The organism is Sphingomonas sp. UYEF23 (assembly GCF_040546165.1).
In the GTDB taxonomy this organism is placed as follows: domain Bacteria; phylum Pseudomonadota; class Alphaproteobacteria; order Sphingomonadales; family Sphingomonadaceae; genus Sphingomonas; species Sphingomonas glacialis.
Map to the genome: position 1 here is coordinate 111,541 of NZ_JBEPNG010000001.1, position 115,343 is coordinate 226,883.

General features: G+C 66.9%; 100 protein-coding genes and 1 tRNA gene (2 of these 101 only partly in view). 49 read left to right on the plus strand and 52 right to left on the minus strand.

The features are described 5' to 3' along the window. Positions 1–312: the start of a carbonic anhydrase gene (locus ABIB28_RS00550; RefSeq protein ID WP_189674697.1), read on the minus strand. The gene continues 318 nt to the left of window position 1, outside the view; the window shows 312 of its 630 coding nt (coding positions 1–312); its start codon is at positions 310–312; the stop codon falls past the left edge of the window. 65 nt (positions 313–377) lie between these two features. Here ABIB28_RS00550 and lipA point away from each other — a divergent pair, with 65 nt between their 5' ends. After that, on the plus strand, positions 378–1,298 hold the full coding sequence (gene lipA, locus ABIB28_RS00555; RefSeq protein ID WP_189674698.1) for a lipoyl synthase: 921 nt from the start codon (positions 378–380) through the stop codon (positions 1,296–1,298). Further along, positions 1,298–1,777 (plus strand): type II toxin-antitoxin system RatA family toxin, encoded by a 480-nt coding sequence (locus ABIB28_RS00560; protein ID WP_354285577.1) that lies wholly within the window; start codon positions 1,298–1,300, stop codon positions 1,775–1,777. Before lipA ends, ABIB28_RS00560 begins: the two co-directional genes overlap by 1 nt. Here the strand turns inward: ABIB28_RS00560 and ABIB28_RS00565 are convergent. The 3 genes from ABIB28_RS00565 to ispF are packed head-to-tail and all read right to left on the minus strand — an operon-like array spanning position 1,717 to position 4,005. Beyond that, complete coding sequence (locus ABIB28_RS00565; protein ID WP_133188185.1) at positions 1,717–2,247, minus strand: CinA family protein; 531 nt, start codon at positions 2,245–2,247, stop codon at positions 1,717–1,719. The genes ABIB28_RS00560 and ABIB28_RS00565 overlap by 61 nt on opposite strands. Continuing rightward, entirely contained in the window at positions 2,240–2,761 is a 522-nt protein-coding gene (locus ABIB28_RS00570) for a hypothetical protein (RefSeq protein WP_354285579.1), read from the minus strand. The genes ABIB28_RS00565 and ABIB28_RS00570 overlap by 8 nt, the downstream gene beginning before the upstream one ends. Beyond that, positions 2,758–4,005 carry a 2-C-methyl-D-erythritol 2,4-cyclodiphosphate synthase gene (ispF, locus tag ABIB28_RS00575; protein WP_354285581.1) on the minus strand — a complete coding sequence of 416 codons (1,248 nt, stop codon included), beginning with the start codon at positions 4,003–4,005 and terminating at the stop codon, positions 2,758–2,760. Before ispF ends, ABIB28_RS00570 begins: the two co-directional genes overlap by 4 nt. Before the next feature lie 111 nt (positions 4,006–4,116). Here ispF and dusB point away from each other — a divergent pair, with 111 nt between their 5' ends. The 9 genes from dusB (at position 4,117) to ABIB28_RS00620 (ending at position 14,934) form a co-directional block, all read left to right on the plus strand. After that, entirely contained in the window at positions 4,117–5,118 is a 1,002-nt protein-coding gene (gene dusB / locus ABIB28_RS00580; protein ID WP_189674701.1) for a tRNA dihydrouridine synthase DusB, read from the plus strand. Continuing rightward, positions 5,094–6,176 (plus strand): two-component system sensor histidine kinase NtrB, encoded by a 1,083-nt coding sequence (locus tag ABIB28_RS00585; protein ID WP_133188193.1) that lies wholly within the window; start codon positions 5,094–5,096, stop codon positions 6,174–6,176. The genes dusB and ABIB28_RS00585 overlap by 25 nt, the downstream gene beginning before the upstream one ends. Next, positions 6,173–7,591, plus strand: coding sequence for a nitrogen regulation protein NR(I) (gene ntrC / locus ABIB28_RS00590; protein WP_354285584.1), 1,419 nt, complete (start codon positions 6,173–6,175; stop codon positions 7,589–7,591). The genes ABIB28_RS00585 and ntrC overlap by 4 nt, the downstream gene beginning before the upstream one ends. 104 nt (positions 7,592–7,695) lie before the next feature. After that, the gene (locus ABIB28_RS00595; RefSeq protein WP_189674703.1) at positions 7,696–9,915 is read left to right on the plus strand and encodes a sensor histidine kinase; all 2,220 of its coding nucleotides are present in this window, start codon (positions 7,696–7,698) and stop codon (positions 9,913–9,915) included. 3 nt (positions 9,916–9,918) lie between these two features. Then, the gene (gene ntrX, locus ABIB28_RS00600; protein ID WP_133188199.1) at positions 9,919–11,292 is read left to right on the plus strand and encodes a nitrogen assimilation response regulator NtrX; all 1,374 of its coding nucleotides are present in this window, start codon (positions 9,919–9,921) and stop codon (positions 11,290–11,292) included. A gap of 253 nt (positions 11,293–11,545) precedes the next feature. Continuing rightward, complete coding sequence (locus ABIB28_RS00605; protein ID WP_354285587.1) at positions 11,546–12,376, plus strand: 23S rRNA (adenine(2030)-N(6))-methyltransferase RlmJ; 831 nt, start codon at positions 11,546–11,548, stop codon at positions 12,374–12,376. 149 nt (positions 12,377–12,525) lie between these two features. After that, a complete protein-coding gene (gene hfq / locus ABIB28_RS00610) occupies positions 12,526–13,017 on the plus strand; it encodes an RNA chaperone Hfq (protein ID WP_133188203.1) in 492 nt (163 codons plus the stop codon). Next, positions 13,014–14,300 carry a GTPase HflX gene (gene hflX / locus ABIB28_RS00615; RefSeq protein ID WP_354285589.1) on the plus strand — a complete coding sequence of 429 codons (1,287 nt, stop codon included), beginning with the start codon at positions 13,014–13,016 and terminating at the stop codon, positions 14,298–14,300. Before hfq ends, hflX begins: the two co-directional genes overlap by 4 nt. Continuing rightward, positions 14,278–14,934: a GNAT family N-acetyltransferase gene (locus tag ABIB28_RS00620; protein ID WP_354285591.1), complete on the plus strand. Its 657-nt coding sequence runs from the start codon at positions 14,278–14,280 to the stop codon at positions 14,932–14,934. The genes hflX and ABIB28_RS00620 overlap by 23 nt, the downstream gene beginning before the upstream one ends. Here ABIB28_RS00620 and mazG read toward each other — a convergent pair. From mazG to ABIB28_RS00675, 11 genes are all read right to left on the minus strand, one after another. Beyond that, the gene (gene mazG, locus ABIB28_RS00625; RefSeq protein ID WP_354286313.1) at positions 14,912–15,634 is read right to left on the minus strand and encodes a nucleoside triphosphate pyrophosphohydrolase; all 723 of its coding nucleotides are present in this window, start codon (positions 15,632–15,634) and stop codon (positions 14,912–14,914) included. The two genes, ABIB28_RS00620 and mazG, sit on opposite strands and share 23 nt — an antisense overlap. 208 nt (positions 15,635–15,842) lie before the next feature. Further along, the gene (locus ABIB28_RS00630; RefSeq protein ID WP_354285592.1) at positions 15,843–16,523 is read right to left on the minus strand and encodes an RBBP9/YdeN family alpha/beta hydrolase; all 681 of its coding nucleotides are present in this window, start codon (positions 16,521–16,523) and stop codon (positions 15,843–15,845) included. 254 nt (positions 16,524–16,777) lie between these two features. Beyond that, positions 16,778–16,960, minus strand: a complete 183-nt coding sequence (locus ABIB28_RS00635; protein ID WP_189674710.1) for a hypothetical protein — start codon at positions 16,958–16,960, stop codon at positions 16,778–16,780. Continuing rightward, on the minus strand, positions 16,957–17,721 hold the full coding sequence (locus ABIB28_RS00640; protein ID WP_354285594.1) for an MBL fold metallo-hydrolase: 765 nt from the start codon (positions 17,719–17,721) through the stop codon (positions 16,957–16,959). The genes ABIB28_RS00635 and ABIB28_RS00640 overlap by 4 nt, the downstream gene beginning before the upstream one ends. Next, positions 17,718–18,494, minus strand: a complete 777-nt coding sequence (locus ABIB28_RS00645) for a TatD family hydrolase (protein WP_354285596.1) — start codon at positions 18,492–18,494, stop codon at positions 17,718–17,720. The genes ABIB28_RS00640 and ABIB28_RS00645 overlap by 4 nt, the downstream gene beginning before the upstream one ends. Then, positions 18,494–20,035, minus strand: a complete 1,542-nt coding sequence (gene metG / locus ABIB28_RS00650) for a methionine--tRNA ligase (protein WP_354285598.1) — start codon at positions 20,033–20,035, stop codon at positions 18,494–18,496. The genes ABIB28_RS00645 and metG overlap by 1 nt, the downstream gene beginning before the upstream one ends. Positions 20,036–20,090: 55 nt before the next feature. Continuing rightward, positions 20,091–21,068, minus strand: coding sequence for a DNA polymerase III delta subunit-related protein (locus ABIB28_RS00655; protein ID WP_354285600.1), 978 nt, complete (start codon positions 21,066–21,068; stop codon positions 20,091–20,093). After that, a complete protein-coding gene (gene tmk, locus ABIB28_RS00660; protein ID WP_354285602.1) occupies positions 21,065–21,691 on the minus strand; it encodes a dTMP kinase in 627 nt (208 codons plus the stop codon). Before tmk ends, ABIB28_RS00655 begins: the two co-directional genes overlap by 4 nt. Continuing rightward, positions 21,688–22,857: a D-alanyl-D-alanine carboxypeptidase family protein gene (locus ABIB28_RS00665; RefSeq protein ID WP_189674716.1), complete on the minus strand. Its 1,170-nt coding sequence runs from the start codon at positions 22,855–22,857 to the stop codon at positions 21,688–21,690. The genes tmk and ABIB28_RS00665 overlap by 4 nt, the downstream gene beginning before the upstream one ends. An 18-nt stretch (positions 22,858–22,875) precedes the next feature. Next, positions 22,876–23,778, minus strand: coding sequence for an SPOR domain-containing protein (locus tag ABIB28_RS00670; RefSeq protein WP_322163826.1), 903 nt, complete (start codon positions 23,776–23,778; stop codon positions 22,876–22,878). Positions 23,779–23,782: 4 nt separating this feature from the next. Further along, positions 23,783–24,829 carry a lytic murein transglycosylase gene (locus ABIB28_RS00675; protein ID WP_354285605.1) on the minus strand — a complete coding sequence of 349 codons (1,047 nt, stop codon included), beginning with the start codon at positions 24,827–24,829 and terminating at the stop codon, positions 23,783–23,785. A 122-nt stretch (positions 24,830–24,951) separates the two neighbouring features. On the opposite strand from ABIB28_RS00675, the gene ABIB28_RS00680 reads away from it, so the two are divergent. Beyond that, a tRNA-Ser gene (locus ABIB28_RS00680) sits at positions 24,952–25,041 on the plus strand. A gap of 323 nt (positions 25,042–25,364) precedes the next feature. On the opposite strand, the gene ABIB28_RS00685 is transcribed toward ABIB28_RS00680, so the two are convergent. Further along, the gene (locus tag ABIB28_RS00685; protein ID WP_354285607.1) at positions 25,365–26,831 is read right to left on the minus strand and encodes a deoxyribodipyrimidine photo-lyase; all 1,467 of its coding nucleotides are present in this window, start codon (positions 26,829–26,831) and stop codon (positions 25,365–25,367) included. A 294-nt stretch (positions 26,832–27,125) separates the two neighbouring features. On the opposite strand from ABIB28_RS00685, the gene ABIB28_RS00690 reads away from it, so the two are divergent. Then, positions 27,126–27,275, plus strand: a complete 150-nt coding sequence (locus tag ABIB28_RS00690) for a hypothetical protein (protein ID WP_354285609.1) — start codon at positions 27,126–27,128, stop codon at positions 27,273–27,275. 41 nt (positions 27,276–27,316) lie between these two features. On the opposite strand, the gene ABIB28_RS00695 is transcribed toward ABIB28_RS00690, so the two are convergent. Beyond that, entirely contained in the window at positions 27,317–28,597 is a 1,281-nt protein-coding gene (locus tag ABIB28_RS00695) for a glycoside hydrolase family 28 protein (protein ID WP_354285611.1), read from the minus strand. A 26-nt stretch (positions 28,598–28,623) separates the two neighbouring features. Next, entirely contained in the window at positions 28,624–31,881 is a 3,258-nt protein-coding gene (locus ABIB28_RS00700; protein WP_354285612.1) for a TonB-dependent receptor, read from the minus strand. A gap of 262 nt (positions 31,882–32,143) precedes the next feature. On the opposite strand from ABIB28_RS00700, the gene ABIB28_RS00705 reads away from it, so the two are divergent. The 10 genes from ABIB28_RS00705 to ABIB28_RS00750 all read left to right on the plus strand — a co-directional run bounded on the left by ABIB28_RS00705 (position 32,144) and on the right by ABIB28_RS00750 (position 45,863). Continuing rightward, the gene (locus ABIB28_RS00705) at positions 32,144–33,835 is read left to right on the plus strand and encodes a pectinesterase (protein WP_354285614.1); all 1,692 of its coding nucleotides are present in this window, start codon (positions 32,144–32,146) and stop codon (positions 33,833–33,835) included. Positions 33,836–33,954: 119 nt separating this feature from the next. Then, positions 33,955–35,547, plus strand: a complete 1,593-nt coding sequence (locus tag ABIB28_RS00710) for a family 43 glycosylhydrolase (RefSeq protein ID WP_502958193.1) — start codon at positions 33,955–33,957, stop codon at positions 35,545–35,547. 378 nt (positions 35,548–35,925) lie between these two features. Then, on the plus strand, positions 35,926–37,005 hold the full coding sequence (locus ABIB28_RS00715) for a glycoside hydrolase family 43 protein (RefSeq protein ID WP_354285618.1): 1,080 nt from the start codon (positions 35,926–35,928) through the stop codon (positions 37,003–37,005). A gap of 8 nt (positions 37,006–37,013) precedes the next feature. Continuing rightward, a complete protein-coding gene (xylB, locus tag ABIB28_RS00720; protein ID WP_354285620.1) occupies positions 37,014–38,468 on the plus strand; it encodes a xylulokinase in 1,455 nt (484 codons plus the stop codon). An 18-nt stretch (positions 38,469–38,486) separates the two neighbouring features. Next, positions 38,487–39,797: a xylose isomerase gene (xylA, locus tag ABIB28_RS00725; protein WP_354285622.1), complete on the plus strand. Its 1,311-nt coding sequence runs from the start codon at positions 38,487–38,489 to the stop codon at positions 39,795–39,797. Positions 39,798–39,921: 124 nt separating this feature from the next. Continuing rightward, the gene (locus tag ABIB28_RS00730; RefSeq protein WP_354285624.1) at positions 39,922–41,502 is read left to right on the plus strand and encodes an aldehyde dehydrogenase (NADP(+)); all 1,581 of its coding nucleotides are present in this window, start codon (positions 39,922–39,924) and stop codon (positions 41,500–41,502) included. Positions 41,503–41,646: 144 nt separating this feature from the next. Next, positions 41,647–42,780, plus strand: a complete 1,134-nt coding sequence (locus tag ABIB28_RS00735; protein ID WP_354285626.1) for a fumarylacetoacetate hydrolase family protein — start codon at positions 41,647–41,649, stop codon at positions 42,778–42,780. After that, positions 42,777–43,523 (plus strand): D-xylose 1-dehydrogenase, encoded by a 747-nt coding sequence (gene xylB, locus ABIB28_RS00740; RefSeq protein ID WP_354285628.1) that lies wholly within the window; start codon positions 42,777–42,779, stop codon positions 43,521–43,523. The genes ABIB28_RS00735 and xylB (ABIB28_RS00740) overlap by 4 nt, the downstream gene beginning before the upstream one ends. After that, entirely contained in the window at positions 43,523–44,389 is an 867-nt protein-coding gene (locus tag ABIB28_RS00745; RefSeq protein ID WP_354285630.1) for an SMP-30/gluconolactonase/LRE family protein, read from the plus strand. Before xylB (ABIB28_RS00740) ends, ABIB28_RS00745 begins: the two co-directional genes overlap by 1 nt. 25 nt (positions 44,390–44,414) lie before the next feature. Next, the gene (locus ABIB28_RS00750) at positions 44,415–45,863 is read left to right on the plus strand and encodes a sugar porter family MFS transporter (RefSeq protein WP_354285632.1); all 1,449 of its coding nucleotides are present in this window, start codon (positions 44,415–44,417) and stop codon (positions 45,861–45,863) included. 218 nt (positions 45,864–46,081) lie between these two features. Here the strand turns inward: ABIB28_RS00750 and ABIB28_RS00755 are convergent, their stop codons facing one another. Together ABIB28_RS00755 and ABIB28_RS00760 are read right to left on the minus strand one after the other, a co-directional pair. Then, positions 46,082–46,447, minus strand: a complete 366-nt coding sequence (locus tag ABIB28_RS00755; protein ID WP_354285634.1) for a DUF7668 domain-containing protein — start codon at positions 46,445–46,447, stop codon at positions 46,082–46,084. Positions 46,448–46,864: 417 nt separating this feature from the next. Further along, positions 46,865–48,178: a sugar MFS transporter gene (locus ABIB28_RS00760; protein WP_354285636.1), complete on the minus strand. Its 1,314-nt coding sequence runs from the start codon at positions 48,176–48,178 to the stop codon at positions 46,865–46,867. Between the two features lie 191 nt (positions 48,179–48,369). Here ABIB28_RS00760 and ABIB28_RS00765 point away from each other — a divergent pair, with 191 nt between their 5' ends. Further along, positions 48,370–50,184: an IlvD/Edd family dehydratase gene (locus ABIB28_RS00765; protein WP_354285638.1), complete on the plus strand. Its 1,815-nt coding sequence runs from the start codon at positions 48,370–48,372 to the stop codon at positions 50,182–50,184. A gap of 70 nt (positions 50,185–50,254) precedes the next feature. Here ABIB28_RS00765 and ABIB28_RS00770 read toward each other — a convergent pair whose 3' ends face one another. The 6 genes from ABIB28_RS00770 to adhP form a co-directional block, all read right to left on the minus strand. After that, a complete protein-coding gene (locus ABIB28_RS00770) occupies positions 50,255–51,172 on the minus strand; it encodes a Gfo/Idh/MocA family protein (RefSeq protein WP_354285640.1) in 918 nt (305 codons plus the stop codon). A 1-nt stretch (position 51,173) separates the two neighbouring features. Then, the gene (gene araD1, locus ABIB28_RS00775; protein ID WP_354285642.1) at positions 51,174–52,157 is read right to left on the minus strand and encodes an AraD1 family protein; all 984 of its coding nucleotides are present in this window, start codon (positions 52,155–52,157) and stop codon (positions 51,174–51,176) included. Between the two features lie 266 nt (positions 52,158–52,423). Beyond that, positions 52,424–53,932: a succinyl-CoA:acetate CoA-transferase ScpC gene (scpC, locus tag ABIB28_RS00780; RefSeq protein ID WP_354285644.1), complete on the minus strand. Its 1,509-nt coding sequence runs from the start codon at positions 53,930–53,932 to the stop codon at positions 52,424–52,426. 46 nt (positions 53,933–53,978) lie between these two features. After that, positions 53,979–54,509 (minus strand): GNAT family N-acetyltransferase, encoded by a 531-nt coding sequence (locus tag ABIB28_RS00785; RefSeq protein WP_354285646.1) that lies wholly within the window; start codon positions 54,507–54,509, stop codon positions 53,979–53,981. Positions 54,510–54,627: 118 nt separating this feature from the next. Further along, the gene (locus ABIB28_RS00790; protein ID WP_354285648.1) at positions 54,628–55,725 is read right to left on the minus strand and encodes an Acg family FMN-binding oxidoreductase; all 1,098 of its coding nucleotides are present in this window, start codon (positions 55,723–55,725) and stop codon (positions 54,628–54,630) included. Positions 55,726–55,756: 31 nt separating this feature from the next. Further along, positions 55,757–56,797 (minus strand): alcohol dehydrogenase AdhP, encoded by a 1,041-nt coding sequence (adhP, locus tag ABIB28_RS00795; protein ID WP_354285650.1) that lies wholly within the window; start codon positions 56,795–56,797, stop codon positions 55,757–55,759. 235 nt (positions 56,798–57,032) lie between these two features. Here adhP and ABIB28_RS00800 point away from each other — a divergent pair, with 235 nt between their 5' ends. From ABIB28_RS00800 to ABIB28_RS00810, 3 genes are all read left to right on the plus strand, one after another. After that, a complete protein-coding gene (locus ABIB28_RS00800; protein ID WP_354285652.1) occupies positions 57,033–58,424 on the plus strand; it encodes a M20/M25/M40 family metallo-hydrolase in 1,392 nt (463 codons plus the stop codon). 86 nt (positions 58,425–58,510) lie between these two features. Further along, positions 58,511–59,659: an aromatic ring-hydroxylating oxygenase subunit alpha gene (locus ABIB28_RS00805; protein WP_354285653.1), complete on the plus strand. Its 1,149-nt coding sequence runs from the start codon at positions 58,511–58,513 to the stop codon at positions 59,657–59,659. A 173-nt stretch (positions 59,660–59,832) separates the two neighbouring features. Beyond that, positions 59,833–61,440 (plus strand): phytoene desaturase family protein, encoded by a 1,608-nt coding sequence (locus tag ABIB28_RS00810; RefSeq protein ID WP_354285655.1) that lies wholly within the window; start codon positions 59,833–59,835, stop codon positions 61,438–61,440. Here the strand turns inward: ABIB28_RS00810 and ABIB28_RS00815 are convergent. Together ABIB28_RS00815 and ABIB28_RS00820 are read right to left on the minus strand one after the other, a co-directional pair. Then, positions 61,417–62,904, minus strand: a complete 1,488-nt coding sequence (locus tag ABIB28_RS00815; RefSeq protein ID WP_354285657.1) for an APC family permease — start codon at positions 62,902–62,904, stop codon at positions 61,417–61,419. The two genes, ABIB28_RS00810 and ABIB28_RS00815, sit on opposite strands and share 24 nt — an antisense overlap. Further along, positions 62,790–65,615 (minus strand): bifunctional YncE family protein/alkaline phosphatase family protein, encoded by a 2,826-nt coding sequence (locus tag ABIB28_RS00820; RefSeq protein ID WP_354285659.1) that lies wholly within the window; start codon positions 65,613–65,615, stop codon positions 62,790–62,792. Before ABIB28_RS00820 ends, ABIB28_RS00815 begins: the two co-directional genes overlap by 115 nt. A gap of 202 nt (positions 65,616–65,817) precedes the next feature. Between ABIB28_RS00820 and ABIB28_RS00825 the strand changes: the two genes are divergently transcribed. The 3 genes from ABIB28_RS00825 to cydX are packed head-to-tail and all read left to right on the plus strand — an operon-like array spanning position 65,818 to position 68,695. Then, positions 65,818–67,398 carry a cytochrome ubiquinol oxidase subunit I gene (locus ABIB28_RS00825; protein WP_354285661.1) on the plus strand — a complete coding sequence of 527 codons (1,581 nt, stop codon included), beginning with the start codon at positions 65,818–65,820 and terminating at the stop codon, positions 67,396–67,398. Between the two features lie 16 nt (positions 67,399–67,414). Continuing rightward, entirely contained in the window at positions 67,415–68,557 is a 1,143-nt protein-coding gene (gene cydB, locus ABIB28_RS00830; RefSeq protein WP_354285663.1) for a cytochrome d ubiquinol oxidase subunit II, read from the plus strand. Between the two features lie 18 nt (positions 68,558–68,575). Then, positions 68,576–68,695: a cytochrome bd-I oxidase subunit CydX gene (gene cydX, locus ABIB28_RS00835; RefSeq protein WP_133188284.1), complete on the plus strand. Its 120-nt coding sequence runs from the start codon at positions 68,576–68,578 to the stop codon at positions 68,693–68,695. 282 nt (positions 68,696–68,977) lie between these two features. Here cydX and ABIB28_RS00840 read toward each other — a convergent pair whose 3' ends face one another. The 4 genes from ABIB28_RS00840 to ABIB28_RS00855 all read right to left on the minus strand — a co-directional run bounded on the left by ABIB28_RS00840 (position 68,978) and on the right by ABIB28_RS00855 (position 75,141). Beyond that, positions 68,978–69,826 carry a GGDEF domain-containing protein gene (locus ABIB28_RS00840; RefSeq protein ID WP_354285665.1) on the minus strand — a complete coding sequence of 283 codons (849 nt, stop codon included), beginning with the start codon at positions 69,824–69,826 and terminating at the stop codon, positions 68,978–68,980. A gap of 117 nt (positions 69,827–69,943) precedes the next feature. After that, positions 69,944–71,050 (minus strand): S-(hydroxymethyl)glutathione dehydrogenase/class III alcohol dehydrogenase, encoded by a 1,107-nt coding sequence (locus tag ABIB28_RS00845; protein WP_133188288.1) that lies wholly within the window; start codon positions 71,048–71,050, stop codon positions 69,944–69,946. Between the two features lie 67 nt (positions 71,051–71,117). Beyond that, positions 71,118–72,386 (minus strand): MFS transporter, encoded by a 1,269-nt coding sequence (locus tag ABIB28_RS00850; RefSeq protein ID WP_354285668.1) that lies wholly within the window; start codon positions 72,384–72,386, stop codon positions 71,118–71,120. 76 nt (positions 72,387–72,462) lie between these two features. After that, positions 72,463–75,141, minus strand: a complete 2,679-nt coding sequence (locus tag ABIB28_RS00855; protein WP_354285669.1) for a TonB-dependent receptor — start codon at positions 75,139–75,141, stop codon at positions 72,463–72,465. 107 nt (positions 75,142–75,248) lie between these two features. Between ABIB28_RS00855 and ABIB28_RS00860 the strand changes: the two genes are divergently transcribed. From ABIB28_RS00860 to ABIB28_RS00880, 5 genes are all read left to right on the plus strand, one after another. Next, positions 75,249–75,431, plus strand: coding sequence for a hypothetical protein (locus ABIB28_RS00860; protein ID WP_026046530.1), 183 nt, complete (start codon positions 75,249–75,251; stop codon positions 75,429–75,431). A gap of 144 nt (positions 75,432–75,575) precedes the next feature. Continuing rightward, positions 75,576–76,784, plus strand: coding sequence for an efflux RND transporter periplasmic adaptor subunit (locus tag ABIB28_RS00865; protein ID WP_354285672.1), 1,209 nt, complete (start codon positions 75,576–75,578; stop codon positions 76,782–76,784). Between the two features lie 9 nt (positions 76,785–76,793). Continuing rightward, positions 76,794–79,994: an efflux RND transporter permease subunit gene (locus tag ABIB28_RS00870; RefSeq protein WP_354285674.1), complete on the plus strand. Its 3,201-nt coding sequence runs from the start codon at positions 76,794–76,796 to the stop codon at positions 79,992–79,994. After that, complete coding sequence (locus ABIB28_RS00875) at positions 79,991–81,496, plus strand: efflux transporter outer membrane subunit (protein ID WP_354285676.1); 1,506 nt, start codon at positions 79,991–79,993, stop codon at positions 81,494–81,496. The genes ABIB28_RS00870 and ABIB28_RS00875 overlap by 4 nt, the downstream gene beginning before the upstream one ends. A 114-nt stretch (positions 81,497–81,610) precedes the next feature. Further along, positions 81,611–82,129, plus strand: coding sequence for a GNAT family N-acetyltransferase (locus ABIB28_RS00880; protein ID WP_322163770.1), 519 nt, complete (start codon positions 81,611–81,613; stop codon positions 82,127–82,129). A gap of 21 nt (positions 82,130–82,150) precedes the next feature. Here the strand turns inward: ABIB28_RS00880 and ABIB28_RS00885 are convergent, their stop codons facing one another. Continuing rightward, positions 82,151–82,483: a phasin family protein gene (locus tag ABIB28_RS00885; RefSeq protein ID WP_189674750.1), complete on the minus strand. Its 333-nt coding sequence runs from the start codon at positions 82,481–82,483 to the stop codon at positions 82,151–82,153. A 227-nt stretch (positions 82,484–82,710) separates the two neighbouring features. On the opposite strand from ABIB28_RS00885, the gene ABIB28_RS00890 reads away from it, so the two are divergent. Next, on the plus strand, positions 82,711–83,544 hold the full coding sequence (locus ABIB28_RS00890; protein WP_354285679.1) for a hypothetical protein: 834 nt from the start codon (positions 82,711–82,713) through the stop codon (positions 83,542–83,544). A 35-nt stretch (positions 83,545–83,579) separates the two neighbouring features. Then, positions 83,580–84,062 carry a bactofilin family protein gene (locus ABIB28_RS00895; RefSeq protein WP_354285681.1) on the plus strand — a complete coding sequence of 161 codons (483 nt, stop codon included), beginning with the start codon at positions 83,580–83,582 and terminating at the stop codon, positions 84,060–84,062. Between the two features lie 11 nt (positions 84,063–84,073). Here the strand turns inward: ABIB28_RS00895 and ABIB28_RS00900 are convergent, their stop codons facing one another. The 5 genes from ABIB28_RS00900 to ABIB28_RS00920 form a co-directional block, all read right to left on the minus strand. After that, entirely contained in the window at positions 84,074–85,444 is a 1,371-nt protein-coding gene (locus ABIB28_RS00900; RefSeq protein WP_354285683.1) for a hypothetical protein, read from the minus strand. A gap of 160 nt (positions 85,445–85,604) precedes the next feature. Further along, positions 85,605–86,999, minus strand: a complete 1,395-nt coding sequence (gene lpdA / locus ABIB28_RS00905; RefSeq protein WP_354285685.1) for a dihydrolipoyl dehydrogenase — start codon at positions 86,997–86,999, stop codon at positions 85,605–85,607. Further along, a complete protein-coding gene (locus ABIB28_RS00910) occupies positions 86,992–87,390 on the minus strand; it encodes an acyl-CoA thioesterase (protein WP_354285687.1) in 399 nt (132 codons plus the stop codon). The genes lpdA and ABIB28_RS00910 overlap by 8 nt, the downstream gene beginning before the upstream one ends. A 10-nt stretch (positions 87,391–87,400) precedes the next feature. Beyond that, positions 87,401–87,625 (minus strand): hypothetical protein, encoded by a 225-nt coding sequence (locus ABIB28_RS00915; RefSeq protein WP_133188314.1) that lies wholly within the window; start codon positions 87,623–87,625, stop codon positions 87,401–87,403. Beyond that, on the minus strand, positions 87,625–88,965 hold the full coding sequence (locus ABIB28_RS00920; RefSeq protein WP_133188316.1) for a pyruvate dehydrogenase complex dihydrolipoamide acetyltransferase: 1,341 nt from the start codon (positions 88,963–88,965) through the stop codon (positions 87,625–87,627). Before ABIB28_RS00920 ends, ABIB28_RS00915 begins: the two co-directional genes overlap by 1 nt. A gap of 140 nt (positions 88,966–89,105) precedes the next feature. On the opposite strand from ABIB28_RS00920, the gene ABIB28_RS00925 reads away from it, so the two are divergent. Together ABIB28_RS00925 and ABIB28_RS00930 are read left to right on the plus strand one after the other, a co-directional pair. Beyond that, complete coding sequence (locus ABIB28_RS00925) at positions 89,106–89,558, plus strand: universal stress protein (protein ID WP_133188318.1); 453 nt, start codon at positions 89,106–89,108, stop codon at positions 89,556–89,558. A gap of 138 nt (positions 89,559–89,696) precedes the next feature. Continuing rightward, positions 89,697–91,016: a M20/M25/M40 family metallo-hydrolase gene (locus ABIB28_RS00930; protein ID WP_354285690.1), complete on the plus strand. Its 1,320-nt coding sequence runs from the start codon at positions 89,697–89,699 to the stop codon at positions 91,014–91,016. A 7-nt stretch (positions 91,017–91,023) separates the two neighbouring features. Here the strand turns inward: ABIB28_RS00930 and ABIB28_RS00935 are convergent, their stop codons facing one another. Next, positions 91,024–91,893, minus strand: a complete 870-nt coding sequence (locus ABIB28_RS00935) for an RcnB family protein (RefSeq protein ID WP_354286315.1) — start codon at positions 91,891–91,893, stop codon at positions 91,024–91,026. Positions 91,894–92,001: 108 nt separating this feature from the next. Beyond that, positions 92,002–92,487 carry a free L-methionine (R)-S-oxide reductase MsrC gene (gene msrC, locus ABIB28_RS00940; RefSeq protein ID WP_354285692.1) on the minus strand — a complete coding sequence of 162 codons (486 nt, stop codon included), beginning with the start codon at positions 92,485–92,487 and terminating at the stop codon, positions 92,002–92,004. A gap of 84 nt (positions 92,488–92,571) precedes the next feature. Between msrC and arfB the strand changes: the two genes are divergently transcribed. Next, on the plus strand, positions 92,572–92,994 hold the full coding sequence (gene arfB, locus ABIB28_RS00945) for an alternative ribosome rescue aminoacyl-tRNA hydrolase ArfB (protein WP_354285694.1): 423 nt from the start codon (positions 92,572–92,574) through the stop codon (positions 92,992–92,994). Here the strand turns inward: arfB and ABIB28_RS00950 are convergent. Both ABIB28_RS00950 and ABIB28_RS00955 read right to left on the minus strand, forming a co-directional pair. After that, positions 92,991–95,480, minus strand: coding sequence for an ABC transporter permease (locus ABIB28_RS00950; RefSeq protein WP_354285696.1), 2,490 nt, complete (start codon positions 95,478–95,480; stop codon positions 92,991–92,993). The two genes, arfB and ABIB28_RS00950, sit on opposite strands and share 4 nt — an antisense overlap. Continuing rightward, on the minus strand, positions 95,477–96,178 hold the full coding sequence (locus ABIB28_RS00955; protein WP_438810903.1) for an ABC transporter ATP-binding protein: 702 nt from the start codon (positions 96,176–96,178) through the stop codon (positions 95,477–95,479). Before ABIB28_RS00955 ends, ABIB28_RS00950 begins: the two co-directional genes overlap by 4 nt. Here ABIB28_RS00955 and ABIB28_RS00960 point away from each other — a divergent pair. Both ABIB28_RS00960 and ABIB28_RS00965 read left to right on the plus strand, forming a co-directional pair. Then, entirely contained in the window at positions 96,169–96,849 is a 681-nt protein-coding gene (locus ABIB28_RS00960) for an arylesterase (protein ID WP_354285699.1), read from the plus strand. The genes ABIB28_RS00955 and ABIB28_RS00960 overlap by 10 nt on opposite strands. Next, complete coding sequence (locus ABIB28_RS00965) at positions 96,846–97,103, plus strand: hypothetical protein (protein ID WP_354285701.1); 258 nt, start codon at positions 96,846–96,848, stop codon at positions 97,101–97,103. Before ABIB28_RS00960 ends, ABIB28_RS00965 begins: the two co-directional genes overlap by 4 nt. Positions 97,104–97,128: 25 nt before the next feature. On the opposite strand, the gene ABIB28_RS00970 is transcribed toward ABIB28_RS00965, so the two are convergent. Further along, positions 97,129–97,428: a putative quinol monooxygenase gene (locus tag ABIB28_RS00970; protein ID WP_354285703.1), complete on the minus strand. Its 300-nt coding sequence runs from the start codon at positions 97,426–97,428 to the stop codon at positions 97,129–97,131. Positions 97,429–97,581: 153 nt separating this feature from the next. On the opposite strand from ABIB28_RS00970, the gene ABIB28_RS00975 reads away from it, so the two are divergent. The 3 genes from ABIB28_RS00975 to ABIB28_RS00985 all read left to right on the plus strand — a co-directional run bounded on the left by ABIB28_RS00975 (position 97,582) and on the right by ABIB28_RS00985 (position 99,242). Beyond that, complete coding sequence (locus tag ABIB28_RS00975) at positions 97,582–98,607, plus strand: alpha/beta fold hydrolase (protein WP_354285705.1); 1,026 nt, start codon at positions 97,582–97,584, stop codon at positions 98,605–98,607. 99 nt (positions 98,608–98,706) lie between these two features. Further along, a complete protein-coding gene (locus ABIB28_RS00980; RefSeq protein ID WP_133188340.1) occupies positions 98,707–98,928 on the plus strand; it encodes a hypothetical protein in 222 nt (73 codons plus the stop codon). A 38-nt stretch (positions 98,929–98,966) separates the two neighbouring features. Continuing rightward, positions 98,967–99,242 (plus strand): hypothetical protein, encoded by a 276-nt coding sequence (locus tag ABIB28_RS00985; RefSeq protein WP_354285708.1) that lies wholly within the window; start codon positions 98,967–98,969, stop codon positions 99,240–99,242. On the opposite strand, the gene xth is transcribed toward ABIB28_RS00985, so the two are convergent. Genes xth through ABIB28_RS01005 form a run of 4 tightly spaced genes read right to left on the minus strand, consistent with a single transcriptional unit; the run spans position 99,235 to position 102,275 of the window. Continuing rightward, positions 99,235–100,035 (minus strand): exodeoxyribonuclease III, encoded by an 801-nt coding sequence (gene xth / locus ABIB28_RS00990; protein ID WP_354285710.1) that lies wholly within the window; start codon positions 100,033–100,035, stop codon positions 99,235–99,237. The genes ABIB28_RS00985 and xth overlap by 8 nt on opposite strands. Beyond that, positions 100,032–101,387 carry an ABC1 kinase family protein gene (locus ABIB28_RS00995; protein WP_354285712.1) on the minus strand — a complete coding sequence of 452 codons (1,356 nt, stop codon included), beginning with the start codon at positions 101,385–101,387 and terminating at the stop codon, positions 100,032–100,034. Before ABIB28_RS00995 ends, xth begins: the two co-directional genes overlap by 4 nt. A 10-nt stretch (positions 101,388–101,397) precedes the next feature. Continuing rightward, entirely contained in the window at positions 101,398–101,892 is a 495-nt protein-coding gene (locus tag ABIB28_RS01000) for a DUF427 domain-containing protein (protein ID WP_133188346.1), read from the minus strand. Next, on the minus strand, positions 101,889–102,275 hold the full coding sequence (locus ABIB28_RS01005; RefSeq protein ID WP_354285715.1) for a thiol-disulfide oxidoreductase DCC family protein: 387 nt from the start codon (positions 102,273–102,275) through the stop codon (positions 101,889–101,891). The genes ABIB28_RS01000 and ABIB28_RS01005 overlap by 4 nt, the downstream gene beginning before the upstream one ends. A 172-nt stretch (positions 102,276–102,447) precedes the next feature. Between ABIB28_RS01005 and ABIB28_RS01010 the strand changes: the two genes are divergently transcribed. Continuing rightward, a complete protein-coding gene (locus ABIB28_RS01010) occupies positions 102,448–103,353 on the plus strand; it encodes a transporter (protein ID WP_354285717.1) in 906 nt (301 codons plus the stop codon). On the opposite strand, the gene ABIB28_RS01015 is transcribed toward ABIB28_RS01010, so the two are convergent. Beyond that, positions 103,350–105,776 carry a hybrid sensor histidine kinase/response regulator gene (locus ABIB28_RS01015; protein WP_354285719.1) on the minus strand — a complete coding sequence of 809 codons (2,427 nt, stop codon included), beginning with the start codon at positions 105,774–105,776 and terminating at the stop codon, positions 103,350–103,352. The genes ABIB28_RS01010 and ABIB28_RS01015 overlap by 4 nt on opposite strands. A 353-nt stretch (positions 105,777–106,129) precedes the next feature. Here ABIB28_RS01015 and ABIB28_RS01020 point away from each other — a divergent pair, with 353 nt between their 5' ends. Both ABIB28_RS01020 and ABIB28_RS01025 read left to right on the plus strand, forming a co-directional pair. Further along, on the plus strand, positions 106,130–108,490 hold the full coding sequence (locus ABIB28_RS01020; RefSeq protein ID WP_354285721.1) for a phosphoketolase family protein: 2,361 nt from the start codon (positions 106,130–106,132) through the stop codon (positions 108,488–108,490). Then, positions 108,487–109,707 (plus strand): acetate/propionate family kinase, encoded by a 1,221-nt coding sequence (locus tag ABIB28_RS01025; RefSeq protein ID WP_354285723.1) that lies wholly within the window; start codon positions 108,487–108,489, stop codon positions 109,705–109,707. Before ABIB28_RS01020 ends, ABIB28_RS01025 begins: the two co-directional genes overlap by 4 nt. Here ABIB28_RS01025 and ABIB28_RS01030 read toward each other — a convergent pair. The 4 genes from ABIB28_RS01030 to cydD form a co-directional block, all read right to left on the minus strand. Continuing rightward, positions 109,681–110,319, minus strand: coding sequence for an NAD(P)H-dependent oxidoreductase (locus tag ABIB28_RS01030; protein ID WP_322163747.1), 639 nt, complete (start codon positions 110,317–110,319; stop codon positions 109,681–109,683). The genes ABIB28_RS01025 and ABIB28_RS01030 overlap by 27 nt on opposite strands. An 81-nt stretch (positions 110,320–110,400) precedes the next feature. After that, positions 110,401–111,195, minus strand: coding sequence for a putative universal stress family protein (locus ABIB28_RS01035; protein ID WP_354285726.1), 795 nt, complete (start codon positions 111,193–111,195; stop codon positions 110,401–110,403). Positions 111,196–111,223: 28 nt separating this feature from the next. Continuing rightward, a complete protein-coding gene (locus tag ABIB28_RS01040; RefSeq protein WP_354285728.1) occupies positions 111,224–112,888 on the minus strand; it encodes an ATP-binding cassette domain-containing protein in 1,665 nt (554 codons plus the stop codon). Next, positions 112,885–114,543: a thiol reductant ABC exporter subunit CydD gene (cydD, locus tag ABIB28_RS01045; RefSeq protein WP_354285730.1), complete on the minus strand. Its 1,659-nt coding sequence runs from the start codon at positions 114,541–114,543 to the stop codon at positions 112,885–112,887. The genes ABIB28_RS01040 and cydD overlap by 4 nt, the downstream gene beginning before the upstream one ends. A gap of 223 nt (positions 114,544–114,766) precedes the next feature. On the opposite strand from cydD, the gene ABIB28_RS01050 reads away from it, so the two are divergent. Then, positions 114,767–115,343: the 5' portion of an NAD(P)H-dependent oxidoreductase gene (locus tag ABIB28_RS01050; RefSeq protein ID WP_354285732.1), read on the plus strand. 113 nt of this gene lie beyond the right edge of the window; only the first 577 of its 690 coding nucleotides appear in the window; it begins with the start codon at positions 114,767–114,769; its stop codon lies beyond the right edge, outside the window.

Below are 115,343 nucleotides of genomic sequence, written 5' to 3' on the forward strand. Positions count from 1 at the left end.
TCCGTGGCCCATCACGACGATCTCGCCGACCTTGAGCTGGCTCACCGCGAATTCGAGCGCTGCGGAAACGCCGTGGCGCGACCCGTCGAGCTCGAACGGCGGCACCAGATTGGCGACGTTGCGCACGACGAAGATCTCGCCCGGCGACGTGTCGAACACCTGCGCTGGATCGACTCGGCTGTCCGAGCAAGCGATCACCATTACCTTGGGGCTCTGCCCCTCGGCCAATTCCGCCCAGCGGTCGCGCTGACGGATGTAGTCGGTGGAACGGAAGCGGTGATACCCGCCGACGAGGTCGCTGAAATCGGTCATGCGCTGCTTTTAACGGAGGAGAAGAGGGGGTGGCAAGCCGCGTCGTCAATCGCTATCTGCACCCCATGAACGAGATGTCCCCGCTCGCCCGCCCGCCCCGCGAACGCAAGCCCGACTGGCTGCGGGTGAAGGCGCCCACTTCGGCCGGATTCGCCGCGACCCGCGAACTGATGCGCTCGAAGAGCCTGACGACCGTTTGCGAGGAAGCGGCCTGCCCCAACATCGGCGAATGCTGGAGCAAGAAACACGCGACGGTGATGATCCTCGGCGATACCTGCACGCGCGCCTGCGCGTTCTGCAACGTCAAGACGGGGATGCCGCGCGCAGTCGACAAACTCGAGCCCCAGAACGTCGCCGATGCGGCGGCGCAGATGGGGTTGCAGCACATCGTCGTAACCTCGGTCGATCGTGACGATCTGCCCGACGGTGGGGCGTCGCAGTTCGTCAAGGTGATCCAGGCGCTCCGCGCGACCACGCCGACGACGACGATCGAAATCCTCACCCCCGATTTCCGCAACAAGACGCAAGCCGCGGTCGAGTCGATCGTCGAGGCCGGCCCCGACGTTTACAACCACAATCTCGAGACCGTTCCGCGGCTCTACACGACGATCCGCCCGGGCGCGCGCTACTACGCCTCGCTGCGCTTGCTCGAGAGCGTCAAGCGCCACGACCCGCGGATCTTCACCAAGTCGGGCGTCATGCTCGGACTCGGCGAAGAGCGGCTCGAAGTCCATCAAGTGATGGACGACATGCGCAGCGCCGAAATCGACTTCCTGACGATGGGGCAGTATCTCCAGCCCACCCCGCGCCACGCCAAGGTGATGGACTTCATCCCGCCAGCTACGTTCGACGCGTATGCAGCGATCGCGCGCGCGAAGGGCTTCCTGCTCGTGGCAAGCTCGCCGCTGACGCGCTCGAGCTATCACGCCGGCGACGATTTCGCCCGCCTGCGTGCCGCGCGTGAGGCAAAGTTCGCAGTCCGGTAATGCCGCGTCATTCCGAAACCCGGCGATTGCCTTACACTCCCGAGCAGATGTTCGATCTGGTCGCCGATGTCGGCCGCTATGCCGAGTTCCTCCCATGGGTCTCGGCGATCCGCGTCCGCTCGAACAGCGCGACCGAGCTTACCGCCGACATGATCGTCGGCTTCAAGGGCCTGCGCGAGACCTTCACCTCGAAGGTCGACAAGGAACGCCCCAACCGCATCCATGTCGAGTATCTCGACGGGCCGCTCAAATATCTGCGCAACGACTGGGTGTTCCGGCCCGACGGGGCGGGTTGCGCGGTCGACTTCACCGTCGACTTCGCATTCAAGAATCGCGTGTTCGAAATGCTCGTGGGCCAGGTGTTCGGCACCGCGCTGCGCAAGATGATCGGCGCGTTCGAGGACCGCGCGGCGGTGCTCTACGCGTCGCCCGCGGCCTCGGGTGGCAATAGCAGCTCGAGCGCGCACAGCGCCGCCTGAAGCCGCACGCCGCCGCGTCCGAGATTGCCGAAATCCTTGCGATCGGCGACGACGTGCCCCGGATCGGCACCGCGTTCGGCGCGTGCGAAGACGACGGTGCCGACAGGCTTCTTCTCGGTCCCACCGCCTGGCCCCGCGACGCCGGTGATGGCCACGGCAATGTCGGCGCCAGTCGCCTCGAGCGCACCCTGCGCCATGCTCCACGCGGTCGCCACCGACACCGCCCCGAACGTCTCGAGCACATCGGCGCTGACGTTGAGCATCTCGAGCTTGGCGTCGTTCGAATAGGTCACGAAACCGCTCTCGAACATTTCGGACGACCCCGGGATCTCGGTCAGCGCCGCCGCGACGAGCCCGCCGGTGCAGCTTTCCGCAAGCGTCACGCGGCGTCCGGCGGCGAGATTGGCGGTGACGACTTTGCGCGCTGCCTCGACCAGTTCGGCGGGCAGGATCGAATCGATCTTATCCATGGGTCGGGCAAATCGAGAAGGGCGCGCGCGTCTTGCTGCGGTCGGTGCCGAGCTGGAACAGTTCGACCACCAGCGCGGCGGTGTTGGCGACGGGCAGCGGGGCGAGCAGCCCGGTGATGCGATCGATCCGCGGGCAGTCGCCGGGCTTGATGTCCTTGGCGATCAGCGGCCCCATGATCGTCGAGACCAGCGGGCGCAGCACGTCGGGGTTCATATCGCGCAATTGCTCTCCGCCGAGCTTGCCGATCGCCGGCTTGGCGGCGATCCAGGCCGCATCGCCATTGGCGCGATAGCGCGCGATCAGCGCGGGGAGCCCCGCGCGCAGCGTCGCCGTCGCCGGGAGCGCCGTCGCACACGTCTTGCCGACCGCGTCGAGCACGTCGGGCAGCGCGACTTGGACAAGCGACTGCCCTTCTTGCGTGGTGAGGCATGGCAGGTCGGTCGGGGCCGCTTGCGCGCCGACCATCGCGGTCGCCCCGATCCAGAGTGCCGCGAATGTGCGCAATCGCTTCATTTCTTGCCCCCTGGAACGCGGACCGTCGCCGCCGCCTGCGCCGCGATGCCTTCGCCGCGCCCGGTGAAGCCGAGCCGCTCGGTCGTCGTCGCCTTGATGCTGACCTGATCCGTGTCGAGCTGCAAGAGCTCTGCGATCCGGTCGCGCATCGCGGCGCGGTGCGGGCCGATCTTGGGCTCCTCGCACATCAATGTCAGGTCGACGAAATCGATGATCCCGCCGCGCTCGGTGATGAGCGAGGCGGCATGCTGGAGGAACTGCGCCGAGTCGGCACCGCGCCACTGCGGGTCGCTCGGCGGAAAGTGCGTGCCGATATCGCCCGCCGCGATCGTACCGAGCAGCGCATCGGTGATCGCGTGGAGCGCGACGTCGGCGTCGCTGTGTCCCGACAGGCCCTTGTCGTGCGGAATCTTGACGCCACCGAGCCACAGCTCCTCGCCGACTTCGAGCCGATGGACGTCGAACCCGGTCGCCATGCGCGTGCGCAGCGTGGTGGCGAGGCGGTCCTCGGCGGCGGCGAAATCGGCGGGGTGGGTGATCTTCTCGAGCATGGGGTCTCCTGCGACCAGCGCGACGCTGCCGCCGGCGGCACGCACCATTTGCGCGTCGTCGGTCGGTTCGTCACCCGATCCGTCATTTGGCCAGCCGCGATGTGCGGCGAGGGCGGTTGGAAAGAGAAAGGCCTGCGGCGTCTGGATGCGATGCAGCGAAACGCGCGGCACGGTTTCCCCGAGGTCGGCATCGCCCTTGGCGAGCGTGTCGGCGACGGGGAGGGCGGGGACGGCGCCGTCATGCGTATCGAGCGCGGCGAGCAGTCGGTCGATGACCGCGGCGCTGAGAAACGGCCGGGCGGCGTCATGGATGAGCACGCGCGCGACCGCATCCGTCGCCCCGGCGGAGGCCGGGGCCGCTGCGTTGTTCGCGTCGTCCGCTAAAACGAGGCGGCCCTGGCCGTCGCCGGGGCGACGATCGAGCGCTTCCAGGCCGGCCAGCACCGACAGCCGCCGCGAAGCGCCGCCGATCACATACTCCACTTCGCCAAGCGCCGCGCGCAACGCCGCTTCCTGACCAGCGCCGATCACCACGATAACTCGGTCGATCGCCGGATGCGCTGACAGCGCAGCATAAGAGTACGCCAGCACGGCCTTGCCGCCGAGCGGTGCGTATTGCTTGGGGATCGGGCTGCCCGAGCGCACGCCGGTTCCGGCGGCGACGATCAACGCAGCGTTGCGGGGGTTCGTCATGCGATGAGCGCCTAGCCCAACCGCGCGCGACCCGCCAGCCCAGCCGCATATGCTTGCCGCTTCCCGCCCTTTCCCCTATAGGCTGCCCGTTTTTCAGGCAGACCCTATCCCGTGACTTCGCGCCTCGCCCCGCTCCAGATTGGCCCCGTGACGATCGCCTCGCCGGTGATTCTCGCACCGATGACGGGCGTCACCGACATGCCGTTCCGCACGCTCGTGCGGCGCTATGGGTCGGGGCTGAACGTCACCGAGATGGTGGCGAGCCAGGCCGCGATCCGTGAGACGCGCCAGTCGCTGCAAAAGGCCGCCTGGGCGCCGATCGAGAACCCCGTCTCGATGCAGCTGGTCGGCTGCACGCCGTACGAAATGGGCGAGGCGGCCAAGCTCAGCGAGGATCGCGGCGCTGCGATCATCGACATCAACATGGGCTGCCCGGTGCGCAAGGTCACCAACGGCGATGCCGGCTCGGCGCTGATGCGCGATCTCGACATGGCCGGGGCCATCATCAAGGGCGTCGTCGATGCGGTCAGCGTTCCCGTCACGCTGAAGATGCGGATGGGTTGGGACCATGCAAGCCTCAACGCGCCGGAGCTGGCGCAGATCGCGCAGGATCTCGGCGTCAAGCTCGTCACCGTCCACGGCCGCACGCGCAATCAGATGTACAAGGGCAATGCCGACTGGGCGTTCATCCGCTCGGTCAAGGACGCGGTGAGCATCCCGGTGATCGCCAATGGCGACATCAATTCGATCGAGGATGCCGAAGCGGCGCTCGAGCAGTCGGGCGCCGACGGCATCATGATCGGCCGAGGCTCTTATGGTCGCCCGTGGCTGCTCGGTCAGGTGATGGAATGGTTTGCCACCGGGCGGCGCGTCGAAGACCCGTCGATCGAAGAGCAATACACCGTCATTGCAGAGCATTACGAGGCGATGCTCAGCCATTACGGAAACGAAACCGGCGTCAACATGGCGCGCAAGCATATCGGCTGGTACACGCGCGGCCTCCACGGCTCGGCAGAGTTCCGCAACAAGGTCAACCAGATCCCCGACCCCAAGGTCGTCAAGGCGATGCTCGCCGAATTCTACGCCCCCTGGTGCAGCCGCGCCGCCGCGTGAAGGCGATCGGGGGACCAGATTTCGCCGATCTGTTCGCGGCGCTGCCCGTGGCGGTGCTCGTCGTCGATGACACCGGCTGCATCGTCTTCGCCAATGCCGAATGCGAGACGCTGCTCAACCTCTCGGAACGCGCGATGCTCGGCCATCCGCTCGTCTCGGTGATGACCCCGCCGAGCCAGCCAAACGCCCGCGACAATCACGGCCTCGCCGCGTTCGACACCGAGATCGCGCTCAAGCGCGGCGGCAAGATCCGCGTCGACTATATCGAGACGCGCGTCGCCGATCATCCCGGCTGGCACACGATCACGCTGCACCATGCCGCCACCTCGCGCCGGATGGGGCACAGCGCCGACCGCGCCGCGGCGGCGCGCGCCGCAATCGGCGCGGCGGCGATGCTTGCGCATGAGATCAAGAACCCGCTCTCGGGCATTCGCGGCGCGGCGCAATTGCTGTCGAAGGGGAAGGGCGCCGAGGAGCTGACGACGCTCATCACCACCGAGGTCGACCGCATCGCCGCGCTGATCGACCGGATGCAGGATTTCACCGATACGCGGCCCTTGAAGCTCGCGCCCGAGAACATCTATCCGCTGCTCGGCCACGCGCGCCGCGTCGCGCTCGCCGGCTTTGCGCGCCACGTGACGATCGAGGAGCGGTTCGATCCGTCGCTCCCCACGGTCCAGCTCGATCGCGACGCGATCCTCCAGGTCGTGCTCAACCTGCTCAAGAATGCGAGCGAGGCGACGAGCGAACAGGCCGATGCGCGGATCACGCTCGCCACCGCCTATCGTCACGGCATGGCGGTCGCGCCCGCCCCCGGAAAGCCGCGTCAGCGCTTGCCGATCGAGATCTGCGTGAGCGACAATGGCCCCGGGCCACCCGCCGACATTGCCGAACATCTGTTCGACCCGTTCATCTCGGGCAAGCCGGAGGGGCAGGGGCTCGGCCTCGCGCTCGTCGACAAGCTGGTGCGCGACATGGGCGGGATCATCCAGTTCGCGCGCGAGGGAGCCCCGCCAATGACCGTCTTCCGCATCCTGCTCCCGCGAGGCGATGCGTGAGCCGCACCGGCCGGATCCTCGTTCTCGACGACGATGCCGCGATCCGCACCGTCGTCGGGCAAGCGCTAAAGCGCGACGGCCACCGCGTGCTGACCGCCGCGACGATCGCCGAGGCCGAGGTGCAGCTCGCGACGGCTTTGCCAGACGTGCTGATCAGTGACGTCAAGCTGCCAGACGGCAACGGGCTCGATCTGGTCGAGCGTATCGTGCTGGCGCATCCCGGGCTCCCCGTCATCGTGCTGTCGGCGCAGAACACGCTGACGACGGCGGTGCGATCGACCGAAGTCGGCGCGTTCGATTATCTGCCCAAGCCCTTCGATCTCGATGCGCTCTCACGCACCGTGCAGAGCGCGCTGTCGCGTGGGTCGGGCGGCATCGCGGAGCCGATCGAGGCCGAGGACCGCGCGCTGCCGCTGATCGGGCGATCGCCCGCGATGCAGGACGTCTACCGCATCATCGCGCGCGTAGTGTCGAACGACCTGACTGTACTCGTCTCGGGCGAATCGGGGACCGGCAAGGAGCTCGTCGCGCGCGCGATCCATGATTTGGGCCCGCGCCGCCGCTCGCCGTTCATCGCGCTCAACATGGCGGCGATCCCGCGCGACCTGATCGAGGCCGAGCTGTTCGGTCATGAACGCGGCGCCTTTACCGGCGCGCAGGCGCGCTCGGCCGGGCGCTTCGAGCAGGCTGCGGGCGGCACTTTGTTCCTCGACGAAATCGGCGACATGCCGATGGAGGCGCAGACGCGGCTGCTGCGCGTGCTGCAATCGGGTGAATTTACCACGGTCGGCGGGGCGCGGACGATCCGCGCCGACGTCCGCATCGTTGCAGCGACCAATCGCGAGCTCGCACAGCTCGTCGCGGGCGGGCAATTCCGCGAGGATCTGTTCTACCGTCTCAATGTCGTGCCGGTGATGCTGCCCGCGCTTCGCGCCCGGCGACAGGACGTCGCCTTGCTGGCACGCCATTTCCTCGACCGTGCGGCCGAGGATGGGCTACCGCGCAAACAGCTCGATACCGATGCGATCGCCGTGCTCGAAGCCTATGACTGGCCCGGCAACGTCCGCGAGCTCGAGAACATGATGCGCCGCGTCGCCGTGCTTGCGCGCGACGAACGGATCGATGCCGACGAGGTCCGCGCAACCCTCGGCGGTGCGATGCCGTCGGTTGCGTTGGTCGGCGATATCGGGATCGACGCTGCAATCCGTGCGCGAATCGATCGGCTGGCGATCGAGGAACCTGCAGCACTCGACGACGGGACGCTCTATGACCGGATCATCGCCGAGGTCGAACGGCCGCTGATCGAGGCACTCCTCGCGCGCCACGGGCAGAATCAAGTGCGCACCGCGCGGGCGCTCGGGATCAACCGCAATACGCTGCGCAAACGACTCGACGTGCTTGGAATCGACCCCTGATCGGCCCGCGACGACGCCGGGAGGGGGCCCGAAGGGGGCGGAAGTGCGATAGATTACAGTTTTGTGTGTTTTCCTTGCAACGCAAGCGTTGTAGCAATGTCACGATGAGCGACGCTTCGGCCTCTCCTGTGTCTGTGCCGGCTTCGCGGTCGTGGATCAGCGTGACACCCGCGCTCGAGCTTTCGGTCGTCGCGGGTGCAATCGCGATCGCGGTCGCAAGCTATTTCGTCATCGCGAGCGGTGCCGCCTCGCAGAGCCTGCTCAGCCCTGCCGTCGTCGCCTTGCTGCTCGTGTCGAACCTGCTGCCCGGCGTCGCATTGCTCGTCCTGCTCGGCCGCCGCGTCGCGATGCGCCGTGCCGCGCGCTCGCCAATTGGTGGGCGCGGGCGGCTCCACGTTCGGCTCGTCGCGATCTTCTCGATGGTCGCCGCGGTACCGACTTTGCTCGTCGTGATCTTCGCCTCGCTGCTGTTCCAGTACGGCGTGCAATTCTGGTATTCCGACCAGGCGCGCGACATGATCGAGAACGCCACCGGGGTCGCTAAGACGTCGTACCAACAAATGCTCAAGCGCTGGCAGCAAGCTACCGTAACTGCAGCGCAGGACATCGCCGGCTATCCTGAGTTCAAGTCGGGTTCACCGGCTTTCGAAAACATTTTCTTTTACCAGATTTACTTCCGCAGCCTGTCGGACGGCTTCATCTTTTCCGCCAGTCCCAAGAACGACATTCAGCCGATCTACGCAATCAACCCCGATAAGCTCGACTTGCGCAACGAGATCAGCGTCACAGATCTCAACCAGGTGCGGGCCGGGACGCCGAGCGTGACGACGGTCAAAGGTAACCGCATCGAGACGCTGACTGCGATCCCGGGAACGACAGACCAGTATTTCCTGAGTGTGGCGATCTCCGACGTCAAGGTGATGGAGGAACAGTCGCGCCGCAGCACCGAGGTGCTTGCGACTTATCGCGATCTGCTGGTCAAGGCGCGTTCGTTGCAACTCAAGTTCAACGCCGCTCTGCTCGCCATTTCGCTGCTGATCGTCGCGATCGCGGTGTGGATCGCGCTCGCCGTCGCCGATCGCCTCGTGCGCCCGGTCGGCGAACTGGTCGCCGCCGCGCACCGCGTCGCCGCGGGTGACCTCGGCGCGCGTGTGCCGACGCCGACCACCGATGACGAAGTCGGCACGCTCGCCAACGCCTTCAACGGCATGACCAGCCGCCTTCAGACGCAGAACAGCGCACTCGAAAGCCGCCGCGCGCTGATCGAGGCGGTGATGTCGGGGGTTACCGCAGGCGTCATCTCGGTCGCGCCCGACGGGACGATCCGGCTGATCAACCGCTCGGCCGTCACCTTGCTCGACGGCGCCGAGGATACGCTCGCGGGCAAGCCGCTCAGCCTGATCTCGCCCGAGCTCGCTGCCTTGGTCGAAGGCAAGGAGCGCGAGGCGATCGTCGAGCTCGGCGCTGGTGGCGGCGAGGCGCGCACGCTCGCGGTCAAGGTCACGCGCGCGGCGGAAGGCCCGATCCTGACGTTCGACGATATCACCGGGCAATTGCTCGACCAGCGGCGCGCCGCCTGGTCCGACGTCGCGCGCCGCATCGCGCATGAGATCAAGAACCCGCTGACCCCCATCCAGCTCGCCGCCGAGCGGCTGCAGCGCCGCTATGGCAAGCAGATCGACCCCGAGGACACGACCTTCGCGCGATTGACCGAGACGATCATCCGCCAGGTCGGCGATCTGCGCCGGATGGTCGACGAATTCTCTTCGTTCGCGCGGATGCCGAAGCCCGTCTTCCGCGAGGAATCGCTCGTCGATCTCGCGCGCCAGACGATGTTCCTCCACGAAGTCGCGCACCCCGGCATCGTCTTCACGCTGACGCATGACGATCCCGGCCCGATCCTGGTGTGCGACCGACGGCAGATCGGCCAGGCGCTGACCAATATCGTCAAGAACGCGGTCGAAGCCGTCGAGGCGCATACCGACGCGCTCTCGGCCGAAATCGCGATGACGGTGAGCGAAGGCGAGGGGCATGCCACCCTGACGCTCGCCGACACTGGCATCGGGCTCCCCGCCAATCGCGACCGCATCGTCGAACCCTATGTCACGACGCGCGCGCGCGGCACCGGGCTAGGCCTCGCGATCGTCAAGAAGATCGTCGAGGAACATTGCGGCACGATCGCCTTCGATGACCGCCCCGGGGGGGGCACGATCGTTACCGTGCGTTTCGACACGGCAATGCTCGCCAATCTCGACCAGGGTGATGGAGGCGATGGGGGCATCGCCGACACGCCCGCACCCGCCCTTTTACAGAACCGGACCTGAGCCATGCCCCTCGACATCCTCGTCGTCGATGACGAACGTGACATTCGCGATCTGGTCGCCGGCGTCCTCGAAGACGAAGGCTATGGCGCGCGCGTCGCCGCCGACAGCGACTCGGCGCTCGAGGCGATCTCGGTGCGCCGCCCGTCGCTCGTCCTGCTCGACGTCTGGCTCCACGGCTCGCGGCTCGACGGGCTCGAACTGCTCGACGAGATCAAGCGGCGCGATCCGTCGATCCCGGTGCTGATGATCTCGGGCCATGGCAATCTCGACACCGCCGTTGCCGCGATCCGCCGCGGTGCCGCCGATTTCATCGAAAAGCCGTTCGAGGCCGAACGTCTGTTGCTGATGGTCGCGCGCGCGACCGAGACCGAGAGCCTGCGTCGCGAAATCGCGTCTTTGCGCGAATCGGTCGGGCAGAACAACGATCTCACCGGCAATTCCGCCGCGATCAACGGGGTGCGCGCGACCTTGAAGCGCGTCGCCGCGACGGGCAGCCGCGTGCTGATCATGGGCTCGGCCGGCGTCGGCAAGGAAGTCGCCGCACGGTTGCTCCACGGTTGGAGCCAGCGCGCCAATGCGCCGTTCGTCATCGTCAATGCAGCAAGGATGACGCCCGAGCGCGTCGAGGAGGAACTGTTCGGCGCCGAGGAAGCCGGCCAGCTCGTCCGTTCGGGGCTGCTCGAGCAGGCGCATGGCGGGACGCTGTTCCTCGACGAAATCGCCGACATGCCGCTCGCCACGCAAGGCCGCATCCTGCGCGTGCTGACCGACCAGAGCTTCAGCCGCGTCGGCGGGCAGCGCATCGTCAAGGTCGACGTGCGCGTCGTCTCGGCAACCGCGCGCGACCTGACGCACGAGATCGCGGAAGGGCGCTTCCGCGAGGATCTCTATTATCGCCTGAACGTCGTGCCCGTCGCGATCCCCGGCCTCGCTGAGCGACGTGAGGACATTCCCGCGCTGATCGACCATTTCATGGCGCATTACGCTTCCGAACGCCGCGTGCCGACCCCTGAAGTCGCGCCCGACGCTATGGTCGCGCTGCAATCGTACGAATGGCCTGGCAATGTCCGCCAGCTGCGCAACGTGGTCGAGCGTACGATCATCATGGCGCCGGGCGACCGGATCGGGCGGATCGACCTCGACATGCTGCCGGCCGACATCCTCGGCGATCCGGGCGAGCTCGGCGGAAGCGGGACGGCGATCATGGGCTCGCCGCTGCGCGAGGCGCGCGAGACGTTCGAGCGTGAGTATCTGCGCGTGCAGATCCGGCGCTTCTCGGGGAATATCTCGCGGACGGCGAATTTCATCGGGATGGAGCGCTCGGCGTTGCACCGGAAGCTGAAATTGCTGGGGATCACCGAGGTGCGAGAGGATTGAGCGGCGGGCGGGGACGGACGCGGTTATTCCAGTCGCGTCCGGTCTCTCGATGATCGGGCAGTCTCAAGCGCTCGGCGCCGCAATTCTCCGTCGCTGGTACGATCGCGAACGCGGGCCTGAGGCGCGACCCGGAAGAGCGTTGAAGATTTCCAACCGGCTTTATACGAGCACCGGATTGGTACTTTCGCCACGCGTGCTCCACCCAACCCCCTGCAGCACGTCTAAAGGCCGATCGTCAGGATTTTGAGTTGCAATGAATTATCGCCATTCCTTCCATGCCGGCAATAGCGCCGACGTCGTCAAGCACAGCCTGTTGATCGCCCTTGTGCGGGCCTTGCAGCAAAAACCGGGCGCGCTGACGCTGATCGACACGCATGCCGGCTGCGGCCTGTACGACCTTGGCGGCGACGAGGCCCAACGCACCGGCGAATCCGCGCAGGGCGTGCTGCGGGCCTTTGCCGACCAGAACCCCTTGCTGGACGCGTACCGCGCCGCCGTACAAGCGGTGAATGTCGGTACCGAGCCGCAGCTCTACCCCGGCTCGCCGCGGTTTCTCGCCCAGCTTCTGCGACCACAGGATTTCCTGATCCTCAACGAAAAACATCCCGATGACGCCTATACCTTGCGCGGCGTCATGCGCGCCACGTCCGCTGCCGTGCATGAGCGCGACGCCTATGAGCTATGGCTGGCGATGCTGCCGCCCCGAACCGCCCGCGGCGTGGTGGTGGTCGATCCGCCTTATGAGCAATTGGACGAACGCGACCGGATCACGGCAACGCTCGCTGCCGCTCACCGCAAATGGGCGCATGGCGTGACGGTGATCTGGTATCCGCTGAAAGACCGCGCCACGCATTCGCGGTGGAAGGGGCAGTTACGCAAGCTCGGCATCCCGAAACTGCTGGGGGTCGAGCATTGGCTGTACGATGAAGATCAGCCCGGCATTTATAATGGCGCGGGCCTTTTTATCGTCAATCCGCCCTACGCCTTCACGCAGGCGTTGCCGCCTCTGCTGGACGCCTTGCGCGCCGTGCTCGCGCCGGAGGGGCATCGCGGCGAGCTCACAAGCGAGTGGTTGAGCGCGTAACCGAAACGCGACGGCCGCCCCTTTCTAACCCCACCCGCTGGACGAACCGCCCCCGGCACCCTAAATCACGTCCAGCGTCACTCAGGCGCATCTCGACGCCGGAACCGGCGCACTGCGGGAACCACCCGCCAAAAACATAGGATCGACCGATGGCCGACAAACACACCTCGCTGCAAGACCTGTTCCTCAATGCGCTCCGCCGCACCAAGACCCCGATCACGATGTTCCTCGTCAAGGGCGTCAAGCTCCAGGGCATCGTCACCTGGTTCGACAATTTCTCGGTGCTGCTCCGCCGCGACGGTCAGTCGCAGCTGATCTACAAGCACGCGATTTCGACGATCATGCCGTCGAACACCGTCGACATCGACGCGATCGTCAATGCGGTCGGTGAGGCGCAGCGCAAGCAGCCGTTGCTGCAGGAAATCTTCCTCAACGCAGTGCGCAAGTCGGAGGACAACGTCACGATGTTCCTCGTCAACGGCGTGATGCTGCAGGGACAGATCGCGGCGTTCGACCTGTTCTGCATGTTGCTCCAGCGCGACGGCATGGCGCAGCTCGTCTACAAGCATGCGGTCTCGACGATCCAGCCCGCGCACCCCCTCAATTTGGCTGATGAAACAGCAAGTTCGGACGAAGATTGACCACAGGTTTCGAGCGTGACCGCGACGACGTAGCGCGCGGTGCCAAGGCGGTCGTCGTCTATCCCGATACCGGTGCATCGACGCGCGACGCCGAGGCGCGGCTGGCGGAAACCGCCGGTCTCGCCATGGCGATCCATGTCGAAGTGGTCGATCGCGTCGCGATCAAGGTGCGCACGCTCCAGCCCTCGACGCTGATCGGCAAAGGTCAGCTCGAGGCACTCGCCGCCACGGTGCGGATGGGCGAGGCCGAGCTGGTCGTGTTCGACGCAAACCTCACGCCCGTTCAGCAGCGCAACCTCGAAAAGGCGCTGTCGGCCAAGGTGATCGACCGTACCGGGCTGATCCTCGAAATCTTCGGCGAGCGCGCTGCGACCGCCGAGGGTCGCCTGCAAGTCGAGCTCGCGCATCTCGATTACCAGGCGGGCCGGCTCGTGCGCAGCTGGACCCACTTGGAACGTCAGCGCGGCGGCTTCGGCTTCCTCGGCGGCCCGGGCGAGACGCAGATCGAGGCCGACAGGCGTTTGATCCGCGATCGCATGGCGCGGTTGAAGAAGGAGCTCGAGCAAGTGTCGCGCACCCGCGGCCTGCACCGCGACCGCCGCCAGCGCGCGCCATGGCCGGTGATCGCGCTCGTCGGCTATACCAACGCCGGAAAATCGACGCTTTTCAATCGGATGACCGGTGCTGACGTCATGGCCGAGGATCTGCTCTTCGCCACGCTGGACCCGACGCTGCGCCAGATCGCGCTCCCCGGGATCGACAAGGCGATACTGTCGGACACTGTCGGATTCGTCTCCGAACTGCCGACCCAGCTCGTCGCGGCGTTCAAGGCAACGCTCGAGGAAGTCGTCTCGGCCGATCTGCTGATCCACGTCCGCGACATCGCGCATCCCGATACGCTCGTGCAGCGCGACGATGTCGAGACCGTGCTGCGCGACATCGGCGTCGATACGTCGGTGCCGCGGATCGAAGCGTGGAACAAGCTCGACTTGCTCGACGAAGACGAGCGTGCCGAATGGCTCGGCGAGGCCGTGCGACGCGAGGACGTCGTCGCGATCTCGGCGCTGAGCGGGGAAGGGGTGGCGGGCCTGCTTGACACCGTTGCCGCGCTGCTGACCGCGAGCCATCGGCGCTATACGATCCTGCTCGACGCCGGTGACGGCGCGGGCGCGGCGTGGCTGCACGCGCATGGCGACGTGCTGTCGCAATCGGTCGAAGGCGAGCAGGCGATCTACGACGTCCGGATGGCCGAGCGCGACTATGAGCGCTTCGCCCAACGCTAGCGGTGTCGATCCCGCGCTGATCGCGGGCTGGGTCGCGGCGCGTTCCTGCGCACGCGGGGTTGCTGCGCCGGTCGCCGATCACGGCGGCTGGCGCGTCGATACGCGCAGCGACGTGGAATGGTGCCGCTACATCTTCGCGCGCGCCGATCGGGAGATTTCGACGCTCGCGCGGACGATCGGGCGACCGCAGGTGTTCATCAAGGTTTGCGCGACCGATGCCGATATGCTGGCGCTTCTGCCGAACGACTGGGCGCTTCAGGCGCGCTGCTGGGTAATGACCGCTACGGTCGATCCGACGCACCGCCCGTTAGCTGCCGGCTATCGTCTGAGGGTCGATGAGACCGACGGCGTGATCGCCGCGACGATCCTCGCATCCGACGGAACGCTCGCGGCAAGCGGCTATGCGGCCGAGACGGCGGGGGTGTTCGCCTATGACCGGATCGTCACGAGTCCCGATCACCAACGGCGCGGTCTCGGCCATGCGGTGATGGGCGCATTACGCGGACAGCGGCGGGATGCGGCCTCGCGCGAGATCCTCGTCGCGACCGATCAGGGAAGGGCGCTCTACACCAGTCTCGGCTGGACCGTGCAGAGTGCCTATGCGAGCGCGCTTAGTCCTGCCGTATACGCTTGATCGACTGCCACAGCGCTTCCTTCTCGTCGAGCGACAGCGCCCCGAAACCATCGCCCGCTGCGCTCTCCATCGCCTTGAAGCGCTGCTCGAACTTCGCATTGCCGCGGCGTAGCGCGGCCTCCGGGTCGACCCCGAGCTTGCGCGCCCAATTCACGACCGAGAACAGCAAATCGCCGATCTCGTCCTCCCGTTCATCGTGCGTCGCTGCTGCCTCGACCTCCGCGATTTCCTCATGGATCTTGGCGCGCGGGCCTTCGGTATCGGGCCAGTCGAACCCGGTCCGCGCCGCGCGCTGCTGCAGTTTTTCCGCGCGGAGCAGCGCGGGCAGGCCGACCGCGACGCCGTCGAGCGCACCGCCGGCACCCTTTGCGGCGCGTTCCTCGGCCTTGATCTGTTCCCAGCGCTGATGCCCGCCGTTTTCGGCATCGCCGAAGATGTGCGGATGGCGGCGCTCCATCTTGTCGCTGATCGCGGCGACCACGTCGGGCAGCGCGAACAGGCCGGCTTCCTCGGCGATCCGGCTGTGGAACACTACTTGGAGCAAGAGGTCGCCGAGCTCGTCCTTGAGATCGGCCATGTCGTCGCGCGCGATCGCGTCGGCAACTTCATAGGCCTCTTCGATCGTATACGGCGCGATGCTCGCGAAATCCTGCGAGACGTCCCATTCGCAGCCCGTCGCCGGATCGCGCAGCCGTGCCATGATCGCGACGAGACGCGCGATCACCGCACAACCCTGTCGAAGCGGATGTCGAGTCTCCGAGCGGAACGGGGGCGATGCATAGTGATATCGAACTCGCGGCTAGAACCAGGCGCGAGAGTCCCGCGCACGGCCTTCCGTATCGCAGGACGCAGGCGAAGGCGATCTCTTCCCCGCGCGCTCCGAACCGCACCGGCTCGAGGCGCGATGCTCAATGACGAACCGGCGTGCGATCCCGGCTCGACGCGTGACCCAATCCGCTGGGAATAGGGCGCGTGGCATCGAACTCGCCATCCAGCAGCACCGCCTGCGCTTGCCGCGCCAAGGTCCGGACATTGCCCGTCCTTGCGTCGCGCAACAGCTCCGCCGCGGCTTGCCCCTGTGGCCAGCTCCCCAGGCCCGAGCGCGCATTGATATGCCCCGCGCGCCCGATATCGACCAGCCCCGAACCCCATTTGCGCGCGAGCGCCTGCGACTCCTCGATCGTGGCATAAGGATCGTCTTCGCTCGCAACGAGCAGCGAAACGAACGGCAAGGCCCGGCGCGGATCGTTCCCGAAGCGCGCGATGCGCGGATCGAGCGCGGCGCGCTCGGTCGCGGGCGGCGCGACGAGCAAGGCTCCCAAGACCGACGACGCGCCGCTTGGGCCGGAGGCGTTGGCCCACCACGTCACAGCCTGGCAACCCAGGCTGTGCGCCACCAACACGACCGGCCCGCGCGCCGCAGCGACCGCTTGATCGATCCGGCTCATCCAGACCGTCCGGTTGGGATTATCCCAGTCGCCGAGATCGATCCGATGCGTATCGGACCGTTCGCGCTCCCAGCGCGTCTGCCAATGGTCGTCGCTCGAACCGAGCAATCCAGGGACGGTGAGAAGGATCGGCTGGATCATGCGGCGATCCACAGATAAGGCGAGCGCGGCGCATGGACCAACTCAGGCGTTTGGTAAGCATGGGGCATCATCAAATCCGATCTCAATGATGGGATATGATCTCGCTTATCGCGTGGCGCCGCAAAGGCCGCTTTCTTCGAGGGACTAAAGCTGGACTTTGCCCATCCGCCCTATCTGGATCTAGGCAACCTGCAAGTCCGATAATATACATTATGTTAAGCTTGCACCGATATGGCGCAACAGTCAGCGACGGCTCAAGCGCTCGTGGTCGCACCCTGCCAAAGCGTCACGACGATAAGCAGCACCCCGAAGATCGCCACCCATGCCAGCGCCATCTTGATCGCATCGCCCATTGGCAGACGCCGCGCGGCAAGCGCGCTCAGCGGCAGGATCAGCACGAGGACATACAGCACGATTGTCATCGCGCCGTCGCTCACAGTGCCCGTTCCAATCCGTCATAGCCCGGCTCGACGCCCGGCGGCAGTTCGGCGACGAGCGTGGCGTAATCCATCGACTGGTCCATGTGGGTCAGCACGGTGTGACCGGGCCGGAACGCCTCGACCCACCCCAGCACGCTCGGCAAATCGGCATGCGACGGATGCGGACGTCGGCGCAGCGCGTCGACTACCCAAAGGTCGAGCCCTTGATACAGTGTCGCCATATCGGGCGTCATCGCGCTGAAATCGGTCGCATATCCGATCGATCCCGCTGCGCTGTCGAAGCGGAGCCCGGCCGAGACGAACGGTCCATGTGGCTGTTCGGCGGTCGAGACGGTAATATCGCCGATCGTGATCGCGTTGGGGAGTGGCTCGATCACCACGGTCGGCGGATAGCCGTCATGCCCGCGAAAGACATAGCTGAAGCGGCGTTCGAGCATTGCCTTGAGGTCAGGCCGCGCAAGCCCACGGACCGGGCGCCCCATCGCGTGGAACACCTGGCGCAGGTCGTCGATGCCATGCGTGTGGTCGGCATGATCGTGCGTCCAGATCACCGCGTCGAGCGTGTCGACTCCCGCCGCCAGCAACTGCTCGCGCATGTCGGGTCCGGTATCGACCAAAATCCGCGTCGTCGCGCTCTCGATCAGGATCGACGCGCGCAGCCGGCGGTTGCGTGGATTGGTCGGGTCGCATGCGCCCCAGTCGTTGCCGATCCGCGGGACCCCGGAGGAGGTTCCCGAACCGAGGATCCGCACCTTCATAGGCGCGTCTTGGTGAACAAAGCGTGAAAGTTCTCGGCGGTCGCGGCCGCCAGCGTTTCGAGCGCCTCGCCGCGCAACTGCGCGAGGAACGCCGCGGTATCGGCGACGAACGCAGGCTCGCCCGTCTTGCCGCGGTGCGGGACCGGCGCAAGGAACGGCGCATCGGTCTCGATCAACAGCCGCTCGAGCGGCAACCGCGCCGCGGTTTCCTGCAGGTCCTTGGCGTTCTTGAAGGTCACGATCCCCGAGATCGAGATATAGCAGCCGATCTCGAGCGCGATATCGGCGAACGCCCCGCTCGCGGTGAAGCAATGGATGACGGCGGGATAGGCCCCCTTCCCCATCTCCTCGCGCATGATCTCGGCGGTATCGTCTTCGGCGTCGCGCGTGTGGACGACGAGCGGCAGCTGCGTCTCGCGCGCCGCCGCGATGTGCGCGCGGAAGCTCGCGCGCTGGCGGTCGCGGTCGCTGTGGTCGTAGAAATAATCGAGCCCGCTCTCGCCGATCCCGACGACGCGGGGATGCTGCGCGCGCTCGACCAGCCGCGCGGTGCCAACGTCCGGATGCTGGTCGGCCTCATGCGGGTGGATGCCGACGGTCGCCCAGACGTCGCTTTCGCGCTCGGCCGTGGCGATCACCGCATCCCACTCGCTCTCGCGCGTCGCGATGTTGAGCATCGCATGGACACCGCGCGCGCGGGCGCGGGCGAGCACGTCCTGCTGCCCCTCGACCAGGCCCTTGTAATTGAGGTGGCAATGGCTGTCGGCGAACATCAGGCCTCCACCGCCGGAGCTTCGAGCCGCGGAAACACCCCCGCCGGCGCCGGCAGCGTCAGCCCCGGCGCGAGCGGATGGCCGAGTGCTTCAAAGCTGCGCGCGTCGGGGGTTTGCGCGAGCAGGTCGAGCAGTTTGTCGGCGCCCCCGGGAATCGCCCAGCGCGCGAGGATCGCGATCCGGCGGATCGCCTCGGCGGCGTGATAGAGGATCGTGTCGGCCCGCTCGGGGTCGGTCTTGCGCACGCTCCACGGCGCCTGATCGGCGAAATATTGGTTGGCGTCGCGCGCCGCTGACCAGATCGCCTCGAGCGCGTTATGCAACGCCAGGTCGGTCATCGCGCTGTGCATGCCGGTCTCGGCTGCCTCGACGCTCGCGATCAGCGCGTCCTCCGCCGCGGTCCGCGTGCCCATCGCCGGAACGACGCCGCCGCACGCCTTGGCGATGATCGACAGGCAGCGCTGCGCGAGATTGCCGAGATTGTTGGCGAGATCGGCATTGCAGCGCGTCACGATCGCTTCTTCCGAATAGCTGCCATCCTGGCCGAAGCTGACTTCGCGTAGCAGGAAATAGCGCAGCGCATCGACACCGAAGCGCGTCGCCAGTTCCATCGGATCGGTGACGTTACCGACCGACTTCGACATCTTCTCGCCGCGGTTAAGCAGGAAGCCGTGCCCGAACACCGCGCGCGGCGGCGGAATGTTCGCGCTCATCAGGAACGCCGGCCAGTAAACGGCATGAAATCGCACGATATCCTTGCCGATGATGTGCAGCTGCGCCGGCCAGAAAGTCTCGTACAATTCGACATCGTCGGGATAGCCGACGCCGGTCAGATAATTGGTCAGCGCGTCGACCCACACGTACATGACGTGACCGGGGCTCCCGGGTACCGGCACGCCCCAGTCGAAGCTGGTGCGCGAGACCGAAAGATCCGAGAGCCCACCCTCGACGAAGCGCAGGATTTCATTGCGGCGCGCCTCGGGGCGAATGAAGTCCGGGTTCGCGGCGTAGAAATCGAGCAGCGGCTGCTGGTATTTGGAGAGCTTGAAGAACCACGTCTCCTCGGCGGTCCATTCGACCGGCGTTCCCTGTGGCGACAGCTTGGCGCCGCCCTCGCCCTCGACGAGCTCCTTCTCGTCGTAAAATGCTTCGTCACGGACCGAGTACCAACCCTCGTAGCGGTCGAGATACAGGTCGCCAGCCGCCTCCATCGCGCGCCAGATCGCCTGGCTGGCGCGGTAATGATCCTCGTCGCTGGTGCGGATGAAGCGATCGTACGAGATATCAAGCGCGTCGGCCATCGCCTTGAAATACCCGCTCATCTCGTCGGCAAGCGCGCGGGGCGTCAGATCGCGCTTGCGCGCTTCCTGGACCATCTTGAGACCATGCTCGTCGGTGCCCGTCTGGAAACGGACTTCGCGCCCCAGCTGGCGCTGATAGCGCGCGATCGCATCGGTCGCGATCGCCTCATAGGCGTGGCCGATATGCGGGCGGCCGTTGGGGTAGCTGATCGCGGTCGTGATATAATAGGGGTCGGTCATGCGCGCCTCCTAGGGCATCCGCGCGCGATATTGAAGCCTCGCCGCGGTGCCAGCGTTACGCGGCGAGCCGGGCGACGATCCCCGCCATTTCATAGACGGTCGCCTGCGCATCGAGCGTCAGGGCGCGCGCGGTCGCGGCCAGCTCGCGCGCGGCGTCATACCCGTCGAGCGCAATCCGCAGGCGTTCGCCCTGGCGCTCGGCAGCGTGCGCCGCGATGAACGCCGGTGCCCGGTCGAGAAACGCCTCGTAGCGCTTCTGCGCGGCTTTCAGCGCGAGCGACTTGGCGAGCCGGACGCGGCGGCCGTTGCCCGGGTCGCCCTCCCGCGCGATCACCGCGAGCGCCTGGTCGAGGGCTGCGAGATCGAGCCCGGCAAAACCGAGCGCGCGTCCCGGCGAGCCATGCGCGACGCCGACGAGCGCGGTCAGTTCGGCCGGATCGGCGCTCGGCAGCAGATGCTCGAGCACCGACGTCATGGTGGCGTCGCCCAGCGGATCGAAGCGCAGCTGGCGGCAGCGCGAGCGGATCGTCGGGAGCAACCGGCCCGGCGCATGGCTGATCAGCAGGAAGATCGTCCCCTGCGGCGGCTCTTCGAGGTTCTTGAGCAGGGCGTTCGACGCGCCGGGCCGCTCGAGATCATCGACCGAATCGATGATCACCACGCGCCGGTCGGACATCGACGGCCGCGTCGCGAACATCGGCCCGAGCGCGCGGACCTGCGCGATCGGAATGCTCCGCGCGAGATCCAGCCCGGTCTTGTCGCCTTCCTTGGGCTGGCGCGTCAGTTCGCGATAGTCGGGATGCGAGCCGGCAGCGATCAGCTTACGCTGCGGGTCGCTCTCGGGAACGTCGAAACCGGGCGGCAAGTCCGCCCCCGCCCCTTGCGCGAGCAAGCGCAGCGCCGCGGCGCGCGCGAAGGTCGCCTTGCCGATCCCCTCGGGGCCGGCAAACAGCCAGGCATGGTGCAGCGCCCCGCTCGCCATTGCGGCGGCGAACGCCTGATGCGCGGCGTCGTTGCCGAGCGGTAGCGTCATGGCAGCAAGTCCGCGACCGCTGCGAGGACCGAACCGGCGACCTCTTCGATTCCCGCTGCGGCATCGATCATCCGGAAGCGCGCGGGCTCGTTCGCCGCGAAACGCCGGAACGCCGCGGCAACGTCGGCATGGAACTTGGGGCCTCGCGCCGCGAAGCGATCGGAGGCGTCGCCGTCGCGCAGCGCGGCGCGCGCGCTCCCTTGCTCGGGCGACAGCTCGAGCACGAGCGTGCGATCGGGCAGCAGTCCACGCGAACCGAACGCGTGCAGCGCGAGCACGGCGGCATCCTCGATCCCGCCGGCAACACCCTGATATGCCCGGCTGCTGTCGAGGAAGCGGTCGCAGATCACCCACCGGCCAGCGCCAATCGCGGGCCGGATCGTCTTCTCGACATGATCGGCCCGCGCCGCGGCGAACAGCAAGGCTTCGCTGTGCGCACTCCACCGCGCGACATCGCCCTGCATCAGCAGCGCACGGATCGCCTCCGCGCCCTCGCTTCCGCCGGGTTCGCGCGTGACGAGCGCATCGACTCCACGCTCGGCGAGCGCGGCAGCAAGCCGTTTCGCTTGAGTCGACTTGCCCGCCCCCTCCCCGCCCTCGAGCGAGATGAAGCGTCCGATCACCCGCCGAACAGCCCCATCAGCCCCGCCCAGGCGCGCCCGAAAAAGCCGGCTTCGCTGACGTCGTTGGCGGCGACCAGCGGCAGACGCTCGGCGGGCATGCCGGGCGTCACCACGACGAGGTCGGCGATATGCTGGCCAGCCTTGATCGGCGCCTTGATCGGGCCGTCATACTGCACGCTGAGCTTCATCTCGCCGGCCGTGCCGGCGGGAACGGTTGCGCTCAGATCGTTGGCGGCGACCAGACCGACGCTGTTCGCGCTGCCAAGCTGAACTTCGGCGGTCTCGATCTGCTTGCCCTTGGCGAGGATCGGCTTGGCCTGCCACGCGCGGAAGCCCCATTCCATAAATTTGACCGATTCCTCGGCGCGCTGCCCCGAAGTGCCGAGCCCCGCCATGACGAGCACGAGACGGCGGCCGTTCTGCATCGCCGACCCGGTGAAGCCATAGCCGGCCTCGTCGGTGTGCCCGGTCTTCAAGCCATCGGCACCCGACACGCGTCCGAGCAACGGATCGCGATTGGCCTGGTCGATCGGCTTCTCGCCGCCAAGCGTCTTGCCCCAGGTAAAGCTGCGCAGCGAATAGAAGCGCTTGTAGAGATCGGGATAGGTCTGGATCGTCGCCGAGGCGAGCTTGGCGAGATCGCGCGCCGTGACATAGGTCACGCCATTGTCGGGCCAGCCGTTAGCCGTGCCGAAATGGCTGTTCGCCAGGCCGAGCTTGGTCGCCGCGCGGTTCATCCGCTCGGTGAACGCGCTCTCGGTCCCCGAAATCCCCTCGGCGAGCACGACGCAGGCGTCGTTGCCCGACAGCGTGACGATGCCCTTGAGCAGATCCTCGACGCTGACCTCCTCGCCCGACGACAGGAACATCGTCGATCCTTGCGAGTGCCACGCGCGCCACGTCTCGGGGCGGACGGGGAATTTTTGGTCGAGCTTCAATTCGCCCGACTTGATCATCTCGAACGCGACATAGACCGTCATCATCTTTGCCATCGAGGCGGGCGGCATGCGGCGATCGGCGTCCTTCTGGTACAGGATCGCGCCCGACGACAGATCCTGCAGATAGGCGACCGGCGCCGGGGTCTGGAATTCGGGGGCGGCAACCGCCGGGCACGTCGCGGCGATGGCGACGACGGCGGCGGCGAGCAGTTTCTGGCGCGAGGACATGCGGTTCGGTCTCGTTTTTCAGTCGGTGTGGAAAATGCGTGCGTCAGCATAGCCGCGTCGTGCGGCGCCGTCACGTGCGCGCTGCGCAGCGGCGGAATCGGCGAAGGGGCCAAGCTGGACGCGGTAGAGCTTCCCGAGCGGGACGACGCGGCCGCCGAGCTGCTTGGCGAGTGCGGCCGCGCGCTCGGCGGACGACAGCGCCGCGACCTGGACCATGAGGCCGCCGCGCGTCGCAGCTGGCGTAGGCGCAGGCTTTGCGCGAGCGGGCGCCTCGATCTCGGGTGCCGGGTGCGGCTTCACGGGCGCACTCCGCTGCGGCGCGGGAGCCGGGCGGGTCGTGCCGACCGCCGCCGGCCGACTGGGCGAGCGCGGCGCGGGCGCGACGCGCTCGGCAGGCAGTTTGCGCCGAAGCGCCACGAGCAAGGTCGGCGGCGCGTCGAGCCGGGGCGACGCCGCTTGCCCCGCCTGCAGCGCGCGAAGATCCTGCGGCGAGACGATGACGGTGCGGACGCGGATGCCGCCATGATCGCCCACACCGAGCGCCTGCGCGGCACCCGGCGACAAGGCGACGACCGCGCCGCTGCTCTGCGCGACGACCAACGCGATGATCGTCCGCCCGCTGTCGAGCGCGGTCAGCTCGACCGGCGTGCCGGGCGCGAGCGTTGGATGCCCCACGCCGATCCCGACCGTCGCCCAGCGCCCTTCGGGCGGCGCGGTAAGCAGCGTTGCATAGCCGACGCCGTCCTCACGGGCTTCTCCCGACGTCCCGCGCGGGCCGGCCCCTTGCGCGACTTCGGGCGGCAGATCCTGCGGCGGCCGCGCGCTGTCGGACGGTAGGGTCGGGTCACGCAGATCGCGCTGCGCCACGGTAGCGGGCGACGCCACGACGCCAAACAGCGCCAAGCCAAGCAACAGCGTCACGCGCTTATTGCTCGACCGCGTCGGCGAGCAACCCGACCGACAGCGCGTAGAAGTTCGAGCAGTTGTAATCGAGGATCACGCGGTAATTCCCCGTCAGGAGGTAGGCGGTCCGCCCGACGCCATCGGGTTCGATCAAGGTCGCCAGCACCGAATCGCCGGGCCAGTTGCGCGACACGGGTGCCACCCCCAGCGCGCGCCATTCGGCCATCGTCTTCCACCCGCTGTGACGCGCGAACACCTTGAGACAGCGCGGCGACAGCAAGCGATTGGTGACCTGGCTGCGGTCGAAGCTCGCCGGCACCGACACCGCCAGCCCCCATGGCTGGCCCGGACGCCAGCCGGCATTGGCGAAATAATTGCCGATCGACGCCAGCGTATCGGCATGGCTCGACCAGATATCGGCGCGCCCGTCGCCATCGCCGTCGCGCGCGAGCCGCAGATAGATCGACGGCAGGAATTGCGGCCCGCCCGTCGCCCCCGCCCAGCTCCCGACGAGTTGCGAGCGCGTCACGCCGCGGTCCATCATCTGCATCGAGGCGATGAACTCGTCGGCGAACAGGTCGCGCCGCCGCCCCTCATAGGCGAGCGAGGCGAGCGCGCGCGGCAGGTCGAACCCGCCCATCACGCGGCCATAGCTCGTCTCATGCCCCCAGATCGCGACCATGATCGATTCGGGAACGCCGGTCTGCTGCTCGATTCGGCGCAAGCGCCAGCGCTCGGCTTGATAGGCGCTGCGGCCGTTGGCGATGATCGCGCTGCTCAGATGCTGCGCTTGATACGGCGCGAAATCGGGGATCCCCGCGTTGGGATTGGCGCCGGGCTGCGCACGATCGAGCTCGATCACGCGCGGATTGAGCGTCAGCGTCGGGATCACCGCGTCGAGCGTCGCGCGGCTGACGCCCTTCGCTTCGGCCTTGGCGCGCAGCGTCGTCAGATAGCTCTGGAAACCGGTATCGTCCTGCGCGCAGGCGGCGCCGCCGACCCCGAGGCAGAGCGCAGCCGCCGTCAGTCCAAGGGCGATCCGCGCCCGTAATGTATGTTTATCCCGCATGAGCCAACAGTGGCACAGCCGCCCGCGCACATGAACCCCCAAAGGCCTGCAGCCCGTCACAAACCTTGCACGCGGTGGCCCTTGCATGTTGCCGCGTCGGGTCGCTATGCGAGCGACAGCGCGGAGAGATGGCCGAGTGGTTTAAGGCAGCGGTCTTGAAAACCGCCGTGGGTGCGAGCTCACCGTGGGTTCGAATCCCACTCTCTCCGCCACGTCGCACCGTCGACCTTCGATACACGTGCTGGATCGGGACCTGTGTTTACGGCGTTCTGTCTGCCTCGGCACCTGGCGGTGGCAGCGACACCGCATCAATCGTGGCGTCCACCGGGTGGTACTCCCCATGGCTGCACTAAATGATCGACGCAGCGGGCACGGCGACTGCGCAGGATCTTCCAACCGCGTCGGCGTGGAACCGACCTGGCTCACCGTACCCGCTGATCGCGCTTCGCAAGCTCCACGTCGGGCATTGCCCAAATACGAACGGCGCTCACCCGGCGCCTAAAAGCAGCAGCCGGCCGACCGAAGCGATATCTGTCTAGCTCGCGAGATACGGGTCTACCGGTGGAAATCCAGGGACAGACACAACAGGAACAGGCCGAGACGCCGCCGTTGCCAGCCACGCGTCCCCGCCCACCCGATGGCGGATAGAGCCGTCACCCCGCGTCGCCACACGCCCATAGACCGGACCCTCACGATCCGTGGGCGCCCCGGCGAACATCATGGCGATGTTGCCGTAGGTACTTGGGTCACGGCCATCGAGGCTCAGGCGATCATTGAGATAACAAGCGGTCGCCCATGCCGCTTCCGGACTGGACGTCATCGCGATGATGCGCTTGCTCCAGTACATCCGCAGGTTGTTGTGCATCCAGCCCTCGGCCAGGAACTGGCGCTGACACGCATTCCACGTCTCGTCGCGTGTCTCGCCCCTCAGCATGGCCGAGAGCGTCTCCTCATCGGGGCGGAGGTCGCCGGCATGGTCGGTGAGTGTCTGGCGCGCCCAGGGGGCGATCCGGTCGTACCGTTCGGGCGCGTCGAGATGCCGCGCTTGATGGTGGAACCATTCCCGCCAGCCGAGCAACTCGTCAGCGAACTTGCGCTTGTGCTGTCCACCTGCGGCAGCGCCGTTCACTGCCGCCATGACCTCGCGCGGGCCAAGCACGCCAAAGTGCAGATAAGGCGAAAGACCGCTCGCGCTGTCGAGACGCGTGGCATCGTTCCGGTTGGACGCGTAGCCGGGCAGCACGTCTGCGACCAAGCGTGTGAGCCGCGCCTCCGCCGCGTTCCGACCCGCTGGATGCATCGGGGTGACCGGGACCGAATGGTCGATGTCGAGGCCGGCAATCAGGGTGCCCAGCTCGTCCGCGCGGAGCGTGTCAGGGGTGAACGGCAACGCTCCGGAATAGGCGGCGACTTCTGCGATTTCCTCGTCCCAGGCCGCCCAAGCGGCCCGCGCTGGCTCATGGCGACGCAGGAAAGCGGTCCGCCCCTGCACGTCGCGGCCGATGACGGCCGGTGGCACCAGACAGGCGGCATTCACCGCAAGAACGGGCACGTCGACCCTTCCCGCCACGCGTTCCGACTGCCACCGCGCAACGAAGGTCGGCTGGTCTTCCACGACGATCGCCGCGGCCGCGACACCCAGCCGGTAGACCAGACCCTTTTCCCGTCGCTCGGCACGCTCGACGTGCTGGACGCAAGCCAGCCCGCGCCGGCGACATCCCTCCGCGAGATCGATGCTCGCTCTCAGGATGAAGTGGTGCAGCCGGTCGGACGCATACGGGTAGTCCTCGCGGACACCGTGATAGACCAGCACCGGCAGGTGCAACGCGTTGCCGAGGCGGACGGCTGCGTCGATAACGGGGTTGTCGCAAGCGCGCAGCGCCTGCTGGAGCCAGCACAGGACGTATCGACCGCCCTGCGCTGGCAATCGGTCGTTCAGCGGCCGAACGCGCGGTGCCTGGTGCCAGTCGGAAAGTTCAGCAAGCCGTCCAGATAGTGCCATCACAAACTCCGGCCACGTTGATGCCCCGTGGCCAACGCGGTCTTGTTATGCGCATCCTGGCGCCAGCGGCGAAGATAGTCGCCAAAATAAGCGAACGTTCGATTCGAAGCGTGGGCATCGCCGAGGTCCCGCCTCGATCTTTCGGCCACGCGGCACCCCGCCCGAGCAAGCGCGATCGGCGGGTACGGGCCGATCCCGCCACGGCGCCGAGACTGATCGCCGGCACCGGCCGAGTCGCGAACCGACGCCGATCGCCTATCCGGTCGTTTCGGCACTTCCCCGAGCGCTGGAGGCGTGTCGACCTGCGAAACGTTCCGCATCCTATCGGGCTATGGCCTCACCGCGATGGGTTTCCAGTCCACGGTCGCGGCTCATGTCCAGGTCGCGGCGCTGCGCCGGGTCTATGGCGATCGCAACAACAAGGGCGCGGCGCGGCAGGAGTGACCACACCCTTGGCCGATACCGCGACGCGACATCAGCCTGCGCTACGGCTTTTCCGGAAACGCACGCCATGCGGCATCGCACCGCGCGGCAGTGGAAGGCTGCTCGGTCGCTTGACCGGTAGGATCGGGCACCGCGCCGCCTTTGCCGATCAGGAAGCGGGCGTGCACGGTTTCCCATCGCGGTACCGCCGTGAACCGCACGTCGTCGAGCGCGAGGTCAAGCGTGTGTGCCGCATCATAGCCATTGGCGATCAGCCGCCCGCCATCGCCATAAACCCGCCGCAGCACGATGCCGCGATAGACCGGGATCAGGTCGCCGCGCGCCTCCTTGTCATAGGCGGTGTAGATGTCGATCGGCCGCTTGCTGCCGCGAATGCAGACGTCCTCGTAATGCACATCCTCGACCAGCCCGCCGCGGCTCGCGTCGCTCTTGATGCGCAAGCCCGAAGTGGTGCCGTCGAGCGTCAGCCCCTTGACCAGCACGTGCGCGACGCCGCCATTGGTCTCGCTGCCGATCGACATGCCGTGGCCCGAGTAGAAATGGTTGTCGAGGATCGAGACGTAGCGCGTGCCGCCGGTCTTGCCCGCCTTGATCGCGACATTGTCGTCGCCGGTGCGGATGAACGTCCTGGTGATCGTCACGTCCTCGCTCGCGCCGGGATCGATCCCGTCGGTGTTGCGCGCGTCGGCGGGCGTGTCGACGATCACGCCCCAGGCGGTGAAGCCCTGCAGGCGGTTGGCGACGACATGGAAATTCGGCGAGTTCGCCAGGCGCACCCGGTACAGCGTGAAATTGCGGCCGCGATCGGCGACGATCAGGCGCGGGACGTTCTGGTTGCCCTTCTCGACCTGCGCGCGGCGCGCGAGCTGCCACCAGGTCTCGCTTCCGCCGGCCATCGGCTGGCCGCCATTGCCCTCGATCGTGCCGTCGCCGACGATCGCGACGTCGGTCGCATCGGCGATGTGCAGCAGCGGGCGACACCCCTTGCCGCGCTGGTCGATCTTCCCGCAAGCGTGCTCGCCAGTGTCGAACAGCGCCGGATCGGGGATTGCGGCGAGCACGGCAGCGCGATCGAGCCACAGCGTCGTCCGGATCGGCAGCTCGAGCGGACCGCTGTCGTAGCGCCCCGCGCTCAGCCGCACCGCCTGCCCCGCACAGCGCTTGAGCGCGGCCTGCAGCTCGGCGGCGCGGTTGCCCGCTTTGGGCGTCAGCGTCTCGCACGCAGTCGCGGGCAGACGCGGCTCGGTCACCGTGCGGCGATCCTGTGCGGTGGCGGGGGCCGCGAGGATCAGGCTCGTCGCGGCAAGAATCGAATAGCGCATCGCTGCGTCCTTTACGCTGGAACCCATCAGAAGACGAACCGCACGCCGGCGGTGATCACCCGCCCGGTGCTCTGGTAGTTCTGCGCGACGGGGTCGGCCTGATATTCGGTCGCATAGCTCGCCGCGTTGGTCAGGTTGCGGCCCTCGAGCGTCAGCCGCGCATAGCTGGTCAGCGCATAGGACATCGCCGCATCGACATTGAACTGGCTCGCGCGATAGCCGAAATCGGAGACCACCGGCGAGTTGCACACCGCGCCGTTGTTGGTCGTCAAGCCGACCGCGCACGTTCCCGATGCGAGCGGGAAGCGCGTGACATATTGCGTGCGGTACGCGCCCGAGACGCGCGCCGAGAATTTGGCGTCCTCGTAATAGAGCGTCGCGTTGAACGCGTCGGGCGAGGTGTTGAGGAATGGCCCCTGCGCATAGACGTTGACCGCGGTACCGGTCTGCGTGCGCGTCGTCGCCAGCTGTGCGCTCGTCAGATAATTGAGCTTCGACGAGATGTGCGTGTAGTTGGCGGTGATGCCGAAATTCTTGAGGAACCCCGGCAGGAAGAAGAATTGCGACTGGACGTTGACCTCGACGCCACGGATCTTGCCGCCCGGCGCGTCATTGTACTGGCGCACCGCAAAGACCCCGCCTTGCTGGGTGTAGGCGAGCAAGGTCGGGCTGGTGATGCTCGCATAGATCGATTCCAGCGTGGCGGCGTCGTAGATCGACTGGAGCGCATATTCGCCGGCGATCTGCTGCGGAAAGGTCTCGAGATTCTTCATGAAGAACCCGACCGAGATCAGCCCGCCGCGACCGAAATAATGTTCGAGCGCGACATCGTAATTGGTCGCGCGATACGGGTTGAGATAGGGATTGCCGACGGTGATCTGCGGCGCGGTGGTCGCGTTGAGCCCGGTCGGGAACGACGTCGTCCCCGGCGTCAGCGCGGCGAGCTGGGGTCGCGCGATGACCTTGGCCGAGGCGAGGCGCAGCAGCGTGTTGGGGAGGAACTCCCACGCCGCGTTGAATGCCGGCAGATAGTCGGTATATTCGTTACGCGCGGTGACGAGCACGCCCGCCACGCCATTGGCGGCACCGCCGACCGATCCCGTCCCGCGCACGATCGTCTTGGCGATGCGCGTTCCGGCATTGCCGCGGAACGGCTTGCCGAACAGCGTTCCGTCCCAGTCGAATTCGAGATAGCCCGAAAGGTCGTTTTCGGTGACGCGATTGGCCTGGCGCGCATCGGCCTGCGCACGGAAATCGCCGAATTTGTTGATGCAGTTGCAATCGATGCCGAACGCGTTGCTGAACTTGTCGATGTCAGGGGCGTAGAAACTGGTCGGCGTCCCCGCCGGGACCTGGAGGCCACGACCGAAATCATACGAGCGCCCGAGATCGGTGATCGCGAGCTTGGCTTCGGCGAGCGTCGGATTGATCGCCTCGATGTCGCTGTTGCGCCGCCCCTGCAGGCTCGAATAGCTGAAGCGCTTGTAGGTCAGCCCGCCCTGGACCTTGAACAGGTCGTTGACGTCCCAGATCAGGCTGCCACGCGCGACACGGAAGCTGTTGACGATGTCATCGGTCAGATAGCGGATCGTCGACAGGCCCTTCACCAGCGTCCAGTTCTGCGGATTGGCGACGTCGAAGCCGGGGCTGAACACGGGCATCTTGCCGCTGCCGCGCCCGTCGAAGACGTAATTGTCCTTGTCGATCGCGTTGAACTCGGCGAGCAGCGTCGTGCCCTTATACTCCGACCGCGAATAGCCGGCGGTGCCGACAAAATGTAGCCGCTCGCCGATATCCTGCTTGAGATTGAGCGTGCCCTGCCAGAATTTGGTCGTCCCCGACACGCGCTGCGTCGAGCTGCGCCAGTCGACATCGTCGAGCACGAGATAGTCGGCCTGCCCCGCCGCATTGACGTTGGCGGCGCGGATCTTGGTGTTGGGGCGGCCGATCAGCTCGTTGTAGAAGCCGGTCTGGTTGGCGGTCGCGACATAGCCGGGCGACGCCGGGTTGTTGTAATAATCGAACGGATTGAGATTGTTGGGGTTCTGGCTGTTGAAGTAGCCCGGCAACACCGTCGCGCTGCCCTGCGTCCCCTGGCAGTCGAGCGCCGCCGACGGGGTGCAGTTCGGATAGAGCGCGACGCGGTCGGCATAGCCGTTGGCGGTGCCGGCGGCGCGCAGGCCGTTGGCGCCATTCTGCGCCGCGCGGGCGTTGGTGCCGTTGCGGTTGAGCCCGATCGTAGTGATCCCCGCGATCGTCGAATCCTGGTCGTACTTCGAGAAGACGCCGTCAAGCGTCACTTCGGTGTGGACCGTAGGCTTCCACTGGAGCGTCGCGGTCGCGCCGAGCCGCTTATAGTGCAGGTCCTGCCGGTTGATCGACGGCAGCGCCGGGATCAGCGTGGTTGGCGTGATCAGCGCATAGGCCGCCGGATCCGAGCCGAATGTCGCGCCAGTCCCCTGGTTCGACGGCCGCGCGAAGCCATAGGTGTTGGGCGTGACGCCGTTGAGCTGCGACGAGCGATAGGCGTAATCGAACTGCCCGATGCTGCGCTGGTACGAATCGATCTGCTGGCGCTGGTCCTGATAGGCGATCGAGCCGAGGATGCCGAGTGTCGGGGTGATATGCTTCGACACCAAAGCGGTCAGCCGCGGGTTCACCGTCTTGCCGTTCTCGCGATATTCGCCCTCGAGCCCGAGCGCGTAGCGATCCTTCTTGTTGGCGAGCGGTCGGCCCGTGGTGAGATCGATGATCGCGCCGAGCGATCCCTCGTCGTTCGCCGCGGAGGTCGTCTTGGTGATCGTCACGCCGCCGAACAGTTCGGACGCGAAGGTGTTGAAATCGAAGCCGCGCGTGCGGTTCGCCCCCGAGGGATCGTTGCCGCCGCCGGTGACGCTCAGCGCGTCGGCGCCGTTCAAGCGCGTCTGCTGGAAGTCCCCGCCCAGCCCGCGCACCGTGATCGAGCGCCCTTCGCCATTGTCGCGGTCGATCGAGACACCCGGCAAGCGCTGGATCGATTCGGCGAGATTGGCGTCGGGAAAATCGGCGATGTCCTCGGCCGTGATCGCATCGATGATCTGGTTGGCGCGCCGCTTCTGGTTGACCGCGTTGGACAGGCTGGCGCGAAATCCGGTGACGACGATATCCTGCGCGGTGTCGTCGGCGACCCGGCCGGTATCCGGCGTCGCTGGAGCATTCTGGGCGCTCGCGGGAGCGACAGCGACAAGCCCGCAGAACGCGACGACAGCAAGCGATGCGCCGTGACGCATATCGACCTTCAGCATGACTCTCTCCCCGGTTGACGCCTCTGCGGACGCCCTGGCGGCTCTTATGATTTGCCGATGTCACCGGTGTCAATAAGTCAGCGGCGTTGGATTGACGAATTTTGCACCTGAGAATTGATCCCGCTCAGTAGACTCTTCGAAAGTATCTGATCTGGCTCCCATATTGGTCAGTATCGACCCTTGACGAGCAATGACACCGGTATCAAGATGAGCCGAGAATGTTGGAGATCGAACCATCCGGCATCGAATACGGGAGATGGCGATGAAGGTGCGGATCGGGCTGTCGCTGACGGCCATGCTGGTGTTGACCGGCGGGTGCGGCCAAGATGGCGGCAGTACGCCGACCCCGACACCGAGCGCGACCACCGCAGTGCTGGCGGTATTGCCAGCGACGGGCGACACGGCCGCGTTCAAGGACACGCTGCTACGGCTGACCTTCGATGGCCCGCCGGTGATCACCGGCTCGGGCACGATCCGCGTCTATCGCAGCGACGGAACGCTGGTCGACACGATCGACACTTCGGCGAACATCGTCACCACCGGCGGCGAAACGCAGAGCGCACTCGGCGCCGCGAATACCGAGATCGACAAGATCGGCAACGGCGTGGCGAGCCTCACGCAATATCGCTACACCTATTATCGGCCCGTCAGCGTCGCAGGCAATGTCGCGACGATCAAACTCCACGACGGCGTGCTGGCGTATGACACAGCGTATTACGTTCAGGTCGACCAGTCGGTGTTCAACGGCCCGTTCGGCGGCGCGGGGAGCTTTCCGGGGATCGGCGGCACCACCGCCTGGACCTTCCGCACCAAGTCCGCGCCGACCTCGACCACCAATCTCATCGTCGACGACGATGGACCGGCCGACTTCCGCTCGCTGCAGGGCGCGCTCGATTATGTCATGGCGACGGGCTGCCTGTCGTGCCCGAGTGCCGCCAGCCCGAAGACGATCACGCTCAAGAACGGCATTTACGACGAGCAACTGTTCCTGCGCAACGTGAGCAATCTCACGATCCTGGGGGAAACCCGCGCCGGGACGATCGTGCGCAACAGCAATTGGGAAGCGTTCAATCCCGGCACCGGCGGCAGCCGCGCGACTCCGAACACCACCTTCAGCAACATCGGCGGCGCCGCCACGCTCGGCACGCGCCTGTCGCTTGGCGGCGGGCGCGCGGTGCTGCTGGTCGAGGGCGGCGATCTGCTCAAGCTGAGCAACTTCACCTTCGCCAACACGCACGTGAAGGATGCCACGCAGAACAGCCAGGCCGAGGTGATCTACTACAATTCGGCGACGCTCAACGGATCGCGCTTCATCGCCACCGACATGAACTTCCTCGGCACGCAGGATACCTTGCAGATGAAAGGCTGGGTGTGGATCTACAACAGCCTGATCACCGGCGATGTCGATTTCCTGTGGGGCTATCCCTTCGCCGAAGTGATCGAGAATTCCGAACTTCGCACTGTCTTCGATCCGACGACGCCGGGGTCGGGCGGCTACCTCTTCCAGTCGCGCGCGGCCAAGGGCTATCCCGGCTTCGTCGTGCTCGGCGGGACGCTGACCGCGGCGAGCGGCGTGCCCGACGGATCGGCCTATCTCGCGCGCTCGGGCGGCTCGACGCAAGGACAGGGGTTCTGCACGACGATGCTCGCGCTCGGCGGCGGCTCGGCCGGCAATGCCACCCAATATTGTGACTCGGTCGCCTATATCGGCGTCAAGATGGGCCCACATATCGCGCCCGCAGGCTGGTTCACCAATCCGGTCCCCAATCTGTTGCCGACGGCGCGCGAGGGCTGGCGCGAGAGCGGATCGATGACGCCGGGCGGCGCGACGCTGCCGCTGACCGGTCGCGAAACGCGCTATGCCAGCAGCACCGCCGATCTGTCCTCGCTCGACACCCGCGCGAAGGTCTTCGCGCAATGGAACGGCAATGCCGGCTGGAATCCCCAGCCATGAGCGCCGGTATCCCCGGCATGCGCGCTGAAAGTCCCCACCGGGAGCCTCCACCCCGCTTGCCCCGGCCGGCGGGGTGGCTTTGTCCCTACCCAAATCCCGCTTAGGACACCGATATGTAAATCAGCCGTCGCGATGCCTTCGGTCTGGCGCTGGCCGGCACCGCTGCCTTGGCCACCGAACCGGCCGCCGCCGTACCGCCCGGATCGGGAGCGCTCCCGGCCGCCGCCTGGCGCCGCGGGTTCGATAACCAGCGCGTGCCCGATCAGGGCGACGGCCGCTTCCTCAACCCGCTGCTGTCCGGCGACCATCCCGACCCGGCGATCCTCAAGGACGGCGCCGACTATTACATGACCTTTTCGAGCTTCGACTCCTACCCGGGGCTGACGCTGTGGCACAGTCGCGATCTGGTGAACTGGCAACCGCGCAAGGCGGCGCTGACCAAGAACATCGGCTCGGTCTGGGCGGTCAGCCTGGCCAAGCATGACGGGCGCTATTTCCTCTACATACCGGTCAAGGCGACCCCCAACACGATCTTCGTGATCCATGCCGATCACATCGACGGCCCGTGGAGCGACCCGATCGACTTGCATTTGCCCGCCCATATCGACCCCTGCCACGCGGTGGCCGAGGACGGATCGCGCTGGCTGTTCCTTTCGGGCGGGGACCGTATCCGGCTCGCGCCCGACGGCCTCTCGACGCTCGGCGCAGTCGAGCATGTCTATGACCCGTGGCACTATCCCGCGGAATGGGACGTCGAGAGCTTCAGCCCGGAGGGACCGAAGATCGCGCACCACGGCGATTACTGGTATCTCATCACTGCGGTCGGCGGCACTGCGGGCCCGCCGACCGGGCATATGGTGATCGCCGCGCGATCGCGCTCGCTGCATGGGCCGTGGGAGCACTGTCCGCACAATCCGATCGTGCGCACCACCAGCACCGATGAACGCTGGTGGTCGCGCGGCCATGCCAGCCTGATCGAGGCGCCGGACGGGAGTTGGTGGTCGATCTATCACGGTTACGAGAATGGCTTCTGCACGCTCGGTCGCCAGGCGCTGCTCGATCCGGTCGCGTGGACCGCGGATGGCTGGTTTCGGATGACCGGCGGCGATCTCTCGCGCCCGCTCGCAAAGCCGCGTGGCGGTGCTGCCGTGCCGCACGGCCAGCCGCTCAGCGACGCCTTCACGCGGCTCGACCTCGGCAGCCGCTGGAACTTCTTTCGCCCCGGCCCGCACGAAACTGATCGTCTCCGCATCGAGCAAGGCGCGTTGGTGCTGCGCGCGAGCGGAACCGCGCCGGTCGATTCCTCGCCCCTGTTGCTGACGGCCGGCGACCAGGCCTATGCCTTCGAATGCGACGTCGAGATCGCTCCCGGCGCTACCGCCGGACTGGTGCTGTTCTATGACGACAGATTATATGCCGGACTCGGTTTCGACGAGCGGCGTTTCGTGACGCATCAATATGGGATGGAGCGCGGACGCCCGTCCAACCCGCACGGGCGCAGGATGCGGATCCGCATCACCAACACCCGCCATATCGTCGCCATCCACACATCGCACGATGCAGGCCGAAGCTGGCAGCGCTTCGATCGGGGCATGGAGGTGTCGGGCTATCATCACAATGTTCGCGGTGGCTTCCTGATGCTGCGACCCGGCCTCTACGCAGCTGGGACGGGCGAAGCGCGCTTTCGCGACTTCCGCTTCCGCGCGCTGTGAAGGACGACGGGTCCCTGATCCGATCGCCGGACGACGATATCCGGCCGCACCTCCAATTCCACCTCGACGCGCCCCTTGCCGACGCGAACGACACGAAGTCTGGGTGACCGCACGGCACGCTTCAAGTTTGGTGGCAGCCATCATCGACTGATCCAGCTTTCCAACCTTGGCCGCGAGCGCCGCAGATCGTGTTGACCACGCCCATGCGCCTCCAACCGACCAGCCGGGTGCCGATCAGGGGAATGATGCGATCGGCGACGGCGCGCTCCGCCAGCAGCGTGTCTTGGAATGCGTACGATCCCGAAACCGCTTGCAGCGTCCAAATGGTAGCGCTACCTGTCTGCTATAGCGCGGTCACGCGCATCGGGGAGAGGACCAATGGCGTATCGTTATGTAGCCGCCGTGCTGGCGTGTGGAACCGCATCGCTCGCGCTGGCGCAGGATCGCGCCCCTGATGGCCGGCGCTATCTTTCGCAACCGCTCGTCACGTCGATCTACACCGCCGATCCGTCGGCACACGTCTTCAATGGCAAGATCTACATCTACCCGTCGCACGACGTGCCGACCGAGACCCCCGACGACGATCTCGGCAACCAATATGCGATGCACGATTATCGCGTGCTGAAGATGGACAAGATCGGCGCCCCCGTCACGGTCGGCCCGGTCGCGCTCGACGTCCGCCAAGTCCCCTGGGCGTTGCAGCAGATGTGGGCGCCCGATGCTGCCTACAAGAACGGCACCTATTACCTCTATTTCCCGGCGCGCGACAAAACCAAGGACAAGAACGGCCTCGGCAAGTTCATGGTCGGCGTCGCGACGTCGAAGAGCCCGATGGGCCCGTTCAAGGCCGAGCCCAAACCGATCGCGGGCGCCTTCTCGATGGACCCGGCGGTGTTCACCGACAGCGACGGCAAGAGCTATCTGTATTTCGGCGGGATCTGGGGCGGGCAGCTCCAGCGCTGGAAGAACGGCACGTTCGATCCCAATGGCAGCGACACCGACCTCGGCCAGGACACCAAGCCCGCGCTGACGGGCAAGGTCGCGCGGCTCAACCCCGACATGAAGAGCCTCGCCGAAACGCCGCACGACGCGGTGATCCTCGACGAAGCCGGCAAGCCCGTGCTCGGCGGCGATCACGACAAGCGCTTCTTCGAGGCGTCGTGGATGTTCAAGCGCGGCGGGCACTATTATTACACCTACTCGACCGGCGACACCCACTTCCTCAACTATGCGACGGGCACCAGTCCGTACGGCCCGTTCACCTATCGCGGGCATATCATGAACCCCGTCCAGGGCTGGACGACGCATCACTCGATCATCGAGACCGGCGGAAAGTGGTGGCTCTTCTATGCCGACACGCAGCTCAGCGGGAAGAACCACCTGCGCAACGTGAAGCTGACCGAGCTCACCTTCAACGCTGACGGGACGATCAAGACGATCGATCCGCTCGTCAAATAAGGCAGACGATGTTTCTCGGAATCGATATCGGCACGTCGGGTGTCAAGGCCGTCGTCCTCGACACGCATGGCGCGGTCGTCGGCCAGGGCGTCGCGGCGCTCACCGTCCAGCGCCCTCACCCCTTGTGGTCCGAACAGGACCCCGAGGATTGGTGGAAGGCGACGACCGCCGCAGTGCTCGCGATCGACCCCGAGGTCCGCCGGTCGGTCCGCGGGATCGGGCTCGCCGGGCAGATGCACGGTGCGACCCTGCTCGGTGCGAACGATAAACCGCTCCGCTCCGCGATCCTGTGGAACGACGGGCGCTCGTTCGCGGAATGCGCGGCGCTCGAGGAGACCACGGGCGATTTCCGCACCATCGGCGGCAATATCGTGATGCCGGGCTTCACCGCCCCCAAGCTTGAATGGGTGCGGCGGCATGAGCCTGAGATCTTCGCGCAGGTCGCGACGGTGCTGCTGCCCAAGGATTACGTCCGGCTGCGGATGACCGGCGAGAAGGCGTCCGACATGTCGGATTCGGCGGGCACGCTGTGGCTCGACGTTGCGGGCCGGCGCTGGAGCGACACGCTGCTCGCCGCCTGCGGGCTGACCGAGGCACAGATGCCGCGGCTGGTCGAGGGCACCGACGTCGCGGGCACGCTCCGTGCCGACATCGCCGAGGCCTGGGGCATGGCGCAGGTCCCGGTCGCAGGCGGTGCGGGCGACAATGCCGGTGGTGCCGCGGGGGTCGGCGTCGTCACCGATGGCAAGGCCTTGCTATCGCTCGGCACGTCGGGCGTGATCTTCGTCGCCAACGATACGTTCCGGCCCAACCCGACGCGCGCGGTCCACGCCTTCTGCCACTGCCTGCCCGATATGTGGCACCAGATGTCGGTCCACCTCAGCGCCGCGTCGTGCATCGACTGGGTCGCGCGGCTCACCGGCGCGAGTGGTGCTGCCGAACTGTTCCAACGCGCCGAAGCGGCGGGTACCGCCAATGGTCCCGAGATCTTCCTCCCCTATCTCTCGGGCGAACGCACCCCGCACAACGACGCGCAGGTCCGCGGCGCCTTTGTCGGGCTCGACAACGACACCGACGCCAACCGCCTCGCGCAGGCGGTGCTCGAAGGTGTCGCGTTTGCGCTCGCAGACGGGCTCGACGTGCTGCGCGAAGCCGGAACCGAGGTCGCCGAACTCGCGGTGATCGGCGGCGGCGCGCGCTCGCATTATTGGGGAAAGACGCTCGCCGCCGCGATGGACGTGCCGTTGGTCTACCTCCAGGGCGGCGAGGTCGGTCCCGCGCTCGGCGCCGCGCGGCTCGCGCAGATCGCGGTCGATGGCGGAACGCCCGCCGACGTCTGCGTCGCCCCACCCGTCTCGCATCGCATCGCCCCCGATGCCGCGCTGACCGAACGGCTAGCGCCGAAGAAGGCCAGGTTCCGCGCTGCCTACGCCCAGATTTCTCCCCTCACCGCATCCAACTGACACCCAAGGAGCGCCCCGATGGCCACCGATTTCTTCGCCGACATTCCGCAGATCGCCTTCAAGGGCCCCGAGACCGACGACGAGCTCGCCTATCGCTATTACGACAAGGACCGCGTCGTCATGGGCAAGCGGATGGAAGACCATCTGCGCTTCGCCGCCTGCTTCTGGCACACCTTCTGCTGGCCCGGCTCGGACGTGTTCGGTGGCGGCACGTTCAACCGCCCGTGGCATGCCGGCGCGAATGATTTGGCAGCGGCCGCGCAGAAGCGCGAAGTCGCGTTCGACTTCTTCACCAAGCTCGACATCCCGTTCTACACCTTCCACGACGTCGACGTGATGGCCGATGCCGCCACCATCACCGAGCATCGCCGCAACTTCGCCGAAGCGGTCGATCACCTCGAGAAGCTCCAGGCCTCGTCGGGCCGCAAGCTGCTGTGGGGCACCGCCAATTTGTTCAGCCACCCGCGCTTCGCCGCCGGCGGCGCGACCAACCCAGACCCGCAAGTCTTCGCGTTCGGCGCGATGCAGGTCCGCGACGCGCTCGAGGCGACGCATCGCCTCGGCGGCGCGAACTACGTGCTGTGGGGCGGTCGCGAAGGCTATGAGACGCTGCTCAACACCGATCTCAAGCGCGAGCTCGACAATCTCGGCCGCTTCCTCAACTTGGTGGTCGAGCACAAGCACAAGATCGGCTTCACCGGCACGATCCTGATCGAGCCAAAGCCGTTCGAGCCGACCAAGCACCAGTACGATTTCGACACCGCGACGGTGTACGGCTTCCTCAAGCGCTACGGCCTCGAGAACGAGGTCAAGGTCAACATCGAGGCGAACCACGCGACGCTCGCCAGCCACACCTTCGAGCATGAAATCGCGACCGCGGCGGCGCTCGGCATCTTCGGCTCGATCGACGCCAACCGCGGCGATCCGCAGAATGGCTGGGATACCGACCAGTTCCCCAATTCGGTCGAGGAACTGACGCTCGCCAATCTCGAGATCATCCGCGCGGGCGGCTTCACCACCGGCGGGTTCAACTTCGACGCCAAGGTGCGGCGCCAGTCGATCGACGCGGTCGATCTGTTCCACGGCCATGTCGGCGCGATCGACGTCGTCGCCAAGGGCCTGCTCAGTGCAGCAGCGCTGATCGAAGACGGTCGCCTCGATGCGATCAAGACCGAGCGCTATGCCGGATGGGACGCCGATTTCGGCCAGAAGATCGGGTCGCTCGACCTGGCGGCGATCGCCGATCTCGCGGTCGAGCAGGGCATCGACCCACAGCCGCGCTCGGGCCGGCAGGAGCGGATCGAGAACCTCATCAACCGCTTCATCTGATCAAGCGATCGGCCCGTCCGTTTCGCGCGGACGGGCCGATCTTCCGACGAGCCCTTGCGCTGGTCGCCTTGTACTCTGCGCCGGCAGCTTCTATTATGTCGGACTAATTCAAGGAACAGTATCTATGATCGACGGAGCGATTTTGATCGGTGCCGAGCAACGGCAGGCGACGACGCGATTTTCGGGGATCGACCCTTCGACCGGCGCGACCCTCACCCCCGATTTCTCCTCGGCCGGTGTCGATGCCGTGGCCGATGCAGCGGCGCTCGCCGAAGCGGCCTTCCCCGAATATGCGGCGACCGATCCCGAAACGCGCGCGACCTTCCTCGAGGCAATCGCCGATGCGATCGTCGCGATCGGTGACGAACTGATCGACCGCGCCGTCCAGGAAAGCGGCCTGCCTTGCCCGCGGATCGAAGGCGAGCGTGGCCGTACCGTCGGCCAGTTGCGGCTGTTCGCGACCGTCGTCCGCCAGGGCGACTGGCTCGATGCGACGATCGACCCCGCGCTTCCCGACCGCGCGCCGCTGCCGCGCCCCGATCTGCGCCGCGTCAATGTGGCGGTAGGCCCCGTCGCGGTGTTCGGCGCGTCTAACTTCCCGCTCGCTTTCTCGGTCGCCGGTGGTGACACCGCGTCGGCGCTCGCCGCGGGCTGCCCGGTGATCGTCAAGGGCCATCCGTCGCATCCCGGCACCGGCGAACTCGTCGCACGCGCGATCGCCAGCGCGGTCGCCAAGTGCGGCCTGCCCGCCGGCACCTTCTCGTATCTGCCTGGTGAGACCAACGATCTAGGCGGCGCGCTCGTCGCCGATCCGCGGATCAAGGCGGTCGGCTTCACCGGCTCGCGTGGCGGTGGCTTGGCGCTCGTCAAGATCGCGGCGCAGCGCGCCGAGCCGATCCCGGTCTATGCCGAGATGTCGAGCATCAACCCCGTGATCCTCTTCCCCGCAGCCCTCGCCGCCCGCGGTGATGCGCTGGCGACCGCGTTCGTCCAGTCGCTGACGATGGGCGCCGGGCAATTCTGCACCAATCCCGGCCTCGTCCTCGCGATCGACAGCCCCGAGCTCGATGCCTTCGTCAACGCGGCCGGTGTCGCCTTGGGCGGCAGCCAGCCCGCGACGATGCTCTCGCCCGGCATCCATGACAGCTTCGAAAAGGGCGTCGCCGCGCTCGCCGAACACGGTTCGGTCCGGACCGTCGCGCGCGGTTGCGCGAGCACTGGCGCCAACCAGGCGGTCGGCGCGCTGTTCGACACCGATGCCGCCGCCTTCCTCGCCGACAGCGCGCTCGGGCATGAAGTGTTCGGCGCGTCGGCGGTGGTCGTGCGCTGCACCGACCTTGCCGAGCTGACGCGCGTCGTCGCCGGGCTCGAAGGCCAGCTGACCGCGACGCTCCAGATCGATGCCGACGATCATGCCGCCGCGGCCAAGCTCCTCCCCACGCTCGCCGGTCGAGTCGGGCGGATCCTCGCCAATGGCTGGCCGACCGGGGTCGAGGTGAGCCACGCGATGGTGCATGGCGGCCCCTTCCCCGCCACCAGCGACGGGCGGACGACTTCGGTCGGCACGCTCGCCATCTATCGCTTCCTGCGGCCGGTCTGCTTCCAGAACTTGCCGGCGGAGTTGCTCCCGGCAGCGATCGCGCCCGACAATACGTGGCACGTCGCGCGCCGGATCGAAGGCGTTCGCGAAGCTTCGCCGCGGTAAAACGGCACACGCCGCGGTGGGCGAGGGCCTGCCGCGGCGATGCTGCACGCGGAGGATCGGCCGCACCGGTCCCGCGCTCATGACACATCGCTTGACCTCGTGTTGGTAGCGCTATCAGATATAAAAACGTGACGGGAGTTGAGGATGGCGGGCAGCAGCGACCCACAGCGGTCTGCACTGGCGGCGGACTGGCAGAACGGGACTTTCCTCGGGCGGATCGAGAGCGCCGATGGCCCCTCGCCGGTCCTGCTCGTGCGCGGCGAATTGTTCGACATGGCGCGCGTCGCCCCTACCGTCTCGGCGCTCGTCGAAGCGGGGGATTTCAGCGGCACCGGCGGCGTCTCGCTCGGCGTATTCGACCCGTCGGCCGTGACCCTGCTCAGCCCCGTCGACTTGCAATGCGTCAAGGCTTGCGGCGTCACCTTCGCGGTCTCGGCGATCGAGCGCGTCATCGAGGAACGCGCCCGCGGCGATTCGAGCGCTGCGGCGGACATCCGTGCGCGGCTCGAAACGCGCGTCGGCGGGTCGATCCGCGCGGTCGTGCCGGGCTCGAGCGAGGCGGCTGACCTCAAGCAAGCGCTGATCGACGACGAGATGTGGTCGCAATATCTCGAAGTCGCGATCGGCCCTGATGCCGAGGTGTTCACCAAGGCGCCCGTCCTCTCGACCGTCGGCGGCGATGCCGAGATCGGCATCCGCTCGGATTCGACCTGGAACAACCCCGAACCCGAGATCGCCCTGCTCGTCGACAGCCGCGGCACCGTCGTCGGCGCGACGCTCGGCAATGACGTCAACCTCCGCGATTTCGAAGGCCGCTCGGCGCTGCTGCTCGGCAAGGCGAAGGACAACAATGCGTCGTGCTCGCTTGGGCCGATGGTCCGGCTCTTCGACGCCGGCTTCGGCATCGACGATGTCCGCTCGGCCGAATTGCGGCTGCGGATCGAAGGCGAGGACGGCTATGTCCTCGACGGCGCGAGCAACATGGCCGAGATCAGCCGCGATCCGCTCGACTTGGTCCGCCAGACGCTGAGCGAACATCAATATCCCGACGGCTTGGTGCTGTTCCTCGGCACGCTGTTTGCGCCGGTGCAGGACCGCGAAGAGCCCGGCCGTGGTTTCACCCACAAGGTCGGCGACAGCGTGACGATCGAAAGCGCGCGGCTCGGCCGTCTCGTCAATCGTGTCGTCACCTCGCGTGATGCCGCGCCCTGGACGATTGGGATCAGCGCGCTTTTCGCAAATCTCGCCGGACGCGGCCTGTTGGGAGCAACCCGGTGAGCGGTGCCGTCTATCCAAGTCTCGTCGGCAAGCGCGTGTTGGTCACCGGCGGCGGCAGCGGGATCGGCGCTGCGCTGGTCGAAGCGTTTGCGGCGCAGCAGGCAAACGTCGCCTTCATCGACATCGACAAGGAAGCCGGCGAAGCGACAGCGGCGAAGTTCGCGCCCGGCCGGTTCCACGCTTGCGACCTGCGCGACATCGATGCGCTCACCGCGACGATCGCCAGGATCTCGACCGAGCTCGGCGGGATCGACATCCTCATCAACAACGCCGCGCGCGATGACCGCCACACGATCGAGGAAGTGACCCCCGCGTATTGGGACGAGCGGATGGCGACCAACCTCCGCCACCTGTTCTTCGCCGCCCAAGCCGTAGTCCCCGGCATGAAGGCCGCGGGCGGCGGCGTGATCGTCAATTTCGGGTCGATCAGCTGGCATCTGGGGCTCCCCGACCTGGTTCTCTACCAGACCGCCAAGGCCGCGATCGAGGGCCTCACGCGCAGCCTCGCGCGCGATCTCGGCCGCGACAACATTCGCGTCACGACGATCGTCCCCGGCAATATCCAGACCCCGCGGCAGGAACGCTGGTACACCCCCGAGGGCGAGGCCGAGATCGTCGCCGCGCAATGCCTCGATGGCCGCATTCAGCCGTCCGACGTCGCATCGCTCGCGCTGTTCCTCGCTTCGGACGATGCGCGGATGTGCACCGGCCATGACTATTTCGTGGACGCGGGCTGGCGCTGATGGTCGGCGCGGTACGCTCGGTCCAGCCGATCGGCGCGATCCTCGGCGAAGGGCCGGTCTGGCATGACGCGGCCTTGTGGTTCGTCGACATCAAGCGCTCGCGGATCTACCGTTTCGATCCGGCGCGCGATGCTCTGCAGCACTGGGACGCGCCGGGCGAAGTCGGCTGGGTCCTACCGCGCGCGAGCGGCGGGATGATCGCTGGGCTGGACACCGGCCTGCACGCCTTCGACCCCGGCGGCGGGCAGTTTACCCACCTGTTCGATCCCGAGCCGCACCTCCCCGGCAACCGCCTCAACGATGCGACCACCGATGCTCAGGGCCGCATCTGGTTCGGCAGCATGGACAATGCCGAGCAGGACGCGAGCGGCCGGCTCTATCGTGCCGATCCGCACGGCAGCACCGACAGCGGCCTCGCCCCCGTCGTCATCACCAACGGCCCGGCGATCGCGCCCGATGGCGGCACGCTCTACCACACCGATACGCTCGGCCGGAGCGTGTGGCGCGTCGTGCTCAACGACGACGGCACGCTCGCCGCGCCCGAACTGTTCTGCGAAATCGCACCCGGCGAAGGCCATCCCGATGGCTCGACGATCGATGCCGAAGGCTGTGTCTGGGTCGCGCTGTTCGGCGGCTGGGGCGTGCGGCGCTACGATCCGGCGGGCACGCTGATCGAGACGGTGGAATTCCCCGTCGCCAACGTCACCAAGATCGCCTTCGGCGGCCCAGATCTGCGCACCGCCTATGCAACAACCGCGCGCAAGGGCCTGACACAACAGGATTTGCAAGCGCAGCCGCTCGCCGGCAATCTCTTCGCGTTCGACGCCGGCGTGTGTGGCCTGCCCGTCTATCCAGCAAAACTATAAACGATTTCAGGAGCGGAAAAACGATATGGCACTCACGCAGCCCGATACCCAAAGGGGCAATCTGGGGTTCATTGCGGCGATCGTGGCGGTGGCCACGATCGGCGGACTGTTGTTCGGCTATGACAGCGGCGCGGTGAACGGGACGCAGCCCGGGCTCAAGGCGGCGTTCGCGCTCGACGATGCCGGGCTGGGCTTCACCGTCGGATCGCTGCTGATCGGCTGCGTCATCGGGGCGTTCTCCGCCGGCACGCTCGCCGATGCGATCGGCCGTCGCAACGTGATGCGCGATGCTGCTTTGCTGTTCCTGCTCGGTGCGCTCGTCCAGGGGATCGCGCACGACCATACGCTGTTCGTCATCGCGCGCATCTGCGGCGGGATCGCGGTCGGCGCGGCCAGCGTGCTGTCGCCCGCGTATATCTCGGAGGTCGCGCCGCCCAACATCCGTGGCCGCATGACGACCGTCCAGCAGATCATGATCATCACCGGTCTGACGGCGGCGTTCTTCGCCAATTATTACCTCGCGGCAGCCGCGTCCAACCCCGTCAACCCCAACGACGTCGCCTCGCTCAACCCGCTCTGGTTGGGCATCGCCGCGTGGCGCTGGATGTACCTGCTGCAGGCGGTGCCCGCGGTGGTCTTCTTCATCGCTCTGTTCTTCATCCCCGAAAGCCCGCGCTTCCTCGTCTCGAAGCAACGCAACGAAGAAGCGCTGAACGTGCTGACCAGCCTGTTCGGCACCCGCCAGGGCGCACTGACGCTCGGCGAGATTCAAGCGAGCTTCTCGAAGGACCATCGCCCGCGCCTCTCCGACGTACTGACGCCGCCGGGTGGACGCGGCTTCCTCGGGCTTCGCTCGGTCGTCTGGGCGGGTCTGCTGCTCGCAGTGTTTCAGCAGCTCGTCGGCATCAACGTGATCTTCTATTACGGCGCGACGCTGTGGCAGGCGGCGGGCTTCTCCGAGTCCGAGGCGCTGATGACCAACATCATCTCGGGGACGATCTCGATCGTCGCGTGCTTCATCACGATCGGCCTGGTCGACAAGATCGGCCGCAAGCCGTTGCTGCTGATCGGGTCGGCGGGCATGGCGGTCACGCTGTTCGCGATGGTCTATGCCTTCTCGACCGGCACGCTCGTCGCCGAAAAGCTCACGCTGCCGGGGCATATGGGGCAACTCGCGGTCGGCGCGGCGCTCGCTTATTCGTTCGCGTTCAACATCAGCTGGGGCCCGGTGATGTGGGTGATGCTCGGCGAGATGTTCCCGAACCAGATCCGCGGTTCGGCGCTCGCGGTCTGCGGTTTTGCGCAATGGTTCGCCAATTATCTCGTCGCGCAGTCGTTCCCGATCATGCTCGGGAGCATCGGCCTCGCGAAGAGCTATTCGTTCTACGCGGTCTGCGCGGTGATCAGCTTCTTCCTGGTGCAGAAGTTCATCCACGAGACCAAGGGCAAGTCGCTCGAGGCGATGGAGGGGTAAGGCGCGCGCCACCTTGGTGGCGCGTGTGGCTCCGATCTTCGAGCAGATCGCTTTTGACGGGACCGCGATGATGCCATCGCGGTCCCGTTTTTTATTTACGAATGCGCTCGAAGTCCCGTGGATCCCTGCCAGTCAGGAGGCGCCCTCCGATCGGGAGTTACCGATGCTGAAGGACCGTATTTGGTGGCGGTCCGGCAGCTTTCGGGCGCGGTGATCAATTAGGCGACATGAACCGACTCGATTTCCAGCGTGTGCGGTTCGGTGTCGTGGAGCTTGGCATGAAGTGTGAGGTCGCTCACTTCCTCGCCCTCCGTCGTCAAATCAACCAGCATCTGCCAGTAATCACCCATCCAGCGGTAGACCGCATATTCCCACGTGGACCGGTGTAGGGGAGCCAAGCTGTCTCCGTAAGCCGACACGCTCTCGGCGATTGCTTTCGCCGCCGAAGGATTAACCTCGCGCACACCCCGGATCGCGTGATCGCGCAGGCAGTAATCTCCGACCGCGAAGGCGTCTGCGATTTCTCGGAACGTGGCATGTAGCTCCGATGGCACGGAGTGTTCGTCAGCGTCTTTCGCCAGCATACCAACTAGTTCCTGCGTCCGCTCACGGGGAACCTGCATCGCGAGGTGAATGTCCGCAAGGGGTCGGTTTCCGCCTTTATCGTCCTCCCCGCATAGGCGGGCATCCAATGCGCCGACGAGCTTCCGTTTTGCGGCAGCTTAGCGGCATTGTTTTCCCGTCTGCACGGGAACGACCGAAGCTGCGAGCGGGAATGCGGGCTCCTAGCATTGCCGAAGCCCACGGCAGCCTACGCGGACGAACCGCGCCCGCCCGCCAGCAGACCCAGCGCTGTCCTACATCCCACCTTTCATGATATACCCGTCAGGCTCTTTAAAATCGTCGAACCCGCGCCCGCACATTAGCGCAAAAACGGAAACGATCGGCTTTGTAAACAGCACGTCTTGGGGTCAATCGAGTCAACCAACCCCGCGCGGCACTCACGCCGCGCCTTGCCCCTCAACCGCGCCGCTCACCCGGCACCCCCACACCGCGTAGAACAGCACATACAGCTCGCACGCCGCCGTCAGCAGGAACGAGGTCTGCAGCCCGTACATATCCGCCAGCTTGCCCTGCACGATCACCAGCGCGCCGCCGGCGATCGCCATGATCAGTAGCCCAGACCCCTCTTCGGTCAGCGGCCCGAGCCCGCGAATGCCGAGCGTGAAGATCGTCGGGAACATGATCGAGTGGAACAGCCCGACCGAGATCAGCGCCCACATCGCGACATGCCCCGTGGTGAAGGTCGCGATCAGCATCACGACGCACGCGCCGATGCTGGCGGCGGCTAGCACGTGCTCGGCGGGGATGCGCTGCATCAGATAGCTGCCGACGAAGCGGCCCACCATCATCCCGCCCCACAGCAGGAAGAGATAATGCGACGCCTGCTCGTGCGTCGTATTGCCGATCTCGGGCTGGCTGATGAAGTTGATGAAGAGGTTGCCGACGCCGATCTCGGCGATGAGATAGATGAAGATCGCCGGGATGCCGAAGATCAGGTTGCGGTGCGACCAGAGCGAATGGTTGGCGCGCTCGGCCTTGGCGTTGCGCTTGGTGGCAGCCCCCATCGCCGGCAGCGGCGAGCGCGCGATGACGACCGCGAGCACGACCAGCACGACCGCGACGATCAGATACGGCAATTGCACCGATTGCGCGTCGGCCAGCCGCTGTGCCGGGGTCAGCGCCGCCGCCCCCGCCGCCGCCGTGCCCGAGGTCGAGCGGCCGAGGATCAGATACCCGCCGAACAGCGGCGCGAGCGTCGCGCCGAGCGAGTTGAACGCCTGCACCAGATTGAGCCGCGACGACGCGGTCTCGGGCTTGCCGACGACCGCGACATACGGGTTGGCGGCGACCTGCAGCAACGTGATGCCGCTCGCGATGACGAACAAGGCGAACAGCGTCACCCCGTACGACGGGATCCGCGCCGCGACGATCATCCCGAGCGCACCCGCCGCCATGATGACGAGGCCGACCACCAATGAGCGCTGATAGCCGATCCGCTCGATCAGCTTGGCCGAGGGGATCGACGCGACGAAATAGGCGATGAACCACACGCTTTCGATCAGCGTCGTCTGGGTATAGCTCAGATCGAACACGCTGCGCAGATGCGGCAGCAGCGTGTTGTTGATGACGGTGATGAAGCCCCACATGAAGAACAGGCTCGCCAGCAGCGTCAGTGCCGAACGATAGCGCCCATTGTCGGGCGAATCGCCCGATGCGACGGGGGCAGGCGCGGCAATCACGGGTGCGGCCATTCGTAGATCCTCCATGTGGCGAACCCCGCGCGCGGCGGATTGCCTTCTCGGTATTTGTCCGAGTATAAGTCTCGCTCTATCTCGTCAACAGATAGCCTCGGCGACCGGAGTGTGTGGCGCGGGAATGTGGAAACCCGTCCGCGCCTAGGGAGGTCGCCGCGCTGCTGCTGACCCAGTCCGGACGATCCTGCATGACCGACACGCCTACCGCTCCCGCCACGCCGCTCGCTCGCCTGCGCTCGCGCGCCTGGTTCGACAATCCCGACAATATCGACATGACCGCGCTGTACCTCGAGCGCTATCTGAACTTCGGGCTCAGCCTCGAGGAACTCCAGTCGGGCAAGCCGATCATCGGCATCGCGCAGACCGGCAGCGACCTGTCGCCGTGCAACCGCCATCATCTCGTGTTGGCAGACCGCGTGCGAGAGGGCATCCGCGAGATGGGCGGGATCGCGATCGAATTCCCGGTCCATCCGATCCAGGAAACCGGCAAGCGCCCGACCGCCGGGCTCGACCGCAACCTCGCCTATCTTGGCCTCGTCGAGACGCTCTACGGCTATCCGCTCGATGGCGTCGTGCTGACGATCGGCTGCGACAAGACCACGCCCGCCTGCCTGATGGCGGCGGCAACCGTGAACATCCCGGCGATCGCGCTGTCGGTCGGACCGATGCTCAACGGCTGGCACAAGGGCGAGCGCACCGGCTCGGGCACGATCGTGTGGAAGGCGCGCGAAATGCTCGCCAAGGGCGAGATCGACAATGCCGGCTTCATCAAGCTCGTCGCCTCGTCGGCACCGTCGACCGGCTATTGCAACACCATGGGCACCGCGACGACGATGAACTCGCTCGCCGAGGCGCTCGGCATGATGCTGCCGGGCTCGGCTGCGATCCCCGCGCCGTATCGCGACCGCCAGGAGGTCGCCTATCTCACCGGCAAGCGGATCGTCGACATGGTCCGCGAGGACCTCAAGCCATCCGACATCATGACGCGCGACGCCTTCCTCAACGCGATCGTCGTCAATTCGGCGATCGGCGGATCGACCAACGCGCCGATCCACTTGGCGGCGATCGCGCGCCATGTCGGCGCCGAGCTCGAGCTCGACGACTGGCAGACCCACGGCCACAAGGTCCCGCTGCTCGTCAATCTGCAGCCGGCCGGCGAATATCTCGGCGAGGATTATTATCGCGCGGGCGGCGTGCCCGCCGTCGTCGCCGAGTTGATGCGCCACGACCTGATCCAAGAAGGCGCGCTGACCGTCAACGGCCAGACGATCGGCGACAATTGCCGGGATGCGACGATCGAGGACGAGCGCGTGATCCGCACCTTCGAGACGCGTCTCGTCGAGGAAGCCGGCTTCGTCGTGCTGAAGGGCAATCTATTCGACGCCGCGATCATGAAGACGAGCGTGATCAGCGCCGAGTTCCGCGAGCAATATCTCTCCAACCCCGAGGATCCCGAGGCGTTCGAAGGGCCGGCGATCGTGTTCGACGGTCCTGAGGATTATCACCACCAGATCGACGATCCCGCGCTCGGCATCACGCGCGAGACGCTGATGTTCATGCGTGGTGCCGGCCCGATCGGCTATCCCGGCGCGGCCGAGGTCGTCAACATGCGGCCGCCCGCGTATCTGATCCGCGAAGGCGTTCACGCGCTTCCGTGCATCGGCGATGGTCGACAGTCGGGGACGTCGGCCTCGCCGTCGATCCTCAACGCCTCGCCCGAAGCGGCGGCGCATGGCGGGCTGGCGCTGCTGAGGACGGGCGACCGCGTGCGGATCGATCTCGGTCGCGGCACCGCCGATGTGCTGATCTCGGACGAAAAGCTTGCCGAGCGCCGCGCCGCGCTGGTCGCAGCGGGCGGGTATCAGTATCCGGCCTCGCAGACGCCATGGCAGGAAATGCAGCGTGCGGTGGTCGGCCAGCTCAACACCGGCGCGATCCTCGAGGGTGCCGAAAAGTATCAGCGCATCGCACAGACGCGGGGGTTGCCGCGCGACAGCCACTGAGCGGACAAAAAAAGGGGACGGCGGTTGCCGCCGCCGTCCCTTCGCTACGTATCGTCGCTCCGGACGCCGCTCAGTCGTCGAACGCCTCGACTTGCCGCCGCTCGCCGCGCAGATAGGCATCGGCCACGTGCCGCAACGGCGCGACATCGACATCGCTCTCACCCGCCGCGATGAGCGCGGCGAAACGATCGTACAGCCCGCGATATTCGGCCTCGGGCGCGAGCGTCTGCTCGACCCCGTCGATCCGCAACTCGCTGCCACCCTTCGACAGCACCAGCGTGCCGGCATCGGTCTCGACCTTAATGTCCCACGTCTGCGGGCCCGTCTGGCGCCAGTCGAACTCCGCACGGATCGGCGTTCCCGCCGCATCGGTGAAGTGCAGATCGGCTGCGATCGGCGAAGCGCGATTGGCTGGAATCTCCAGCACGCCGTGCGTCAGGAAGAAGCCCGGCAGGATCGCGGTCGCGATCGACAGCGCGTTGATCCCGGGGTCGAACACCCCCATCCCGCCGGCTTCCCAGATCCACGCTTGGCCGGGATGCCAATGGCGGACGTCTTCCTTCCACTCGACATGGACCGAGCGCAGCACCTTGCCCGCCAGCCAAGCCCTGGCAGCCTCGACCCCGGCTGCGTAGCGCGAATGCCAGCTCGCAAACAGCGTCACCCCCTTATCGCGTGCCAGTGCGTGCAACAGGTCGACTTCGCTCAGCGTCGCGCCGGGTGGCTTTTCGAGAAACACGTGCTTGCCGGCAGCGATCGCGAGACGCGCCGCCTCGAAGCGGACTTGCGGTGGCTGGCACAGCGAGACCGCGTCGATCTCCTCGGCGGCGAGCATCTCTTCGATCGTGGTGTGCGTCACCCCGTGCTCGATCCGTCCGTGCCGGCTCGCGGCGGTGACGAGATCGAAATCGGGCGAGGCGTCGAGGACGGGAATATGCTGGTCGCGCGCGATCTTGCCGACTCCGACTATGCCGATGCGGATCACCATCTCAAAGCGCCTTCATGCTGACAGAGACGGGCGCATCGATCGCGATCGGGTTGCGCACGGGCAAATGGAACGGGACGGCTTCGATTTCGAACACGTCGCCTTCCTGGGTTTGCACGGCTTCGCTGAACGACAGCGTCGCAGTCCCGAAGAAATGGACGTGCACGTCGCCCGGCCGACGGAACAGCGCATATTTGAAATGGTGATGCTCAAGATTGTCGATCGAATGCGACATGTTCGCCTCGCCCGACAGGAACGGCTTTTCCCACAGCGTCGCGCCATCCCGTACGATCCGGCTGGTGCCGCGGACGTCGGCGGGAAGCGCACCGACGCGCAATTCGGGGCCGAGCGCGGCATTGCGCAGCTTCGAGTGCGCCAGCCACAGATAATTGCCCCGCTCGGTGACATGGTCCGAAAACTCATTGGCGAGCGCGAAGCCGAGCCGGACCGGCGTGCCGTCGGCATCGATCAAATAGATGCCGGCAATCTCGGGCTCCTCGCCTGCATCGAGCGCAAAGGCGGGCGAGCGCAGCGGCTCGCCGGGGGCGACCAGTTGCGACCCGTCGCCCTTGTAGAACCATTCGGGCTGGACGCCCTGCCCCGGCTCGGACGGCTTGCCGCCCTCGACCCCCATCAGGAACATCTTCATCGAGTCGGTCGGCGCAGGATTTTCGACCGCGGCGCGGTGCATCCTGTCGCGCCCCTCGGCCGAGCCGAGATGCGTGAGGCCCGTTCCAGTCAACAGCAGATGCGCGGGATCGATATGGTCAACCGGCGAGAGCAGCGTCACGCTCGCCAGGTCGAGCGGATCGCCCACGCCGGCGCGTTCCACCGCTTCGGCCAGACCGACCCCGTCAGTGAGCGCCGTCTTGGCAAGCGCGATGGTGGTGATGGCACCGGGTACGACGCGCGCCGAGCCGTCGGGACCGAGCGCAGCGACGCCGCGAGCGCCGTCAGCGCCGCGAAATTGAACGAGCGATACGCTCATCGTTAACCTCTCCACAAAGCCCCGCAGCCGATCGAACCGCTGCGCGCTATTAGTCCGACTACCAGCTAGCAGCGCGCTTGCAGATGTTCAACCAAGCTCCCCAAGCTTTGATGATAGAAGCGGCGCTACCCACCGCATCGCCCCGATGACGGTCCAAGGTCGGCCGCAACAGCGAGTCTCCGCCCAGTCGATATCGACGGCTACCCGAGCGCACCGGTCCACTCAGCGCGGGGCAAAAGCCGATCGTCATCACCGGTGGATCCCGGTCACATCCGCATCGTGCCCGTCTCGAGGAAGCGTTGGTGCCACGACAGCGCTTCGCCCGGCAGCATCGGCGTCTGCTGGCCGTACGAGCCCAGCCGGGCGCGGCGGTAATAGTCGGCGAGCGCGGGGCGATAATCGGGATGCGCGCAATTCTCGATGATCAGCTGCGCGCGCTGCTTCGGGCTCAGCCCGCGCAGATCGGCGAGGCCTTGCTCGGTGACGAGCACTTGGACGTCCTGGCTGATATGATCGACATGGCTCGCCTGCGGCACGATCGCCGAGATCGCGCCGCCCTTGGCGGTCGACGGCGTCATGAAGATCGAGACATAGGCATTCCGCGCGAAATCGCCCGAGCCGCCGATCCCGTTCTGGATCCGCGATCCCATGATGTGCGTCGAATTGACGTTGCCGTAGATGTCCGCCTCGATCAGCCCGTTCATCGCGAGGCAGCCGAGCCGGCGGATCAGCTCGGGATGGTTGCTGATCTCCTGCGGGCGCAAGATCATCTTGTCGCGATACGCGCGCAGATCGGCATTGAGCCGCGCCGCAGCCTCCGGACTGAGCGAGAAGGCGGTCGCTGACGCCATCAGCAGTTTCCCCGAATCGAGCAAGTCGAGCATCCCGTCCTGGATCACCTCGGTGTACGAGGTCATCGCCTCGAACGGTCCAGCGACGAGCCCGCTCAGCACGGCATTGGCGATGTTGCCGACCCCCGACTGCAACGGCAGCAGCGACGCCGGCAACCGCCCGCGCGCGACTTCATGGCGGAAGAAGTCGATCAAATGCCCGGCGATCGCTTCGGCTGCGGCATCGGGTGCTGCGAACGGCAAGTTGCGATCGGGCGCGTCGGTCTCGACGATCGCGACGATCTTGGCGGGATCGACGCGGTAATAGGCCTCGCCGATCCGGTCGTCGGGGCGGACGAGCGGGATCGGCACGCGGTGCGGCGGCAGCGCGGTGCCGTAATAGATGTCGTGCATTCCCTCGAGCGCGGGGTTCTGCCAGCGATTCACCTCGAGGATGATCTGGTCGGCGCGGTCGAGCCAGGTCTTGTTGTTGCCGACCGACGACGACGGGATCAGCGATCCGTCGTCGCGAATGCCCACGACCTCGATCACGGCGGTGTCGAGCGGTCCGAGAAAGCCCTGCCAGGCCATCGGCGCGACTTGGCTCAGATGCATGTCGAAATAGTCCATCTCGCCACGGTTGATCTTCTCGCGTGCGATCGGATCGGAATTGTACGGCAGGCGAAACTCGATCCCGTCGGCCTTCGCAAGCGCGCCATCGAGCTCGGGCCCGGTCGACGCCCCCGTCCACACGCGGACCCGGAACGGATTCCCGAGCGCGTGCTCGGCCTCGATCCGCGCGGCGAGCGCTAGCGGAACTGCCTTTGGATAGCCCGATCCAGTAAAGCCGCTGAGCCCGACCGTGCTGCCCGGTGCGATCAGCGCTGCGGCCGCATCGGCCCCCATGACGCGGTCGCGCAAATGCGCGCTGATTTTCGAAGGCATGAACTTCCTCTTGGCCGTTATAATCCGGGGCGTGCGCAGCGTGCGGTCAAGCCGGCACCGCGGCGTGACCGATCGAGCGGCTCACCAGCAGCAACGCGCCGTCGCCAGGATAAGGGGCAACCGTGAAGCCCATGTCGCGCTCGACCTCGATCGCGGCGTGATTGTCGCGGCTCTCGATCGCCTCGAGCACCTTGACGCCCTTGGTGTCGGCGACCGCGGCGATATGCGCGAGCAGCGTCCAGCCGATGCCGTGCTGCTTGAAATCCTTGCGGAGCGCGATAGCGACTTCGCCGCGCTCGAACCCCGGGTCGCAGGCGAGCATCGCGGTCGCGATCATCGTCGCTCCGTCATGCGTGAACGCGAGGTAATTCTCGGTCCAGCGATGATCGACGTGCGTGAGAGCGGTGATCTGTGCCGGCGCGACTTCGTTCATTCCGGTGAGAAAGCGAAACCGCAGATCCTCACGCGTCACGTGCGTAAAGAACTCGGCGACGGTGCCATCGTCCTCGGGCCGCGCCGGGCGCACGTGAAAGGTAAATCCGCTGCGCGTGGTGAGTGTCTGGCTCGGCTGATGCATCGAAGGCCCTTCCGCTTGGCAAACGAAACCCGATTCCGAGCTTCACAAGAGCGCCTCATGCGCTGCGAAGGTCGGGCTGGCTGCTGATGAAACTACGTAGATCGGGCCAGACGCAGCGTCATGCCGCCAACACCGCTGCGACCGGACGACGCAGCGCATAGGGCAACGCGGGCCCACGCCCGAAGCGCAGGACGAGATCGGGCCGCATGCCTGGCGCGCCGATCACCGCGGCAAGCTCGGGTCGCAAACCGGCGACCTCGACCGGCTGATTGACGAACGCGCATTTGATGCCGAGCGCGGTCGCTTGCAGCGCGAACCGCTGGCACGCCCGACCGACGCGCACCCAATGGTCGGGATCCGCCTTTGCCCCAAGGAAGATCGCCACGCCGGCCGAAGAGTCGAGCTGGCGCGCATATCGGTCGTTTTCCGAGCGGGCGGTCACGAAGCGATCGAACAGCGCCGGCCCGGCCCAGCTCGGCAGCGGGAAGTTACCGCTCGCCGCGTTGAACAGGCCGTCGCGTGTGCGCAGCGCCGCGTGCGGATTGTAGCGCAGCCACTGCTTGAGTTCGCGTACGAAAGCCGGGTCGGCCATCTGTCTGGAGTTGCCGTCGATGACCATGTCGCGCACGATCGCCCTATCGCGGCGTTCGGTCATCAGGATCAGCTCGACCCCGGGCACCGCTGCCGCGACCGCCAGGTCGCGGAGCTCGGCGGTGGGGAGCGATCGCCCGTCATAGCGGCCACGCGTCGATTGCCGTTTGGGGATCGCCCAGAACAACGGATCATCGACGGGCGGGCCGGGGCGAAACGCAAAGCCGATCGTCCCGCCATCGTCGGGCGCAAACACCGCCGCCCCGCGATGCCCCGACGCAGCCGCCGCCAGCACGAGGTTTTCGGTCGCGCATCCCAGGCTGACGAACAGATGGTGATCGTCGGGATCGACGACCGGGGTGCGCCGGCTGAAATCGGGGAGCACGTCGATCCGGTTCGTGCCGAGGCGGAAGCGCCACGGCTGCGTATTATGGCCGTTGGGGGCGAGCGTCGCGAAGCGGACGAGCTCGGCCAGCGCCGGGTTGCCGCCATGCGGAATACGCGCGGCGGCAGCTGCCGCATCATATGCGGTCATCGAGGACAGGTCGTGAAGGCCGGCCCAGCCAGCCCCGACGACGCCGAGCGCGGTTGCCCCACCCCCGAGCAGAAGATTTCGGCGGTTCATCCCAGACCCTCCCGATCGGTGCGAGACGCGCTCAGGCGTCGGCCGGCGTGAAGTCGAGCACGACGCGTGACGGCACGTCGCCGCGCTCGAGCCGCTCGAACACGCTGTTGATCGCCGCCAAGGGCTGCAGCTCGATGTCGGCCTTGACCTTGCCGTCGGCGGCGAATTGGAGGCACTCGGCCATATCCTTGCGGGTGCCGACGAACGATCCCCGCACGGTGATGCAATTCGCCACGACATCGAACAACGGCACGGGGAACTCGCCCGGCGGCAAGCCGACGAGCACGCAGGTGCCACGCTTGCGCGTCATCGCGACGCCTTGCTTGAACGCGGCGAGCGAGGGCGCGGTGATCAGCACGCCGTGCGCCCCGCCGCCGGTCTTCTCCTTGAGTATTTCGGCGGGACTATGCGTCTTTGCGTTGATGACGAGATCGGCACCGAGCCGCGTCGCGTGGGCGAGCTTGCCGTCGTCGATGTCGATCCCGGCGACGTTCAGCCCCATCGCCTTGGCATATTGGATCGCGAGATGGCCAAGCCCGCCACACCCCGAAATCGCGACCCATTCGCCTGGCCGCGCCTGCGTTTCCTTGATGCCTTTGTACGTCGTGATGCCAGCGCAAATCAGCGGCGCCGCCTCGACCGCGCTCAGCCCGGCGGGAATGTGCGCGACATAGTCGGGGTCGGCGAGCAGATATTCGGCGAAGCCGCCATTTTGCGTGTAGCCGCCGAACTTGGCCTCGCCGCACACCGTCTCCCACGCCGACAGGCAATATTCGCAATGTCCGCATGCCGAATAGAGCCACGGCACGCCGACGCGGTCACCCTCCTTGACGCGGGTCACTCCGGCGCCGAGCGCGACGACGATGCCGATCGCCTCATGCCCGGGGATGAAGGGCGGGTTGGGCTTGACCGGCCAATCGCCCTTCGCGGCGTGCAGATCGGTATGGCAGACCCCGCACGCCTCGGTCTTGACGAGGATTTGCCCGGGCCCCGGCGTCGGGATCGCAACCTCCTGGAGCACCAACGGCTGTCCGAATGCGGTGACGACCGCGGCGTGCATTGTCTTGGCCATGAGCAGGCTCCTTCCGGGGGGAATGCGGGAATCGTTTCGACCTGACACGCGCGCGACACGCTGACAGCAGTGCCGCGACACGGCCGCCTGCACGAGCGCTCTGGCCTGTCTTCCCTAGAAGTCGCGACCCGCGTTTGGGCAGACTCGGAAAATACGCATAGCTCCGACCGGCAACTGCCTTGCGCCGGTCAGCCTGAGCGCTAGGTTCACAGCGCCTCCCGCCAAGGACCCCTGCATGCGCGCTGTCTTCGCTGTTCTCCTGTCTGCCACCATCCTGACGAGCGGCGCGCACGCGGCCGCCCCCACCGCCGCGGCGTCTGCCAATGCCGCGCTCGATCTTGCCAAGAAGGCAATCGCGCTGCGCTCGGTAAAGGGCCCGGGCAACCAGACCCCGCAAGTCGCCGCACTCTACAAGGCGGCGCTCGTCGCGGGCGGTTTTGCCGATGCCGATGTCGAGATCGTGCCCGTCGACGACACCGCCTATTTGATCGGCACGTGGCGCGGCAGCGATCCGTCGCTCAAGCCGATGGTGATTTCGGGGCACATGGACGTCGTCGAGGCCAAGCCCGCCGACTGGAAGCGCGATCCGTTCACCCCCGTAGTCGAGAATGGCTATCTCTATGGTCGCGGCGCGACCGACATGAAGCTCGACGGGACGATCGCGATCACTGCGCTCACCGACCTGCGACGCAGCGGCTACAAGCCCAAACGGACGATCGTCATCGAATTCTCGGGTGACGAGGAAACCGCGATGAAGACCTCGACGCTGATCGCCGAGCGGCTCAAGGACGCCAATATCGTGCTCAACGTCGATGGCGGCGGCGGCGTGCTCGACGAGACGACCGGCAAGCCCAAATATTGGACGTGGAACGGCGCGGAGAAAACCTATGCCGATTTCCGGCTGACCGTCACCAACCCCGGCGGCCATTCGTCGATGCCGCGCCCGGTCAACGCGATCGTCGAGCTTTCGAAAGCGCTCGAGAAGGTCGGCGCGTATCAGTTCAAGCCCGAACTGAGCCCGCTGACGCGCGAGGCGCTGACCAAGGCCGCGCCGTTCGAGGAGCCCGCGATCGGTGCCGCGCTGAAAGCGTTCGTCGCCGATCCGACCGACAAGGCCGCGATCGCGACGCTGACCGCCAATCCCGCGACCGTCGGCAAGATCGGCACGACCTGCGTCCCGACGCTCGTCAACGGCGGACACGCCGAGAACGCGCTCCCGCAACGCGCGACCGCCAACATCAACTGCCGGATCTTCCCCGGCCACAAACCAGCCGACATCATGGCCGAGCTCGGCCGCGTGATCGCCGACCCGGCAGTGACGATCGCCGATGTCAGCGAAGGCTCGGTGGCGAACGACGCATCGCCGATGCGCTCCGATTTCATCACCGCGATCACCCGCGCGATGGGCCAGGTCTATCCGGGCGTGCCCGTCTTCCCGGCGATGGCCTCGGGCGCGAGCGACAGCATGTGGTTCCGCTCGCACCACGTCGCGAGCTATGGCGCGAGCCCGACCTTCATCAAACCGTCGGACGATTTCAGCCACGGCCTCGACGAGCGCACGCCGATCGCGACGATCGAACCGGGGATCCGCTATTACAAGCTGCTGTTCACCGATCTGTCGAAGTAACCGCGGCAAACGCGCCTGATGCGTCCCGGTCTTGCCCGGGGCGCACGCCGATCCTACGATCGGCGTACCCGCAATCGGAGCTCAGCATGGCGCCGTGTCCCCCCGATCCTGATGCCGACTGGAGCTTGCCCGGCTGGCTCTATACCGATCCCGAATATCACGCGGTCGAGCTCGAGCGTGTGCTGCGGCCGTCTTGGCAAATCGTCTGCCACCAGAACCAGATCGCCAACGCCGGCGATTTCCACACGATCGACTATCTCGGCGAGAGCATCGTCGTCGTACGCGGCGATGACGGTGCGCTGCGCGCCTTCGCCAATGTCTGCCGCCATCGCGCGATGCGGCTCGTCGAGGGGCCGACGGGATGTGCGCGCAAGTTCGTCTGCCCGTATCACGCCTGGAGCTACGAGACCGACGGCCGTCTGTCGGGCGTGCCGATGCGCCGCGATTATCCCGCGCTCGAGCTCGAGGCGCACGGCCTCGCCCCGGTCGAGCTCGAGATCTGGCGCGGCTTCGTGTTTGTCCGGCTCGAAGGCGATGGTCCGTCGGTCGCCGCGATGATGGCGCCCTACGATGCCGAAATCGCGCCGTATCGCGTCGAGGCGATGCAGGCGCTCTCGCCCGTCCGGCTGCGCGAGCGCGCGGTCAATTGGAAGAACGTCGGCGACAATTATTCGGACAATCTGCACATCCCGGTCGCGCATGACGGGCTGAGCCGGCTGTTCGGCAAGAGCTATGCGATCGAGGCGGCACCGTTCGTCGACAAGATGTCGGGCCAGATCGTCGACCGCGTCTCGGACAATCCGTGGGAGCGGTTCTACCAGACGCATCTGCCGCACGTCGATCATCTGCCCGAGGCTAACCAGCGGCTATGGCTCTACTTCAAGCTGTGGCCCAACATGGCATTCGATCTCTACGCCGACCAGATCGACTTCATGCAATGGCTCCCACTGACGCCGACCACCAGCGTGCTGCGCGAAATGGCGTTCGCGCTGCCCGATGACCGGCGCGAGATGAAGCTCGTGCGCTATGCCAATTGGCGGATCAACCGCGTCGTCAATGCCGAGGACACGTGGCTGATCGAGCGCGTCCAGCGAGGGATGGCGTCGCGCAGCTACACCGCAGGGCCGATCGGGCGGAGCGAGGTGTGCCTTCGCAGCTTCGCGCGGAAGATCCGCGAGCGGATCCCCGAGGCGCGATTGCACCGTGCGCCCGCGCCGGGATGGTCGCGGGGGTAGTGCTCTGCGGGTTTCCTCTCCCGCTCGCGGGAGAGGAAACGCAGACTTGGTCCGCCTTCTTCAGGCGGGCCTAGTCGAAGTCGGTGAGGGTCTTCTTCTTTCGGTCGTTAAAGAAGAAGAAGACCCTCCCGCGAAAGCGGGAGGGGGTAAGAAGTAGGAAGGCGGGAGCAAGCATGACCAAACGCTACGACGCGCTCATCATCGGCGGTGGCCATAACGGCCTCGTCTGCGCCTTCTACCTCGCGCGCGCCGGGCTCAAGGTCCGCATCCTCGAACGCCGCCATATCGTCGGCGGGGCGGCGGTGACCGAGGAATTCCACCCCGGCTTCCGCAATTCGACCGCGAGCTACACCGTCAGCCTGCTGCGCCCCAAGGTCATCGCCGACATGAAGCTGCACGACCGCGGCTTCCGCATCATCGAGCGGACGATCAGCAACTTCTTCCCCTTCCCCGACACCTATCTCACACTCGGCGGCGGCACCGCGCGCACGCAAGCGCAGTTCGCGCGCTTCAGCCAGAGGGATGCCGACGCCTACCCGGCCTATGACGCCGCGCTCGAAAAGGTCGCGCAAGTGCTCCGCGATCTCGCGCTCAAGTCCCCGCCCAATGTCGGCGGGGGGTTACGCGCGCTGCTCGCGGGTGCGGCGCAGGGCTGGCCGGTCGCCAAGATGGGGATCGAGCAGCAACGCGACCTGCTCGACATCTTCACCAAATCCGCGCGCGATTTCCTCGGCGGCTGGTTCGAGGACGACCATGTCCAGTCGGCCTTCGCCTTCGACGCGGTGGTGGGCAACTATGCCGGCGTCTCGACCCCGGGCAGCGCGTATGTCCTGCTCCACCACGTCTTTGGCGAGGTGAACGGCAAATACGGCGCCTGGGGCCATTCGGTCGGCGGGATGGGCGCCATCACGCAGGCGATGGCGCACGCCTGCCTCGAAGCGGGCGTCGAGATCAGCCTCGACGCTCCCGTCGCCAAGCTGCTGACCGAAGGTGGCAAAGTCGCGGGCGTCCGCCTCGAATCGGGCGAAGAGATCGCCGCAAAGATCGTCGCAGCCAATGTCGGCCCGGCCTTGCTCTATCGCCAGATGGTCGATTCCTCCGACCTACCCGCCGACTTCAACCGCCGGATCGCCGGCTTCAAGACCGGCAGCGGCACCTTCCGCATGAACGTCGCTCTGTCCGAACTGCCCGATTTCAGCGTGCTGCGCGGCAAGGACAAGGCCGAGCATCATACCGCCGGCATCATCATCGCGCCCGGCATGGATTACATGGACCAAGCGTTCATCGACGCGCAGCAGTTTGGCTGGTCGAAACAGCCGATCGTCGAGATGAAGCTCCCGACGACGGTCGACGACAGCCTCGCGCCGCCCGGCCAGCATATCGCCAGCCTGTTCTGCCAGCAATTCGCGCCGACGCTGCCAGATGGCCGCTCGTGGGACGCTACGCGCGAGGAGGTCGCCGATCTGATCATCGACACCGTCACCGCACACGCCCCCAACTTCAAGGCGAGCGTGATCGCGCGCCAGATCCATTCGCCGCTCGATCTCGAGCGCAAGTTCGGGCTGATCGGCGGCGACATCTTCCACGGGGCGATGGGCCTCGATCAGCTTTGGGCGGCACGGCCGGTGCTCGGCCACGGCGACTATCGCGGGCCGATCAAGGGGCTCTATATGTGCGGATCGGGCACGCATCCCGGCGGCGGCGTGACCGGCGCGCCGGGGCACAATGCGGCACACGAGATCCTGCGCGATCGCAGCCTAGTCGGGCGCGTCTTCGGATAGCGCCGCGCGATACCGCAGCAGATACAGCGGGATCGCGGTCAGCATCAGCCCGACGCTCAGGCCGATCGCCTCGATCCCCGCGCCCCACATCGCCCACGCGGCAAAGGCCAGCCCCAGCGCGGTGGCGACGGGCGCGATCCGCAGGATCAGCGCGGTGAGGCACGCGCCGACATAGAGCCAGATCGTCGCCGCTGCCGTCAGCCGCAGCATGAAGTCGAGCAGCCCGCCGAGCGACCGCGTCGCGTTCGACAGCACCAGCAAACTGGCGAGCGTGCTCGACACGAGCAGGATCGCAACCGGCACGTCGCGCGTGCTGGTCGCCCCGATCCAGCGCGGCAGCAGCCCGGCGCGCGCCATGCCGAGCGGAACCTCGCCCTGCACCAGCGTCCAGCCGTTGAGCGCGCCGATCGCCGCGATCGCGGCGAAGCCTGCGGTCGCAAGCCCTGCCCAAGGCCCCCAGAAGGTCGAGACGAACAGCGCGAACGGTGCCTGCGCATTGGCGACAGCCGCGCTCGGCAACGCGAAGATGATGCCGGTGCAGACGATGAGATACAGCACTCCCGTCAACGCGAGCCCGAACAGCATCGCGCGCACCACATTGCGCGCCGGGTCGCGCACCCGCTCGGCGGCGACGCTCGCCGCTTCGAACCCGACGATCGCGTAGAAGGCGAAGGTCAGCGCCGGCGTCAGACCGCCCCATGCGAAATCCGCATAGGGCCCGGCCGAATGCCCCACCCCACCTCGCCACGCGATCCCGGCGAGAATCAGGACAATCGCACCAAGCGGGACGAGCTTGATCACCGTCGTGCCGACTTGGAACGCCCCAGCCAGCCGCGCACCGCCGAGGTTGAGCACCGTCAACAGCCAAATCAACACCGTCGCCGACACCGCCTGGGCAAGCGCCGTCGCGCCCATCATCGGCACGAATTGCGCCAGATAGCGCACTGCGGTCAGTGCGATCACCGCATTGGCGGACCAGATGCCGATCCAATAGCTCCACCCGACGAGCACGCCGCACAGCGGGCCCAGCCCGGCGCCGCACATCGCGACCACTCCCGTCGCTTCGGGCATCGCCGCCGTCAGCCTTGCGAGCACCCAGGCGATCAACATCGCGCCGCTGACCCCCACGATCCACGCCACGATGCTCGTCCAGCCATAAGGGGCAAGTTGTGCGGGCAGGACGAAGATGCCCGAGCCAATCATCCCGCCGACCACCAGCGCGGTCGCGGTCCAGAATCCGAATGGGCGGTGCGACTCCGACTCGATGCGGCAGCTCCCTTCCCCAGCGAATGGAGCACGCTGCGCAGCGCTATGCCAGAGCGATTTCCGTCGCCGCGAATTCCGCGCTGCTAGCGGTGACAGGGCTCGGCTGCAGAGACGCTCGCGAGCAAAGCGGTACGCTGGATACGGAAATCCTCGCCGCCACGCGTGCTCGGCTGCGCGCCAGCGCCGAGCCCGTTCCACAACGCGGCATTGAAAGCATCGGTATCGAGGCGATCCTCGGTGGCGAAATTCTGTCCTCGCATCGCGGCGGCCCAATAAGCGGCGTCGTGCGGGGCACATCCGGCGGCCACCGGTGCCGCCACGAAGCGATCCCGCGGGATCGGCAATTGCGTCGCGTGCAGCACGTCGGCGGCGACGGTGTGGTAGCGCCAGCCCTTCATCGCCGGATCGAACACATCGGCCATCGGCACCGCGAGCGCATCGTTCAACCCGAGCGGCGCCAGGCCGAGCACCGCTTCGATCGTCCGCAACAGGCTGACGGTGGTATAGCGCGTCGAGACCAGTGCGTTGTGGCGCACCATCGGCCCGACGATGAACGCCACGCTGCGCCGGGCATCGACATGGTCGGCACCGTTCTGCGCATCATCCTCGATCACGAAGACCAGGGTGGAATCACGCGCGCGGCTCTGCGCGATCGTCTCGACGACCTGGCCGAGCGCATAGTCATTGTCCGCCATTTGCGTCTCGACGGTGTTCACCCCGTCGATCGCATCGCTGAAATCGCCGAAATGATCGTGGCTGAGCCGCAGCAGCGTGAGCGCGGGGACCGCGTCCTTCGCGTCCGCCACGGCGAATTCGCGCTGCCATTCGAGCATGCGCCAATAATCGGGCATCTTCTGGTCGAAGCCGCGGAAATACGGGTCGCTGCGCGAGGCCAGCAAGCGGTCGCCCGGCGTGTAGATCCGCGTCCCTGTCTTCGCCGGTTCGCGCTCGAGCGGAATGAAGCCGGGCTTGCCGAGATCGTAGACCGAAGCGTCCGAAAATCCGTAATTGCGAACGCTCAGCCCGGCACGGATCGCGGCATTCCACAGGAAACCCTGGCCCGTTTCGTCGTCACGATCGCCATCGGGCGCAGTCAGCAGCGCTGGCCCGGGCAGCAGATCGGGATCGGTCGAGAGCGCCGGATTCGTCGCGTGCCGCTCGGCGGGCGTCTGAGCTGTGTAGATGAAGCGATCGGCCTCCTCCGCCTCATACGCCAGCCCGCGCCCGGCATAATTGACCGGCGCGGTCTTCTCGAGGAGGTCTGGCACGCGCGCCGCGGTCGACCAGGTCCAGCCGGTGCTCGACTGCTCGCCGCTGTCGTAGAAATTGTCGAGCGTGACGAAGTCGCGCGCGAGGCGGTGATGATTGGGCGACAGCCGCTCGCCAAGGATCGCGAGCCGCGGATCACCATTTCCGACCGCGAGATCGCCGAGCACTTGGTCGTAGGTCCGGTTTTCCTTGATGATGAAGACGACGTGCTTGATCCGCGCGCGCACCGCCGCCATCGTCACGTTCGCGGCCGCGCGCGCCTGCGTTGCGGTCAGCCCGATATTGTCGGCGACTTGCAGCGTGGTGCGCACCAACGCAGCAGGCTTCGGCAGCGCGAACTGCAGCAGCCCGGCCTTTTCGAGCTGGAAGATATATTGGTTGGCAGCGCCGCATGCATTGGGCTGGCCGCGATAGATAGCGAGCTTCGGCGCGCAGCCGAGCGGGTTCGGCCCCGGCGGGCTCTTGCGATTGACGACGAATACGCGACCGCCATCGCGGCTCACTGCGACCGCGCTGGGATACCAGCCCGTCGGCACGAGCCCGTCGACGCTCGCGCCGTCGGCGCGCGGCGTAACCAAGGCGACCGCGTTGATTCCGCCCATCGTCACGAGCAAGCGGTGATCGGGGAGCAGCGCCAGCGCATTGGCGTTGAGCCCCTTGGCGACCGGTGCCGCGCCGAGTGCGTCCGGCAGCCCGAGCCGCGACTCGGCGGCGAGACGGCCGGTCTTGAGCTCGATGATCGCCAGCCGGTCGGCATTGTCCTCGGTCGCGTAGAGCCGGCCGAGGCGTGGATCGACCAGCAGTGCGGTCGGCGCACCGAGCGTCGCCACGCGGCCTGTCACACGGACCGCATCGCCGATGATCTCCAGCGCGACGAGTTGCCGATCGCGTGGTGCCGACACCCAGGCATGCGTCGCATCGGTCCAGACGATCGCAAACGGGTTCTCGCCGCCCGGAACGCCGGCTTTCGCGGGATCGATCTTGCCAGGCCGCAGATCGCGCTCGGCGATCACCTTGCCCGCCGCCAGGTCGATCAGGCTGATTGAATCATTGTAGTAATTTGCGACCAGCGCGCGTCGCCCATCGGGGCTGACCGCAAGTCCTGCCGCCTGCGGCTTGACCTCGGCACCGTTTCCGCTCGCATGCCCCAGCGCGATCGGCGCGCGCGTCTCGGCGAAAAGGCTCCCGTGCGCCTCGAACCGATGGACGACATCGTCGACTCCACCCCCGACGACGAAACCGCGGCCGTCGGGCTGCCACGCGATCCCCGAATAGCTGTTCGGCACCCGCGTCGTCTGAAGCAACCGACCGCCGCGTGCGTCGATCGCGTAGCGAAAGACATATTGTGTCGACTGCGCGGGGAGCCGTTTGCCATCGCTGCCGTTGAACAGATTGAACCCGCTGGTCAGCACCAGCATCTCGCGCCCGTCGGGGCTGACCGCGATCGCTGCGGCGCCATCGGCAACATACTCCGGGTGCGGCGCGATGCGCGTCGTCAGCGGTTCGAATCGTGCGCCTGGTGCTGCCAGCGGGGTCAGCCGCTGCCCGGTCGGCAGTGCTACGCTTTTCTCGGAATAATCGCGTGCCGCAACCGACGCGGTGATCGCGAGCAAGCCACCAAACAGAAATGCTTTGTGCATGATACCCATCCCGACGCCGTAGTGCGGGCTTACGACATTTTGGCGACACAGCCCATGGAGCGTTCGCCCTGTATCGCGGAGATCCGCCGCCCGCCGTGCGTTCGCCGGGCCCCTTCGTACGGGAAAACCCCAATATCTGCTGCGGTGCGAAATCGGGTGAAGCCGGGCGACCGCTGCTGTGCGGCGTTAACGGAGATTGACCATGGATCCAGGTGTCGTCGACCTGTCGCGGCTGCAATTTGCCCTGACCGCGCTGTACCACTTCCTGTTCGTGCCGCTGACGCTCGGCCTGAGCTTCATGTTGGTGATCATGGAAGCGGTCTATGTGATGACCGACCGGCCGATCTGGCGCGTCATCACGCGCTTCTGGAGCAAATTGTTCGCGATCAACTTCGTGCTCGGCGTCGCCACCGGGCTGACGATGGAGTTCCAGTTCGGCACCAACTGGTCGTATTTCTCGCATTATGTCGGCGACATCTTCGGCGCGCCGCTCGCGATCGAAGGGCTGATGGCGTTCTTCCTCGAGGCGACGTTTGTCGGGCTGATGTTCTTCGGCTGGAACAAGATGTCCAAGCTCGCGCATCTCGGCGTCACCTTCATGGTCGCGCTCGGCACCAATTTGTCGGCCTTGTGGATCCTCGTCGCCAACGGCTGGATGCAGAACCCCGCGGGCGCGACCTTCAACCCCGAAACGATGCGGATGGAAATCAGCGATTTCGGCACGGTGCTGTTCAACCCGATCGCGCAGGCCAAGTTCGTCCACACCGTGAGCGCCGGCTATGTCTGCGCGGCGGTGTTCGTGCTCGGCATTTCGGCGCTCTATCTGCTGCGCGGCAAATATGTCGGCGTGGCGAAACGCTCGATGGCGGTCGCCGCGGCGTTCGGCCTCGCTTCGTCGCTGTCGGTCGTCGTGCTCGGCGACGAGAGCGGGTATGCGCTCACCGACAACCAGAAGATGAAGCTCGCCGCGATCGAGGCGGCGTGGCACACCGCCCCCGCCCCCGCCGGCATCACGCTGATCGGCATCCCCGATGTCGCCGCGCGAACGACGCACTACGCCGTCGAAGTGCCGTGGGTGCTCGGGCTGATCGCCACGCGCAGCCTCGACACCGAAGTCACCGGCATGTCCGAGCTGGTGCTGAAGGCGCAGGAGCGGATCACATCGGGCGTGGTCGCATACGACGCCGTGCAGAAGCTCAAGACCGACCCGACCAATGTTCGCGAACGCGCACGGTTCGAACTCCACAAGCGCGATCTCGGCTATGCCTTGCTGCTCAAGGCGCACGTCGCCGATCCGCGCCTGGCGAGCCCCAAGCTGATTGCGGCGACTGCGTGGGACGTCGTCCCGAACGTCCCGCTGATGTTCTGGAGCTTCCGCGCGATGGCGTTCATCGGCTTCTACATGATCGCGCTGTTCGCCACCGCGTTCGTGCTCGCGAGCCTGCGCCGCCACGACAGCACGCGCTGGTTCCTGCGGATCGCGCTCTATTCGATCCCGCTGCCGTGGATCGCGATCGAGCTTGGCTGGATGCTCGCCGAGATCGGGCGTCAGCCCTGGGCGATCGAAGGCGTGTTGCCGACCTTCCTCGCCACCTCGACGCTGAGCGTCGCGGCGTTGTGGACGACGGTCATCGGCTTCACCGTGCTCTACGGTGCGCTCGCGGTGATCGAAATCCGCTTGATGATCGCGGCGATCCGCAAGGGCCCGTTCGAGCATGTCGACGATCCCGTGCCCGACCAGAGCGATACCGTCGTGGTTCCCATTCTCCCCGTCGCCGCCTGAACCGAAAGGACGGACAATGTTCGACTATGAAACGCTGCGCGTGATCTGGTGGGCGCTGCTCGGCGTGCTGCTGATCGGCTTTGCGGTCACCGACGGCTTCGATCTCGGCGTCGCCAGCCTGCTCCCGTTCGTCGCGCGCAACGATGCCGAGCGGCGGATGGTGATCAATTCGGTCGGCCCGACCTGGGAGGGCAACCAAGTGTGGTTCATCACCGGCGGCGGCGCGATCTTCGCGGCGTGGCCGTTCGTCTATGCGGTCAGCTTCTCGGGTTTCTACCTCGCGATGTTCCTGCTGCTCGCCGCGCTGATCCTGCGCCCGGTCGGCTTCAAATATCGCTCGAAGCGCCCCGACGCGGCGTGGCGCAGCCGGTGGGACTGGGCGTTGTTCGTCGGCGGGTTCGTCCCTGCCCTGGTGTTTGGCGTCGCTGTCGGCAATGTCCTGCTCGGGGCGCCGTTCCGGCTCGATAGCGACTTGCGGTCGTTCTACGAAGGCGGCTTGCTCGGCCTGTTCACGCCGTTCGCCTTGCTGTGCGGGCTGCTCTCGGTCGCAATGCTCGCGCTCCACGGCGCGACGTGGCTGACCTTCAAGGTCGAGCGTGGCGGCCCCGTCCATTGGCGCGCGCGCAGCTTCGGCGCGGTTGCCGCAATCCTGACGCTGCTGCTGTTTGCCGGGGGCGGATTGTACGTCGCGTTCGGCGACATCGGTTATCACATGCAGTCGGTGGCCGATCCGCTCGGCCAGTCGAACCCGCTGCGCACCACGACGCAGCATCTCTCGGGTGCCTGGATCGGCAATTACGCGCTGCATCGCTGGATGCTGATCGCGCCAGTGCTCGGCATCGGCGGCGCGGTGCTGGCGTTCGTCGGTATTACCGTGGGCGCCGAGAAGAGCTCGTTCGGCGGTTCGGCGCTGGCGATCACCGGGATCATCGCGACCGTCGGCCTGTCGATGTTCCCCTATATCCTGCCCTCGAGCATCGATCCGCATTCGAGTCTGACGGTGTGGAACGCCTCATCGACCCCGGCGACGCTCGGGCTCATGCTGTTCGTCACCGCGATCCTGCTGCCGATCGTGCTGCTCTACACGAGCTGGGCGTTCAAGGTGATGTGGGGCCGCGTCACCACCGCCGACGTCGCCACCAACCCCGATTTCTACTGATCGCGAAAGGACTAGACGATGTGGTATTTCACTTGGGTGTTGGGTCTCGGGCTCGCAGTCGGCTTCGGCATCCTCAACGGCATGTGGCATGAATTCCACCTGCCGGCCGACGATGAGGACGCTCCGCCGCCCGCGTGATCCACGCTTGCATACCAAAAGACCACAGGCGATCCGAACGATCGGCAGCGGTCTGGCATAGACGGCGCTGTTCGCTGGCAGCAACGTCCAGGGCGGCGGGCTCGACGGAACGTCAGCCGTGGCTGAGCGCGAGCTGCTCTAACGGTGTTACGCGGGTTAAAGCGGGATGGGTGGCTCTGGCCCTCGGCGCGTCGCCGAAGCGCTATTCGGAGGTACGACGCGTGCTTTGCTCATGCACAGCCTACCTCCCGCTATTCCTCGCGCACTAAGTCCGGGCGCACCTTACGCCACGCTTCTGACGCGATCCCGGCCCGAACGCTTGGCATCGTATAAGGCGCTGTCGGCGCGAAGCATCGCCGATTTGAGCGACGCGTAGTCGCGCACGACCGCGAGCCCGCACGAAAAGGTCAGCGCGTCGCCGCCGCGATGGCCGATTTCGTCGCGATGGAGCGAGGAGCGCAGCCGTTCGACGATCTCGGTCGCTTCGTCGAGCGCGGTGTCGGGCAGCAGGATCGCAAATTCCTCGCCGCCCCAGCGCGCGGGAAGATCCGATCGGCGCAATTCGGTCTGCAGCCGCTTGGCGAACTCGACCAGGACACGGTCGCCCTCGTCATGGCCGTGACGATCATTGACCGCCTTGAAATGATCGAGGTCGAGCACCGCGACCACCGAATTGCGGTCGTCGCGCAACACCGGTGCGATCGCGTCCATGAAACCTCGGCGGTTGCGCAGCCCGGTCAACACGTCCTTTTCGGCGGCATCGGCCAGCCGCTCGACGCGCGCATGGGTTTCCGCCGAAGCGCGCGCCACCGAGGCAAGCAAGGCCCCTACCAGATCATCGCCGCCCGTCGGCACCGGCGGGACGGGCTCGCCGCGTTGCAACGACTGCAGCAAATCGGTCGCATGCGCCACCGGCGCGAGCAGCCCGCGCAGCGCGACGATCGCGGTGACCGTCCCGACCAGCGTCGCGACGAGCAATGCCGCGAAAAGGCGCCAATCCCACCGCGCCAGCACCAACTCGCTCACGCAGAAGACGATGATCGGCAAATGCACCGCGCCAAAGCAGATGCTGAACATGCGGAACTGGAAATTACGCGGAAACAGAAACCGCGTGGCTTGATAAAAACGCATGCCTATACTCCGGCAACCTCACCCATGATCGGCGCTATTGGATCGCGGTTTCTGAATCGTTAATCCCCAATACCGGGCCGCCCTCATCAGCGGCCACGCCGGAATAGCTGTGGTCGATCAATAAACGACCACGCTGCGGATGCTTTCGCCGGCGTGCATCAGCTCGAAGCCCGTATTGATCTCCTCAAGGCTGAGGACGTGCGTGATCATCGGGTCGATCTCGATCTTGCCATTCATGTACCAATCGACGATCTTCGGCACGTCGGTCCGCCCCTTCGCGCCGCCGAACGCGGTACCGCGCCAGTTGCGCCCGGTGACGAGCTGGAACGGGCGCGTGCTGATTTCCTTTCCCGCTTCGGCCACGCCGATGATGATCGACGTGCCCCACCCGCGGTGGCACGCCTCGAGCGCTTGCCGCATTACCGTCGTGTTGCCGGTGCAATCGAACGTATAGTCTGCCCCGCCATCGGTCAGCGCGACGAGGTGCGCGACGAGATCGCCGACGTCCTTCGGATTGACGAAATGCGTCATGCCGAACCTGCGGCCCCATTCCTCGCGATCAGGGTTGATGTCGACCCCGACGATCATGTTCGCGCCCGCCATCCGCGCACCCTGCAGCACGTTCAGCCCGATCCCGCCGAGACCGAACACGATGATATTGTCGCCGACCTGGACCTTGGCGGTGTTGACCACCGCGCCGACGCCCGTCGTCACGCCGCAGCCGATGTAGCAGCTGGTCTTGAACGGCGCGTCCTCGCGGATCTTCGCGACCGCGATTTCGGGCAGCACGGTGAAGTTCGAGAAGGTCGAGCAGCCCATGTAGTGGAAGATCGTCTCGCCTTTGTACGAGAAGCGCGAGGTGCCGTCGGGCATCAGCCCCTTGCCTTGCGTCGCGCGGATCGCGGTGCACAGGTTGGTCTTGCCGCTGAGGCACGACTTACACTGGCGGCATTCGGGGGTGTAGAGCGGGATGACGTGATCGCCCGGCTTCACGCTCGTCACGCCCGGCCCGACTTCGCGCACGATTCCGGCGCCTTCATGGCCGAGCACGCTCGGGAACAGCCCTTCGCTGTCGAGCCCGTCGAGCGTATAGGCATCGGTGTGGCAGATCCCGGTCGCCATGATCTCGACCAACACTTCGCCCGCCTTGGGGCCTTCGAGGTCGAGCTCGACGATCTCGAGCGGTTGCTTGGCGGCAAAGGCGACGGCGGCGCGGGTTTTCATGGTACACTCCTCGAGACGGTCGCCAATCCCTTACGGCTACGCCCGGTTGCGTCAACCGCCCGCCCGGTCAGAGGCTCCCCCGCCGCGGCATGCCGCGCAGCACGAGCGCCACGCCCAACGTCGCCACACCGAGCATCCCGATCACCCCCGGCACATCGCTGCCGAGCGCGATCATCGCGGTCGCGACGATCACCACCAGCACGGTGACGATCGAGTTGGCGATGTTGTTCGCCGCGATCATGCGCGAGCGTTCGGCCGCCGGCGTCGCGGTCGAGAGGATCGCGTAGAGCGGCACGATGAACATCCCGCCCGCGAACGAAATCCCGGCGAGCCCGATCAGGATATGCCAGCTCCCGGCCGCGGCGAAGAAGTGCGCGATATCGAGCCCCGCCGTGCGCACCTGGAAACCGTGCGTCGATGCCCACAGGTCGATCATGCACCCGCCCATCACCGCCGCCGACAGCGGCACGTAACGCGCCGAGACCTCGCCCCGCAGCAAGCGGTTGACGGTCAGCGAGCCGATCGCAATCGCGGTCGAGAAGACGAGCAGGAACAGCGTCACCACCGCCTTCGATCCCCCGAGCGTACCACTGACGAGCGGCGCGAATTCGGAAACCAGCACCGCCCCTGCGGCAAAGAACCAGCTGATCCCGAGGATCGACAGGACGACAAGCCGGTCGCGGCGCGCAGTGCGCAGGATGTCCGCGGTGCCGCGGAAGACGTTCCAGTCGATGCGGTGCTGCTTGCCCGACGGCGGTGCCGGCGGGATCGCAAGGCTCGCGGCGAACCCGACGCAGGCGAGCCCGGTCGCGGCAAGCCCTGCCTCCCACGGCGCGAGCACGCCCGCGAGCAACTGCCCCCCGAGGATCGCGAGGAAGGTGCCCGCCTCGATCAGCCCGGTGCCGCCCATCATTTCGTGGTGACCGAGATGCTGCGGCAGGATCGAATATTTGACCGGGCCGAAGATCGTCGAGTGCAGCCCCATCAGGAACAGGCAGACGAGCAGGGTCGCGATCGACCCGATCGCAAAGCCGACCAAAGCGACAGCCATGATCGCGATCTCGGCGGCCTTTATCCAGCGGATCAGGATGCGCTTGTCGATCGCATCGGCGGTTTGCCCGCCGATCGCCGAGAACAGGAAATAGGGTAGGATGAAGATGCCGGTCGAGACCGTCGCGAGCATCTCGCCGCTGAGCCCAGTGCGATGCACCCCGAAATTCGCGAGGAACAGCAACGCGAACTTGAGCACATTGTCGTTGAACGCGCCGAGAAACTGGACGACGAACAGCGGCGCAAAGCGGCGCTTGGTGAGCAGCGAGAAATCGGGCGATGCCATCGCCCGCTTGTCGCCGCAGCGCGACCCGGGCGCAAGAGGTGCGCCCGGGCCGATCGCTACCGAAGCGTGCCCCGCGTCAGAGGAACAGCTTGCGGATCGAAATGCGCACCGTGCGCCCGAGCGGATTGAGATAATCCGGCTGATACGCGACCGGCGTCGTCCCGCTCGCATTGGTCACGCGCTGGCGCGTGTCGAACAGATTGTCGACCGCCAGCGCGACGCGCATCCCGCGCATCCACGGGTGTGCCTTGACCAGATCGAGCCGCTGCCCGAGATCGCCGAACAGCCGGACGCCGAGCGTGCCGAGCGACGAGAAATGCAGATTCTGCGGGTTGCCGAGCGTTCCGCCGTTGACGTCGGTCGCGCTTTGCCAATTCGCCGACAGGCGCACGCCGATGCCGTTGTTGCTGTATCCCGCCTGCCCCTCGAGCTCGTGGCTCGGTTGCCCGCCGTTCGAGCCGATCGCGTCGCCGTTCAAGAGGTCGAGCGCCGGGCCACCCCGCTGGACGAGCACGCGCTCGCTGAAGTGCCACGTGTGGTAGAGCGCGAACTGCAGCCGCCCGCCGCCGCCGCCACGGCCACCACCCCCGAAGCCGCCAAAGCCGCCACGCCCGCCGCCGGGGCCGCCGGGACCACCAGGACCGCCTGGACCACCTGGACCACCAGGTCCGCCGGCACCCCCGCCGCGCTCCGCTCGCGCTTGCGCGATCTGGCGTTGTACGCTGTCGGGAATCTTGATCCCGGCAAACGGGTTCGGCCCCGTCCCAGCGCGCCACGCTTCGATCTGTTTTTGCAGCTTCGACTTGAGCGCCATCGAGAAATTGATCCCCCAGCGCAGCTCGGAGCGGCTGCTCTGCGCGAAATTGATCGGTCGCGTGTCGAGCTGGGTCAGCACCAGATCGCCATTGGCATCGCGCACGCGCGTGAAGCGCGACGGGAAGGCCGTTTCGATCGCAGCGGTCGCGGTCGGGAAGGCGGCGATCGGATTTTCGATCCGTGCGTCGATATACGTCGCGGTGAGCGACAGGTCCTTCGTGCTCCACGGCTTGACCGTCGCGCTGAGCTTGTAGGTGTGGCTGTTGCTCGCGATCAGATTGGGGTTGCCACCCGACACCGTCGTGACGCTCGCATTCTGCCCGAGCACATAGTCGAAAACCGGCACGTTGGGCGTGACGATCTGCGGATTGCCGAGCTGCGTCGCGCTCGGCGCGGTATCTTGCATCGTCGCCGATGCGATAATCCGCAGCGGCACGATCGGCGACCAGTTGAGCCCGTACCCAAGCGTCGTCAGCGTCCCGAAATCGGAGAGGTGGTTGACCGCGACATTGCCGTTGACCGAGAGCGTGCCGATCGCCGCGAGGACGTCCTTCGCGCGGCTGGTCAGCGGCACGTCGACGTTGAGCTGGCCATTGACGATATTGCGTGTCACCGCGCCGGTCGAGGTCAGCCCGGCCCGATACGAGCGGCTATTGAAGCTGCTGATGTCGCCGCCGAGATGGACGCTCGTTGAAACCTCGCCCGCGGGCAGCTTGAAGATCGTGCCGTTGAGCAGAACGTCGAGCTTCCCCTCGTCTGAGGTCGAATAGCCGCGCGTCGTCGCCCGCGTCCCGATCTGCGAGGCACCAAGCGCGCCGAACGGATTCGCGGTCGGGTCATTGGCCGCGAGCCGCGCGTTGAACGCGGTCGCGTCGAGCCCCGCATCGGTGAAGGTCTTCGATTCGGAATGGTCATAGGTGCCCGTCACCGACCATTGCCACGCCGTGCTGATCGCGCCGTTGAAAGTCGTGCCCAGGTGCGCCGCGATCGCTGAAGCGCGTTGCTTGAGCGGCGAGAAGTCCCCTCCCAGCGTTCGACTGACCGTCACCGCGCTGGCCGAAAAAGGATTGCCCGCCGGAACGATGAGCGTCGTGCTTGGCAACCCTTGCAGTCCGGTCGTGTTGCTCGCCGAAAGCGTCCCGTTCAGCGTTCCCGAAACCGCGCCAAAGCTGCGCGCGTAGGTCGAGTTGGCGTTGAACGTGCGGCCCGAGGGCAGCAACGTGCGAAACGGTCGCTGGTCGGTCGGATCGGTCGCCACGGTGGTCGCGCCTGGAATCGTCGGACGGACAGTCGGGAGGATGCTGCGTTCGCTCTCGGTCAGCGCCTCGACCGGCTGATACTCGAGGTGAAGATTGACCCGCCCCTTATTGGCGATCTGGAGCAAGTCGAGTTCGCCCTGCGGCGCGTTTCGCCCGCCTTCGGTGGCGAGCTTGTCCGACAGCTCGACCGTCGCCGCGCGGAAGCGACGGCGCAGGACGAAGTTCACCACCTTCTGGTCGGCGGTGTAGCCATATTTGAGCGCGACTTCCTCGGGCAGAATGTCGACGCGCGCGATCGCCTCGGTCGGCAGATCGCGGATTTCAGCAAAACCCGAGATCCGCTTGCCATCGAGCAAAATGACGGGCGCACCGCCGCCACCGCGATCGCTGCGAATCTGCGGCGCGAGTTCGGTCAGCAACTCGGTGATCGAGCTGACCCCGTACGAGCGGATGTCTGCAGGGCTCAGCTGCTGTTCGGGCGGAATGTCGCCGATCACCGAACCAGGCTGCCTTGCCCCGCGCACGACGATATCGGGGCCGTCCTCGTTATCGTCGGGCGCCGCCGCCGGTGCCGCTGCTGGCGCCTGCTTGGTCGTGCTCTTGGTCGTCGCCTGTTGCGCGGAGGCGAACGCCGGGGTCGCCGCGAGCGCGAGCGTAAGCAGTTTTGTTGTGCGGATCATCGTAGCCCCAAAATGTCTTTCCCTTCGGCTAGCGTGCTTATGTCGCAAGAGTATGTCGAAGGCGCGCATGGCTGGAACTTCGATCGGGGCTGCCGTAGGACAGCCGCATGAGTGAAGAGCGATTCGAACGCCATCGGCAGCCCTGGACGACCGACGAGATCCAGAAGCTGCACACGCTGGCCAAAAAGGGCATGGCGCTCAAGGCGATCTCCAAGGCGCTCAAGCGCAGCGAAGAATCGACCAAGGACCGTGCCAAGGCCGACGGACTGACCATCGCGAAGCTGCGGTGATGCGCATAGGGTTCGGTAATGGTTGAATTGTGGCCGTACCGGGACAGTTGATAAGCCCCCGGAACAATCGCTACTAGGCAGCGTTTGGCGACCGTTCCGTAGGGTATCCACCGTGCGGGAACAGCCTTGAGAGCGGTGGACACAATGGCGGCTGAGTTTTCTACCCTGCGCTCGATGATCGTCGTCGGTGCATCGGCGCTTCTGCTGACGGGCTGCGGCAGCGCAAAACAGGAAAAGAGCGGCCGTGGCGCCCCCAAGGGTCCCCCCGAAGTCGGCTATATCGTCATCCAGCCGAGCAGCGTCCCGCTGGTGACCGAACTCGCCGGCCGCACCGCCGCCTATCAGAGTTCGGAAGTCCGCCCGCAGGTTACCGGCCTGATCCGTCGCCGCTTCTTCACCGAAGGCGCGCTCGTCCGTCAGGGACAGCCGCTCTACCAGATCGACCCGAGCCTCTATCGCGCGTCTGCGAACCAGGCGAACGCGAACGTCGCGAGCGCGATCGCCAATGCCGAGGCGACGCGCGTCAAGGCCGATCGGTACAAGCCGCTCGCCGACATGCAAGCGGTCGCCAAGCAGGATTATACCGACGCCGCCGCCGCCGCACGCCAGGCCGCCGCGACGGTCTCGCAGACCAGGGCGGCGCTCGACACCGCCAAGATCAATTTGCGCTTCACCACCGTGCCCGCGCCGATCACCGGGCGGATCGGGCGCTCGCTCTACACCGTCGGCGCGCTCGTCACCGCGAGCCAGACCGACCCGCTGGCGACGATCCAGAAGCTCGATCCGATCTATGTCGACATTCAGCAGGCCAGCGCAGACCTGTTGCGGCTCCGCCGCGCGCTCGCATCGGGGGGATCGGTGGCGACCCGCGCGAATGTCCAGCTCAAGCTGGAGGACGGCTCGGATTACGGGCTCAGCGGCGACGTCGAATTCTCCGAAGTCGTGGTCGATGCGGCAACCGGCACGGTGACGCTGCGCGCACGCTTCCCCAATCCCAAGGGGCTCTTGCTGCCCGGCATGTTCGTCCGCGCGCGCTTTGCGCAGTCGATCAATCCCAACGCCTTCCTCGTTCCGCAGCAAGCGGTCTCGCGCACGCCCAAGGGCGAGGCGACGGTCTATGTCGTCGGCGCCGACGGCAAGGGTGGCTACAAGGCCGTCCAGCGTCCGATCACCGCGACGGCGACGCAGGGTACCAACTGGATCGTCACCACCGGCCTCAAGCCTGGCGACAAGATCATTACGCAAGGCGTCGGCAAGGCGAAGGTCAACCAGACCATCAAGCCCGTTGCCGCAAGCGCGCCGCAGACGATCAAGTCGCCCAAAGCGGGTGATGCAGCCGTCCAGAAGAACTGAGCCAGCCCTGTGATATCGCGCATCTTCATCGACCGGCCGATCTTCGCCTGGGTCGTTGCCATCATCATTATGCTCGCGGGCGTCGGTGCGATCTACACCCTGCCGGTCGAGCAGTTTCCGGACATCGCGCCGCCTCAGGTCAACATCCGCGCGACCTATCCCGGCGCGTCGGCGGCGACGCTCGAGAATTCGGTCGCGCAGGTCATCGAGCAGCAGCTTACCGGGATCGACGGCTTGCTCTACTTCGCGACGAGCTCGTCGTCGCGCGGCCAAGTGACGATCACGGCGACCTTCGACAAGGGGACCGATCCCGACATCGCGCAGGTGCAGGTGCAGAACAAGGTGCAGCAGGCGCTGTCGCGCTTGCCGCAGCAGGTCCAGCAGCAGGGTCTGACGGTAACCAAGTCGAACCCCGACTTCCTGCTGATCGCCGCGATCTATGACACGACCAACCGGACGACCAACCAGGACGTGTCGGACTATCTGGTCTCGAACCTGCAGGACACGATCGGCCGCATCAAGGGTGTCGGCGACATCAACGTGTTCGGCGCGCAATATGCGATGCGCATCTGGCTCGATCCCAACAAGCTCGCCAGCTACAGCCTGATCCCGAGCGATATCACCACCGCGATCACCGCGCAGAACGCCGAAGTCGCCGCGGGCGAAATCGGCGGCGTCCCCAACACCGCCGAGCAAGTGCTCGATGCGACCGTGACCTCGCAGACGCGTCTGTCGACCCCCGAGCAGTTCCGCGCGATCGTCGTCAAGACGCAGCCCGATGGCTCCTCGGTGCATCTGTCGGATGTCGCGCGGATCGAGCTTGGCGCCGAAAGCTACAACGTCACCAGCCGCGTCAACGGCCATCCGGGCGCCGGCATTGCGGTGAGCCTCGCGCCGGGCGCCGACGCACTGAGCACGGCCGAACTGGTCAAGGCCGAAATCGAGCGATCCTCGAAGGCCTTCCCCAACGGCTATGCCTACAGCTTCCCGCAGGATTCGACCTCGTTCATCAAGCTGTCGGTCGAGGAAGTCGAGAAGACGCTGTTCGAGGCGATCCTGCTCGTCGTCGTCGTCATGTTCGTGTTCCTGCAGAACTGGCGCGCGACGCTGATCCCGACGATCGCGGTGCCGGTGGTGCTGCTCGGCACCTTCGGCATCTTCTCGCTTGCCGGCTTCTCGATCAACACGCTGACGCTGTTCGGGCTCGTGCTCGCGATCGGTCTGCTCGTCGACGATGCGATCGTCGTGGTCGAGAATGTCGAGCGCTTGATGGAAGAGAATCCCGACATGTCGCCGCGCGATGCGACGATCCAGTCGATGAACGAGATCACCGTCGCGCTGATCGCGATCGCGCTCGTTCTCTCGGCGGTTTTCCTGCCGATGGCGTTCTTCGGCGGATCGACCGGCGTGATCTATCGCCAGTTCTCGGTCACGATCGTCTCGGCGATGGTGCTCTCGGTCGTCGTCGCTCTGGTGTTGACCCCGGCGCTGACCGCAACGCTGCTCAAGCGCAAGCAGGACATGAAGCAGGACGGCTGGCTCGCGCGCAAGACGCAGCCGGCCAAGGACTGGTTCAACACCGGCTTCGACAAGACGATCGATCGCTACGGCACCGCCGTCAGCACGGTGATCGATCGCAAATGGCTGTTCGTGCTGATCTATGCCGGCGTCATCGCAATCCTCGCGATCCTGTTCCTGCGCTTGCCGACGGGCTTCCTCCCCAATGAGGACCAGGGCATCGCGCAGATCCAGTACAATCTCGCGCCAGGCGCGACGCTCAATTCGACACGCAAGGCGCAGCTCGAGATCGAGAAGTATTTTGCGGGCCCCGAGGCCAAGAACGTTGCCGGCTATCTGACCGTCGCCGGCGGCGGCGGCGGGTCGGGCGGGCAGAATGCCGGGCGCGGCTTCATCGCGTTCAAGGATTGGGCCGATCGCAGCGGAGTCGAAAATGGTGCCGAGGCGATCACCGGGCGCGCGACCAAGGCGCTGAGCGGCCTGCGCGACGTCGAATTCTACGCGACCGTTCCCTCGCCAGTGCGCGGGCTCGGCCAGTCGACCGGCTTCACGATGGAGCTGCTCAATTCGGGCGGCCTGAGCCGTGACGAATTCAAGGCGGCGCGCGACAAGTTGCTGGCAGCGGCACGCGCCGACAAGACGCTTGCCGCGGTGCGCCCGACCGATCTCGACGACCAGCCGACGCTGCAGGTCAATCTCGACGCGCAGAAGCTCAGCACGCTCGGCCTCACCCAGGCGAACGTCAACTCGACGCTCTCGACGGCGTGGGGCGGCAGCTATGTCAACGATTTCAACGACCGTGGTCGCGTCAAGCGCGTCTACGTCCAGGGCGACGCACCGTACCGCTCGTCGCCCGACGATCTCGCACAATGGTATGTCCGCGGCTCGACCGGCGCGATGACCCCCTTCTCGGCCTTCGCCACGACGAGCTGGAGCACCGCGGCCCCCTCGCTCGCGCGCTTCCAGGGGATTTCGTCGTACGAATTCTCGGGTCAGGCCGCGCCGGGGCAGAGTTCGGGCACCGCGATGGAGAAGATGACCCAACTCGCTGCGCAATATCCCGGCACGAGCGTTGCGTGGAGCGGCCTGTCGTATCAGGAGCGGCTGTCGTCGGGCCAGGCGCCGTTCCTCTACGGGATCTCGCTGCTCGTCGTGTTCCTGTGTCTCGCCGCGCTCTATGAGAGCTGGTCTATCCCGATCGCCGTGCTTCTGATCATTCCGCTCGGCTTGGTCGGCGCGGTGTTCGCCGTGACGCTCCGTGGTCTGCAGAACGACGTCTATCTCCAGATCGGGCTGCTGACGACGATGGGCCTCGCGGCGAAGAACGCGATCCTGATGATCGAGTTCGCCGAGCAAGCCGAGAAATCGGGCAAGCGCGTGATCGATGCCGCGCTCGAGGCGGCGCGGATCCGACTGCGCCCGATCCTGATGACGAGCTTTGCCTTCATCTTCGGCGTGCTGCCGCTGGCGATTTCGACCGGCGCCGGCGCGAACAGCCGCGTCGCGATCGGCACCGCGGTGATCGGTGGGATGCTGACCGCGACGATCCTCGCGATCTTCTACATCCCGTTGTTCTTCGTGATGATCCGTCGCGGCGCACGCGGCATCTCGCAAAAGCTCCACCACGAACAGAAGCCTGCCGACGAGACGCCCCCGACGCGTCCTTCCGGCCAGGGCGAGGCGACCGCATGATCCGCAAGACTGTCTCGCTCGTCTCGCTCGTCGCGCTGTCGGCATGTTCGCTGGCGCCCAAATATGTCGAGCCCGCGCTGCCCGTCCCGCCGAGCTGGCCGGTCGGCGACGCCTATCTCGCGCAGAATGAGGCGACGCTACCGAGCGTGAGCTATCGCGACATCTTTCGCGATCCGCGTTTGCAGAAAGTGATCGAGCAAGCGCTCGTCAACAACCGCGACCTTCGCGCCGCTGCCGCCAACATCGCGATCGCGCGCGCGCAGTACCGCATCCAGCGCGCGGAATTGCTGCCCGAAATCGGCGGTTCGGCGGGCTATACGCGCCGCGACAACGGGACGCGCGGTGTGTCGAACACCGGAAACGGGACCGGAACTGGAACCGGCACCGGCAACACCGGCACGGGCAACGCCGGCACGATCACGACGAGCGGCGGCGCGACCAATACCTTTTCGGCCAGCCTCGGCATCACCGCGTTCGAGATCGACTTGTTCGGGCGGGTCCGCTCGCTGACCACCGCCGCGCAGAATCGCTATTTCGGCAGCGAGGCTACGGCGCGCGCGACACGCCTAACGCTGGTCGGAGACATTGCCACGGCGTGGCTGACCTATGCGTCGGACGTCAGCTTGCTCAAGATCGCGCGCGAGACCGCGGCGCTATCGGCCCGCAGCGTGGCACTGACGAAATTGCGGCTCGACGGCGGCATCGCCCCGCGGACCGATCTCGCCCAGGCGCAGATCGTGCAGCAGACCGCCTTGTCGGATCTCGCCACGCAAACCACAGCGGTTGCGCAGGATGTCAACGCGCTCCAGCTGCTGGTCGGCGCGCCGGTCGATCCGGCCCTGCTCCCCGCATCGATCGAGGAAGCCGCGCCGACGATTGCCGAGCTTCCTGCCGGGCTCAATTCGAGCATCCTGCTGCGCCGCCCCGACGTCGTTCAGGCGGAGTATGAACTGCAAGCGAGCAACGCCGAGATCGGTGCCGCGCGCGCTGCCCTGTTCCCGACGATCTCGCTCACCGCGCTCGCAGGGCTGGCGAGCAGCTCGCTCGGCAATCTGTTCACCGGCGGCGCGTTCAACTATTCGGTCGCGCCGAGCGCGAGCTATCCGATCTTCCGGGCCGGCGCCGGCCGCGCCGGTGTCGTGCAATCGCGCGCGCAGCGCGATTATGCGCTGGCGACCTATGAGAAGGCGATCCAGACCGCGTTCAGCGAAGTCGCCGATGCGCTCGCCCGGCGCGGCACGATCACTGCGCAGCTCAATGCGCAACGCGCGCTTACCGCCGCCTCGACCGACAATTACCGCCTGTCCGACGCACGCTATCGCGGTGGAATCGACACCTTCCTCCAAAGCTTGACGGCACAGCAATCGCTCTATTCTTCGCAGCGCAGCCTCGTCACCGCGCAGCTGACCCAGGCCAGCAACCTGGTGACGTTGTACCGCACACTCGGCGGCGATTCGACGCTCGAAGTGACTGCGGCGGGGCCGAAATCGACCCAGCCATAGCGATTGCGCCCCAGCGCCCGAACGAGCGCGTGACAAGCCGAAGCGCGCATGGCAGCACAGCGGCTTAGACCAGAATGATCCAGCCTTGGATCGACGCGCCGGGGAGTGATCAAGATGGGCTATCACATCCGGCGGTTCGAGCCCAAGGACGCGGCGGCGATGCTCGCCTTTGCCGAGACGCTGCCCGAGCATGACTTGCTTTTCCTCGGCCGCGACCTGCGCCATCCGCGCGTCATCGCCGCCTGGGTCGCGGCGATCGACGAAGGCTATATCGACAGTCTCATCGCCGAAGATGGCGGCACGTTCGTCGGAACCGCCGCGCTGGTTCGCGATCCGCTCAGCTGGAGCGCGCATGTCGGCGAGATCCGGCTGCTCGTCGCGCCGGGCAAGCGCGGCGCCGGGCTAGGCCGCGATCTGCTCGAAGGGATATACTCGATCGCGCTCGAACGCCGGCTCGAGAAGATCACCGCACACATGACGCCCGATCAGATCGGATCGGTCATGCTGTTCGAAAGCCTCGGCTTTCGCGCCGAAGCGCTGCTCAGGGACCAGGTGCGCGACCGCGCCGGCAACACGCACGATGTCGCGATCCTGAGCCACGACATCGTGCGCACCGCCGCGCCCGCGCGCTGAGCGACGGGCGCTAGCGGCGGGCTATTTGTCGCCGCGCACCGCGCCGACCGCTTCGCGGCCGAATTGCAGGATGACTTCGCCCATTTCGCGCGCCTGCGCCATGCTGCGCTGGCCTTGGTCGCGCAGGAAGTCGCCCTGGATCTTCATCACTTCGGACAAATCCTTTGCACCTGCGGCGGCGCGCATCGCGGCGAACGCCTCGCGGGCATTGGCCTCGGCCTGATCGAGCATCTTGATCCCAACCGCCGAACCGCTCTCGGCCATCTTGCCGCCGGCGTCTCTGATCGCCTCGCCGGCTTTCTTGGCGGGCTCGGCGATCGTCTCGTTGAACGCGTCGCGAATCTTGTCGGTCATGGGATGATGTCCTTTCCACAGGGTGTGCGACCGGAGCGCCGGGCACGGCACAGCGTCGCGCGAACGTCGTGCTGGCACGTGGCTGACGGGGTGCGGCATCCGACTCTCCTCTGCTGCGGTCTGTGCCGCACGCAGACGCGAAGCTTAAGCGCCCCATCCGCCGAGCGCAAATCGCCGTGCGGGAGACCCTTAACGCGCTGGCAACCCGATCGGCGCAAAGACACACCATGCTGCGTCCCGCCCCTCCCCTGCGAATACCGCCGCCGAGCGCGGCCGCGTGGTTGCTGCTGCCGCTCAGCGTAGTGGCGAATGGCGCGGTGTTCTGGCCGGCGGCGTGCCTCGTCGCGATTACGGCGGCGGGCGCGCGTCACTATGGCGCGATGCTCGTCTGGTATGGGCTGGCTGTCGGGTTCGACCGTAACGCGCTGATCCTTGCGCCGTTCGTCGCGGCGGTCCTCATCGGCGCGCGAGTGCGCTGGCAGCTGCTGCCGCTTGCGCCGGTCTTCGCGCTGGCGATGCTGCTGGCCCGCGCGCATGCAGCCCCCTCGCTCCTGGCGCTGCGCCAGCCGATCACGCTCCCCGCCGCGCCTTCGCTTTGGACGATCCTCCAGATGCTGCCGTGGATCGGGACGCTGCCGCTCGGCGGGCTGGCGCTGACAAGCGCGTTCGGCACGGCGGTGGCCTATGGTGCATGGGCCTCGACCCAGCCGCTCCGTCCTCTCGAAGTGCGCGAGCGGGCGCTGCTCTGCGCGCTGGCGATCCCGATGCTCCTGCCCGGCCTCGATCCGAGCGCGTTCATGCTTGCTGGCGGACTCGCGCTGCACGCCGCGCTGCTCGAGCGCAGCGCACCACGCCGGCGCATCGCTGCCTTGGTCGGGATCGGCATGCTGGTCGCCTGCTCCGGCGGCGTGGGCGCGGCGGCGTTTGGGGCGATCGCGATGATCGGCGCGACGCTGCTTCAGGCGCGGGCCGTGCTCAAACGCGGGGCCGCCAACGACAACCCTGCGATGGCGTGGGCGGCGGCAGCGCGCCCCCTGCCGCTGCCGCGCGTGATGTGCTAGGCAGCCGCCGAATTTGACAGTCGGGGGCGGGAACGATGGCAATTTTCAACGGTAAGGCGCGCGATGGCGGCGGCGGCGTTTCAGGCCATTCGATACCATCGGGAAGCGGCAAGCGCGGCGCGTTCTCGGTGATCAGCGCCGATGTCGTCGTAACCGGCAATATCGCGGCGAGCGCCGACCTCCACATCGATGGCCGCGTTGACGGCGACGTCCAGTGCGGGACGCTGATCCAGGGTCAGGACAGCCGCATTGCCGGCGCGGTGATCGCCGAGAGCGCCCGCCTCGGCGGCGCGATCGAGGGATCGGTCGCGGTCCGGCAGCTGACGATCGAACGCTCGGCCCGGATCATCGGCGATGTGCATTACGAGACGATCTCGATCGAGATCGGCGCGTCGGTGGACGGAAATCTCAAGCACGTCACTGCCGAGAGCGCCGTCAGCCCGTTCGAGCCCGGTCCGGGGAGGGCGATGCCGATGGAAGACGTCGTCCACTTCACCTCGACCGTAACGCCCGGCTGAGGCCGCGACGCCTAGCGGAGCAATGCCGCGTAGGAGCTCGGTGCTGCGGGGAGTATCAGCCGCGCCACGGTGCCCGGGACGATCACCAGCGCCAGCGCAACGCCTGTCCCGAGCACGGCGCGCCGCGACCAGCGCGCCTGCGCCCATAACAGGATCGTCGCGAGCGCGGTCGCGACCATCGGCCAGAGGTGATAGCGCAAGTCCGACGCGATGCTGAGGACGGTGAAGCTTACCTCGAGCACTACCGCCGATGCCAGCAACGCCAGCGCGACATCGCGAAACGGCGCCGGCGGGCGGCGCAGCGCGACGATGATCGCGCACACCGCCAGCGCCAGCCATGCGACGGGCCAGCCAAGCGGGAGCTCGGCATTCCACCGCGCGAGCACTTGCCAGCGGGACGCGGCGGGCCGGGGGCTGTGCAAGCCGATCGGATTGGCTTCGCTCGCACCCGGGGGCACCGCGCTCGGCCAGCCTGCCGGGACGATCCACCGTTCGGTCGAATTGAGGTGGCCGAGCCGGTGCGTCGCATAAGCGAGCGGATGCCGCACGATCGCTTCGGCGAGCAACCGGTACAACGGCCCGGCGGTCAGACCATGCAGGCGCTCGAGCGTCGGGCCGCAGCGGTCGGCGGTTCCCAGCGGGTCCCAGAAGAACGGCTTGGCGCAGTGTCGCGCGAGCACTGTGCGCGCCTCGACTTGGGTCAGCCCGATGGCCTGCGCCGGATCCTGCGCCGCAATCGCCGACAGGTCATAAAAGGCCTCGGTCCGCTCGACACCGCTCGCGGCCGCTCGAAGAACGCCGTGGTTGATCGCCTGGGCGAGCCCAAGCACAGCCACGATGCCCGACAGCGTCAATACCGCCCGCGCCCACCAGCGCGTCGGCCCGAACAGCATCACGACGAGCGGCACGGTTGCGAACACCGCGTTCGAGCGGACCAACGTGGCATAGGCCAGCAAGACGATCGCCGCCACGCCAGCAAGGACCGGCAGCCGCGCCCCCCGCAACCGCCACCAGCCACAGATCCCCGCCGCAGCGAGCATCGCGCCAAGCATCTGCGTGTCCTTGAGCACTACGCCCTGCCAGCCGAGAAACAGCGGCAGCCCCGCGATGCACAGCACGGCGACCGCCGCATGGCGCCGTTCTTCGCGCGCGAGAGTCGCGGCAATCGCCCCGAACCCCGCCCAATAGAGCACCATCTGAAGCACGAGCATCGGCGCCGCGCCGCCGCCAACGAGCCCGTGCAGCGCATGCCACAGCCTCGCCATGATCGGTGGATGCCAATCCTCGAAGTGCCCGGCGAGCGCCTGCCCGAATTGAGCGATGCCGTCGTAGGTCACGATGCCCGGCCAGAAGAGCGCAAGCGACCCAAGCAGCAACAGCAAAGTCGCCCCGCCAATCCTCGCGGCCGCAGCGCGGTCGGTGCGAGGCGGCGTGGACCTTGGCTCGGTTGCGCGCGTCATGAGGGGGGCATGACGCGCCGCAGCATAAGTGTAAAGCGCCGACTGGCTGCCCTCGCCCCCCGTTGCGGGGCATTACCTTGGCTTAGATGTGGATCGCGCGGCCGTACGCGCCGAGCACGCTCTCGTGCATCATCTCGCTGAGCGTCGGATGTGCGAACACCGTTTCCATCAGCTCGGCCTCGGTTGTCTCGAGCTGGCGTGCGACGACATAGCCCTGGATCAGCTCGGTCACCTCGGCGCCGACCATGTGCGCGCCGAGCAGCTCGCCGGTCTTGGCGTCGAACACCGTCTTGACGAAGCCCTCGGCTTCGCCGAGCGCGATCGCTTTGCCGTTGCCGATGAACGGGAACTTGCCGACCTTGAGCTCGTAGCCGGCTTCCTTGGCCTTCGCCTCGGTCAGGCCGACGCTCGCGACCTGCGGGCGCGAATAGGTGCAGCCCGGGATGTTCCACTTTTCGAACGGATGCGGGTTGAGCCCCGCGATCCCCTCGACGCAGACGACGCCCTCATGGCTCGCCTTGTGCGCCAGCCACGGCGCGCCGGTCACGTCGCCGATCGCGTAGATTCCCTCGACATTGGTGCGCGCATAGCCATCGACGTCGATGTGGCCGCGGTCGGTTTTGATGCCGAGCGCCTCGATCCCGATATTCTCGGTGTTGGGCACGATGCCGATCGCGACGATCGCATGGCTGAACTCCTCAGTCGTGACCGTGCTGTCCTTGCCCTTGATCTTGGCAGTCACGCCCTTGGCGTTCGGCGTCAGCGCCTCGAGCCCGGTACCGACGAGCAGCTTGATGCCCTGCTTGGTCAGCGCCTTGTCCATGAACGCGCTGACTTCCTCGTCCTCGACCGGGAGGATGCGCGGGAGCATCTCGACGATCGTCACGTCGGCACCCATGTCGTTGTAGAAGCTCGCGAACTCGACGCCGATCGCACCCGATCCGATCACCAGCAGCTTGGTCGGCATTTCGGGCGGGACCATCGCGTGGCGATACGTCCAGATCCGCTCGCCATCGGCCTTGGCAAACGGCAGGTCGCGCGCGCGGGCGCCGGTGCCGATGATGATGTGCTTGGCTTCGAGCTCGGTCGTCTTGTCGCCCTGCTTGACCGACAGCTTACCCTTCGCGGTGATCGCGCCGAAGCCCTCGTACACCGTGACCTTGTTCTTCTTCATCAGCCCCTTGACGCCGGCATTGAGCTGCCCCGCGACCTTGCGGCTGCGCTCGACCACCTTGTTGAGGTCGAACGACACGTTGTCGGCCTTGAGCCCGTAGCTCTCGGCATTCTGCATATAGTGATAGATTTCCGAGGTCCGGAGCAGCGCCTTGGTCGGGATGCAGCCCCAGTTGAGGCAGATGCCCCCCAGGCGCTCGCGCTCGACGATCGCAGTCTTGAGACCGAGCTGCGCCGCGCGGATCGCGGCGACATAGCCGCCGGGGCCCGAACCGAGGATGATGAGGTCGAATTGGTCAGCCAAGGGAGGATTCCTCTATCACTAGCGGGCGCGGCCGGTCGTCCTCGCCCATCGAAACAAGAATATAGGTGCCGCGAGCGGCGCGTTGCGTGGCGGGACCGTGCCGGTCGCGCCGCCAGACATCGACCGCGACGGTCATCGAGCTGCGCCCGGTCTTGACGATCTCGGCATGGAACGAGACCTCGTCGCCGATCTCGACAGGCGCGGTGAAGCTGAACCCGTCCGCCGCGACGACGGGCGCGCGTCCGCCGCAATGGCGCGAGGCGACCGAACCGGCGGCAAGCGCCATCTGGCCCATCAGCCAGCCGACGAAGATCTTGCCGTACGGGTTGGCGTCGCACGCCATCGCGGTCGCGCGGATCGCCGGAGCAGTCTTCGGGGGCAGATCGGTCATGCCGCGGCGATCAGTCGCGAAGCGCCGGATCGTGACGGTTGCGGTCGGCACGCCACGCCATGCGCAGCGGCCGAACCCCCATGAAGACGATCACCGCCATCATGCCGAACGCCACTTCCCAGATCGGACTCGCGGCGTGCGGCAGCGCCCAGACCGCGCCATAAGCGATCACCGCCGCCCCGATCACGCCGGCGGCGATGTGCAGCAGCTCGATCAGGGTCCGGCGGCCGATCATCAGGCCAGCATCGACAGCGGCGATTCGACCAGCGCCTTGAACGCCTGCATCAGCTGCGCGCCGTCAGCGCCGTCGATCGCGCGATGGTCGAAACTGCCCGTTGCCGACATCACCGTCGCCACACCAAGCGCGTCGTCGATGATGTACGGGCGCTTCTCGCCCGCGCCGATCGCCATAATCATGCCCTGCGGCGGGTTGATCACCGCTTCGAACTGCTTGATCCCGAACATGCCCATGTTGCTGAGCGACGCGGTGCCGCCCTGATATTCCTCGGGCTTGAGCTTGTTGTCGCGCGCGCGCGCGGCGAGGTCCTTCATCTCGGCCGAGATCGTCGCGACGCCCTTGGTGTCGGCGCCGCTGATGATCGGCGTGATAAGCCCCGACGGGGTCGACACCGCGACCGAGATATCGGCGCGGCTGAAGCTGATCAGCTGGTCGGGGGTGAACATCACATTGCACTTGGGGACCTGGATCAGGCTGGCGGCGAGCGCCTTGATCAGCAGGTCGTTGACCGACAGCTTCACGCCGCGGCCCTCGAGGCCCTTGTTCATCTCGGCGCGCAGCTTGAGCAGCGCGTCGAGACGGATGTCGACCGTAAGATAGATGTGCGGAACCGTCTGCTTCGATTCGGTCAGGCGGCGCGCGATCGTCTTGCGCACGTTGCTGAGCTTTTCCGCGGTGTGCGGGATGTCCGGGATCGCAGCGGGCTTGGCGGCGGCGACGGGGGCCGGGGCTGCGGTTTCCGCAGCGGGTGCGCTGGCAGCAGCGGCCGGCGCATGGCCCGACTTTGCCCCCTCGAGATCGGCGCGGACGATCCGGCCGTTCGGGCCCGAGCCCTGCAGCGTCGCAAGATCGATGCTCTTCTCGGCAGCGATGCGGCGCGCGAGTGGGCTCGCCTTGACGCGATCGCCGTCCTGGCGGGCAACCGGAGCCGATTTGGGCGCAGCGCCGCCTGCCGGATTGCCGTGATCCTCGGCCTGTTCGGGCGTGCGCTCGACGGGCTTGGCTTCGCTGCCGGTCTTGTTGGGGTCGACCGGCGACGGCTTTGGCTCGGATTCCTTCGCGGCGGGCGCAGGCGTCGTGTCGCCAGCGCTCTCGCCCTCGGCGAGCAGCGTCGCGATCACGGTGCCGACCTTCACGTTGTCGGTCCCCTCGGCGACGAGGATCTTTCCGATCGTGCCTTCGTCGACGGCTTCGAACTCCATCGTCGCCTTGTCGGTTTCGATCTCGGCCATCAGGTCGCCCGACTTGACGGTATCGCCTTCCTTGACCAGCCACTTCGCCAGCGTGCCTTCCTCCATCGTTGGAGAAAGAGCGGGCATCTTGATTTCGACCGGCATCAACGCGTCCTCATCTAACCGAATCCGTAGGGGTCGTCTCTCGCGCCCGGCGCGCGGATGGTCAAGGCCATGGCTTGCACGATGCGCTACTTAGCCCCACCTATCGCTCACAATATCGCTGCGGGGGGAGAGCGAGCGCCATGCGGACCTATCTGGTCGTGATCGACGAGACACAAGAAAGCAGCATCGCATTGCGCTTCGCGGCGCGGCGCGCGGTCAAGACGGGGGGCGGGGTCGAGATCCTCGCGCTGATCCCGCCGACCGAATTCACCGCATTTGCCGGCATCCAGGCGACGATCGAGGAAGAAGCGCGCCAGCACGCAGAGGGCCTCGTCACCGCGGCGGCGGGCACCTTGCTGCAGGAATCGGGGCTCAAGCCGGCTTTGACGGTACGACAGGGTGAAGGCCCGAAGGTGATCCGCGACATGATCGCCGCAAATCCCGATATCGCCGCGCTCGTGCTCGCCGCGGCGGCAAGCGGGGTGCCAGGGCCCTTGGTCGCGCATTTCGCGGGCGCCGACGCGGCCTTGCCGATCCCGCTGATGATCATCCCCGGCTCGCTCGACCGCGAAGCGATCGACCGGCTGAGCTGATACAACACCCCGTCACCCCGGACTTGATCCGGGGTCCATGCGGTCCGCCAGTAAATCGAACCGCCGCGCATGGATGCCGGTGAAGCTTGAACGGCCGAGCGGCTTGCGTCGATACCGCGATCCCGCCACGATGCGGCGATGCGCACCCTTCCCACCGCCGCCGCGATCCTCGCGATTCTCGCCACACCCGCCGTCGCCAAGGACGCAGCGCACCCCGCGCCCGATCCTGCACGTCTCAAGGCGGCGGTCGAGAAACTCGTCAGCTTCGGCACGCGCCACACGCTGTCGTCGCCCGACGATCCGGTGCGCGGGATCGGCGCGGCGCGGACATGGACGGGTGGCGAACTCACGCGCATCGCCGATGGCTGCAACGGCTGCATCACAGTCGCCAATATAGCGCGGACCTTCACCAACGCGCGCGCTCCCAATGGCGTCAACGTGGTCGATGTGCTCGGCTTCCAGCAAGGGCTCGATCCCAAGCGAGTCATCATCGTTGGCGCACATATCGACAGTCGAATCAGCGACGGCATGGATGCGACGCACGACGCGCCCGGCGCGAACGACGACGCATCGGGGGTCGCGCTCGTGCTCGAAGCGGCGCGGATCCTGTCGAAGGAAAAATTCCGCGCGACGATCGTCTATGCGGTGTTCTCGGGCGAGGAACAGGGTCTGTTCGGCGGCACGCTGCTCGCGGAAACCGCCAAGGCGCGCGGCTGGACCGTCTCGGCGATGCTCAACAACGATATCGTCGGCAACACGATGGGGCAGAACGGCGTGCGCGTCGCCGACCGCGTCCGCGTCTTTTCCGAAGGCATTCGCGCGATCGAGGATGTCCCCGCGCAACTCGCGCGGCGCGGTAATGGCGGCGAGGATGACGGCCCCTCGCGCAGCCTCGCCAAGACGATCGACGGTGTCGCCGGCACGATCCCCGGCGGGCTCGACGTGTTCGTCGACCGCCGGCCCGACCGCTTCGGGCGGGGCGGCGATCACGAGCCGTTCCTCAAGCTCGGCTATCCGGCGGTACGCTTTTCGGTCGGCGCCGAGAATTGGACGCAGCAGCACCAGGACGTGCGCGTCGAGAACGGAATCCCGTATGGCGACACGGTCGACAAGATGGACTTCCCGTATCTCGCCAAGGTCACTGCGATCAACATCGCGACGATCCGCCGCCTCGCCGCCGCCCCCGCCGCGCCCGATGGCGTCACGGTCGCAGGTGCGCTGAGCTTCGACACGACGGTAAAGTGGCAGCCGGTCCCCGGCGCCAGCACGTACCGCGTCCACTGGCGCCGCAACGACACGCAGGACTGGCAGACGTCACGCGACGTACCCGCCGGCGCGACGAGCACGGTGCTCAAGGATATCAGCGTCGACGATCACTTCGTCGGCGTGAGCGCTGTCGCGGCGGACGGGTCGGAAAGCGTGGTGAGCTTTGCCGGACCCGAGCCGCGCACGAAGTAGCGGCCGGTCAGCTTCCCAGGACGGGCTGTTCGACCGGGCGGCATACGGGCTTGCGCCGCACCGGACGATAATAACGCTTGCGCGGCGCGGCGCGATAGACGTGCCGTTCGCGGACGGTTTCGACATATTCGGTCGTCGTCGTGGTGACGATCGGTGCCGACTGGATCGTCACGACCGTGGTGGTCGCGCCCGGATAGGCATAACCGCCGCCGTAGCTCGTGGCGTATCCGCCGCCATACCCAGAAGAGGTCGAATAGGTCGTGACGTTGCCGTTCTGGACGATCGGCGGCAGCGGCGCGGGGTGGCGCTGCGGCGGGTAGGATCGGCCGTAGCCACCCGCCTGATCATAGCCGCCATCGTCATAGCCGCCGTCCCAGTCCAGCCCGTTGACCGAATCGTAGACCCGACCGCGCTGGTCGAGCAGCACGGCGTCGTCATAATAGCGATACCAGCCATAGCCCGCGGGCGGAGCCGACAGACCGTAACCGGCAAAGTCGCCGATGAAAAAGTTCGGCGAAGACCAATACCGCGGCAGGCGATAGCCGCGTGACGGCTGGCGATAGGCGTTCCACCCGCCCGGTGCGTTGGTGCCGCCCTGCCAGTGGCCGCCCGTGCCGCCGCCCCAGCGTTGCCGATCGGGCCGGTTGACGGGTCGCGTGCCGTTGTACGACGGAAGCGGTGCGTTCATCGGCGGCCGTTGCATTTGCTGCTGCAGCTGCGGTTGCATCTGCATTGGCGCGGGCGGTGCGGGCATCGCGCTGTTGGGCACCGGATACGGCGCCCCCGGAACAGCCCCACCACGGACGCGCTGCGCATCTGCCTGCCCCGCGCCAAACGCAGTGACCAGCGTCAGTGTGGCCAATATCAAGGGTCGCATCGTCAAGCCTCCGGAACCGCGCCGCACACAGAGTGTGTACGAAGTGTTAACCCGTCAGCTACCATTTCGCTCATCGCGATTCTAGATTAACGGCTGTCCCGTTTCGGATCAGCTCGCGATGCGCGGCGCGAGCAGCGCCATCAGCGCTTCGCAGCCCGCGGCATCGGCCGCATCGAAGCGCGCCGCGCTCGGGCTGTCGAGATCGAGCACGCCGATCAGCCGCCCGTCATGGACGATCGGCACGACCAGCTCGGAGCGACTCGCCGCATCGCAAGCGATATGGCCGGGAAAGGTGTGGACGTCCTCGACCAACTGCGTCGTACGCGTCTTTGCGGCGGCGCCGCACACACCGTCGCCGATCGCGATGCGGATGCAAGCCGGCTTGCCGAGGAACGGGCCGACGACCAGCGTGTCATCAAGCAGCCGGTAGAATCCCGCCCAGTTGAGATCGGGCAGATACTGCCAGATCAACGCGGCGGCATTCGCCATATTGGCGACGGCGTCGGGTTCGCCATCGGTCAGCGCATCGAGCGCCGAATGGAGGTCGCGGTAGAGCTCGGTCTTCGAGCTTTGGTCGATCGTGAAGTCGTACATGCCCTGCCCCTACCGCGTTCGCACCGCATGTGAAAGCGCGCCTGCATGATCGACCGCGCCACGCTTATCTTTTAGGGGTGCGCGATGGCCGCCATCCCGATCACCCGCTCGATCAGCATCGACAGCGACGAACTCCAGGAATCGTTCACCCGCGCCGGTGGGCCAGGGGGCCAGCACGTCAACACCACCGACAGCGCGGTGCTGCTGCGCTTCGACGTCGGCGCCTCGCCGTCTCTGCCGGATGCGGTCAAGAACCGGCTCGCGGTGCTGGCGGGGTCACGGCTGACGCGCGACGGCGTGCTGGTGCTGCGCAGCGAAGGCGCACGCTCGCAACTCCTCAACCGCCATGAAGTCCGCGAACGCCTCGTCGCGATGATCCGCGAGGCGACGATCGTCCCCAAGCGCCGCCGCCCGACCAAGCCGTCTAAGGCCGCAAAAGCGAAGCGGCTCGACGGCAAGACCAAGCGATCGAGCGTCAAGTCGCTCCGCGGGAAGGTGACCGACTAGAGATCGCGCAAAGCGCTCGCGGGGCGCGCGCGCAGCGCCGGGAGGCTTCCCGCCAGCCCGGTCCCGAGCGTCAGCGCGACGGCGGCGCCGAGCGTCATCGCGATCACATCCCAGCGCGGCGCCCAGCCGATCTTGAACACTTGCGTGACGACGTACCAGCCCGCTGCCGATCCCATCGCCAGCGCCACGACGACGAGGACGAGCGACAGGATCGCATATTCGAGCGCTTGCGCGCCGAGCACCTGGCGACGACTACCGCCGAGCAGCTTGAGGATCACCGCATCGTAGCGCCGCGTCGCGCCCGACGCCGCGACCGCGCCGATCAGCACCGCAATGCCAGCCGCGACCGTCACCGCCGCCGCCGCGCGGATCGCGAGCGCGATCTGGCCGAGGATCGCGCTGACCTGTCCGATCACGTCGCCGACGCGGATCAGCGTGACCGAGGGCAAGGCCGTCGCAACCTGGCGGGCGATCGCGCCGTCGCTTGCCGGGGCGGCATAGACACTCGCGAGCAGGCCGTGCGGCGCTTCCTCGATATAACCGGGTGAGAAGACAATCGCGAAATTGAGCCCGAGCCCGCCCCAATCGATCTTGCGCAGCGCCGCGATCTTAGCGGGCACATCGACCCCGAGCACCGAAACGGTGATCGTGTCGCCGATCTTCAGCCCGAGCGCAGCGGCGGCCTTGTCCTCGAGCGACACCAGCGGCGGCCCGCGATAGTCGGCGGGCCACCAGCGTCCGGCGACGACGGCATTGCGCGGCGGCAGCCGAGCCGCCCAGGTGATCGTCCGGTCGCCGCGCAGCACCCACGCATCGGCCGGCAGCGTCTTGATCGCGCTCACCGGCACCCCGCGCAGCGCAACGATCGATCCGCGGAGCGACGGCAGCGCCTCGATCGTCGCGCTCGGTGCCGCGCTGCGGACGGCGCGCGTAAAGGTGGCGGCATCGTCGGGCTGCAAATCGATCGCGAAGAAACGCGGCGCCTTGGCGGGCGCGGCGTTGCGCAGTTCGGCGCCAAGGCTCGAATCGATCACCGCGAGCGCAACGAACAGCGAGAAGCCAAGCCCGAGCGCGACGACGAGCCGGTCGGTCTGCGCACCGGGGCGGTGCAAATTGGCGATCGCCAGCCGCAGCAACGGGTGGCGCGCACGCGGCAGCCGCGCCGCGATCGCGCGGATCGCGACACCGCAGCCCCACAATAGCGCGATCAACGCGAGGATCGCGCCGACGAAGCCGAGGGCCAGCCAGCGATCCGACGCCGTCGCAACCGCGAGCGCGATCAGCGCCACGATCAGCACGACCATCCCGCCAAACACGCCGAGGCTCGGCCAGCGCCGCGCCGACAGCGTATCGCGCAGCAACGTCGCCGCCGGGACCGAGCGCGCGCGTGCCAGCGCAGGCAGCGCGAACAGCAGCGCGACCAACACCGATAGGCTCGCCGCGGTCAGCAAAGGCACCGGATACACGCCGAGCCGCGGCGGTACCGGCAACGCCGAACCGGCAAATGCCATGACGATCCACGGCAGCGCCGCACCGACGATGAGCCCCGCCCCGATGCCGACCGCCGCGACGACGCCGAGCTGCGCCAGGAAGATCGCCGCAATCGTCCGCGACCGCGCTCCCAGCACCTTCAGCGTCGCGATGATCTTCTCCTTGCCGGCAAGGTAGGCGGCCACGCCGCTGCCGACACCCACCCCGGCAATCGCCAGCGCGGCGAGCCCGACGAGCAGCAGGAATTGCCCGAGCTGCGCGATCCCGCGCCGGAAACCGCCCGCCGCCTGTTCGCTCAGCTTCGCCGACCAGCCCGCGCCGCGAAACTGGCGGAGCACGGCATCGCGGGCAGCCGGCGCCCGTCCGGGCTGCGCGAGCACGATACGGTAATGGCTTTCGTACAAGCTGCCGGGCTGCAGCAGCGCCGTCGCGTCGAGCCCGGCGAAATCGACCAGCACCGGCGGCCCCAGCGCGAAACCTGCCCCGAGCCGGTCGGGTTCATTCGCGATCAGGCCAATGACGCGGAGCCGCGCCCGACCGAGCGAGAGCGTATCGCCAGGCTTCACGCCGAGCCGATCGGCCAGCGCGGGCGCAATCGCGATCGCGCGCCCATGCGGCCGCTCTGCCAGCGCCCCCGGCGCAAGGCGGAAGCGCCCGAGCAACGGCCAGGCGGCATCCGTCGCGCGCAGATCGACCAGCACCGGCGCTCCGCCCGCACTCGCCATCCCGCGCAGCGAGAGCGTCTCCGAGACGCGCCCGATCCGCCCGAACGCGGCGAGCTCGTCGACGCTCGCGCGGCGCTGCGAGACGTTGAACTCGACGTCACCGCCAAGGATCTGGCGCGCATCGACATCGAGGGCGGCGATCATGCTCGCGGCAAGGCTGCCGATCCCGGCGAGCCCCGCGGTCCCGAGGAACAGGCAGATCGCGAGCAACAGCAACCCGCGCCCGCCGCGCCGCAAATCGCGCAGCGCCAGCCGCCAGACGAGCGTCACGCGCTACGCCGATCGCCGACGATCCGCCCGTCGCCAAGCTCGATCACGCGGGCGCAGCGCGCCGCCAGCCCCGGATCATGGGTGATGATGAACAACGTCGTCCCGCTCGCCGCATGCCGCGCGAAGAGCAGGTCCATGATCGACGCGCCCGTCGTCGTGTCGAGATTGCCGGTCGGCTCGTCGGCGAAGATCAGCGCCGGGCGCCCGACCAGCGCGCGCGCGATCGCGACGCGTTGCTGCTCGCCGCCCGACAGTTGCGCCGGGTAATGGCCGATCCGGTGGCCGAGCCCGACCGCCTCGAGTTCGGCCGCGGCACGCGCGAAGGCGTCCCCCTCCCCGGCCAGTTCGAGCGGCACCGCGACATTTTCGAGCGCGGTCATCGTCGGAAGCAAGTGGAAGGCCTGCAGCACGATCCCGATCCGTCCACGCCGCGCGACCGCGAGCGCATCCTCGTCGAGCGTGGTGAAATCGAGCCCGGCGACCGACACGGTCCCGCCGGTCGGGCGCTCGAGCCCGGCCAGCACCGCCATCAGCGACGATTTTCCCGATCCCGACGGCCCGAGCAAGGCGACGCTGTCGCCCGCAGCGACATCGAGATCGACCCCGCGCAGGATCTCGACGCTGGCGGGCGGACGCCCGAGGACAAGCGAAACGTTGCGCGCGGCGATCAACGCGCTATCGACGGTGGATGGCATCATCGGTCTTCCTTGGGCGATATCGCTGGCAACGGCAAATCGTCGCCAGCGGTCTCGCGTTGCTTTCGGTCGTCGTTCCGTTCGGGGCGACCGCCTCGCCCAAGGCGCCGCTGATCTGGGCGTTCGGCGACAGCCTCACCGCGGGCTATGGCCTGCCCCCCGAAGCGGGCTTCACCACCAAGCTGCAGGCCGCGCTGCGACGCGCCGGGATTGCGGCGACGGTCCGCAACGGCGGGGTCGCCGGCGATACCGCAGCGCAGGCGCGCGCGCGGCTGCGTTGGGGGCTGCGCGGGCTCGGTGCGACGCCCGATCTGGTGATCGTCGAGCTCGGCGCGAACGACATGCTGCGCGGGCTTCCCGTCGCGCAGGCCAAGGCAAACCTCGACGCGATCCTCACCGAGCTGCAGGCGCGGCACATTCCCGTGCTGCTCGCCGGCATGCGCGCGGCGCCGAACCTCGGGCCCGACTATGTCAGCGCATTCGACGGCGTGTATCCAGCCCTTGCCAAGGCCCATGCGATTCCGCGCTACCCCTTCTTCCTCGACGGCGTCGCCGGGAACCCCCGGCTGATCCAGGCCGATGGCCTTCACCCCAACGCCCGCGGCGTCGACATCATCGTCGGCCGCTTGCTGCCGAGCGTACGCAGTGCGCTTTTGCAGGGGGCTCGGCGATGAACCTCGACGACCAGTTCCTGCGCTATTTCGGCAGCAGCGACCTCGCCGCCGTCACCCCCGCCGCCTTGCAGGCCGGGATCGAGCATATGCGCGTCGATTTCGGGCTGGAGCAGGACCGCGATCGGCGCTTCGGCCTGTGGACGCTGCTCCACATGCTCGGCGCGGCACCCGATCTCGACGTCGCTTTCCACTCCAGCGCGGACCAGGCGGCGGCGCGGCGCTTCATCGAGCTGACCGAACAGCACGACGATTGAGCGCACGCCGCCGCCCGACGGGGTGTCAGTCGGCGACGTCGATCGCATGCGCCACGATGATCTCGGGCCGCGCCGTCGCGATATCGCGCGCGGCAAGACCGAGTGCCTTGAAATGGTCCGATGCCATATGCTGCTGCACGGCGGCGTCATCGACGTAGAGCTCGTTGAACACGAAGCGCTGTGCGCCCTCGTTCTCGCGCCACAATTCGTAGTGAAGCACACCGGGCTCGGCGCGCGAGGCGGCGACGCAGGTGCGTGCGGCGGCAATGAAATCCTCTTCCGAACCAGGCTTGACGGTGATGAAGGCGACGATCTTGACGGCCATGAAATTCACTCCTGTTTCGTGAGCCCAGACCTGGGGTCTCGCGCGCGGCAAAGCAAGCGATGCGCAGGGTGAGGCCGGGAAACAATGGAACCCGCGACATCTCGGGTCATTGGACGGTCGTCCCCCGCTGCCCGGGGGGGTTAGGAATCCGCCATGCGCCGTCCTCTCCCGCTCCTCCTGGTCGCGACCGCCTCATCGGCGATGGCGCAAGAGGCGGCACCGTCCCAGCCCGCGCCAGTGACGATCCCGCTCGGCGCCAATCTCGAGAGGTTCGCCTATCCCTTCCCGGTCCGCTGGTACGAGACGCAGTCGCAAGGCGCGCCCGTTCGGATGGCATATCTCGACGTCGCGCCGACCACCCCGGCGAACGGCAAGACGGTCGTGCTGCTCCACGGCAAGAACTTCTGCTCGGCGACATGGCAGGATACGATCGTCGACTTGGCGGCGCACGGCTACCGCGTCCTCGCGCCCGACCAGATCGGCTTCTGCAAATCGTCGAAGCCGACCGGCTATCAGTACAGTTTCGCCGCGCTCGCGACGCTGACGCAAGCGCTGCTCGACCAGGCCGGCGCGGGCAAGGTGCTGCTCGTCGGGCATTCGACCGGCGGCGTACTCGCGGTGCGCTTCGCCTTGCTCTACCCGCAGCGAGTCGAGCGGCTCGTGCTCGTCAATCCGCTCGGCCTCAACGACACGCTGGCGCAAGGCGTGCCCTATACCGAGCTTGGCGCGCTGCGGCAGGAAGAGGCGAAAACGAACGCCGCGTCGATCAAGGCGTATCAGCAGCGCACCTATTATCACGGCGAATGGCGCCCGGCGTATGACCGTTGGGTCGCCATGCTGGCGGGCCAATATGCCGGCCCCGACGGCGAGCGCGTGCGCGACGCGCAGGCGCGGCTGTCGGATATGCTCGAAACGCAGCCCGTCGCGGCCGAACTCGACCGCGTCGCCGCGCCGGTGTCGCTCATCATCGGCCAGCGCGACGTGACCGCGTTTCGCGCCAACACCGCGCCGGTCGCCGTCAGAGCGCACGTCCAGACGGTGCCGCAAGCGGCCGAAGTCGCGGTCCGTCGCTTCCGCGATGCCAGCATCGTGCGGATCGCGGGCGCCGGTTATGCGCCGCACGTCGAGGATCCAGCAGGCTTCGCGCCGCTGTTGCGCGCCGAACTTGCGCGCCCGTGACTCCTGAAACGGCCGAAACGTGACGATAATTTCACGCGACAGCGTGCAACCAGAACGGCACGGCCCGTGTTTCCAGATCCTCTACAAAGGACATTGTGTATGCGTATCGTTTCGCTCATTGCCGTTTCCGCCGCCCTCGCCTCGGCCTCGCCGGTGCTTGCCAAGGGCTGCATCCGCGGTGCTGCCGCCGGCGGTGTTGCGGGCCATTTCGTCGGAAAGGGCCACGCCGTGATGGGCGCCGTCGCAGGCTGCGCGATCGCACACCACCACTACGCCAAGCAGGCGCGCGCGCAAAAGGCTGCCGCGCGCGCACAGCACTGAGCGACTATCCGACCACGCCCGACGGGCGCTATTTCGTCGTGCGCGGGCGGCTCTGGCGCAAGAGCAATCCCGCGCTCGACGCAGCGACACGGACGGCGCTGGTCGGGGATTTGATCGACGCACGCCGCGCCGTCGGCGCGGCGCTGCGGGCCAAGGACAAGACCGCGGAACAGACCGCACGCGCCGCGGTCGATACCGCCAAACACGCGCTCGGCGAACGCGGCCCGGTCTGGTGGGATGACGCCGCTCCCGATTATACGCGCCACATGGCGCGCAACACGCCCTACGCCGATTGGTTCGCGGGGCTCAGCTAGCCCGGCGTTTGCGCACGGGCGCGTCGGCAAGTTCGATCCAGACCGGCGCGTGATCGCTCGTTTTGTCCCACCCGCGCACGTCGCGATCGACTTGCGCATCGACCAGGCGACTGGCGAGCGCGGGGCTCAGCAGCAAGTGATCGATCCGCAACCCCGCATCGCGCGCATAGGCGTTCCGGAAATAGTCCCAGAAGGTATAGATCGTCGCATCGGGGTGGATCGTGCGCAGCGCGTCGGTCCACCCCTGCCCCACCAGCCGTGCGAACGCTGCGCGGATTTCGGGCGCGAACAGCGCATCGTCGACCCAGCGCTCGGGCTTGTAGACGTCGCGCTCGGTCGGCATCACGTTGAAGTCACCCGCGAGCAGCACCGGCAGGCCGGACTCGAGCAAATTCGCGGCGTGCGTGATCAGCGCGTCGAACCAGCGCAGCTTGTACTCGAATTTCGGCCCAGGCCGCGGGTTGCCGTTGGGCAGGTACAAGCCGCCGATCAGCACCCCGTTGACCGCCGCCTCGAGATAGCGACTTTGCGCAGGGTCGGGATCGTCGGGCAAACCCCGCCGCGTCTCGTGGATCTCACCGACGCGACTGAGCAACGCGACGCCGTTCCAGCTCTTCTGTCCATGCCAGATCGCGTCATAGCCAAGATCGCGGATCGCGGCCTCGGGGAACTTGTCGTGCGGTGCTTTCAGTTCCTGCAGCACCACGACGTCGGGGGCACTCTCGGCGAGCCAGCGCAACAGCACGGGCAAGCGGCCGTTGACCCCGTTGACGTTGTACGTCGCAATCTTCACGCAGCTTCGCTGGCCGCGCGGTCGCTTGCCGGCGCGAGCGCCTTCACGACCATCGCGTTGACATCGACGCGCGCCTTTAGCCGCGCGGCGAGCAAGGCGGTGCCGCTGATCTTGCGCTGGACGAACAGCGTGTCGATCGGCGGGACGTGCCACGTGTCGCGGTCGGCGGCCATCGCCATCCCCTGATCGCGCAAGACGCCGACGAATGCGCGGTCACCGAAGTCGAACGGGCCCGCGCGATTGAGCTCGACAAGGATCACGTCGATCATCCGATCGACCAGCGCGCCGTGCCGCGCGACCGCTGCATCCCCCAGGAACCCAGCGCCGACCGCGGCGTCGCGCACCGCCGCACGGTCGCCGGAAAACCCGGCTTCCAGCAGCCGCCGATAGCCGTCTGCCGTCTCCGGCGCGACCGGGCGGGTCGCTCCGAAATCGAGCAGCACGAGCTTTCCGGTCGCGGGCTGATAGCGATAATTGGCGAAGTTCGGATCGGTCTGCATCAGGCCGAACTCGAACATCTCGCGCAGCACCAGCGCCATCAGCGACTCCATCGCCGCGTCGCGCACGCTTTGCTCGGCATCGACGAGCGATTCGATTGCCACGCCCTCGACAAAGCTCATCGCGAGGACGTCCGAACCGCTGAATTCGCGGTCGAGCACCGGCACGACATAGGCGGGATCATCCGCCAGCAACGCACCGAAGCGCTCGAGCTGTTCGCCTTCGCGGATGTAATCCGCCTCTTCGTGGAGTTGCCGCTTCGCCTCGGCGAGCAGCGGCGCGATGTCGATCGACTTGGGCAGCGCACCCGAAACGCGCAGCAGCGTCGCGACGTTGTCGACATCCGAATCGATGCTGTCGCGGACGCCGGGATATTGCACCTTGATCGCCAGATCGCGCCCGTCGGGGGTGCGCGCGCGGTGGACCTGGCCGATCGACGCCGCGGCGAGCGGCCCGGCATCGAAGCGCGCGAACCGGCGCCGCCAATCCTTGCCCCAATCGCGCGCGAGCACTTGCTGCAGCTGCGCCGGCGGCATGTGATGCGCATTGTTGCGCAGCCGCGCGAGGATCTGCGACAGCTCGGGCGGGAGGAAATCGCCCGAGTCCATCGAGATCATTTGCCCCAGCTTCATCGCCGCGCCGCGCAGGTGCGACAGCTGATCGGCGACGCGCCCGATATTGGCGGGGGTGAGCAGCAAGTCGCTCATCTTCGGCCGCTGGCCATCGGCGATCCGACGCGCGCCTTCCGCCAGCACGCCGCCTGCGACACCGCCGGCCAAACGCCCGAACACGCCGAGCCGCGCCATGCGCCCGCTGGGCACGGATTTTCCGCGAGAATCGCGATCGTCGGTCATGCGGACGCCTTCACCAAAATCGGCTGCCCGGCACGCCCTTGAACGGCCCGGCAAAGGCGGAGGTGATCCACCCGCCATAAAACCCCCCCGGCTGCGGCACGACGGTCTCGCCATTCACGCTGCAGCGATCGAACGGCGCGGCGTAGAAGGCGACATGATCCTTCAGCAGCGCAAAGGGGCGAGTCGGGCTCGGATAGCTCCAGCCGACGCTTGGCAGCGTCTCGCCGTCGAGCACGACGTCCCAATAGGTCGCCGCCCCCTTCCATTCGCAGAACGAACTGCCCGCACCGCGGCGCAACGCGCTTTCCAGAATATCGGCGCGCGGGATGTAATAGCTCGGCGGATGGCTCGTCTCGAGCGTGCGAATGCTTGCGCGCGTATCGGCGAGCACGACGCCGCGATGCTCGATCACGATCCGCGCCGAACTCGGCTCGGCGATCGCGGGCCGCGGGAACGACCAGACGCTTTCCTGGCCGGGCGCTGGTGGAATCGGTTCGGGTGTCATCGGCGGTCCCATCCCAAAGCGAGGCGCTGCAACCGAGGGCGGACCCGCAGAAACAGACGATAGGCGTGTTCGAGCATCGCCAATATGTGGCGATTGCGCGCCACCAATCCAAGCGGCCGCAGCACCGGAATCGCGCGCCACATCGCGGCGAACGCCGCGGCGCCCGACAGGATCTGGCCGTCTTCGCTCGCGTGGAAGCGCGCCAGCAGATCGGCGCGGTCGATCGGACAAGCGGCGGGTGCATCGCCCGAGATGTCGATGAAGTCGATACGCTGCGCCCGGTCCAGCCGCCGTATCCCGGCGATCTCGCGCCGACACAGCGGGCAACCGCCGTCAAACCAGACGGTGACGCGCTTCGATCCAAGGGGGGCTTCACGGTTCATGCGATTGCCTAACGCCGGAGTGCAGCGTTCGGATGCACCCGGACGCGGGCGCTGGCAATGCGTCCGTTGCGATGCGATCGACACCGTGCTGATGGAAACGCACCAGTCGCGGTTGACCCCGATCATGTCACTGCCGCTTGCTCCGGCCGCGCGCGCATCGCATGGAACGACGATGAGCAACCGTTGCGGCACCGCCCTCTCGACCGCGCGCCTACGCGCGCTGATCCTTCTCGCCCTTGCAGCGATGCCGAGCATGGCGCTCGCGCAGGAACCTGCGCAGGGCGATCCGTCACAGGGCACCGGGCCGCTCCCAAACAATGTCGCGCCAAGTCCGACGCCGATCTGCACCGACCGCCCGACGCGCGCGAGCGTCGCGTGCACCGTACCCGCCGGCGCCTTTCAGCTCGAAACCGATTTCATCGACTGGACGCGCGAGACGCTCGACGGCGTTCGCACCGATACGATCCTCTACACCAACCCCACGCTCAAATACGGCGTCGGGAAGCACACCGATGTCGAGGTCAACATCGCCCCGTACCAGACCGTCCGCACGCGGATGGCCGATGGCAGCGTGACGACCGACGGCGGCGTCGGCGATCTGTTCGTCCGCGCGAAGCAGCGACTGACCGCCGACAGCTCGATGACGCACGTTGCGGTGATCGGATCGGTCAAGGCGCCGACGGCCGGCTCGGTCGTCGGCAACGGCAAATGGGAGGGCAGCGTTGCGCTTCCGGTCAACATCCCCCTGCCCGCCAAGTTCACGCTGACCACCAGCCCCGAGTTCGATATCTCGGCCAACCAGGGCTCGCCCAACCAGGACCCCGTCACGGGCCATCATTTCGAGCTCGTCAATCTCATCAACCTGTCGCACCCGGTCGGCAAGAATGCGACGGTCTATGCCGAGTTCTGGACGAAGGAGAGCTTCGAGCCGCGGCATAACACGCAGCAATATTCGGCCGATCTCGCGGCCTCGTATCAGCTGACCAAGACGCTCCAGCTCGATGCCGCGGCGTATATCGGGCTCAACCGCGAAACCCCTGGGCTGCAGCTGTATACCGGTCTGTCGACCCGCTTCTAGCCGCGGCTGAGCGCGACGAGGCTGCGGAGCAGTTCATCGCGCCGGAACGGCTTGGTCAGCCGCGGCAGATCGGGCGCGATTCCTTCGCTCTCGGCATAGCCCGAGATCACCAACACCGGCAGCGCCGGATCGCTGCGCAGCAGCCTCCGCGCGAAGTCCGATCCGGTCATTCCCGGCATCAGATGGTCGGTCACCACCAGATCAGGCGCCACACCGGCGTCGATCAGCACCAACGCCGCCTCCGCCGAGTCCGCCTCGACTACGTCATATCCCAGCTCGCCGAGCATCGCTGCAGTGCTCAAGCGCACGAATTCCTCATCATCGACGAGCAACGCCGTACCGCGCGATGGCTCGAGCACGGGCGGCACCGCTGCGGGGACGAGCGGTGCCACAGCCTGCCCTTGCGGGAGCCACAATTCGACGCACGTGCCCTCCCCCGCCGTGCTGCGCAGCCGCAACGCGCCCCCGAGCTGTGAGGCAAGGCCGTGGACCATCGACAGGCCGAGCCCAGTCCCCTTGCCGACCCCCTTGGTCGAAAAGAACGGCTCGACCGCGCGCGCCATCGTCTCCGCGCTCATCCCGGTGCCCGTATCGGTAACGGACAGGCAGATGTAGCGGCCCGGTGCGAGATCTCCGTCCTGCGCGATCGTCTCGGGGATCGCCGCGATCCGCAGCGTTCCGCCATCGGGCATTGCGTCGCGGGCATTCACCACCAGGTTGAGCAGCGCCATCTCGAGCTGGTTCGGGTCGGCAGTGGCGGTGGGGAGGTCGTGGGGGGCCTCGACCAGTACGCGGATCTGCGGACCGATCGTGCTGGCGACGAGATCGATCATCCCGCGCACCAGCGCAGCGACGTCGACCGCAACCGCCTGCAGCGGCTGCCGCCGCGCGAAGGCGAGCAGCCGCTGGACCAGCGTCCGCGCGCGTTCGGCCGACAGCGCAGCGCCGTCGATCAAGCGCTTCTCGCGCTCGCCGCCGAGGCCCTTGCGCTGCAACAGATCGAGCGCGCCGACGATCGGTGTCAGCAGATTGTTGAAATCGTGCGCGACGCCGCCAGTCAGCTGGCCCATCGCCTCCATCTTCTGCGCTTGGCGCAACGCCTCCTGCGCGGTTGCGAGTTCGGCCTTCGCGCGCAGCCGGCCGGTCACGTCGCGCGCATGATGAAACGCGCCGATGATCCGCCCCTCGGCGTCGCGCAGCGGGGAATAGCGGATTTCCCAGCTCGGGGCTTCGATCTCTGGATTGCCGAACTGGGCTTCGGTGACGAAGGTTTCGCCGTGCAAGGCACGCGTCATCAAGGCGTGCATCGCCGCGCGCTGCTCGGGAACGAACAGTTCGAAGAACACCTCGCCGAGCTTGGTGTAGAAACCGTGGCTTCGGAAAAAGGCGTCGTTATGCGCCTGGTTGAAGGCGATGAGACGATAGTCGGTGTCGAACGCGCAAATCGCCGTGGCGTCCGACTGGATGATGTTCTCGTGCAGCAGCAGGGCCTGGGTGCGCTCGACCACCGTCGCCGCTAGCGTCGCGTTGAGCTTGGCGAGCGCGTCACGATCCGCGCGGCGCTCGGTCACGTCCTGCACCACGCCAAGCAGCCGCACCGCGGTGCCGTTCGCATCATATTCGAATTCGGCGCGACGTTCGATCCAGCGCACTTCCTGCGTATCGGCGCGACGGATGCGATATTCGACTTGCAACGCCATCGCCTGCGAGGCTCGCACCGCGGCATTCGAGCCGATCGCGGCGTCCTCGGGCAGGATCATGTCCTCGATCCGAGTCACGTCGGTCGTTCGATCATCGGACAGGCCGAACAAATGGTAGAACTCGGCGGATCCGGTGAACGTCCCCTCCGCGAGGTCGACCGTAAAGACGCCGATGTGCCCCGCTTCCTCGGCGCGACGCAGGCTTTGCTCGGCTTGCTGAAGCGCTAGGTCGACGCGGCGCTTCGATTCTACCTCGACAACCGTCGCAGTCGTCTCGCTGGTGATGCACAGCACCCCGGTGATCGCGCCCAGATCATCGAAGACGGGCGAGAAGGAAAAGGTCCACCACGTTTCCTCGGGCTCGCCCCAGCGCGCCATCGGAACGGGATGATCGACGACGCGGAACGGCGTACCGCGCAGGGCATCGAGGAACATCGGTTCGACCGCAGCATAAGCATCGGCCCATACCACATCGAAGCGCGCGCCCATCGCCCCGTCGATGCGTGGCCCGAGGATCGGCGCATAGGCGTCGTTGAAGAAGAAGGTGCGTGTCTCGCCCCACACCAGGTACATCGATTCGGGCGACGCCAGCAGCAGATGAAGCGTCGCCTTGAGCGATGTCGGCCAGCCCTCGCGCGGGCCCAGCGGATGCGCCGCCCAGTCGACGGCGTCCATCAAGTCGGCCACGCGCGAGCGCGCAGCGGTTCCGCTGCGTTCCGGCATGCCGTCTTGCGTTCCGCGTACCAACCCTACCTCCGCAAGCGGCATGCGCGCGCATGCCGGAGAATAGCGTTACCGTGCTCGTAGGGCACATCGCAACCTCTGATCATACCAGCAATTTCGACGATTGTGGCGAGGGGTGCCGCAGGCCCACGCGTCGGTCCTCGCCGCGATTACGAATATGCCCGCACGCCGCTGCAGCGGATGCCGATGGAGCGCTCTACGGGTAAGCCCGTATAGCGAGCGCGCGTTCAAACGGCGACGAGCGTCGGGTCGGTCGCCGGATCTCGCGCGGTTGCGCGCGGGGCCGCCGCGTCGGCAGCTGGTCCTGCCCCGGGGCCCTTGCGGAGCCGCTCATGTCCGATCCCCTTTCCCCCGAACAGGTCGCGGCGCTCGACGCGTATTGGCGCGCGGCGAACTATCTCTCGGTAGGGCAGATCTACTTGCGCGGCAATCCGTTGCTCGAACAGCCACTCAGCCTCGCCGACATCAAGCCGCGCTTGCTTGGCCATTGGGGCACGACGCCTGGCCTCAATTTCATCTACGCGCACCTCAACCGGCTGATCGTCGCGAACGAGCTCGACATGATCTATATCATCGGGCCGGGGCATGGCGGGCCCGGGCTCGTCGCCAATGCCTATCTCGAAGGCTCCTACACCGAGCATTATCCCGCGATCGAGCGCAGCCGCAGCGGCATGGAGCGGCTGTTCCGCCAATTCTCCTGGCCGGGCGGGATCCCGAGCCATGTCTCGCCCGAATGCCCGGGGTCGATCCACGAAGGCGGCGAGCTCGGCTATTCGCTCGCCCATGCGTATGGCGCGGCGTTCGACAATCCCGACCTGATCGTCACCTGCGTCGTCGGCGATGGCGAGGCCGAGACCGGGCCGCTCGCCGCGAGCTGGCACAGCAACAAGTTCCTCAACCCCGCGCGCGACGGCGCGGTGCTGCCGATCCTCCACCTCAACGGCTTCAAGATCGCCAACCCGACGATCCTCGCGCGGATCGGCAAGAGCGAACTGACCGAGCTGCTCCACGGCTATGGCCACGAACCGTATTTCGTCGAAGGCGACGACCCCGCGTTGCTCCACCAGCAGATGGCCGCGACGCTCGACACGGTGCTGCGTGCGATCAAGACGATCCAGGCCGATGCGCGCGAGGCCCCCGCCACTTCCCGCGGACGCCCGCGCTGGCCGATGATCGTGCTGCGGACACCCAAGGGCTGGACCGGCCCCAAGATCGTCGATGGCTTACCCGTCGAAGGCACATGGCGGGCGCATCAAGTCCCGATCGCCAATTTCAAGAAGCCCGAGCATATCGACCAGCTCGACGCCTGGATGCGCAGCTATCGCCCGGCCGAGCTGTTCGACGCGAACGGCAAGATCACCGAGGCGATCTCGGCGGTCGCCCCGACCGGGCATCGCCGGATGAGCTCGAACCCGCACGCCAATGGCGGCGCACTGCTCCAGCCGCTGTCGCTGCCCGATTTCCGCGACTTCACGATCGCGCTCACCGCCCCCGGCGGGGTCGAGGCCGAAGCGACGCGCGTGCTCGGCCAGTATCTGCGCGAGGTGATGCGGCTCAATCTCGACAGCCGGAACTTCCGCCTGTTCGGGCCCGACGAAACCGCCTCGAACCGGCTCGACGCGGTCTATGACGTGTCGGGCAAGGCGTGGATGGGCGAGGTCGAACCGGTCGACGTCAACCTGAGCCCGAGCGGGCGCGTGATGGAAGTGCTGAGCGAGCATCTCTGCCAGGGTTGGCTCGAGGGGTATCTTCTCACCGGTCGGCACGGCTTCTTCTCGTGCTACGAGGCGTTCGCCCACATCGTCGATTCGATGCTCAACCAGCATGCCAAATGGCTCAAGGTCAGCCGCAAGATCGCGTGGCGGCGCCCGATCGCCTCGCTCAACTATCTGCTGACCTCGCACGTCTGGCGGCAGGACCATAATGGCCTGTCGCACCAGGACCCGGGCTTTATCGATCAGGTTGCCAACAAGACCTCCGATATCGCGCGCATCTACCTCCCGCCCGACGCCAATTGCCTGCTGTCGGTGGCGGATCACTGCTTGCGCAGCCGCGACTATGTGAACCTGATCGTCGCGGGCAAGCAGCCAGAGTGGCAATGGCTCGGTATCGATGAGGCGGTGCGGCATTGCACCGCAGGTGCGGGGATCTGGCACTGGGCGGGCGTGCAGGACGACGCGCCCGATGTCGTGATGGCCTGCGCGGGCGACGTCCCCACGCTCGAGGCGCTGGCGGCGGTGATGCTGCTGCGCGAGCAAGTCCCCGACATCCGCATCCGCTTCGTCAACGTCGTCGACCTGATGGTGCTCGAGCCGAGCGATCAACATCCGCACGGACTCGACGATCACGCCTTCGATGCGCTGTTCACCACCGACACGCCGGTGATCTTCGCGTTTCACGGCTTTCCGGCGACGATCCACACGCTGACCTATCGCCGCACCAACCATCACAACATCCACGTCCGCGGCTTCAAGCAGGAGGGCACGACGACGACGCCGTTCGACATGGTCGTGCTCAACGATCTCGACCGCTATCGCCTCGCGCTCGACGCGATCGAGCGGATCCCGCGGTTGAACACACAAGTGCCAGCGGCGCGCAACCGCTATTGGGCAGCGATCGAACGCCACAAGCTCTACATCGCCGAACATGGCGAGGATCTGCCCGAGATCCTGGACTGGCGCTGGTCGGCGTGAGCGCTGCAGCCGGAAGTGCGGGGACGGTGATCCTGACCTTCAATGGCGGATCGTCGTCGCTCAAGTTCGGGCTGTTCGATGTCGCCGAAGGCAAGGCCGAGCCGCTGCTGATGGGCGAGATCGAGACCGAGGGCGGCGGTGCGGTTCGGCTGCATGCAGCTTCCGCCACCGGACGCTTCCATGTCGATCACTCGCTCGGCGAGGCCGCGCCAGGATCGTGGATCGGCCACGTCGTCGATGTGCTCGAACGTTCGGACCTTCCTGCCCCGGCCGCGATCGGGCATCGCCTCGTGCACGGTGGGCCGCGCTTGCTCGCGCCGGTGCTGATCGACGATGCGGTGCTCGATCAGCTTGAAGGCGTCCGCAGCTTTGCCCCGGTCCATATCCCCGCCGCGCTCGCGACGATCCGCGCCGCGCAAGGACATTTCCCGGGTTGCCCGCAGATCGCGTCTTTCGACACCAGTTTTCACACGACGATGCCGTCGGTGGCGAGCACACTCCCGCTCCCCAAGCCACTGCGCGATCAGGGAGTGCGGCGCTACGGCTTCCACGGCCTGTCGTGTGAATCGATCGTTCGGCACCTCGGGCCGGCTTTGCCCGAGCGGCTGATCATCGCGCATCTCGGCAATGGCGCGAGCGTTACCGCGGTGCGCGCCGGCCGCTCGATCGACACCAGCATGGGGCTGACGCCGACCGGCGGGCTGATCATGGGGCGGCGCACCGGCGACCTCGATCCCGGCATCCTCCTGCATTTGCTACGCGACTGCGGCTACACGCCCGCGACGCTGGCCACGCTGGTCGACCGCGAAAGCGGAATGCTCGGCATATCGGGGATCGACAGCGACTTGCGCAGGCTCAACGCCGCCGCGCCCACCGAGCCCGACGCCGCGCTTGCGATCGCGATGTTCGGGCACTCGCTCGCCAAGATGCTCGCGGCGATGGCGTGTTCGCTCGGTGGGGTCGACATGATCGTCTTCACTGGCGGGATCGGCGAGCATGATTGCGGGGTGCGAGCGACCGCCGCGACGGCGCTCGCCTGGATGGGAGTCGCGCTCGATCCCGCCCGCAATGCCGCTGGCGCCGAGACGATCAGCGGCGATTCCTCGCGCGTCGTGCTCCGCGTGCTCGCCGCGCAGGAGGACGCGCAGATCGCGCTGCACAGTGCCGACCTGCTCGGCGCGAGCAACCCCTCACTCCGCGACGACGAGCCCGTCTAGCGCCCGAACGATCGCGCGCGCCTGGCCGCGGACTTCCTCGAGGTGGCGCCGCGCCCAGCCCGGCTCCATGTCGGGGGTAATATGGCCGAAATGCACGTGCCGCGACGGCGCCATCGCAAAGGCATGTTCGATATAATGGTCGAACGCCTGAGTGAGTGCGCGCAACTGGCCCATCTCGTCGAGCCATATCTCCTTCAGGCCCGAGGTCGTGAAACTGAGCAATTGCTTGCCCGCCAGCACACCCTTGGCGGTACCCTCGTAGACCGCGTCGGGCAGCACCCCGCTGCCGAGCACGCGCTCGACATAGCCCTTGAGCATCGCCGGTGGCCCACCGAACCAGATCGGATAGACGAGGACGAAGACGTCGCTGTCCTTGAGCACCGCGAGCTCTTCGGCGACGTCGGCAAACTGCCGCTCGCCTGGCCCCGGGCGCTCGGCCGATTTCAGCACGGGATGGAACCCCATCGCATAGAGATCGCGGACGATCACCTCATGGCCTTGCTCGCGCACCGTCGCGCTATACGCTGCGGCCATCGCTGCGTTGAAGCTGTCCTGCTCGGGATGGCAGAGGATGACGACGTGCCGCGGTGGCTTGGAACGAGTGTCAGGCATGCGAGATCTCCTTGTAAACGCGATACCCTGCGGTACCAGACCGCGCGCTACGGGATTCTACGGAGGACCGCGCGGATGCGTTCAGTGGCTCAGCACCAACGGCAGTTTGCAAATGCCCAGCATCCGCTTGGTCACCCCGCCGAACGTCTCGAGCAGGCGACCGTGCGTGTAGCCGCCCATCAGGATGTAATCGGCGTTGAAGCGTTCGGCTTCGGCCTCGATCAAACGGTCGGGGGCGGTTAGTCCGTCGTCGATCGTCCGGATACTCGCGTGGATGCCATGACGCGAAAGATATTCCGCCGCCTCGGTCGGCTCGGTGCGCTCGCCGCCATCGCGCGCCATGAAGATCTCGACCGCGTCGGCAAGCGCGAGCAGCGGCACGCACGCCCGCAGCGTCGCGGCTGCCGATCCCTGACCATCCCAGGCGATCAGCACGCGCGCGAGGACAAGCCGCGTCAGCGTGTCGGGCACCGCAACGATCGGCGTGCGCGCTTGCATCAGCACGCGGCTCGCGACGTCTCGCATGTCGGGATCGCGGTCATCGGTGAGCTTGCGGCTCAGAACGATCAGGTCGGCGAGCTTCGCCACGTCGAGCACCGAGTCCGCGAGCGGCCCAGTCGCGTCGGTCCAATCCCAGCGTACATCCTCGCGGGCGAGCCGAGCGACGATTTCGGTCTTGTTTTCGGATTCGCGAGTCCGTTCGTCCTCAAGCAGGCCGACCGCGGCGATGCCATAATAATCACCGTTGAGCGTTGCCGGAACCACAACGTCGACGCACGACAAATGGCCGTCGAGCGCACGGGTCAGATCGAGCGCAGCCTGGATCCGCGATTCCTGCCCGGTATCATCGTGCACGAGCAATAGAACATTCTTCATCGCCGCCTCCCTTGATGGTGATGCGACGCTATGCGGCGGCGGCACCCTCCGATATCGGGAAACCTACGGATACGAGCGGCGGACCGCCCGGCAGCGCCCACCCTGGCACGTCGAGCGATACGACTTGGTCGCAGAACGCGGCGAACGCCGGCCGGTGGCTGACCAGCAACAGCCCTTGCCGCGTTCTCGTCAGGCGGGCGGCGAGGCGCGCTATAATCACCTCCTCGGTCGCGGCGTCGAGCCCCTCGCTCGGCTCGTCGAGCACCAGCCACGACGCCGGGCGGAGATAGGCCCGCGCGAGCGCGAGCCGCCGCCGTTCGCCGCCCGACAGCCGCGCACCGTTCTCGCCGATCCAGCTGTCGAGCCCCTGCGGCAAACCGTGTACCCGCATGTCGAGCGCGGCATCGTGAAGCGCCTGCCAGAGCGCCGCCTCGTCGGCCTGCGCACAGCCTAGCAGCAGATTGTCGCGGACGGTTCCCGACAGCAAAGCCGCGTCCTGCGGCACCCAGCCGAAGATCTCGCGGCGGAGGTCGCTCGCGATATCGACAAGGTCGCGATCGTCGAACCAGACCTGTCCGCGCTCGGCGGGCCGGAGACCGAGCAGCGTTTCGACCAAGCGTGTCTTGCCGGCTCCCGAACGTCCGGCAAGCTGGACTCGTGCGCCGGGAAGCAGCGGGCCATCGGCAAGCGCAAAGGTAATCGATGGCGACGCGACCGCCAGTTGGCGTGTCGGTGATAGCGATCCGCCGTCAAGCAGTGCGCCCAGCCGCGCCTCCGCCTCGCGGACTGCGCCGCGCTGCGCCAGGCTTCGCACCAACGGTGCGGCGCCATCGATCGTCATCGCCGCGGCGAGCGCGGCCAGCGCCATCACTGCCGCACCATGCCCCCGCGCAAGCACGACCACCGCACCCGCAGCGACCGCGATCGCCACTGCCTGCGCCAGTTCGAACCAGCCCAGCACCGCAGCTTGCGCTTCGACGGCGTCCCCGAGCGCCTCGCTCCGTTCGGCAATTCGCGCCGCGGCCCAGCCTTCGAGGGCGTAACAGCGGAGCTCGGCAGCGGCGGCAGCCTGTGCGGCGAGCTCGTCCTTCAACGCCCCGGTCGCGCGTTGCACCGCCCGCCCCGGTGCCTCCAGCGCGGTCGCGAGCCGATCTGCGACGAGGAGCAGCGTGCCGAGGCACGCGAGTGTCGCCGCCGCCGCCGCCCACCCGCCCAGGACCGTCAGGCCCGCCCCTGCAACCGCCGCCGCAGCCATTCCCCACGGCGCCGACGCCATTGCAAAGCGCGTCTCGATCACGCCGACGTCCTGGACGATCCGTGCCGTCGCCTCGCCCGTCGAGAAGGACAGCGCGCGCGCCACCGGTGCCGCCGCGATCGCGCGGAAGAGCGCCGGGCGGACTCGCGCGAGCGCGCCGAACGCCGCCTCGTGGCTGGCGAGACGCTCGCCATAACGGGCACCGGTCCGCACGATCGCCAGCAAACGGATCCCTGCGCTAGGCAGCATATAATTGAACCCTTGCGCGACGACCGGTCCCGCGAACCCGGCGATCGCCGCGGCGGTAAGGAACCATCCCGAGAGCCCAAGCAACAGCACGGAAGCCGCCGCGACCAGCGCCGCATAGCCCGCCGCGCGAACGAGCATCGGCCGTTGGCGGAGGCGCTGTTCGGCCAGCAGCGCGTCGAGCGCAGTCACGCGTGCGGCTCCAGCGAGACCGTCCGGTCGGCGATCGCCGCGAGCGCGGCGCTGTGGGTCGCTATGATCACGGTGCGTCCGCGGCACGCCGTGCGGATCGTTTCGATCAGCGCCGCTTCGGCGACCGGATCGAGATGCGCGGTCGGTTCGTCGAGCAACAGCACCGTGCTCGGCTTGAGCAGCGCGCGCGCGAGCGCGATGCGCCGGATCTCGCCGCCCGACAATCCGCCGCCACGCGCGTCGATCGGCGCGTCGAGCCCGCGCACCGCGAGCATCGGCCCGAGCCCCGCGCGCCGCGCTGCATGCTCGATCGCGCGCGCCGTCGCGGCCGGCCAGGCGAGTGCAATATTCGCACGCAGCGTCCCCGTGATGATCAACGGCGTCTGCCCGACCCAGGCGGAGGCCGGCGCCAGCGTAACACCCTCACCAAGCGCGATACCGTCGACCGTCACGCGTCCCGCGCTCAGCGGCGCCAGCCCGAGGAGGAGATGCAGCAGACTGCTCTTGCCGCTCCCCGACGGGCCGAGCACTGCGACGATCGTCCCCGGCGCGATATCGAGCGAGAAATCGCGGATCGCCGGTGTATCGGTTCCGGCATAAGCGATCGCCACATCCGTAAGCGTGATCTGCGGCGCGGTTTCGGGCGCGCGCTGGGCGACCGGCGTGGTCGAGGGGGCGAACAGCGCATCGGGGAAGCGCTCCACCGCGGTCTGTGCGGCTTGCTTGTCGTGATAAGCGGCGGCGAGCCGGCGCATCGGCAAATAGAATTCGGGCGCCAGCGCCAACACGAAGAACGCCCGCGCCAGATCGAGCTTTTCGGGCACGGGAAACGGCAGCAATCCGAGCACGTTGAACCCGGCATAGACCGCCACCAGCGCCACCGACAGCGCGGCGAAGAATTCGAGCGCGCCAGACGACAGGAACGCGACACGTAGAACGCGCATCGTGCGCCGCGCAACTTCTTCCGAAGCGCGCGCCAGACGTTCGGCTTCACGCTGTTCACCGCCGAACGCGAGCAGGATCGGCAAGGCGCGGATGCGATCGGCGAACAGGCCCGAAAGCCGCGACATCGCACCGAACTGCCGCCGCGATTCGTCAGCGGCGGCCCCGCCTGCAAGAATCATCGCAGCAAGGAAGGGGATGAGCGTAACGACGAGGATCGCCGCCGCGATCGGACTGGCGAGCGCAGCGGCGGCGATCACGAGGAGCGGCGCCAATCCAGCCGTAGCGCGTGCCGGAAGGAAGCGCGCGACATAGCCATCTATCGCCTCGACCTCATCGACGCACGTGGCCAGCAGGGTGCCCGTCGTCGCGTGCCCGCCCGGCGCGCGCGCCAATAGATCCGAGACGAGCGCGGCGCGGAGCGTTCGCTTGGTCCGCCGCGCCGCGTCCGCGCCAACGCGCGCCGCAAGCAGCGCACATACCCCGCGCGCGCAGCCTGCCCCGACGAGCAGCGCCAACCACGGCAGCATCGCGCTCAGCCCTGCCGGAACCTGCACCACCGCGCCCGCGAGACCGCCAGCGAACCCGATCCCCGCCACCGTATCGCCAAGCAGCAAAACCGTCGGAGGCCAGAGCCGCACCGTGGGAGGAACGATCGACTTGAGCCGCAGCACAACACTGACGGGATCGGGCTGCGTGGGGATCGAGTGCATCGCGATAGCCTAGCGAGCGTCATCGCACCGGCGAATACGCAATACCCCTCACCGCCGTCGGCCACCGGATCCGTATAGACCCGTATAGCGTACCGATGAACGCGCGTGCTTCGATGGGTCAGCAAAGGAGCGAGCCCATGCCAAACCGCACACCCCGCAACGCCGCCCGTTGGCCCAGATCAGGATCGGCAAAGCGAGCCGCAGCGATCGGGCGGGGCTCGCTATGACACACGGCGCGACGCCCGCTGCCCAACAGGCCGCCCTTCGCCATGTCGTCGTGCTCGGTTCTCCGGGCGCCGGCAGCTTCACCACCGCCGTCGCGCAGGCATATTGCGACGAAGTTCGCGCCTGTGGCCAGGTGGCGGAAATCCGCGATCTCTATGCGATGGGGTTTAACGCGCTGCTCGCCAATTCCGAGCGGCGGACCGCGCCGGATTACCGGCAGCCGCCAGATGTCGCGGCTGAACTCGCTGTGCTTGAGACCGCGGCGGTCATCAGCTTCGTGTACCCGCTGTGGGTCGGCATGCCGCCCGCGATCATCAAGGGCTATATCGATCGCGTGCTGGGCGCGGGTTTCGAAGAGCCCGAACGGCGCTCGGGCGACCGGGTATCGACACTGCGCGGCAAACGCTTGCTCAGCTTCAGCGCTTCCGCCTCTACCCGGCCCTGGCTTGAAGAACATGGCCAGTGGACCTCGATCCGGCAGGGCATCGACAGCTATCTCTCGACGGTCTTCGAATTGGTCGATGGCGGACATGTCCATTTCGACTCGATCGTCGAGGGCGTATCGGAGTCCTATG

Coding starts and splice junctions, on each gene's coding strand:
- ABIB28_RS00560 (WP_354285577.1), top strand. CDS start 1,298: ATGCCGCGTCATTCCGAAACCCGGCGATTGCCTTACACTCCCGAGCAG.
- hfq (WP_133188203.1), top strand. CDS start 12,526: ATGGCCGACAAACACACCTCGCTGCAAGACCTGTTCCTCAATGCGCTC.
- ABIB28_RS00810 (WP_354285655.1), top strand. CDS start 59,833: ATGACCAAACGCTACGACGCGCTCATCATCGGCGGTGGCCATAACGGC.
- ABIB28_RS00850 (WP_354285668.1), bottom strand. CDS start 72,386: ATGGCATCGCCCGATTTCTCGCTGCTCACCAAGCGCCGCTTTGCGCCG.
- ABIB28_RS00965 (WP_354285701.1), top strand. CDS start 96,846: ATGAACCTCGACGACCAGTTCCTGCGCTATTTCGGCAGCAGCGACCTC.
- ABIB28_RS00840 (WP_354285665.1), bottom strand. CDS start 69,826: ATGCGTTTTTATCAAGCCACGCGGTTTCTGTTTCCGCGTAATTTCCAG.
- ABIB28_RS01020 (WP_354285721.1), top strand. CDS start 106,130: ATGTCCGATCCCCTTTCCCCCGAACAGGTCGCGGCGCTCGACGCGTAT.
- ABIB28_RS00790 (WP_354285648.1), bottom strand. CDS start 55,725: ATGAACCGCCGAAATCTTCTGCTCGGGGGTGGGGCAACCGCGCTCGGC.
- ABIB28_RS00655 (WP_354285600.1), bottom strand. CDS start 21,068: ATGACGCTACCGCTCGGCAACGACGCCGCGCATCAGGCGTTCGCCGCC.
- ABIB28_RS00860 (WP_026046530.1), top strand. CDS start 75,249: ATGAGTGAAGAGCGATTCGAACGCCATCGGCAGCCCTGGACGACCGAC.
- ABIB28_RS00595 (WP_189674703.1), top strand. CDS start 7,696: ATGAGCGACGCTTCGGCCTCTCCTGTGTCTGTGCCGGCTTCGCGGTCG.
- ABIB28_RS00620 (WP_354285591.1), top strand. CDS start 14,278: ATGAGCGCTTCGCCCAACGCTAGCGGTGTCGATCCCGCGCTGATCGCG.
- lipA (WP_189674698.1), top strand. CDS start 378: ATGAACGAGATGTCCCCGCTCGCCCGCCCGCCCCGCGAACGCAAGCCC.
- ABIB28_RS00730 (WP_354285624.1), top strand. CDS start 39,922: ATGATCGACGGAGCGATTTTGATCGGTGCCGAGCAACGGCAGGCGACG.
- msrC (WP_354285692.1), bottom strand. CDS start 92,487: ATGTACGACTTCACGATCGACCAAAGCTCGAAGACCGAGCTCTACCGC.
- ABIB28_RS00605 (WP_354285587.1), top strand. CDS start 11,546: ATGAATTATCGCCATTCCTTCCATGCCGGCAATAGCGCCGACGTCGTC.
- ABIB28_RS00565 (WP_133188185.1), bottom strand. CDS start 2,247: ATGGATAAGATCGATTCGATCCTGCCCGCCGAACTGGTCGAGGCAGCG.
- ABIB28_RS01005 (WP_354285715.1), bottom strand. CDS start 102,275: ATGAACCGTGAAGCCCCCCTTGGATCGAAGCGCGTCACCGTCTGGTTT.
- ABIB28_RS01030 (WP_322163747.1), bottom strand. CDS start 110,319: ATGCCTGACACTCGTTCCAAGCCACCGCGGCACGTCGTCATCCTCTGC.
- ABIB28_RS00925 (WP_133188318.1), top strand. CDS start 89,106: ATGCGGACCTATCTGGTCGTGATCGACGAGACACAAGAAAGCAGCATC.
- ABIB28_RS00955 (WP_438810903.1), bottom strand. CDS start 96,178: ATGATGCCATCCACCGTCGATAGCGCGTTGATCGCCGCGCGCAACGTT.
- ABIB28_RS00975 (WP_354285705.1), top strand. CDS start 97,582: ATGCGCCGTCCTCTCCCGCTCCTCCTGGTCGCGACCGCCTCATCGGCG.
- ABIB28_RS00750 (WP_354285632.1), top strand. CDS start 44,415: ATGGCACTCACGCAGCCCGATACCCAAAGGGGCAATCTGGGGTTCATT.
- ABIB28_RS00845 (WP_133188288.1), bottom strand. CDS start 71,050: ATGAAAACCCGCGCCGCCGTCGCCTTTGCCGCCAAGCAACCGCTCGAG.
- ABIB28_RS00700 (WP_354285612.1), bottom strand. CDS start 31,881: ATGCTGAAGGTCGATATGCGTCACGGCGCATCGCTTGCTGTCGTCGCG.
- ABIB28_RS01010 (WP_354285717.1), top strand. CDS start 102,448: ATGAGCAACCGTTGCGGCACCGCCCTCTCGACCGCGCGCCTACGCGCG.
- ABIB28_RS00570 (WP_354285579.1), bottom strand. CDS start 2,761: ATGAAGCGATTGCGCACATTCGCGGCACTCTGGATCGGGGCGACCGCG.
- ABIB28_RS00895 (WP_354285681.1), top strand. CDS start 83,580: ATGGCAATTTTCAACGGTAAGGCGCGCGATGGCGGCGGCGGCGTTTCA.
- ABIB28_RS00885 (WP_189674750.1), bottom strand. CDS start 82,483: ATGACCGACAAGATTCGCGACGCGTTCAACGAGACGATCGCCGAGCCC.
- ABIB28_RS00875 (WP_354285676.1), top strand. CDS start 79,991: ATGATCCGCAAGACTGTCTCGCTCGTCTCGCTCGTCGCGCTGTCGGCA.
- ABIB28_RS00935 (WP_354286315.1), bottom strand. CDS start 91,893: ATGCGACCCTTGATATTGGCCACACTGACGCTGGTCACTGCGTTTGGC.
- scpC (WP_354285644.1), bottom strand. CDS start 53,932: ATGCCTTCGAAAATCAGCGCGCATTTGCGCGACCGCGTCATGGGGGCC.
- cydX (WP_133188284.1), top strand. CDS start 68,576: ATGTGGTATTTCACTTGGGTGTTGGGTCTCGGGCTCGCAGTCGGCTTC.
- ABIB28_RS00820 (WP_354285659.1), bottom strand. CDS start 65,615: ATGCACAAAGCATTTCTGTTTGGTGGCTTGCTCGCGATCACCGCGTCG.
- ABIB28_RS00970 (WP_354285703.1), bottom strand. CDS start 97,428: ATGGCCGTCAAGATCGTCGCCTTCATCACCGTCAAGCCTGGTTCGGAA.
- ABIB28_RS00910 (WP_354285687.1), bottom strand. CDS start 87,390: ATGACCGATCTGCCCCCGAAGACTGCTCCGGCGATCCGCGCGACCGCG.
- ABIB28_RS00645 (WP_354285596.1), bottom strand. CDS start 18,494: ATGTTCGCCGACAGCCATTGCCACCTCAATTACAAGGGCCTGGTCGAG.
- ABIB28_RS00915 (WP_133188314.1), bottom strand. CDS start 87,625: ATGATCGGCCGCCGGACCCTGATCGAGCTGCTGCACATCGCCGCCGGC.
- ABIB28_RS00865 (WP_354285672.1), top strand. CDS start 75,576: ATGGCGGCTGAGTTTTCTACCCTGCGCTCGATGATCGTCGTCGGTGCA.
- cydD (WP_354285730.1), bottom strand. CDS start 114,543: ATGCACTCGATCCCCACGCAGCCCGATCCCGTCAGTGTTGTGCTGCGG.
- ABIB28_RS00825 (WP_354285661.1), top strand. CDS start 65,818: ATGGATCCAGGTGTCGTCGACCTGTCGCGGCTGCAATTTGCCCTGACC.
- ABIB28_RS00920 (WP_133188316.1), bottom strand. CDS start 88,965: ATGCCGGTCGAAATCAAGATGCCCGCTCTTTCTCCAACGATGGAGGAA.
- xylA (WP_354285622.1), top strand. CDS start 38,487: ATGGCCACCGATTTCTTCGCCGACATTCCGCAGATCGCCTTCAAGGGC.
- ABIB28_RS00675 (WP_354285605.1), bottom strand. CDS start 24,829: ATGCGGGATAAACATACATTACGGGCGCGGATCGCCCTTGGACTGACG.
- araD1 (WP_354285642.1), bottom strand. CDS start 52,157: ATGAGCGTATCGCTCGTTCAATTTCGCGGCGCTGACGGCGCTCGCGGC.
- ABIB28_RS00715 (WP_354285618.1), top strand. CDS start 35,926: ATGGCGTATCGTTATGTAGCCGCCGTGCTGGCGTGTGGAACCGCATCG.
- ABIB28_RS00765 (WP_354285638.1), top strand. CDS start 48,370: ATGACCGACACGCCTACCGCTCCCGCCACGCCGCTCGCTCGCCTGCGC.
- ABIB28_RS00665 (WP_189674716.1), bottom strand. CDS start 22,857: ATGTCCTCGCGCCAGAAACTGCTCGCCGCCGCCGTCGTCGCCATCGCC.
- ispF (WP_354285581.1), bottom strand. CDS start 4,005: ATGACGAACCCCCGCAACGCTGCGTTGATCGTCGCCGCCGGAACCGGC.
- ABIB28_RS00705 (WP_354285614.1), top strand. CDS start 32,144: ATGAAGGTGCGGATCGGGCTGTCGCTGACGGCCATGCTGGTGTTGACC.
- ABIB28_RS00960 (WP_354285699.1), top strand. CDS start 96,169: ATGGCATCATCGGTCTTCCTTGGGCGATATCGCTGGCAACGGCAAATC.
- ABIB28_RS00980 (WP_133188340.1), top strand. CDS start 98,707: ATGCGTATCGTTTCGCTCATTGCCGTTTCCGCCGCCCTCGCCTCGGCC.
- ABIB28_RS00770 (WP_354285640.1), bottom strand. CDS start 51,172: ATGGTGATCCGCATCGGCATAGTCGGAGTCGGCAAGATCGCGCGCGAC.
- ABIB28_RS01000 (WP_133188346.1), bottom strand. CDS start 101,892: ATGACACCCGAACCGATTCCACCAGCGCCCGGCCAGGAAAGCGTCTGG.
- ABIB28_RS00930 (WP_354285690.1), top strand. CDS start 89,697: ATGCGCACCCTTCCCACCGCCGCCGCGATCCTCGCGATTCTCGCCACA.
- adhP (WP_354285650.1), bottom strand. CDS start 56,797: ATGGCCAAGACAATGCACGCCGCGGTCGTCACCGCATTCGGACAGCCG.
- metG (WP_354285598.1), bottom strand. CDS start 20,035: ATGACCGACCCCTATTATATCACGACCGCGATCAGCTACCCCAACGGC.
- cydB (WP_354285663.1), top strand. CDS start 67,415: ATGTTCGACTATGAAACGCTGCGCGTGATCTGGTGGGCGCTGCTCGGC.
- ABIB28_RS00755 (WP_354285634.1), bottom strand. CDS start 46,447: ATGCTGGCGAAAGACGCTGACGAACACTCCGTGCCATCGGAGCTACAT.
- mazG (WP_354286313.1), bottom strand. CDS start 15,634: ATGGCACGGCTGCGCGATCCGGCGACGGGCTGCGAATGGGACGTCTCG.
- ntrX (WP_133188199.1), top strand. CDS start 9,919: ATGCCCCTCGACATCCTCGTCGTCGATGACGAACGTGACATTCGCGAT.
- ABIB28_RS00685 (WP_354285607.1), bottom strand. CDS start 26,831: ATGGCACTATCTGGACGGCTTGCTGAACTTTCCGACTGGCACCAGGCA.
- arfB (WP_354285694.1), top strand. CDS start 92,572: ATGGCCGCCATCCCGATCACCCGCTCGATCAGCATCGACAGCGACGAA.
- ABIB28_RS00880 (WP_322163770.1), top strand. CDS start 81,611: ATGGGCTATCACATCCGGCGGTTCGAGCCCAAGGACGCGGCGGCGATG.
- ABIB28_RS00745 (WP_354285630.1), top strand. CDS start 43,523: ATGGTCGGCGCGGTACGCTCGGTCCAGCCGATCGGCGCGATCCTCGGC.
- ABIB28_RS00640 (WP_354285594.1), bottom strand. CDS start 17,721: ATGAAGGTGCGGATCCTCGGTTCGGGAACCTCCTCCGGGGTCCCGCGG.
- ABIB28_RS00890 (WP_354285679.1), top strand. CDS start 82,711: ATGCTGCGTCCCGCCCCTCCCCTGCGAATACCGCCGCCGAGCGCGGCC.
- ABIB28_RS00760 (WP_354285636.1), bottom strand. CDS start 48,178: ATGGCCGCACCCGTGATTGCCGCGCCTGCCCCCGTCGCATCGGGCGAT.
- ABIB28_RS00800 (WP_354285652.1), top strand. CDS start 57,033: ATGCGCGCTGTCTTCGCTGTTCTCCTGTCTGCCACCATCCTGACGAGC.
- ABIB28_RS00695 (WP_354285611.1), bottom strand. CDS start 28,597: ATGCGCTATTCGATTCTTGCCGCGACGAGCCTGATCCTCGCGGCCCCC.
- ABIB28_RS00855 (WP_354285669.1), bottom strand. CDS start 75,141: ATGATCCGCACAACAAAACTGCTTACGCTCGCGCTCGCGGCGACCCCG.
- ABIB28_RS00805 (WP_354285653.1), top strand. CDS start 58,511: ATGGCGCCGTGTCCCCCCGATCCTGATGCCGACTGGAGCTTGCCCGGC.
- ABIB28_RS00735 (WP_354285626.1), top strand. CDS start 41,647: ATGGCGGGCAGCAGCGACCCACAGCGGTCTGCACTGGCGGCGGACTGG.
- ABIB28_RS00785 (WP_354285646.1), bottom strand. CDS start 54,509: ATGCATCAGCCGAGCCAGACACTCACCACGCGCAGCGGATTTACCTTT.
- xylB (WP_354285620.1), top strand. CDS start 37,014: ATGTTTCTCGGAATCGATATCGGCACGTCGGGTGTCAAGGCCGTCGTC.
- ABIB28_RS01015 (WP_354285719.1), bottom strand. CDS start 105,776: ATGCCGGAACGCAGCGGAACCGCTGCGCGCTCGCGCGTGGCCGACTTG.
- ABIB28_RS01035 (WP_354285726.1), bottom strand. CDS start 111,195: ATGAAGAATGTTCTATTGCTCGTGCACGATGATACCGGGCAGGAATCG.
- ABIB28_RS00630 (WP_354285592.1), bottom strand. CDS start 16,523: ATGATCCAGCCGATCCTTCTCACCGTCCCTGGATTGCTCGGTTCGAGC.
- ABIB28_RS00995 (WP_354285712.1), bottom strand. CDS start 101,387: ATGACCGACGATCGCGATTCTCGCGGAAAATCCGTGCCCAGCGGGCGC.